This window comes from Cupriavidus basilensis (assembly GCF_008801925.2).
Classification (GTDB): Bacteria; Pseudomonadota; Gammaproteobacteria; order Burkholderiales; family Burkholderiaceae; genus Cupriavidus; species Cupriavidus basilensis.
This window is the reverse complement of sequence record NZ_CP062803.1, coordinates 170,478-283,221: the sequence shown is the minus strand read 5'-3', so window position 1 is coordinate 283,221 and position 112,744 is coordinate 170,478. Positions and strand designations below refer to the sequence as shown.

The window sequence follows — 112,744 nt, the reverse complement described above, 5'->3', positions numbered from 1 at the left end:
CAAGGCGACCCCAACGCCAACAAGGAACGCGCAACCTCGCTGGACCTGGGCGTCCGCTTCAAGTCGGGCCCGCACAGCGCCGGCCTGTCGGGCTATTACAGCCGCTTCGCGAACTACCTGGCGCTCACCAATACCGGCACCGCGCGCGATGCGGAAGGCGACTTTGTCACGCCCGGCAGCGCCGGCGCATTGCCCGTGATGCAATACATGGGCGTGCCCGCCACGCTGTACGGCTTCGAGGCAGAAGGCAAGGCGCGCGTCGCACAGAAGCTGCTGACCGGCAGCGACACGCTGGACCTGGAGGCCCGCGCGGACTACGTGCACGGCGAGAACCGCAACACCGGCCAGCCGCTGCCGCGCCTGTCCCCGCTGCGCCTGGGCGGCGCGGTGGTGTACGGCGCCGGCCCGTGGGGCGCGCGCGCGGACGTGACCTACGCCGCCCGCCAGACGCGCGTGCCATCCAATGACACGCCCACCGATGCCTACACCTTGCTTGGCGTGTCCATCACGTACAAGTTCAAGATGGCGGGCACCCAGACGCTGGTCTACCTGCGCGGCGACAACCTGACCAACCAGGACGCCCGCAGCGCCACCTCGATCCTGCGCGACATCGCGCCGCTGGCAGGGCGCAGCGTCAAGCTGGGCGTGCGCACGACGTTCTAAGCCGCTGCGCAACTGGCAAGAAACAAGAAACGGGGCGCGTGTTGCGCCCCGTTTCTTGCCTCAGGCAATGCCGTTGCACCCATGGCGCGCAAACCCTTCCCGCGCGCCGAGCCGCTTGAAGTAATCCGCCACCGCCGGATAGTCCGGATGCGGCAACGGCGTGGCGTACCACCGGTTTACCGACAAGCCGATCGGAATATCCGCGAGCGTGAAGCGCTCGCCCGCGACATAGCCGCCCGTCACCGCGAGCCGGCGCTCGAGGATGCCGATATGGCGTGACCAGCTGGCGACGGAGGCCGCGATCTCCCGCTCGTCCCGGTGCAACGGCGATTGCCTGACCAGCGCCATGAAGGCATAGCGCCACGCATTGTTCAGCTCCGTCGCCTGCCAGTCCATCCATTGGTCCACCCGCGCGCGCTCGCGCGCCGCAACCGGGTAGATGGCGCCATTGCCATACTGCGACGCCAGGTAGCGGATGATGGTGTTCGATTCCCAAAGCACAAAGCCGTCGTCGTCGAGCACCGGCACCATCGCGTTTGGATTCAGCGCGAGGAATTCCGCCGTATCGGTGGCGCGGTAGCCCGAGCCCCAGTCCTCGCGCACGAACGGCAAGCCGAGTTCGTCGCAGCACCAGAGCACCTTGCGGACATTGATGGAGGAGGCCTTTCCGAGGATCTTCAGCATGGGCGGGGAGGCGCGCGTGGCGCAAAGAGAATGGCTGCCAATATAAAGCCGGGCTGTCAGGCCGCACAGGCACAGTTGCGCCGGTTTGCGGCCTGACAGTTGATATCCGGCAATCGGACTGCCGGAAGTTTGTGCCACGCGGCAGGGCAAACACCCCGCAAAACCGCACGCCCGCTGTGCATGAGCGCCTCGCCCCGGTGCATCCGGCGCTGCGGGTCTGCCCGCCTTGACATGGATGTCTGCATCTCCTGACAATGCCTGCACAGCATCTTGCCTACCAGGGACCCATCGATGACGATCATCCGCCGCGCCCTTGGCGCCGCAGCACTTGCCACAAGCCTCGCCTGCGCCGCACTCTCTCCAGCCGCTGTTGCTGCCAGCCTCACCATCGGCATGTCGGGGGACATCACCTCGCTGGATCCGCACTATCACAACGTCACGCCCAACGCGAACGTGGCCGAGCATATGTTCGAGGCCCTGATCGCCAAGGACGAGAAGATGCGCTTCAAGCCCGCGCTGGCGCTCTCGTGGAAGCCGGTCGACGACACCACCTGGGAAATCAAGCTGCGCCCCGGCGTGAAGTTCCACGACGGCAGCGAGTTCACCTCGGCCGACGTGGTCTACTCGCTGAACCGCCCCGCCACGGTCAAGAACAGCCCGTCGCCGTACACCATCTACACCAAGGGCTTCAAGGACATCACCGCGGTCGACAAGCTGACCGTGCGCATCACCACCCACGGTCCCTACCCGCTGGTGCCCAATGACCTCTCCACCATCTATATGCTGTCGAAGAAGGTCGCGGAGAACGCCAGCGGCGACGACTTCAACAGCGGCCGCGCGATGGTCGGCACCGGCCCGTACAAGTTCGTCAGCTTCCGCAAGGGCGACCGCATCGAGCTGACGCGCAATGACAGCTACTGGGGCAACAAGCCGGAGTGGGACACCGTATCGCTGCGCATCCTCACCAACGACGCGCCGCGCGTGGCAGCGCTGCTCGCCGGCGACGTGCAGGTCATCGAGAACGTGCCCACCTCGGATATCCGCAAGCTCTCCGCCGATCCCGGCGTGAGCGTGTTCAAGGTGCCGACCTTCCGCATGATGTACCTGCACCTGGACAGCAACCGCGACGTCACCCCCTTCGTCACCGACAAAGCCGGCAAGCCGCTCGCCAGGAACCCGCTCAAGGATGCGCGCGTGCGCGCCGCCATCTCGCACGCCATCTCGCGCCAGGCCATCGTCGACCGCGTGATGGAAGGCGCTGCCGAACCCACCGGGCAGCTCGTGAACGCCACGTTGTTCGGCCATGTGCCGGGCCTCAAGCCCGACACCTTCGACGCCGCGGGCGCCAAGAAGCTGCTGGCGGACGCGGGCTATCCCGACGGCTTCGCGCTCACGCTGCACGCGCCCAACAACCGCTACGTCAACGACGAACAAGTCGCGCAGGCGATTGCCTCCATGCTCGCGCGCGTCGGCATCCAGACCCGGGTTGAAGCCATGCCGTCCGCCACCTTCTTCACGCGCGCCAACAAGCTGGAGTTCTCCTTCATGCTTGCCGGCTGGGGCGCGGACACGGGCGAGGCTGGCTCGTCGCTGAAGTCGCTGCTGGCCACCTACGATCCGGCCAAGGGCTGGGGCGCATCCAATCGCGGGCGCTACAGCAATCCTGCGCTGGATGCCAAGCTGGCCACGGCGCTGACCACCATCGACGATCGCGCGCGCGAGAAGCTGCTGCAGGACGCGACCGAGATCGGGATCAAGGATTACGGCGTGATCCCGCTGTATTTCCAGATCAACGTATGGGCGGCGAAGAAGGGGTACAAGGTGGTGCCGCGCCAGGATGAGCGCACCTACGCATTCGCCATCACCAAAGGCTCCTGAGCGTCAGCCCGTCACCCCGATGACCGGCGCGCCAGCGCGCCGGTCACGCCATCGTCGCGCACCATGCCTCACGCGAAGGTGATGAACTGAGCCGACGACCACACCTTGCCGTCGTCTCGTTCCCGGCCATGGAAGTACACCGGGCGGTGGCCATGGGGCCCGTTCACCGGCTCGACGTCGACCACGCCGCTCACATCCACCGGCAATGCCTTGTCGGTGAGCCGCTCCAGCGCGATAAACAGTTCCGTGCCGCCCAGCTCCAGGCGCAGGCCGTCATTGGCGAGTAGTTCGGCGCCACTGACCTCCCAGCGGAAATCCGGCGCGTGGGCGAAGGGATTGCGCTGCAGCGGATCTCCCACCTTGATGAAGCTGTCGATATGCCCTTCGATCACGATGCGCGCGGCAGCGAGGTTGCTCACGTCGATTTCCACGCTGTCCGCGTCGCCATAGGTATCGCTGCGAAAACCGATGTCGGTCGCGCCTTCGCGCCAGCAGGCTTCTTCCTGATGCTCGAAGCCGTGCCCGCCGAAGCGGTTGATCGTGCCATTGAGAATGCGGATGCGGCCTTGCCAGGCAGCCCAGCGATAGCGGTCGCGGATCCGCGCGCCGCCCCAGCGCACGCGGATCAGGCGCTCGGAGAAGCCCGCCTCCCGATGCAGGTTGCGCTCCCAGATCAAGCCATTGTGATCATAGGCCGCCAGGTACTCCCAGCCGGTCTGGCCGAGGAAGCGATAGTCGAGCCGGGCCGGGCCGCGATGCGAGGCCGGCAACGAGAACGCATCGCCCTGCACGAAGTCGCCGCAGCGCACCAGCAGCGCCGTGTGCTCGCCGGTGCTGGCCCAGGTGTGGCGCGCGCGCAGTGCGCGGCCGATCGCCTGCCGGTCCAGCCGCTCGGCCAGCACGCCGGTCAGCCCGCCGCGCACGCCGAACACCTGCACGCCGGGCGGGCCGCCGCCGGGGCGGCCGCGGTGTTCGTCGCCGCTGGCTGCCACGCCCAACTGGTAGCCGCGCGCCATCACATCGCGGTACAGCCAGTCGAAATGCCCCCAGCTGGAAGCGATTTCCACCAGCCGTTCCAGCTCGGGATGATGCCAGTCGGGGATGTAGCGCCGCCCACCCACGTGCGGCATGATCAGGTGCAGCTCGGGCGCGCCGACATAGGCGTCCCATAGCTCCTCGACTGGCCAGCGCCCCAGCTCGGCCGCGGTGCCCTTCATGTCCTCGTTCCAGACCAGCGTGCGATTGTGTTCGCCGCGGGCGTTGTAGGGAAAATCCGGCGTGCCGTCGCCGAGGAACACAACGTTGTGATCCCCGCCCGCCGTGGAGCTGCCGCACCACTCCTGCACCGGGTAAGCGACAAAGCGGCCGGGCTCATTGAAGGTTTCCACGGCTTCCAGCCCAAGCTGCCAGTTGGCATCGGTGATCTGGAAATCGTTCACGGTGTAGCCGAACACATCGATGCCGCCCACGTCGCGCGCATAGGCCACGTTGTAGGCCGGGCTATTGGTGCCGACCGTGTCGTGCGCATGCACATGCAAGTCGGCGTAGAAGGCGCGCGGCGCATCGGCTGCGTCGAAGACCGTCAGCCACGCCGAGCCCTTGGCAACGCGGGGCGCGTCCGTCAGGGTGGCTTCCAGGCGCAGCGTGCCAGCGCTGGCGGGCAGGTCGTCGATGCCCACCGATGCCCAGCCCGCCTGGGGCACGGGATATTCGCGCTGGTGGACAAGCTCAAAGCCTTGCCACGCGGCAAGGCGTATCGAGCCGCCCGCCGCGGCGCAGATATTGCCCCACCTGTCCATCAGCGAAGCCCTGAGCGGCAACGGCGTGCCCGGCCGGGCAAAGCGCGGCGCCTGCAGCAGGACCTGCGCCGGCTGCCCGGCGTGGATATCGATCACCGCATCGCCCGGCACCGCCACGAAGCGCGAAGTGCCTAGCGGGTCCACATAGAGCCGGAAGCGAAAGCTGTCTTCGATAAAGGTCTGCACGCGCGTGCCGGGCCCGCCGCGGCGCCGGTCGCCAAGGCGGATCAGGATGTGATCGCCGGCATTGAGGTAACCATCGACCACATCGACGATGATCGCTTTCTGGAACGGGCGCTCATGCCCCTTCTGCTCGAAGCGCACGTTGAGCGATTGCACGCTCGCGGGGCTCTGGCCAGGCACAAGCGGCGCGGCCTGGTATTCGGCGCTGATGTAATTGGCGCCGCCCGGGTCGGTGGTCTGGAACAGCGCCCAGTCCGAGTAGAACTTGAACGTCGCCTTGAGCCACGCGCCATCCGCCACGCCGGAGGCACCGACCTCGTAGTCGAGGATGATCTCGGCCCATTCGCCCGCTTCCAGCCGGCTCACGGAGCAGCTCACCCGGCCGGCGAACGGCAGCGCCTTGTTCTGCTCGTACAGGCCAGCGGGCGCGTGATGCGTGCCCAGGCGCTCGCGCAGCGCGGCGTAACGCGCGGCCAGTGTTGTCTTGTCGGTCATTGGGGGGAACTCCGATGTCAATGAAATGGCCACGGCGCGCTGGCATCCCACACCGGGATGCCCAGGTAGGCGTACCAGGGCGCCATGACCAGCAGGCCGTAGGCAATGCCGATCAGCACCGACACCACGCCCACGCGGGCATAGTCCGCCGTGGTGAAGGTGCCGCTGCTATAGGCCACCACGGCCGCGGTGATCTGCGTGGGCAAGATGTAGGCAAAGCTGTCGCTGTCGCACACCAGCAAGGTGAACGCGGCGGGATGCAGCCCGAGCTTGGGTGCCAGCGCCAGCATGATCGGCGCGATCATCGTCACGGCGGCCACGTTGGACAGCATGGCCAGGCGCGCCACGTGCGTGCCGAGCATGACGATCAGCAACGCCAGCCACCACGGATGGCCCGCCGCGAAGCGGTACAGCCAGTCGGCCACCCACGGCGCCAGGCCGGTCTCGCCAATCGCGGAGGACAGGCTCAGCGCGCCGGCCAGCAGGAACAACGTACCCCAGATCGTGCGTGCCTGGATGTCCCTCCAGCCCAGTCCCGTCACCCCGGGCACGAACAGCGCCGCCAGCCCGAGCAAGGCCACGATCTCGGAAGGCAGGCCATGCCACGACTCGGTCGCCCACAGCACGGCCACCACGGCAAACACCGCCAGGATCGATTTGGATTGCACACCTGCCGGCGCCAACGCGGCACGCTCGGCGGCAATCGCCGCCTGGCCGCCAGGCAGCCGCACCGCGCGCGACTTGAAGTAGAACTGCACCCACAGCTGGGTCAGCACGAACATGCCCAGGTACGGCCATTGCAGCTTGAACCAGTCGAGATAGGAGATGTGCAGGCCGAGGTTTTTCTGCAGCAGGCCGACGATCACCATATTGGGCAGGTGCGCGGTGAGAATGCACATGCCGCTGATCATCGAGCCATACACCAGCGACTGGATCACGATGGCCTTCTTTGCGCTGCGCTCACGCGGCGAGTCGCCGAACAGGCCCACGATGCCGTTGACGACCGGCAGCAACGTAGCCGCGCGCGCATTGGCCGCCGGCACCAGAAAGCCCAGCACGAAGTTGACCACGAACATCACCCAGATCACACCATTGGCGGTACGCGTCTTCAGCTTGTCGAGCAGGAACAAGGCGATCCGCCGGTCCAGCCCGGCCGCCTGCATGATGGCCGAGAAAATGAACGCCGCCAGGCACAGGAACACCACGGGCGTGGCAAAGCCGCTGGCCGCCTTGGAGAATGGCGTCACCGCATGCGCCAGCACCAGCAAAGCGGGGATCAGCATGCCGCTCACGCCAACCGGCACGGCCTCGCTCATCCAGACCAGGCTCGCCCAGGCCACCACCGCCAGCGTGGCCCGGCCCGCGGGCGGCAAGCCCTCCGGCTGCGGGAGCACGAACAGGATGGCGCAAAAGGCGATCCACGCGGCCACGAAGCCCAGTTGCGCCTTGCGCAAGGGACCCGGCCGGAACCAGGCCGGCGGCTTGTGCAGGTATGCTTGCCAACCGGCTCGCGAATGCGCCGATGGCGGATTGAGGGGAGAGTTCACTGCGGCTCCTTGGCGGTTTCCCGATACGCACGTAAGACGCCGCACTGGTCAGTCCGGCCTTGGAAGGCAATAATACGTTTTAATACAAGATGTCCAACGAAGGCATTGGCATATTGTTATGCTGTTTTTCACAAGCCTTTGATACAACAGGGTTTTACATGAGTGTTGCGCGTGAGAACGCCATTTCACTGTACGAGCAGATCGCAGATTTGTTGCGCGAAGAAATCCAGACGCGGCGCTTCGACCCGTCCGGAAAACTGCCCTCCGAGGCCGAACTGGGCGCGCGTTTCGGGGTGAGCCGGGTCACGGTGCGCCTCGCGGTCACGCGGCTGGTTGACGCTGGGCTGGTCGAGCGCAAGCAAGGCAAAGGCACCTTCGTGGTCGACAAGCGGCTGCGCCATGGCCTGGATACGCTGCGCGGCTTCTACGATTCGCTGGTGTTGCAGGGACACGCGCCAGAGATGCAACTGGTCGCGCTGGAGCGGATCGCCGTGCCGGCCCGGCTGCGCGGCATCTTTCCCGCCGCGCTCGGCCGCTGCATCGCCTTGCAGCGCCTGCATCGTCTCGATGGCGAGCCGATTGCGCTCGCCGAGACCCACATTGCCTGCGATGCCATGCCCGGCTGGGAAGATGCCGAGCGCAATCCGTCCTACACCTTGATCGGGCAGTTGCTGGGCATGCAGGTCGACCGGGCCGACCTCGTCATCCGCGCGCGCGCGGCCGGCCAGCACCTGGCGGCCGTGCTGCAGACCTCGCGCACGCATCCGCTGCTGGAACTGGAACGCACGTCGTTCACAGCGGATGGTGCGGTTTGCGAGCACACGCTGTTTTCCATACGGTCGGAGCGATATGAGTTCGCGCTCAATAGCGCGGGGGGCGTGCGGGTGCCGGCGTGAGTGGCGCCTTTTATCTCGCCGCCCCCTTGTCTTGATCCTTGTCGTTGTCCTTGTCGTTGTCCTTGTCCCTGGACGGGCCGGCATTGCCATACCACGGCGGCACCAACGAGTACATCGCCGCCGAGCACGGCACGCCGTGCAGCACCAGCCGGTTGCGGGCGATGCATTCGAACTGCGCGCCGATCTTCTGCGCCACGGCGCGGCTGACCATGTTGTGCTCGGCGGCGACCACCTCCAGGCGCGTCAGCCCGAGGCGGTGAAAGGCATAGCACGCCATCAGCTCTGCCGCGCGCGCGCCCAGTCCCTGCCGCTGCCGGCTCTGGCGGATCCAGTAGCCGAGGTTGCCGAAGTTGTAGTCGCGGTTGATCTGGTTGATGGAGACGCCGCCATACAGTTCCCTGCCGTCCGGGGCGAACACGCCTATGTCGTAGGCCTCGCCGATGGCCATGCTCTCCGTGCACAGGTCGACCCAGTTCTCGGCATCGCGCACGCTATAGCCCGCGTGGCACCACGGCAGCCATTTGCCCACGGTCTCGAGCGATTCGTGCACGGCGGCCACGAACTGGGGCACGTCGGGATAGCGGAAGGGGCGAAGGAGGAAGCCTTGGCCGTGAAGGGCTTGCATGGTGCATCCTTGGGACTCGGTCAGCGCGGGAACTTGCCGGCGCGCGCATCGTGGGGCATGACGCGCCCGGCCTGCATGCCAGTGCGGCGAGCGTCATGGCCAGGCCGCCGCCTCATCTCGGCCTCATGGCTTCGCCGATCAGCAGCCTGGCCTGCACGCGCGCATGCAGCAGCGCCATGTCGGCATGGCGCAGGCTCGGGTGGCGGCTCAGCGCGGCCATCACCTTGCCGGACTGCTGGATCGAGCCGACGCCGGCATCGGCGGCGGCGCGGTCGATCAGTGCGTCGATCTCCGCGTCGGATAGGGGTCGGGCGATGCGGGCGGCCAGGCTCAGTGCCGTGTCGTCGAAGCGGGCGCCGTCGTCAAAATGAATGCGGCCCTCGATCCTCACCGGCAAGCCGTGCGGGTCGAGCTTGCCGAAGCACAACTCGCGGATGTCGACCGCGTGGTGGCGGCCGTCGAAGTAGAGCGAGCCGTCGATATAGCCGGGCTCCGGGTTGAGCGGGAACACGAGGCGCCTGCCGGCCAGTTGTTCCAGGTTGTAGGTAGGCAGGTTCATGCCGTCGAGCCGGATCGCCGTGCGCACCGGCGCGCCGCCGAGCACGAACGGCGCGAGCTCGATCTCGAGGTCGGCGCCATGCGCGTGGATCGTGGAAGGAGAGAGATGCGCGACCAGGGGGTGAAGCAGTGCGACGGGAAAGGCAGGCATCGACGGTTTCCTCGCAAAGGGTCAGGGACTGGCGCCAGGACATGGTGGCGCCCGCGTTACCGGTGTTACCGCTCAATCCCGGTTGTACACCTCGCCGCCTTCCAGCGCCAGCGCGCCGGCGGCGGCCAGCGACGCCAGGATCCGTTCCAGGATGGCCCCCATGTCCTGCGCGGGCATGAAGCGCGCATGGATGCGCTGCATCAGCGGCGCCTGCGCCATCCACGCCAGCAGCGCGTCGCGCCGCATGCGCTGCTGCTCCAGCAGCTTGAACTTCACCAGCACCTTGATGGCATGCGTGGCGTTGCGCCCGGCATCGGCGCTGAGATAAGCCAGCCGCCCAGCAGCAACGTCAAGCGCGGCCGCCACGTTGGTGAAGGGCCGCCCGTGACCGGGAATCACCACGCGCACATCAAGCGTGGCGATGCGCGCCAGCACGGCTGCCTGCTCGGCGAAGCCGCTCTCGCCGTCGAGTTCCGGGAAGATCACGCCAAAGCCGTTTTCCCACAGGGCATCGCCCGAGATCAGGATGCCTTCCTGGGGCGCGAACAGCATCACGGCATGGGGATCGTGGCCGGGCGCGCCTACCACCTGCCAGTCGAGCCCGCCCAGGCGCAAGGTGTCGCCGTCCTGCACCACGCCATCGAAAGTGAAGCGGTCGCACTGCTGGCCGGTGGCGCGATAGCTCAGGGCGTCCACGTCCCACGCGCGCACCGCCTCGGCCTCCGCGGCGGGGATCAGCGTGCGCGGCTGCCAGCGGCGCTGCAGCGTGGCGTTGCCGCCGCAGTGGTCGGAGTGCAGGTGCGTGTTCACCACGCGCCGCAGCGCGCGCCCGCCAAGGCCGGCCTCGACCAGCGCCAGCGTCTGTGGCGCATGCGTGACGTAGCCGGAATCGACCAGCGCAGTGTCGTCGCCATCGACAAACAGGATGTTGTTGGCGGATAGCCAGCCGCGCTCGAAAACGCGCATGGTGCCGGGCAGGGTGGGAGACGTGTAGGTGGTTGGCATCGGTGTGTAGGCAGTCGGCTGATCAGCGGCCGGCGGCCGGCAAGGCCCGGGGCAAGCGCTCGAACGCCACGTAGGCGAACGGCGAGATCGGGTCAAAGTACCAGTCGATGGCGGTTGTCATGGCCGGGTCACGCTGTGTTGCGGGTGGGATGCATCATGGCGCCGCCCTTGCGGCCAACGCCGCGGCGCGCTGCGGCAGCAGCAGCCAGATCCTGCGCCGCGCGGCCTCGTCGCTGCCGGACCATGCGGCGATCTCGTCGATGGTGCGCAGGCAGCCTTCGCAATAGCCGCTCGCGGCGTCCATGCGGCACACATTGCGGCACGGCGACGCAACGGGCTGCGCGCGCTGTGCGGCTTGCGCGCCGCGCGTGAGCTCGGTAACGAGGCGGGTGGCTTGCGACATCGCCTCAGCCCTTGCCCGGGATGGCGCGCATGACGCGCATGACGCATACAAGCAGCGGCTTCATGCTGACTGGCGCTGCGCCACGTCGGCCACCTCGGCCCCGGTCATGCGCTGCAGCTCCTGGGGCGTGAGGTTGAACACGGCGTGCGGGTGGCCGGCGGCGGCCCACAGGCTGTCGTAGCGGAACAGGTCGCTGTCGAGCAGCATGACGGGCGCCACCGCGTGGCCGATCGGGCAGACGCCGCCGATGGCGTAGCCGGTTTTCTCGCGCACGAACCTGGCGTCGGCCTTGCCGAGCGGGCCCACCACGGCGGCGACCTTGGCTTCGTCGACGCGGTTGCTGCCGCTGGCGATCACCAGCACCGGCGCGTCGTCGGCGACGCGGCGAAAGATGATGGACTTGGCGATCTCGGCCACCGAACAGCCGAGGCCGGCCGCTGCCTCGGCCGAGGTCTTGCCGGTGGCAGGCAGCATGACCACGGGCTTGTCGTGGCCAAGGCCGGCCAGCAGGCCGGCCACGCGCTGCGCCGCTTCAGGCAGCGCGGCGGTGTCTTTGGCGTTGTCGGGAGAGTTCATGTCGATAGGGTTCGGATGAAAGGCCTTATACGCAGGCAGGCGCAGCGTCCGCGGCGGCGCCCCACTTGGTCAGCAGCGCGCGTCCCACGCGCGAGCTGTTGGCACGGCCGATCGACTGCGAGATGAAATCGCCCGCGCGCACCACCTGCTCCAGGTCCACGCCGGTGTGGATGCCCATGCCGTGCAGCATGTACAGCACGTCTTCGGTGGCCACGTTACCGGTGGCGCCCTTGGCGTAAGGACAGCCGCCAAGGCCCGCCACCGAGGCGTGGAAGATCGAGATGCCGACCTGCAGGCTGGCCAGGATATTGGACAGCGCCTGGCCGTAGGTATCGTGGAAATGGCCGGAGAGCCGGTCGATGGGGAATTCGGCGGCGACCGCGTGCATCACCTCCTGCACCCGGCCCGGCGTGCCCACGCCGATGGTGTCGGCGATGTCGATCTCGTCGCAGCCGAGATCGCGCATGCGGCGCACCACGTCCACCACCGCGTGCACCGGCACCTCGCCCTGGTAGGGGCAGCCCAGCGCGCAGGAGATGCTGGCGCGCAAGCGCAGGCCTTTTTCCTTGGCGGCGACGGCGACAGGCGCGAAGCGCTCGATGGATTCGGCGATGGAGCAGTTGATATTTTTTTGCGAGAACGCCTCGCTGGCGGCGCCGAAGATCACGACCTCGTCCGCGGACGCGGCCACCGCGCCTTCGAAGCCCTTCATATTGGGCGTGAGCACGGAGTACAGCGTGCCCGGCCGGCGCTGGATGCGCGCCATCACGTCGGCGCCATCGGCCATCTGCGGCACCCATTTGGGCGAGACAAAGGAAGCGGCTTCGATATTGACGAAGCCGGCGTCGCTGAGGCGGTTGATCAACTCGACCTTGACCTCGGTCGGCACCATGGCCTTCTCGTTTTGCAGGCCGTCGCGCGGGCCGACTTCTACGACTTTTACAAAGTGGGGCAGAGTCATGATGTCTCCTCGCTGTCTGGTAGCGGCGCGCGCGTCTTGCCGCGCGCGCCATTCAACTAATGTGCGGACATTGGGCCCGGGCTCCCGGCGCAAACGCTCCGCCCCGGCGCCCGGCTTGCTCAATAGCCGCGTTGCAGGTCGACCACGCCAGCGATCGGCTGGCCCGCGCCCAGCGCGCGGATCTTGGCCGCGATCTGGGCGACGCTGTCCTCGCGCAGCGTCAGTGCCGCGATATGCGGCGTGATGGTGATGCGCGGCTCGGCCCAGAACGGATGCTCGGCGGGCAGCGGCTCGGTGCGGAACACGTCGAGCGTGGCGCCGGCGATCTGGCCCGACTGCACGGCGGCCAGCAGGTCTTGCTCGACCAGGTGCGGGCCGCGCGCCACGTTGACCAGGTAGGCCCCCTTGGCGAGCTTGCCCAGCAGGCCGGCATCCAGGATGTTCTCGGTTTCCGGTGTGAGCGGCAGCACGTTGACCAGCACGCGCAGGCCATCGAGGAACGGCGCCTGGCCAGCCTCGCCGGCAAAGCCCTGCACCCCTTCGATCTCGCGCGCCGTGCGGCTCCAGCCGCGCACCGGGAAGCCGAAGCCGGCCAGCGCCTGCGCGATCTGCGCGCCGAGCGTGCCCACGCCCATCACGCCCACGGTGAAATCGGCGCGGCGATGCGGCTTGAGAAAGCGCCAGGTGCCGGCCTGCTGGGCCAGCGCGTACTCGTCCAGGCGGCGGAAATAGCGCAGCACCGCGTGTGTCACGTAATCGATCATCTGCGCGGCCATGCCGGCATCGTCCAGGCGCACGATGGGCACGCCGGCCGGCAGCGCGTCCGGGTCAGTGTCGCGCAGGCTCAGGATGCCGTCCACGCCGGCGCCCAGGTTGAACACGGCTTTCAGGTCGCTACGCCCGCGCAGCATCTCGAGCGGCGGGCGCCACACCACGGCGTAGTCGACCTGCTCGTTCTTGCTGTCTTCCCAGGTCAGGCATTGCGCTTCGGGCAGGGCCTCGGCAAAGCCGTCGATCCAGGGCTGGTAACGGCCGTCCGGTACATACAACTGCAACTTCATCTCATCTCCACTCTGGTCTTCTTTCTCTTCTATTTTCGCAGAGGCTGGGCGCGGCCTGCGGTTTTCTTGCGGCGGGCTCCGCCTGAAAGGGCGGCTCAGCCGTTGCCGGCATCGAAAGACAGCAGTTGCGCGCCCTCGCCGACCTGCTCGCCCACGCCATACAGCACCTCGCCCACCACGCCGTCGGCCGGCGCACTGATGGTGTGCTCCATCTTCATGGCCTCCATCACCAGCAGCGGCGCGCCGCGCGCGACCCGGCTGCCGGCCTGGACCATGACCGCGATGACCTTGCCGGGCATGGGCGCGGTGAGCTTGCCGCCCTCGCCTTCGCCCTCGGCGGCATGCGCGAGCGGGTCGATCCAGGTGAGGGCCACATGGCGGTAGCCGCTGAATACATGGAAGGTATCACCTTCCGCGTGGACCTGCCCACGGGCGCGCCGCGTGCCGAGATCGACACGAATATCGTCCGCCGCGCACTGCGCCCGGAACGGCGCGGCCTGGTCGGCGAAGAACAGCGTGCTGCCGCGCGCATCGGTGGCGAGCGTCACATCGGCGATGTGGCCGCCCGCCGGGCCGCCCACCGAGAAACGCAGGGCGCGCCGCTCCCCGCCATTCAACCGCCATGCGCCGGCATGCTGCCAGGGTGAGTGCGCATCGGCCGGGTCCACGCGGCGCGCGCGGGCTTGCGCATCCAGCAGCGCCGCCACCGCCAGCGCGATCACTTCCATGCCCACAGGCGCAGGCGGTGGGAACAATGCCGCCTGATTGCGCTCGATCAGGCCGGTGTCGAGATCCGCCGAGCGGAACGCCTGCGAGGTCACCAGCCGCCGCAGGAAAGCCACATTGGTGGACAGGCCCACCACACGGTATTCGGCCAGCGCCTGCGCCATGCGCGCCAGCGCCTCCTCGCGGTCGCGGCCCCACACGATCAGCTTGGCGATCATGGGGTCGTAATACGGGCTGATGGTGTCGCCCTCGCGCACGCCGGAGTCGATGCGCACGCCAGCCGGGCCGTTGCCGTCCTGGCCCAGCGCGAACGTGACCGCTGCCGGTGTGCGCAGGTAGCGCAGTGTGCCGGTGGAAGGCAGGAAGCCCTTGTCGGGGTTTTCGGCGTAGACGCGGGCTTCCAGTGCGTGGCCGTGGATTTGGAGCTGATCTTGCCTGAGCGGCAACGGCTCGCCCGAGGCCACACGCAGTTGCCACTCCACCAGGTCCTGCCCGGTGATCATCTCGGTGACCGGGTGCTCCACCTGCAGGCGGGTGTTCATCTCCATGAAGTAGAACGAGCCGTCCTGGTTGGCGATGAACTCCACCGTGCCGGCGCCGACGTAGCCCACGGCCTGAGCCGCGGCAACGGCGGCTTCGCCCATCGCGCGCCGGCGTTCCTCGCTCATGCCGGGGGCCGGCGCTTCTTCCAGCACCTTCTGGTGGCGGCGCTGCACCGAGCAGTCGCGCTCGAACAGGTAGACGCAGTTGCCGTGCGTGTCGGCAAAGACCTGGATTTCGATATGGCGGGGGCGGGTCAGGTATTTTTCGACCAGCACGCGGTCGTCGCCGAAGCTGGCGCTGGCCTCGCGCTGCACGGACGCCAGTGCGGCTTCGAAGCCTTCGCTGGCTTCCACCACGCGCATGCCTTTGCCGCCGCCGCCGGCGCTGGCCTTGAGCAGCACGGGGTAGCCGATGCGGTCGGCTTCGCGGCGCAGCAGGGCGGCATCCTGATTCTCGCCGTGGTAGCCGGGCACCAGCGGCACCGCGGCCGCCTCCATCAGGCGCTTGGCCGCGCTCTTGCTGCCCATGGCGCGGATGCTGGATGCCGGCGGCCCGATAAAGACGAGGCCGGCTTCGGCGCAAGCTTGCGCGAAGCCGTCGTTCTCGGAAAGGAAGCCGTAGCCGGGATGGATGGCCTGCGCGCCGGTGGCCTTGGCCATCTCGATGATGTGGTCGCCGCGCAGGTAGCTGTCGCGCGCTGCCGCGCCGCCAATATGCACGGCCTCGTCGCACAGCGCCACGTGGCGCGCGTTGGCGTCGGCGTCGGAGTAGACGGCTACCGTGCGGATGCCCAGGCGGCGGCAGGTGGCTGCCACGCGGCAGGCGATTTCGCCGCGATTGGCGATCAGGATCTTGTTGAACATGGCGCCCTCCCCTGATGAACCTCTGCCCGCAGCCAGTGTGGTTGCGGGGACGGCGGCCATTGACCATGGGCCCTTGGCCGCCGCCATTGCCGCCAGCTTACCCTGCGTAGCCCTCGGTGCGGATATCCAGCCGTGCCAGCAGCGCGCGATCGCGATCGGCCTGTGGGTTGGCGGTGGTCAGCAGGCGGTCGCCGTAGAAGATGGAATTGGCGCCAGCCATGAAGCACAGGGCCTGCAGCGCGTCGTCCATGGTCTCGCGGCCGGCGGACAGGCGCACCATGGCGCCGGGCATGGTGATGCGCGCCACCGCGATGGTGCGCACGAACTCGAACGGGTCGATCGGCGCGGTGTCGGCCAGCGGCGTGCCCTTGACCGCCACCAGGTTGTTGATGGGCACCGACTCGGGATACGGGTCGAGGTTGGCGAGCTGCGCGATCAGCCCGGCGCGCGCCTCGCGCGATTCGCCCATGCCGACGATGCCGCCGCTGCACACGTTGATGCCGGCCCCGCGCACATGGCCGATGGTGTCCAGGCGGTCCTGGTAGGTGCGGGTGCCGATGATCTCGCCGTAGAACTCGGGCGAGGTATCGAGGTTGTGGTTGTAGTAGTCCAGCCCCGCGTCCTTCAGGCGCTGCGCCTGCTCGGCCTCCAGCATGCCCAGCGTGACGCAGGTCTCCAGGCCCATGGCCTTGACCTCTTTCACCATTTCGATGACCGGCTCAAGGTGGCGGTCCTTCGGGCTGCGCCAGGCGGCGCCCATGCAGAAGCGGCCAGCGCCGCTGGCCTTGGCGGCGCGCGCGGCTTCCAGCACCTCGTCGAGCGCCATCAGCTTGCCCGCGGTGACGCCGGCATCATGGTGCGCGCTCTGCGGGCAATAGCCGCAATCCTCTTCGCAGCCGCCGGTCTTGATCGACAGCAGCGTCGAGAGCTGCACGGCGTTGGCATCGAAATGCTCGCGGTGCACCTGCTGGGCGCGGAACAGCAGATCGTTGAACGGCAGCGCATACAGCGCGGCGACCTCGGCGACGGTCCAATCGCCCGGCTTGGTGGCGGGGGCAGACTCGGTAAAGCGGCGGGCGGTCTGGCGCAGGGTGTCGGCGGAAATGGTGGCGACGGTTTCGCCGGCGTGGGTGGTTGCGGTCATGTTTGCGATCTGTTCCGGTAATTCGTTCAGTGTTTTCAGTCTTGGTCCGGTGCGCGCTCAGGCGGCGACACCATCGCCTGCGGCATGGCAAGCGGCAAGCAGCGGCGCCAGCGCGAGCTGGCAGGCGGCTTCGGCCGGCGCGACCTGCCACGGCAGCGTACCGAGCCAGGGCGCGCCCAGCGCCGCGCGCAGCGTGTCGATGTTCTCGTCGGCGAGCTGCATGCCGGGATCGATGCGGTTGGCGATCCAGCCGGCCAGGTGCAGCCCGCGCGCGCGCACGGCTTCGGCGGTGAGCAGGGCGTGGCTGATGCAGCCCAGGCGGATGCCGACCACCAGCACCACCGGCAGGCCGAGCATCACGGCGAGGTCGGCCGTGTCCCAGCCGCCTTGGTCGCGCGGCGCGCCGTCCAGCGGCACGCAAAAGCCGCCGACGCCTTCCACCACCACCGCGCCGGCCCGCGCCTGCAGCGCGTCAAACGCGGCGCGGATCGGCTCGCGCGTGATGCGCACGCCCTCGATGGCGGCGGCCAGGTGCGGCGAAGCCGGCGTGCGCAGCAAGAACGGGCACGTCTGCGCCTGCGCAACGGTCACGGCGCTGGCGGCGCGCAGCTGCGCCACGTCATCGTTGTGCCAATGGTCATCGCGCCATTCGCTGCCGCTTGCCACCGGCTTCATGCCAACGGCCAGGTGGCCGGCGGCGCGCAGCGCGTGCAGCAGGGTGGCGCTGGCGTGCGTCTTGCCGATGCCGGTGTCGGTGCCCGTGACAAAGCAGGCGATCATGACGCCTCCTTGCGCGGCACCACACTGGCCAGGCTGGCCAGCAGGCGCTCGACATCGGCCACGGTATGCGAGGCCGACAGCGTGATGCGCAGGCGCGCGGTACCCACGGGCACGGTGGGCGGGCGGATCGCGCCAACGCGGATGCCGTCAGCCTCCAACGCCGCGGACAGTGCCAGCGCCGCCACGTTGTCGCCCACGATCACGGGCTGGATCGCCGTCGCGCTCTCGCCCAGGCGCCAGCCAGCCGCCCGCGTCAGGCCAGCCAGGCCGCCGCGCAGCGTATGGATCAGCTTGTCCAGCTGCGCGCGGCGTTGCCGCCCTTCGTCACCGGCGATCAACGCCAGGCTGGCGGACAAGGCGTGCGCCACCGCCGGCGGCGAGGCCGTGGTGTAGATGTACTGCCGCGCGGTGTTGACGAGATGATCGATGATGGTCTCGTGCGCGGCCACGAACGCGCCCGCCACGCCGGCGGCCTTGCCCAGCGTGCCGATATAGATAAAGCGCGGCGACGTCAGCGCGAGGTGCTCCAGCACGCCGTGGCCTTGCTCGCCCAGCACGCCGAAGCCATGCGCGTCATCCAGGATGATCCAGGCATCGTGCCGCTCGGCCAGCGTCAGCAGCTCGGCCAGCGGCGCAAAGTCGCCGTCCATGCTGAACACGCTGTCGGTGACGATCAGCTTGAGCGGGCTGGTGCTGGCGGCCAGCAAACCCTCGAGCTCGGCCATGTTGCGATGCGCGTAGCGGCGGACCTCGGCCCGCGCCAGGCGCGCGCCGTCGATCAGCGAGGCATGGTTGAGCGCTTCGCAAAAGAGCGTGGCATCGGCGCTGCCCAGCGCGGTCAGCACAGCCATGTTGGCCATATAGCCGGTGCTGAAGTAGAGCGCGGCCGCGTGCGGAATGTTCGGCGCGAACCACGCCGCCAGTTCCCCTTCAAGCCGGTGGTGGGCCAGCGAATGGCCGCTCACCAGGTGGGAGGCCCCGCTGCCCGCGCCGAACTGGCGCGCGCCCTCGGCCATCGCCTCGATCAGCGCGGGATGGTTGGCCAGGCCCAGGTAGTCGTTGCTGCAGAACGTCAGCAACGAGTGCATCTCGCCGCCGCAGGCATCGCTCACGGCTTGCTGCGGCGCGCAGGCAGAGTACGCGGTGCGGCGGCGCCGCGTCAGTGCCTTTTCGTCGCGCTCGGCGGCGGCCAGGGTCAAGTGCTCAAGCAGCATCGCGTATCTCCGTGGGTGCGCCGGTACCGTTGCCAGCGCTATCGTTCTGGTCCATGCCGGCGAGTACCGTGTCGAGCGTGGCTTGCAGCTGGCCTGCCAGCCATTGCGCAAGCGCCGCGTCGAACACGAACGGGGGCATGATGTAAAGCGTGCGGCCGATCGGCCGGATCAGCACGCCGTGCTTGCGCGCGGCATGATGGAAGCGCGCGGCGAATTCGCCCGCGTCGGCCGCGTATTCCTCGCGCACATCGGCGGCCCAGATCAGGCCGCGCTGGCGTACGTGATGCAGCCGGGCATCCGCCGCCAACCCCGCCATGGCTTGCGTGAGCCACTGCGCGCGCTGGCGGTTCTGCACCACCACGTCTTGCTTGGCGAACAGGTCGAGCGTGGCCAGCGCGGCGCGGCAGGCCAGCGGGTTGCCGGTGTAGGAATGCGAGTGCAGGAAGCTGCGGGCGCGGTCCGGGTCGCGCGCTTCGGCCACGAAGGCCTGCTGGATCGCGCTGCGCGACAGCACCAGCGAGAGCGGCAGGTAGCCGCCGCTGATGCCCTTGGACAAGCACAGGAAATCCGGCCACAAGTGCGCCGGCAGCGGTGCGCCGGGCTCAGCCGCGCCACGTGCCTGCTCCCACGCGAAAAAGGTGCCGGTGCGCCCGCATCCCACCGCGATCTCGTCGGCGATCAGGTGCACGCGGTAGCGGTCGCACAGCGCGCGCACGCCTTCCAGGTATAGCGGATCATGCATGGCCATGCCCGCGGCACACTGCACCAGCGGCTCGATGATGAGCGCCGCAATCTGGCCGCCGCGCGCCTGCAGCAGCGCCTCCAGCGCATCCAGCGCGCGCTGCGCAACCTGCGCGGCGCTCTCGCCCGGCGCGGCCTGGCGCGCATCCGGCGCCATCACCACGTGCGAGCTCATCAGCATCGGATCGTAGGCATCGCGGAAGATCGCCACGTCGGTCACCGCCAGCGCGCCCACGGTCTCGCCGTGGTAGCCGTGGCGCAGGCAGACGAATTCGCGCTTGCCGCCCAGGCCGGTGTTGCGCCAGTAGTGGAAGCTCATCTTCAGCGCGATCTCCACGGCGGACGCGCCGTCGCTGGCATAGAACACATGGCCGAGCGCGCCGCCGGTCAGCGCGGACAAGCGCTCGGCAAGCTCCACCGCCGGCGCATGCGTGCAGCCGGCCAGCATCACGTGCTCAAGCGTGTCGAGCTGCTCGCGCAGCGCGGCGTTGATGTCCGGGTTGGCGTGGCCAAACAGATTGACCCACCAGGAGCTGGTGGCGTCGAAATAGCGCTGGCCGTCGGTGTCGTGCAGCCAGGGGCCCTCGCCGCGCGCGATGGCGAGCGGCGGCTCGCCGGCATCGGGCCGCAGCGGCGTGCACGGATGCCATACCGCGCGCAAGCTGCGCTCGCCGAGCGTGGGCTGGGCAAGATGCGCGCTCGGCGCCGGGGACGCGGAATTGGACTGGTCTTCCAAGGAAACCCTCCTTTGTTGACCGCGCGCTGGCCGGCCCAGGCAGGCGAAGCCTGGCGTGGCGGCACTTGCGTGCGGGTTGGGGAGAGTCATGGTAGGGAGCTACCTGGTGAGTTGGCAAACAGCACCGGATTTACACGTTGGCACCACGTTGAGCGACAAAGCACGAAGAAGTATCTAAGCACCTCTTATCCCGACGCTTGCGTGCGCCTATCTCCACCCTGCGCAGCCGGATGCGGCGCGCGATTCCATCCGTCTATCGAAAAAAATCACGCATCATGGCTGCGGATCGAACGAAAGCCCGATCTCCTTGAAGAACCGCTCGACCTCCGGCAGCCAGATCGGCACGCCCGCGCGCGCGCCGAACAGCGTATGGGAGTCGCCCGCGAATGTGCCGTAGTCCACCATACGGGCATTGGCGGCAGGGCCATGCGCCTGCGCGGTATAGGCCTCGAAGAATTTTGCCGGCAGGGGCTGCGGCCAGTAGCTGTCGTTATCGCCATACAGCCACAGCGAGGGATAGCGCGCCTTTTTGCCGTAGTCGCCGAACGCGTCCACCAGGTTGAATTCCCAGCGGCTGCAAGACTCATCGCGCAGGCCGCCGGCAAAATTGATCACGCCCAGCACGCCCGGATAGGCGATGGTGCTGAATGCCATGGTGGTCAGCCCGCCATGCGACTGGCCAATCACGACGATGCGCGATTTGTCCACATAAGGCTGCTTGACCATGTATTCGAGCGTGGCCACCACGTCCTCGGCCTGCACCAGGCCGTTGCTCTCGACATTGCAGCCGCCGCCGATATAGGCGCCGCCGGATTTGGAAAAGCCCTGACGCATCGGCAACGCCACAACGTAGCCGCGCTTGACGAATTCCGCGCTCTGCGCGAGGTAGCGTGCGCGCGACTGGAAGGCAGGCTTGCCCGGCGCCTTGCCGTGATTGATCACGACCAGCGGAAACGGGCCGTCTCCGGGTGGCTTGAAGATGGTGGTTTCCAGCTCCAGCGAGAACATGACGCCGGGCTTGGGAACCATGGCGACCTGCTCCGACGATCCGGGGATGATGGCAGTGATCGTCGTCTCTGGTGCCTGCGTGGCCTGATTCGCGGAGGGCGCCCGCGCCATCGCCCCGGCGATTGGCAGGGTCAGCAGCAGGGCCAGGGCCAGTCGTTGCATCCACCTCATGATTTGCCTGCTCCTTTGGTTGCCCCTGCCGCGCGAGGCGCCGCCTGCCTGCTGCCCGCCGCCTCAGGCCGTGCGCTTGGGCAACGGATGCCCCGGCAGCAGGTCGTACGGATGGCGCCAGCCCGGCAGCGCACGCAAGCGCTCGGTCCAGGCGTGGAGTTGCGGATACTCCTTGCGCCAGTGCACGCCGATCTCGTCGTCGTAGAACACGTAGCCGGCCAGCGAGAAATCCGCGATGGTCAGGCGCTCGCCCAGCACGTAGGCTCGCCCGGACAAATGCGCGTTGAGCACGTTCCACGCGCCCTCGCAGCGCTGCCTCAGGAACTGCAGCACTGCCGGGTCCGGTGCCTTGGTGAAGGTGCGCAGGAAGCGATAGGTTGCGGTGTACGACGTGAACTTGTGGTTGTCGAACAGCAGCCAGCGCAAGACCTCGGAGCGTTCGGCCTCGCTGGCAGGCCCGTAGATGTCGAGGCGCTGCGCGAGCAGGTCCAGGATGGCGCCCGATTGCGACAACCGCTGCCCATCGAACTCCAGTACCGGCGCCTCGCCCATTTCGTTGATGGCACGGTACTCGGGCGTATGCGTCTCGCCGTTGAAGTAGTCGACGAAGCGCGGCGTCCACAGCTTGCGGCCACGCTGCACGCCGACGGTTTCCAGCAGCAAGGCCACCTTGTAGGTGTTGCCGGATTGTGCGAAGCCATACAGCAGGTAATCCGTGTCCCGCGCAGCAGAAGAAGCAGCAGCAGCAGCCATCGATTCCGTCATGGTGTCTCCCCCAGCATTTCGCCATCGACATAGAGCCAGCGCGGCGCCTCGCCGGCGCTGCGCGGCTCGCGTACAAAGCGGCTGCGCTCGTGCAGCCGCCAGGCGCGCCCGCCCACCTTGTAGCGCGCCACGAACTCCACCTGGGCATGCGTCTCGTCCTGCTGCGCATGCGCCTTGACCGCGAGCCCGAGCCAGCGCGTGCCCGTGTCCGCGGCAAGGTCGTCCGGGCAGGTAGATGGATGCCAGGTATGGCGCAGCCAGTCCACGTCGCCCAGCACATAGGCGCTATAGCGCGAGCGCATCAATTGCTCGGCGTTGAACGGCAGCGCCTCGCCGCGATGAAAGCGCCCGCAGCAGGTGGCGTAGTCGCCCCCGCCGCATGGGCAGCCGCCGGTGCCGGCGCCGGACGCGCGCGCTTTCATCCGATCAGCCCCTGCAGCTCGCGCATATCGGTGAAGGTAGTGACCGCGCCCGCCGCCAGCAGAGTTTGCGCCGCGTTGCGCGCAGCGTAGCCGAGCACCGTCATGCCCGCGGCAACGCCTGCGGTCACGCCCGTCGGACTATCCTCGATCACCACGCAGCGCGCCGGCTCCACATCCATGGTGCGCGCCGCCAGCAGGTACACGTCGGGCGCCGGCTTGCTGCGCTCGACCTCGGTCGACGAGAAGATATGCTCGCGCTCGTCCTGCCGGAACAGCTCCACCAGGCCGGTGCGCGTCAGCTGCAGCTTGACCTTGATGCGATCCGCGCCCGAGGCCACGCAGACCGGCAAGCCAGTCGCGACAATCGCGCGCACCGCCTCACGCACATGCGGCACCGCCTGCACTTCCGCCTCAAGGACCGTGTTGCGACGCACGAACCATTCCGACAGCCAGTTTTCCGGCAGCGGCGCGCCACGCCGGCTGGCGATGTTGTCGAGCTCTTCGCGCACCGCGCGGCCGAGAAACCACTTGGTGGACTCCTCGATCGAGATGCGGATGCCAAGTTCGTTGAGCATCTCGTTGAGCACGCGGTTGACGATGGGCTCGCTGTCGACGAGCACGCCGTCGCAATCGAAAATCACGCAGTCGAAACGGGGATGGCGGATCGGCTTGATGCTGGCATTCATGCGGGTTTCTTTTCCTTGCTGCTGTCTGTGCTGTTATCTGCGCTGTTGTCGCTATGGCTTGTATTGCTGTCCGTGCCCGGCACGGCACGCAGCGCCATCGGGCGCTTGCTCTTGAGGTGTGCCTCGATCTGGTCGAAGCGGTCGAAGCCCCAGAACGGCTCGCCGTCGATGATCACAAAGGGCGAGCCGAACACGCCCTTGGCCATGGCCACGTCGATCTCGGCCTTGAGCTGGTCCTTGATCTGGAAGCTGCTGGCGCCTGCATCCATGGCATGCGCGTCGATGCCGAGCGGCTCGGCCAGCTTCACCAGTTCGGCCGGCTCGGCGATGTTGATGTCATCCACGAACAGGGCGTGATAGACCGACTTGGCAAACGCGGTGGCGATATCGTCGCCGTGATGGTTCTGCAGCCACAGCACGGCGCGGGCGGCCTGTGTGGTGGGCAGCGGGAAGTGCGTCGGACGCTTGTACTCGATATTGTGGAAGCGCGCGGTACGCTCGAAATCGCGCCAGGAGTAGTCGCCCTTGAGCGGCACCTGCGGCAGCGGCGAACTGCCGGTGGTCTTGAACACCACGCCGAGCAGGATCGGATGCCAGGCGACGATGCGCCCGTACTTCTGCGCCAGCTCGTCGATGCGCGTGCTGGCGAAATAGCCGTAGGGCGAGGAAAAATCGAAGTAGAAATCGATGGCAGCAGTCATTGTCGGGGGGCTCCTGGCTTCTGGCTTTTGGCGTCTGGCCGTTTGGGTTCAATGCTTCGGTGATTCGATAATGCGCAAACAGCTTGGTTCCGTGCTGCGCGCGAGCCGCCCTCAGGCCAGCGCCCGGGCGATCAGTATCTTCTGGATGTCGCTGGTGCCCTCATAGATCTGGCAGACGCGCACATCCCGGTAAATGCGCTCGACCGGGAAATCGCTGACATAGCCATAGCCCCCAAAGACCTGGATGGCGGCCGAGCAGACCTCCTCGGCCATCTCGCTGGCATACAGCTTGGCCATGGCGGCCTCTTTCAGGCAAGGCCGTCCCGCATCCTTGAGCGACGCGGCATGCCACACCATCTGCCGCGCCACCTCGATCTTGGTCGCCATGTCGGCCAGGCGGAACTGCACGGCCTGGTGCGCAAACAGCGGCTGGCCGAAGCTCTCGCGTTCCTTGGCATACGCCAGCGCCGCGTCGAACGCCGCGCGCGCCATGCCGATGCTTTGCGAGGCGATGCCGATGCGTCCGCCCTCCAGGCCGGATAACGCCATCTTGTAGCCTGCGCCCTCCTCGCCCAGCATATTGGCCGCCGGCACGCGGCAATCCTCGAACAGGATCTGCGCGGTGTCCGACGAATGCTGGCCGAGTTTCTCCTCCAGCCGCGCGACGATGTAGCCGGGCGTGGCGGTGGGCACCAGGAAGGCGCTGATGCCGCGCTTGCCCGCCGCCTTGTCGGTGACCGCGAGCACGATGGCCACGTCGGCGTTCTTGCCGCTGGTGATGAATTGCTTGACGCCGTTGAGCACGTAGTCGTCGCCATCCCTCACCGCGCTGGTGCGCAGCGCGGCGGCGTCCGAGCCCACGTGCGGCTCGGTCAGGCAGAACGCGCCGAGCATCTCGCCGCGCGCGAGAGGCACCAGCCACTGCTGCTTCTGCGCCTCGTTGGCGAACGCCATCAACATGCTGCACACCGGGCAATTGTTGACACTGATGACGGTCGAGGTGCCGCCGTCGCCGACGGCGATTTCTTCGAGGATCAGCGCCAGCGAGAGATAGTCGAGCCCGGCGCCGCCGTATTGCTCGGGCACGGCCACGCCGTACGCGCCGAGCGCGGCCAGCTCGCGGTGCACCGCCTGCGGGAAGGTCTTGTCGCGATCCCACGCGGCGGCGTGCGGCGCGATCTCCTGCTGCGCGAACTGGCGCACGGCATCGCGGATCATTTCCTGTTCTGGCGTGAGCAGCATGTCAATTCACCAAGGTGGTAGCAGAGTCGGGAACAACGAACGCCGTGCTCACCACGGGATCACGCTGCCATCGTAATTGCGAAAACTACCGTTATCCTGGCGCGTTGCGCCGGCGATCACGCCGCGCATGCCGGATACGCTTTGCTGCGGCGTGAGGTCGGCTTCCTTGCCGCCCATCTCGGTCTGCACCCAGCCCGGGTGGAAGGCCAGGCAGGTAGCGTGGCGCGCGTCGAGCGAGGCGGCCTTGAGCGCCGCATTGGCCGCCGCCTTGCTGACCCGGTAGAGCCAGCTGCGGTTGCTGTCCATGGTGCCGATGCTGCCCATGCGCGAGGCCAGCACCGCCAGCACACCGCCCTTGCCCGAACGCCCGGCCTCGACCAGCGGCAGCAGCAACGGCAGCGCCATCATCGGGCCCAGCACATTGACGTGCATCACCTTGTCGAAGTCCTCGCGGGTGACCGGCTGCGCGCCTTCGGTGCGCGGGCCGATCACGCCGGCGTTGTAGATCGCTACGTCGATGGACTCGCCGTCCAGCTTCCAACCCAGCCCGGCGACCTGGCCGGCGTCGGTCAGGTCGGCGCGCAACGCCTCCGCGCCCAGCGCTTCGATGGCCTTGATGCCGTCATCGCTGCGCGCAACGGCCAGCACCCGCCAGCCATCGGCACGGTACTGGCGCACAAATTCGAGACCGATGCCACGCGAGGCACCAAGGATGAGAGCGGTTGGCAAGGCAGTACTCCTTCTTGTATATGGATTGCGGCCTGGCTGCCGCGCGGTGGCGGCAGCGGCTCTGTTGCGGTCAATGCCGCGGGTTCAGACGATCTCCAGCCCCACCGCGGTGGCCTCACCGCCGCCGATGCACAGGCTGGCCACGCCGCGCTTGCCGCCGGTCTTGCGCAGCGCGCCGAGCAGCGTGGCCATGATGCGCGCGCCCGAGGCGCCGATCGGGTGGCCCAGCGCGCAGGCGCCGCCGTGGATGTTGACCTTGTCGCGCGGGATCTTGAGGTCGTGCATGGCGGCCATCGGCACCACGGCGAACGCTTCGTTGATCTCGAACAGGTCGACGCTGTCGGTCGTCCAGCCGAGCTTGCGGTAGAGCTTGCTTATCGCTTCCACCGGCGCGGTGGTGAACCATCCCGGCGCCTGCGCATGCGAGGTGTGGCCGAGCAGGCGGGCCAGCGGTTCCAGGCCGAGCCGCCTGGCGGTGGATTCGCGCATCATCACCAGCGCGGCCGCGCCGTCGTTGATCGATGACGACGAGGCGGCGGTGATGGTGCCGTCCTTGGCAAAAGCGGGCTTGAGCGATGGGATCTTGTCGACCTTGATGCGGCGCGGGCCTTCATCGGTGTCGATGATGGTGTCGCCACCGCGCCCCGGCACCGTCACCGGCGCGATCTCCCAGCGGAAGTCGCCTCGCTCGGTGGCCTGCTGGGCGCGCCGCACGCTCTCCATGGCGAACTCGTCCTGCGCCGCGCGGGTGAAATCGTACTTGGCCGCGCAGTCCTCGCCGAAGGTGCCCATCGAGCGCCCGCCGCCTTTTTCGTCCTTGATATAGGCGTCTTCCAGACCGTCCAGCATCATGTGGTCGAAGATCATGCCGTGGCCGATGCGGTAGCCGCCGCGGCCCTTGGGCACCAGGTAGGGCGCATTGGTCATGCTCTCCATGCCGCCGGCGATGCCGATCTCGAACGCGCCCGCGATCAGCGCGTCATGCACGTTCATGGCGGCGCGCATGCCGGAGCCGCACATCTTGTTGACCGTGGTGCAAGCCACGCCAAGCGGCAGGCCAGCGCCCAGCGCGGCCTGCCGGGCGGGCGCCTGGCCCAGGCCCGCGGGCAGCACGCAGCCGAACACCACTTCCTCGATCTGCTCGGGCGCGAGGCCCGCGCGCTCGACCGCCGCGCGGATGGCGGTGGCGCCAAGCTGCGGCGCCGTCAGCGTGGCGAACTCGCCCTGGAACGCCGCCATCGGGGTGCGGGCGGCGGATACGATGACTACGGGATCATGCATGGGGTGTCTCCAATGATTGGGGCGCTGGCTGGCGGCGATTGTTGGCTCTTCCGGGAATCTCTATGTACTTGGCCTAGCGGATCGACGCTTGCGGCGGATCGCCGAACTGGCGATAGGCGGCCTCAAGCTGTGCGTGCAGTTCGTCGTTGCTGCTGGCGGCCATGCCCAGGTCGCGCAGCAGGCCGTCTGACACGCCATAGACCCAGCCATGCACCGTGACCTGCTGCCCGCGGTCCCACGCGTCCTGCAACACCGTGGTCTGGCACACGTTGTTGACCTGCTCGATCACGTTGAGCTCGCACAGGCGCGTATGCGCGTCTTCCTCGCGGGTGATGGTGCCAAGGTAGGCGCCGTGCTTGTCGGCCACGTCGCGCACATGGCGCAGCCAGTTGTCGGCCAGGCCGATGCGCTGGCGCTTGAGCGCCACCTTGACGCCGCCGCAGCCATAGTGGCCCACCACGGTGATGTGGCGCACCTTGAGCACTTCCACCGCGAACTGGATCACGGCCAGTGCGTTGAGATCGCTATGGGCGACGACGTTGGCGATATTGCGGTGGACGAACACCTCGCCCGGTGCCAGCCCGAGGATCTGGTTGGCCGGCACACGCGAATCCGAGCAGCCGATCCACAGGTACTCTGGCGCCTGCTGGTTGGCCAGGCGCATGAAGAAGCTCGGGTCTTCCGCGTTGACGCGGTCCACCCACTCGCGGTTGTTGCGGAAAAGCTGGGCGATGGCGTCACTCATGCGACTCTCCTTGCGGGCGCGGGATCGTTGCCGTGCGCGCGCGCTTCGGCGTCGCCGCTACCGGCGCCGTAGCGATGGATAAAGCGTTCAGAAACATCATAGGCATAGAAATCATGGATTTGCCCGGCCAGCAGCCGGTCCTTGTGAGCCTGCCACATGGCAGGATCGAAAAAATCTTCGTGGTGCCGCAGGAAGGCAGCACGCACGCGCGCGTCGCCGAGCAAGAAGGTGCGATAGGTCTCGGGGAAAATGTCGTGCCGCCCGACGCTGTACCACACCTCGCCCGATAGCTCCTCCTCCTCATTGCGCGGCTGCGGCACGTGGCGGACATTGGTGTCCGTCATGTACTCGATCTCGTCGTAGTCGTAGAACACCACGCGCCCGTGGCGCGTCACGCCGAAGTTCTTGTAGAGCATGTCGCCGGGAAAGATATTGGCGGCGATCAGCTCCTTGATGGCGTTGCCGTACTCGATGATGCCGTGCTCGACCTGCGCATCCGAGCCTTCCTGCAGCCAGATGTTCAGCGGCGTCATGCGGCGCTCAATATACACGTGGCGCACGACAATTTCCTCGCCGCCATCCTTGGCGCGCTGGTATTCGATCATCGACGGCGCATGCAGCTCCAGCTCGCGCACAAGCCCATCGTCGAAGCGCGACAACGGGAAGGCCACGTCGGAGTACTCCAGCGTATCGGCCATGCGCCCGACGCGGTCATGCTGCTTGACCAGCTGGTACTTCGACTTGATCAGCTCGCGCGTGGTCTCCTTGGGCGCCGGGTAATAGTCCTTGATCACCTTGAACACGTAAGGGTACGACGGCAGCGTGAACACCAGCATCACCAGGCCCTTGATGCCGGGTGCGCTGATGAACTTGTCCGATGAATGCTGCAGGTGATGCAGGAAGTCCCGGTAGAACAGGTTCTTGCCCTGCTTCTGCAAGCCCAGCGAGGTGTAGATCTCCGCGCGCGGCTTGCGCGGCATGATGTCGCGCAGGAAGGTCACATACGCTGACGGGATCTCCATGTCGACCATGAAATACGAGTGCGTGAAGGAGAACAGGATCAGCAGTTGCACCTTCTTGAGCAGCACCGTATCGAGCGACAGCTTGCCATCGGGCGTGTGCACGATGGGAATCGCCAGCGGGAAGGTGCGGTCGGCATTGAGGATACGGCCGATGATGAACGCCGACTTGTTGCGGAAGAACAGCGACGACAGCACATGGATCTGGAAATTCGGCGCAGTGCGGAAGTCGCCGAAATACTCGGTGACGGCGCGCACCACATAGCCGATATCGCGCGTGAGATCGTCAAACGGCCGCTCGAGCTGGAAGTTATGGACGATGCGTTCGAAGCACGCCGCCATGCCCTTGCGGCTGCCCGGATAGTAGGCGCGAAAGGTCGGCCGGGTAGGCGACTCCTCGTTCTCGATGTACTCGGTCGAGATGGCCGGGCGCACGAAGATGAAGTCGTTGTTGAAGTACGAGCGGTGCAGGATGCGCGTGCACACCGAGTTGAAGAACGTCTCGGCCAGTTCGGGCTGGTGATGATTGGTCAGCAGCCCGATGTAGTGCAGCTTGATCTGCTGCCAGATCTCGTCCTCGATATTTTCCGCGTCGTATTCGTCTTCCAGGATCACGCTGGTTTCGCGCACCCGCTCGTTGTAGAAGTCGATGCGGTCGCGCTGCAGTTGCTGCAGGCCGAGCCAGTCGGCCGCTTCGAACTTCAGCTTGGCCAGGTGGCTGACTTCGCGGAACAGCCGGTAATGCTTGTCAAACCCGTCCAGCATGGTCCGGGCCACGTCGTAGGCGATCTGCGAGGACAGCAGCTTGGGGAAGTGGGACATGTCGCAGACCGGTGACTAAGGCTGGAGGGGTTTCCGGAGATTGTAAATTGGTTCGGCGGCCGGGCGAGTGCTCTTTCGGTCAATTCGGCGTGGGCGGCGGGGCACTTAGGCTGGCACTGCCGCCTGGCGGCACGGCGCCGGCATCACATGGTTTGCGAGAACCGTTCGCGCCGATCAGCATGCGGCGGATTTCCGACGTGCCGGCGCCGATCTCATACAGCTTGGCGTCGCGCCACAGGCGGCCCACCGGATGCTCGTTGAGTCTGCTTTGTCGTTTGTGGTCAGACGTGGTCCAGCGTGCGCACCACGCACAAGGTCATCAGCATGGTGGCCACCGCCTTGCGCACGCCGGCGGTCTCGCTATACACGTCGCCCTGCGCCACGATCAAGGTGCGGCCGGGCTTGAGCACGCGGCCCACCGCCACCAGCCGCTCGCCCTGTGCGGGTGAGAGCAGGTTGATCTTGTACTCGGCGGTCAGCCCGGCCTCGCCGTCCCCCACGACCGACAGGGCTGCGTAGCCGCAGGCGCTGTCGGCCAGCGCGCCGACGGCGCCACCGTGGAAAAAGCCGTGCTGCTGGGTCACGCCCTCGGACCACGGCATAGCGATCTCCACCTCGCCCCGCATGACCCGCGTCAGCGCCGCGCCGAAGGTGGTCATCAGGCCCTGGCGCGAGAAGCTGGTGGCAATGGCATCCGCGCGCTCGGCGGACAACGGCGTGGCATCGACAGCTTGGGGCATGGGCTTTCCTTGTTTGAGAAGCTATTCTATTGACGTTTACGTAAACGTCAATAGAATCAGATGGGCAAACTCAGGTAATGGCTCATCAGGCACTTTTCGCCACATCCGGCGGCACTTCGCACGCATGTGTCGCCAGCAACGCCCGGCACTGCCGCTCGTGCTGATCGATCTCGGCAAGCTGCGCCTGCAAGTCCTCGAGCTGGCGCTCCAGTGTGCCGCGGTGATGTGCCAGCGAATGCAGGAAGCGCTCCAGCTGCGGCGCGGTGTCTCGCGGCGACTCGTACAGATCAAGAATCTCGCGGATTTCGTTGAGCGTCAGTCCAAGCCGCTTGCCCCGCACGGTGAGCTTCAGGCGCGTGCGCTCGCGCCCGTTATAGACGCGCTTGCGCCCGGTCGGCCCTTCGCGCTCCGGCGACAGCAAGCCCTGGTCCTCATAGAAACGGATCGCACGCGGCGTCACGTCGAACTCGCGGGCGAGATCGGTGATGGTGTAGGTTGGCGTGGCTGGCGAGTCTGGCATGGTGGCCCGGTAAGAAAGTGAACGGTCGTTCGGTATGGAATGAAGTTTTCGCTTAAGATGGAAAAAGCCCGCCCCGATTGACGTTAACGTTAGCGTCAAGCAAGGCTACTGGCAACCGCGATATGCAACCGTGACAACGAGAAAGCCCGCCTGCACGCGGCACCGCGCGCACAGGGCTTCAGACCCGAGAGACTCCCCATGAACGCACTCGAACACGAACTCCAATACCCGTTTGGTGAAACCCTGCCCGAAGGCGGCGCGCGGCAACAGGTAGCGCCAGGCGTCTACTGGCTGCGCATGCCGCTGCCCTTCGCACTGGACCACATCAACCTGTGGCTGGTGCGCGACCGCCTTGAAGGCCGCGACGGCTGGACCATCATCGATTGCGGCGTCACCAGCGACACCATCAAGGCGCACTGGGAAACCGTGTTCGCCAACGAACTCGAAGGCCTGCCCGTGCTGCGCGTGCTGGCCACCCACTGCCACCCCGACCACATCGGGCTGGCGCACTGGCTGTGCAAGCGCTGGGACGCGCGCCTGTGGATGAGCCTGGGCGACTACATGAACGCCCGCGTGATGGGCGGCGGCAGCGGCATCGGCTCCAACGCCGGCGGCGACTTCGCGGCCAGCCACTTCGCCCGCCACGGCCTGACGGACCCCGACAGCCTGGAAAAGCTGCGCGCACGCAAGAGCTACTACCCGTCGCTGGTGCCCGACCTGCCCACCCAGTACCGCCGCATGATGGACGGCGATACCGTGCATATCGGCACCGACCCGGCCAGGTCCGGCTGGCGAGTGATCACTGGCTTCGGCCACGCGCCCGAGCACGTGGCGCTCTACAACGCCGCCTTGAATGTGCTGATTTCCGGCGACATGGTGCTCCCGCGCATCTCCACCAATGTCAGCGTGTTCGACATGGAACCGGAAGCCAATCCGCTCAAGCTATATCTGGATTCCCTCGGCAAGTACGAGCCGCTGCCCGAGGACGTGCTGATCCTGCCGTCGCATGGGCGGCCGTTCCGGAACCTGCATACCCGGATCCGCCAGTTGCGCGAACACCATGTGGAGCGGCTTGCCGAGACGCGGGCGGCCTGCGTGGAGAAGGCCTGCAATGCGCATGACATCGTTGGCGTGATTTTCAACCGGCAGTTTGATATTCACCAGATGACGTTTGCCATGGGCGAGGCGCTGGCGCACTTGCATGTGTTGTGGCATGCGGGGGAGGTGAGGCGGGAGATTGGGGAGGATGGGGTTGTTAGGTTTCGGGTTTAAGGGTTAAGGGGTACTGGTGGGGTTTTGCTGCTGCGCCGCTTGCTGAAACTGAAAAATTATCTTCAAATTCAAAGGCTTAACTGCAACATCAACTGCAGTTTCACCACGCCTGCGGCGCGGCGACCTACTTTCTTGTCTTGCCAAGAAAGTAGGCAAAGAAGGCGCGCCGGATGGGGCGACACCCCCTCGGGATTTCACGAAAAGAGCGGCCGGGACCCAAACTCGCATCGCCTTAAGGCGATACTCAGACATGGGTCCCTCTTCTCCGCTCTTTTCGTGAAATCCCGAGGCGCCCCATACGGCCTTGGCACACCTTCACGGCTCGCTTCGCATCGCGCTCCTGTGTTTCCCGCCCCCAGGCGGGAAACACGGCTGACCCAGCGCGAGAGCGATGTCGTCAAATCACCATGCGGTGTAGACGTGATTTCCGCCCCCAGGCGGCAATCACCTCCCCGCGATGCGCAGCGAGCCGTCTGGGTTTTCATCTCCCGTTATGGGGCGCCTCGTCGGCAGGCAAAAAGAGCGGAAAAGAGGGGGCCATGTCTGAGCATCGCCCTAAGGCGATGTGAGTTTGGCCCCCGGCCGCTCTTTTTGCCTGCCGACGAGGGGGGGTCGCCCCATCCGGGTCGCTTCTTTGCCTACTTTCTTGGCGAGACAAGAAAGTAGGTCGCCTCCCCGCAGGGGAGGTGAAACTGCCTTTGCCTTTGCCTTTGCCTTTGACGTTAAGCCGTTGCGGTTGTAGCTGAAGTCACAGTCACACCCCCTAAACCCCACCTGCAAACCTCGACAAATACCTCACCCCCTCCACAGCCCGGCTCCCGTACCAGGAAACCATCTCCCCATCGATCAGCAATACCTCCTTGCCAATCTGCCGCTCCAGCGCATCGACATGCGCCTCGGTAAACCGATAGGGCTCGCTGGAGAGCAGGACAAGGTCAATCTCCCGCACCAGCGCGTCGCTCCACCGGAAGCTCGGATACCGCGTCTGCGGCGTATTGGGCCGGCTGCACTCGCCGTCAACACAAGCCTGGGGCATGGCGTCAGCCGAAGGCCACGTCTGCCAGTTCACCAACGCCAGCATCTGGCTGATATAGGTTTCTCGCGACACCGTCATCCACGGGTCCTGCCAGATCGCATACAGGACCTTGCGCGCGGGCCACTGCCGGGCACTTACCTGCGCCAGTTCGGACGCCATGGCGGCGCAGAGCGATTCCGCTTCGGCAAGGCGGCCGAAGATGCCGCCAAGCAGCCGGTAGAGCGCCAGGTTGTCCGCGGGCGCACAGGGGTGGGTGACGATCACATGCGGCACAAACGCGCGGATCTCGTCCACCGTCTCGCGCCGGTTCTCGTCGATGTTGACCACTACGTGAGTGGGCGCCAACGCCCGCAGGCGCTCGAGATTGACGTCCTTGGTGCCGCCCACCTTGGCAACGGCACGCACGGCGGGTTCGGGATGGATGCAAAAGCCGGTGCGCGCCACCATCAGGGGCCCCAGCCCCAGGGCGAACAGCAGTTCGGTAACGGACGGCACCAGCGAGGCAATGCGCACCTCGCCCGTGGCGGGGCGGTGCAGGACGCCGGCTGCGTCCTGCCAGCTCATGGCTGCTTGTCCTGGCTACCTCCCTGCGCGCGCGGCTTGCGCGGCGCGCGGGAGAAGATGGCGTCGTAGAGCCAGCGCGGCATCAGGTGCAGGATGGATGCGACCACGCCCATCTGCCAGGGCACCACGGCAAAGCGGCGCCCTGCGGCAATGGCACGCACCGCCTTGCGGGCGAACACGTCGGCGTCCATCAGGAAGGGCATGCGATAGGGATTGTGCTCGGTCATCGGCGTGCGGATGTAGCCAGGCGCGATGGTGACCACGCGGATGCGCTCGCGACGCTGTTCCAGGCGCAGGCTCTCCAGCAGCTTGATCACGGCGGACTTGGAGGCGCTGTAGGCCCCTCCGCCCGGCAGGCCGCGCACGCCGGCCACGCTGGCAATGCCGACCAGCGTGCCGCGCCAGCCGCCGGCGCCGGGATCGCGTTCGCGCATGGGCTGCATGAAGGGCTGGAAGGTGGTGAGCACGCCGAACCAGTTGGTGTCCATCACCATGCGGAAGGCTTCGAGGTCCTCGCGCTCGCTGGCAACGGTGCCAACCGATACCCCCGCATTGGCGATCACCACATCGGGGCAACCGAAATGATCGAGGAAGTCCTGGGCGGCGCGCTGCATGGCCTCGGCATCGCGCACATCCGCGCCATAGACGCGCACCGCATTGGGATTGGGCAGGGTGAGCGCGAATTCACGCAGCGCCTCTTCACGCCGGCCAACCAGGCCGAGGATGGCGCCTTGCGAGGCGTACTCGCGCGCCAGGGCCTGGCCGAGTCCGCTCGACGCGCCGGTAAGGAAGACTTTCTGTGCTCGCATCGGGAGGGTCCAGGGGTAAGCGCAACATGGTTCATGCCGACCGACCCGCCCTGGCGCGCGCCGGACGCCGCTGCGCCTCGCCGGCGCCGGCGGTGCCGGTCGACCGCTGGTGGCCATCAGCCGGCTCGCGCGTGGCGAGCCCAAAGGCCGGCGGCCGCAGCCCGGGAATTACATCTTCTTGTCGCGCACCTGGCCGACCAGGTAATCCATGGTCTGGATGGCCGTGCCCTTGGTGCCGGCGATGGACGGCGAGGTCACGTACTTGCCCTGCACCACGATGGTCGGCACGCCGTCGATCTTGTAGGCGTCGGCGATCTTATTGGCGCGTTGCGAGTTGGTGGTCACCGAGAACGAGTTGTAAGCATCGAGGAAGGCCTTGCGGTCGATGCCGTTCTTGGCCATGAAGTCGGCGATTTCGTTGGGGTCCAGCATGCGCTTGCGGTCGACGTGGATGGCGTTGAAGACCTTGGTGTGCATGGCGTCCAGCTTGCCGATGGCTTCCAGCGCGTAGAAGATCTTGGTGTGCGGCAGCAGGTCGTCGCGGAAGGCAACCGGCACGCGCTTGAACACCACGTCCTTGCCCTGCTTGCCTACCCAGGCTTCCAGCTCAGGCTCGAAGTCAAAGCAGTGCGGGCAGCCGTACCAGAAGAACTCGGTGACTTCGATCTTGCCCGGTGCGACGGGCTGCGGCGCTTTCAGGACCTGGTATTCCTTGCCCGAGGTGGGCGCGGCTGCCTGGGCGGGCGCGGTCATCAGGAAACCGGTCACAGCGACCAGCGTGGCAAACAAGGTGGCGAGTTTCTTCATGTGGCGCGGCTTTCGAGAAGGGGCAATGAGCGTATGACAGCGGCGGGGCGATCCGGTTCAGCAGATCGCCCCGGGTTACCGTTACTGCTTGTTACTGCTTGGTAAAGCGGATGACCGAAGCCTCGAAGCCCGACGCCTGCAGCCTGTCGCGCGAACGGTTCATGTCGTCGATCTTGTTGAACGGCCCCAGGCGCACGCGATAGAGCTTGACGCCATTGACATCGCGCTCGGTCACCTTGGCTTCGAACCCCTGCATGGCCAGGTTGGCCTTCTGGCGGTCGGCGTCGTCCTGCGAGCGGAAGGCGCCTACCTGCAGCAGGTAGCCTACCTTGTTGGCATCGGCCTGGGCGATCTCGGCGATCGGGTCGGCGACTGGCTTCTCGGCCGGCTTTTCAGCAGGCTTTTCCGCCGGCTTCTGCGCAGTCTTGTCGGCCGGCTTCTCTGCGGCGGGCCGATCGGCAGGCTTGTCCGCGGGCTTCTCGGCGGCGGGCTTGTCGGCTGGCCGGGTGACGGCTACCGGCGGCTGGTGCTCGGGCGGCTTCACCGTGGTCGGCGCCGGGCCGGAAGGCTGCTCGGGCTCGGCGGCGGGCCCGACCGGCTTGGCCGGCGTCTTGCTCCACAGCGGCTTGTTCGGATCGCTTGGCGCTTCCTGCGCCGGAGCGGGCAGGTTGCTGACCACATTGCCGGGCTCGGACGGCTTTTGCGTGCCCTTTTGCTGGAATGGCGCCGGCGACTTGGTGATGTACAGGGCGACCACTACCGCGATCGCCAGGCCGACGATCAGGCCCAGCACCAGTCCCAGGAACGTACCTCCGCGCTGCGGGGCGCGGCTGGCATTGCGCGGGGTGCGCTTGCGTTGCTGTTGCATGAATTCCTCTAGCGTGATGGCGCGATTATAGAGCCTGCGCCGATCCCGGCATCACTGTCTGTGGTCAGGGCGATACGGATAAGGCGCGTCATGAACGGGGGGCTTGCCCCCCTTCATGGCGCCGGCCTGGCTTACATGCGCCGCGGCGCCGAGACGCCGATGACGGCCAGCCCGTTGCGCAGCACCTGGCGCGTGGCGGCCAGCATCGCCAGGCGCGCCAGCTTGACCGTCTCGTCGTCCACCAGCACGCGGTCGGAGTTGTAGAAGGCGTGGAAATCGCCCGCCAGGTCCCGCAGGTAGAAGGCGACCGCATGCGGCGCCAGTTCACCCGCCGCTGCCGCCAGCATGTCCGGGAAATCGGCCAGGCGCTGGCCCAGCGCAAGCGCCTGCGGGGTAGCGTCGGCGCCGGTCACGGGGGCCAGGTCGGTGCCGGCCAGGGCCGGCAGCTTGGCCTCCCAGTCCGCGCCGCCCCAGGATTCGAAGATCGAGCAGATGCGGGCATGGGCGTACTGCACGTAATACACCGGGTTCTCGTCGTTCTGCTTGAGGGCCAGGTCGACGTCGAAGATAAATTCCGTATCGGCCTTGCGCGACAGCAGGAAAAAGCGCACCGCGTCGCGCCCGCGGGTGAAGTGCTCGGGCCAGTCGGCCACGCCGGCTTCCAGGCAGCCGCGGATGGTCTCGCCGCCTTCCGCGCCATTACTCCACTCGATCAGGTCGCGCACGGTCACGTAGGAACCGGCGCGCTTGGAGATCTTGACCTCCTCGCCGTTCTTCATGACGGTGACCATCTTGTGCAGGATGTAGTCGGGGTAGCCTTTGGGGATGCCGATGTCCAGCCCCTGCAGGCCGGCGCGCACGCGGGCGATGGTGCCGTGGTGGTCGCTGCCCTGCACGTTGATGACCTTGGCGAAGCCGCGCTCCCACTTGCTGGTGTGGTAGGCCACGTCCGGCACGAAGTAGGTATAGGTGCCGTCGGTCTTGCGCATGACGCGGTCCTTGTCGTCGCCTTCGTCGGTGGTGCGCAGCCACAGGGCGCCTTCGTTCTCGTAGGTCTTGCCCTTGGCCACCAGCGACTGCACCGCAGCTTCGACACGGCCGTCGCTGTACAGCGAGGACTCCAGGTAGTAGCGGTCGAACTTGACGCCGAAGGCGCGCAGGTCGATGTCCTGCTCGTTGCGCAGGTAGGCCACGGCAAACTTGCGGATCGACTCGATGTCTTCGACGTTGCCGGAGGCCGTCACCGCGTCGCCGTCGGAAGCGCGCACGGTCTTGCCGGCCAGGAAATCGGCAGCGATGTCGGCGATGTAGTCGCCGTTGTAGGCCGACTCCGGCCACGCGGCATCGCCCGGCTTGAAGCCGCGGGCGCGTGCCTGCACCGATACGGCCAGGGTCTGGATCTGCACGCCGGCGTCGTTGTAGTAGAACTCGCGATGCACGGCAAAGCCCTGCCAGTCCAGCAGGTTGGCCAGCGCGTCGCCCAGTGCCGCCTGGCGGCCGTGGCCGACGTGCAGCGGGCCGGTCGGGTTGGCGGAGACAAACTCGACCAGCACCTTGCCGTGCACGCCCTGTGCCTTGGCGCCGTAGCGGTTGCCCTGCTCCAGCACCGCGCGCAGCACATCGGCCTTGGCGGCCGGCGTCAGGCGCAGGTTGATAAAGCCGGGGCCGGCGATTTCCAGGCCGGCCACCAGCCCGGCGGTACGCGCGTCGGCCTTGACCGCGTCGACGATCTGCTGGGCCAGTTCCCGCGGGTTGCGCTTGAGCGCGCGGGCAACCTGCATGGCGAGGTTGCAGGCCAGGTCGCCGTGGGCGGCGACCTTCGGACGCTCGAAGACGGCGTCGGGCAGGGCGGCGTCGGCCGGGGCGATTGCGCGCACCGCGTCATTGAACGCAGCGGCAAGATTGGTGGTCTGAACTGGCAGCATGGATGTCGTGGCCCTGAGGCGGTTGTCTGGTGCCGTCGCGGCGGTTCTGTCGCGGCGGCACCGTCACGGGCGGCATGTGGAGGCCGCGCCGCGTGGCAGGCAATGAATTGCAGAACGCAGAATTTTATCAGGTGCTATGCTGACATCATGCAGCAAGCCCAAAACCGGCCGTTGCGCCCCCCCTGCCCGGTCCCGGGACAAGCCGCGCGGCCATGGTTTTCGCCCATGTACTTCGCTGTACGCCAAGGAAAGGAAATATCATGCTGATCACCTTCAAATCCCACGCGTCGCAGGACCTCATCATGATGAGAGACCTCGCCGTGACACTGCTGGGGATTATCGGCAAGCACCTGGGGGAGCGCGGGGTGATCACCATCGAGGAACTGCCACGCTGCATCCATATACTGGAAGCCGCCGTGACGGACGCCAAGAAGGTGCACCCGGCCGTATCGTCGGTCCATCCCGGCAAGAATGACGATGACAACGAGGAAGAGCCCCTGCACCTGGGCCAGCGCGCCTACCCCTTCCTCGATATGCTGCGCGCATCCCAGCGCGAGAACACCGAGGTAATGTGGGGGGTGTAGGCAGTGCGCCAATTCCCTCACGGGCTTGGACGGACAACAAGGTAGCCGGCGCCAGCCGGCCACCTTGCCTGCTCTTGCTCTCGCCGCTTCTTTTCCCTGCTGTCCCTGCTTCCTGGCTCCCGCCTCCTGGCCCCACGCCCCGCCCCACCCGCTCTCCATTCTCGCGCTTGCTCACGCGCCCGGCAAAAAAAAGCCCAGCCGCTGATTTGGGCCGGGCGTGCCGGATCAGCAATGAGATCCGGAAGGGGGAAAGAACTGTGTTGGGAGAGCGCGCTCTACGCGGAAAATGAGGCGCATAAAGCACAGCCAGCCTGGCTGGCGCCTGAACGCTACCCCTTGTCCAGCATGTCCGCGAGTTCGTCTGCATGCTCTTCCTCGACCGCCAGGATTTCCTCCAGCATGCGGCGGGTGGTCGGGTCGCGCTCGCCCAGGTACTGCACCATCTCGCGGTAGCTCTCGATGGCTATCCGTTCGGCCACCAGGTTTTCCTTGATCATGTCGGTCAGCGATCCGGCCTCGACATACTCGGCATGGCTGCGCGAGGTCAGGGTGTCTGGCGAGAAGTCCGGCGCCCCGCCCAGTTGCACGATGCGTGCCGCAATGCGGTCGGCGTGCCCTTGCTCCTCGTCGGAGTGGACCTTGAACTCGGCAGCGACCGGTTCCGCGTGGATGCCCTTTGCCATGAAGAAATGGCGCCGGTAGCGCAGCACGCAAACCAGCTCCGTGGCCAAGGCCTCGTTGAGCAGCTTCAGCACGGTGGCCCTGTCCGCGTCGTAGTCCTGGGTGACGGCGCCGTCCTCGATGTGCTTGCGGGCGCGTTCGCGCAGCGTCTTGACGTCCGACAGGAAGCCCCCGCTCGCGCCTGTCTTATTCCCGGCCTGTTGATCCTTGCCCTTGCCGGCGGTGGGCTTCTCTTTTACGGGGGTGTCCATGACAGTCATGCTCCTGTGGGGATCTTGGGGGATGGCCGCTGAGAGGCCCGCTTCACGGCTTCACTGTCTCATCAGGCTGGCCGTAATGCCTCGGTCAGTCGTTGGCCTCGGTCAGCCGTTGCGGCTGCGGCTATTCGCTGCCATCAGCAAGCCGACGAAAGCGCCTACCGCCGCCGCCATACCGATCGCTTTCAACGGCGACGCCGCCACCCGCCGCTGCACGCCATCCACGGCATGGTCGACACGTTCGCGGGCACGGCTTGCGACGTGATCCCGCAAGGCGCGCGTACGATCCTGCAACCGGCGTGCGGCTTGCTGCGCCTCGGACGAGCCTTCGCGCCCCAGCACTTCCATGGTTTGCTCGAGCTGGGCGATCAGCCGGCTGACCTCGCCGGCCACGGGTCCCGCGGCTTCGCGGGCGGCGCCGCGCGTATCGCGCGCGGCATGCCGGATCTGGCGCACCGTGCTCTCGGCGCTGTCGGCCAGGTGATTCACTTCTTTGCGGATCTTCGGATTGTTGGTCAACATCGGCTTATCTCCGTTTGGTCTGATGACGCACCGTGATGCGGTTCGTGCTGCCTGCCAGGAAATCGGGAAGGTGGGATCTGCATGCGCAGTGCACCCCCTAGCGCCTGACCAGGCTGATCACAAACGTCACCAGCGCAACCACCAGGAAGATGAAGAACAGGATCTTGGCAATCTCGACCGCCCCAGCCGCGATGCCACCAAAGCCGAATACCGCGGCGATCAGGGCGATGACAAAAAATACGAGTGCGTAGTGCAACATGGTGATGGCTCCCTAAATGGATTGGGCTGCCGCGCCGGCAGGCGCGTGCTTGGCAAGTGACGGTGGCTGGCGCTTGCGGTTGGCTATTTCACCGCCTTGAACACGGTCACGCCCAGGACAAGGAACAGCACGAACAGCACCAGGAAGATGAAGAACAGGATCTTGGCAATGCCGGCCGCACCGGCAGCAATACCTGTGAACCCCAGCAAGCCGGCGACCACGGAAACCACTGCAAAAATCAGCGCCCATTTCAGCATTGACGTTCTCCCTCTCTTCCCAGGCTGGCTTGACGCAGGGTGCGCAAGCTCATGGAACCATGGTAGAAATCAGACCTCTGCGCTGACACCGCAGCCGCACCGATTCGCTTGTCAGCCAATTCCTACAGTCCAAGCGCCGGTGCGGCCTCGCGGGCAGCACCGGCGACGCGGCAGGTTGACCGCAGACCGTCGATGTGCTTCCATCGTCGCAGACAAGGTGCAGGCCAGGCGCGGCGCCGCATGGTGCGGAAGACGCCGCGCCGGCCAGGCGCCCGACATCGGGAAACGAACATGTTCAAGCAGTCACTGCTGCGCTCGACCTTGCTTCTGGCGGGCGGCATCGTGCTTACCGTGGTGGTGCTGATCGCCTCCGAGGCGGGCAACATCCGCTTGCGCCAGGGCTATACGCAAGTCATCCAGTCGCAGCAGGTACAGGGCCAGATCAACTCCCTGCTCGGCGAGCTGGTCACCGCCGAAGCCGGCCAGCGTGGCTTCCTGCTGACCGGCAAGGAAAGCTACCTCCAACCCTACGACCAGGCCGTGCCGCGCATCAATGCGCTGATGAGCGCGCTGCGCAACCGCTACGCGGACGACCCGGAGGCGCTCAAGATGTTCACCGAGGCCTCCACTGCCGTCAGCCGCAAGCTCACCGAGATGGACCTGACGCTGATCTACGGCAAGCGCGACGTGGAAGTGGCGCTCGACCTGGTGCGCACGGACTTCGGCAAGCAGACGATGGACAACGCGCGGCGCGGACTGGAGGCCTTGCTGCAACGCGAGGCCAGATCGGTGTCGCAGAGCCTGGAGTACGCCGACCGCGACCTTGCTCTGTCGCGCTACGGCATCGGCCTGCTGACCGCCATCAATATCGTGCTGCTGATCGTGGTGGGCTTGCAGCATTCGCGCCGCATGGCGGTATCGGAAGCCGAACGCAACGAGCTAGAGGAGGAAAGCGCGCGCCTGGACGGCATGGTGCGCTCGCGCACACGCCAGCTATCGGCGCTGGCATCCCACCTGCAACGCGTGACCGAGGACGAGAAGACGCGGCTGGCGCGCGAGTTGCACGACGAGCTGGGCGCCATCCTGACCGCCACCAAGCTTGATATGCACTGGGTGCGCCGCCGCGTCCAGGAAACCCACCCGGATGTGGCGGAAAAGCTCACCCGCGTGATGCTGCACGTGGACCAGGGGATCCAGATCAAACGGCGCCTGATCGAGGACCTGCGGCCCACCGTGCTGCTCAACCTGGGCCTGAAGGAAGCCGTCGGCCAGCTGGTGGAGGAAGTGGCGGCGCGCAACCAGTGGGAGGCGGATGTGCAACTGGCAGAGGCGGTGCCTGCGCTGCGCGACGACGCGGCCATCGCCCTTTACCGTATCGTGCAGGAGTCGCTCACCAACGCCAGCAAGTACGCGCAAGCGCAGCGCGTGTCCATCCAGCTCGATTGCGCCGGCGGCGTGCTCTCGCTGGCAATCAGCGACAACGGGCGCGGTCTGCCGGAGGACTTCGAATCGCGGCGCTCGGTGGGGCACCATGGCCTGCTGGGGATGGAGCAGCGCGTGATCGCGCTGGGCGGCACGCTGGAGCTCCAGTCGGAACCCGGTGCCGGCGTCACCATCCGGGTGGTGGTGCCGCTCACCGATGCCATCGTGGCGCCGCCGCGCGACGATGAGGACGAGCTCGACGGCCTGGGGGACCCCGGCGAGCAGCCACAGGACGAGCCCACCGGCACGCCGCCGGCCAACTTGCCAGCCAGGCGGTGAAAAATGGAAAAGGGGCTCCGCGGAGCCCCTTTTCCATTCCTCTTGTCCACCTGTTCACTTGCCCGGGTGCCATGCACATGGCACGGCGGCGGGCACCTTACATCTTCTGCTTGGTGCTCTCGGCGGCGCCTTGCACCTTCTCGCCGCCCTTCTCGATGTCCTTGCCGGCACCGGCCATCGTGTTGCAACCAGTTACCAGGACCACACCTGCCAGGGCACACAGCGCCATCAGCTTTCTCATGATTCTCTCCTTGCTCTAGGTTGACGCGGCATGGCCGCGATTGGAACTGCTGGTACTGACAATACGGTCGATATGTTCGATATGGTCAATATGGTCGATACGGATTCAGCCACCTGCCTGCGCGTACTCCTCGATCACCCGGAACACCTGCTCGAGCTCAAGCGACTTGTCAAAGAAATAGTCCGCGCCGGCCTCGGCGCACTGCCGCCGGTAGGTAGGCACCTGGGCATGATTGGTGTAAACGATGCGGATGCCTGACATCTCGGTCTTCTGCAAGGCGCGCAGCACGTTGATCCCGTTGCCCTGCCGCAACTGCAGGTCGACAATGACGACCTCATACCTGCCCGCCTCGTAGAGGCGCAGCGCTGCGCTTTCGGTATCCGCCCAATCCACGACTTCGATAAACGGAAACGCGTTCAGGTATTCAAGCAACATACCCCGCAGTACCGCTGAGTCCTCGATTAGCAAGACCCGCAGCGCGCGATACGAGGGGGCCGCAGCTTGATCCAACATGGTTCCATGGTAGCAACAGAGTATAGGGAGAGACCATCGGCGTCCGTCCTACAGCAGCGTCGGGCAAACGCGGCAGAGTGCCGTGGAATGCGCCTTGCCTTTGCGGCGCCTACTCCACCAGGCCGTTCTTGATCGCGTAGTAGGTCAGGTCGGCATTGGTCTTCATGCCCATCTTTTCCAAGATGCGCGAGCGATAGGTGCTGACCGTCTTGACGCTCAGGAACAGCTCCTCGGCGATCACCGAGACCGACTGCCCGCGCGAGAGCTTGCAGAAGATCTGGAACTCGCGCTTGGACAAGGTCTGGTGCAGCGGCTGGTTGGTGGGCTTGTCGAGCCCGCCGATAAGCAGGTCCGCCACGTTGGCGCTGACATAGCGCCGGCCCTGGGCCACGGTGCGGATGGCCTTGACGAGATCGTCGGGCGCGCTTTCCTTGGTCAGGTAGCCGGAAGCGCCCGCGCGGATCAGGTTGATGGCGTACTGGTCTTCCGGGTAGGTGGAGAGGATCAGCACCGGCAGGTCGGGATGGCGCTGGCGCAGCAGCTTGAGCACGTCGATGCCGTTGCGGTCGGGCATCGAGATATCGAGCACCACCACATCGAACTCGAGCTCACGCAGCCGTACCATGACTTCGTCGCCGCTGGCTGCCTCGCCCTCCACCCGGATATCGGGCTCGTCGGCAATAAACTGCCGCAGACCGGCGCGCACGATCTGGTGATCGTCGGCGATCAAAACGCGAATCATGATGTCTCCCTGGGCATGGATGCACCAGCGCTCAGGAGCGGCCGGGCTAATGCATTGTAGTGCTTACAAAACCACCCGACTGTCGGTGTAAGACTGACAGGCTCCCAGCTGGCCGCGCCAATGAAAAAGGGACGGGGTGAACCCGTCCCTGTGCTCCAGCATGCCAGGCTTACTGGGCCTTGGTCGCCGCGCCGGTGTCGGCGGCCGCGCTGGTTTCCGTTGCTGCCTCGCCCTTCTTGGTCTTGGCGTGGCTGCTGTGCTTCTTGGTCTTGGCGCTCGACTTGGCGTGCGTGCCGGCGGTGGCATCGGCGCCAGCCTTGGCGTCCACGCCCTTGTCGGCGCTGGCCGAAGCGCCCAGGCCAGCGTTCACACCTGCGCTGGCGGCTGCACCCTTGTCGGCGGGCGCGCTGATCGCGGGCGCCGCCTTGGCGCCGGTGGCGCCAGCCTTCGCATCAACGCCGGTTCCTTGTGCCATGGCCAGCGAGGAAGCGGCAGCGATCGAGAGAGCGGAAAGGGAGATCAGCAGTTTGTTCATGGAGTGGCTCCTAGCAGTTTGCGCCGCTGCGAAACATTCGCTGCGGTATTCACTTGATGTGAGCCCTCAGTCTAGGGACGCAGACCGGCGCGGTCTGTTAGGAGATGTAATGCCTTGTAAGGAGTAGTGAAGAACTTACAAAGGCACATGGATGCGCCTAAAGAGGCTTTTCCCTGCTGGCCCAATGGCTTGCGATGACGCGGCGGCGCAAAACGCCGCCGCGCCGGCACGCAAGTGGTTACAGGTTTGGCGCGAGCGCGCGCTCCAGCACGCTGCGATCTTCGCCGCGGCGCGCCACCATATCGTCCAGCTGGTCCTCGCCGATCTTGCCGACCGAGAAATACGTCGACTCCGGATGCGCCAGGTAGAAGCCGCTCACCGAAGCGGCCGGCGTCATCGCCAGCGAGTCGGTGATGCCCATGCCGATCTCGGCGGCGTTGAGGAACTCGAACATCGGCGCCTTGACCGTATGCTCCGGGCAGGCAGGATAGCCCGGCGCCGGACGGATGCCGCGATAGGTCTCGGCGATCAGTTGCCCGTTGGTCAGCACCTCGCCGGCGTCGTAGCCCCACAGATCCTTGCGCACGCGCTCGTGCAGGCATTCGGCAAAGGCTTCGGCCAGGCGGTCGGCCAGCGACTTCAGCATGATCGCGCTGTAATCGTCATGGTCGGCCTCGAACTGCGCTTCCTTCTTGTCCACGCCGATGCCGGCGGTGACGGCGAACACGCCGATATAGTCGGCAATGCCGCTGTCCTTGGGCGCGACGAAGTCGGCCAGGCAGCGGTTGGGGCGCATCACGCCATCGATCACCGGGCGCTCGCTTTGCTGGCGCAGGTTGTGCCAGGTCAGCGCGACCTGGCTGCGGGTCTCGTCGGTGTAGATCTCGATGTCGTCGTCGTTGACGGTGTTGGCCGGCAGCAGGGCCAGCACGCCGTTGGCCGTCAGCCAGCGGCCCTGGATCAGGCGCGACAGCATGGCCTTGCCGTCCGAGAACACGCGGCGGGCGGATTCGCCGACGATCTCGTCATTGAGGATGTCGGGGAATTTGCCCGCCAGGTCCCAGGTCTGGAAGAACGGGGCCCAGTCGATATAGTTGGCGAGTTCCGTCAGGTCGTAGTTGCGGAAGATGCGCCGGCCGATGAATTTCGGCTTGGGTGGCACGTAGGCGCTCCAGTCCACCGGCGTCTTGTTGGCGCGGGCCTTGGCCAGCGACACCATCGGCGTGGCCTTCTTGTTGGCGTGCTGGTGGCGGATGCGTTCGTAGTCGGTCTTCAGCTCGTCCAGGTACCTGGCCGCGCCATCGTCGGACAGCAGGCTGGACGCCACGCTGACCGAGCGCGAGGCGTCCGGCACGTAGACCACCGGGCCCTCGTAGTGCGGCGCGATCTTGACCGCGGTGTGCACGCGCGAGGTGGTGGCGCCACCGATCAGCAGCGGGATCTTCTTGATGCGGAAGTAGTCGTCGCGCTGCATCTCGGAGGCGACGTAGGCCATTTCCTCGAGCGACGGCGTGATCAGCCCGGACAGGCCGACGATGTCCGCGCCCTCGACCTTGGCGCGCGCCAGGATCTCGTTGCATGGGACCATCACGCCCATGTTGACCACTTCGAAGTTATTGCACTGGAGCACCACCGAGACAATGTTCTTGCCGATGTCGTGCACGTCGCCCTTGACGGTGGCGATGACGATCTTGCCGCGCGCCTTGACGTCGCCGCCGGCCTCGGCCAGCAGGCGCTTTTCTTCCTCGATGTAGGGCAACAGGTGAGCCACGGCCTGCTTCATTACGCGGGCGCTCTTGACCACCTGCGGCAGGAACATCTTGCCGGCGCCGAACAGGTCGCCCACGATATTCATGCCATCCATCAGCGGGCCCTCGATCACCTCGATCGTGCGGCCGCCGCGCGCTTCCACCTGCTGGCGCACTTCCTCGGTGTCTTCCACGATGAAGGTGGTCAGGCCATGCACCAGCGCGTGCGACAGGCGGTCGGCTACCGGCACCGGGTTCTCCGGGGTGCCGCGCCACAGCAGGTTTTCCTCTTTCTTCGCGCCACCGCCCTTGTAGCGGTCGGCGATCTCCAGCAGGCGGTCGGTGCTGTCCTCGCGGCGGTTGAGCACCACGTCTTCCACGCGCTCGCGCAGCTCGGCGTCGAGCTGGTCGTACACGCCGAGCTGGCCGGCGTTGACGATGCCCATGTCCATGCCCGCCTTGATGGCGTGGTACAGGAACACGGTGTGGATGGCTTCGCGCACCGCGTCGTTGCCGCGGAACGAGAACGATACGTTGGACACGCCGCCGCTGACCTTGGCGTACGGCAGGTTCTGCTTGATCCAGGCGGTGGCTTCGATGAAGTCCACCGCGTAGTTGTTGTGCTCTTCGATGCCGGTCGCCACCGCGAAGATGTTCGGGTCGAAGATGATGTCTTCGGGCGGGAAGCCGACTTCATTGACCAGGATGTCGTAGCTGCGCTTGCAGATCTCGGTCTTGCGGGCAAAGGTGTCGGCCTGGCCCTGCTCGTCGAAGGCCATCACCACGGACGCGGCGCCGTAGCGGCGGATCAGCTCGGCGTGATGGCGGAACTGTTCCTCGCCTTCCTTGAGCGAGATCGAGTTGACCACGGGCTTGCCCTGCACGCACTTCAGGCCGGCCTCGATCACTTCCCACTTGGACGAGTCCAGCATGATGGGCACGCGCGCGATATCGGGCTCGGAGGCGATCAGGTTGAGGAACCTCACCATGGCCGCCTTGGAGTCCAGCATGGCTTCGTCCATGTTGATGTCGATGATCTGCGCGCCGTTCTCGACCTGCTGGCGGGCGACCACCAGCGCATCGTCGAACTGGCCGTTCAGGATCATGCGGGCGAAGGCCTTGGAGCCGGTGACGTTGGTGCGCTCACCGACGTTGACGAAGAGCGTGTCTTCATCGATGGTGAAAGGCTCGAGGCCGGACAGGCGCATCGGACGCGGCGGCAGGGTATCGTTGGTCATGGCTTGATCTTGTTCTGTGGGCTCGCGATGCGAGTTCAGGCGGCGTCGCGGTACTGGCCGGGCCAGGTGCGCGGCTTCTTGCTGGCCACGCGCTTGGCAATGGCGGCGATGTGCTCGGGCGTGGTGCCGCAGCAGCCGCCCACCAGGTTCACCAGGCCGGACGCGGCAAACTCCTCTACCAGCGACGACGTGACCTCCGGGGTTTCGTCGAAGCCGGTATCGCTCATCGGGTTGGGCAGGCCGGCGTTCGGATAGCACGACACAGCCGCGTCGCAGATCTTGGCCAGCTCGGCAATGTAGGGGCGCATCAACGTGGCGCCGAGCGCGCAGTTCAGCCCGAAGGTGATCGGGCGGGCGTGGCGCAGGCTGTTCCAGAAGGCTTCCACCGTCTGGCCGGAGAGAATGCGCCCGGAGGCGTCGGTGACCGTGCCGGAGATCATCACGGGCAGGCGCTCGCCGGTGTCTTCGAACAACTGGTCGATGGCGAACAGCGCGGCCTTGGCATTGAGCGTATCGAAGATGGTTTCCACCAGGAACACGTCGGCACCGCCTTCCAGCAGGCCCTTGCCCTGCTCGTAGTACGAGTGGCGCAGCTCTTCGAAGGTCACGTTGCGCGCGCCCGGGTCGTTCACGTCCGGCGAGATGCTCGCGGTCTTGGGCGTGGGGCCGAAGGCGCCGGCCACAAAGCGCGGCTTGTCGGGCGTGCTGTACTTGTCGCAGGCCTCGCGCGCCAGCCGGGCGGCAACGACGTTCATCTCGTACGCCAGGTCCGCCATCTTGTAGTCTTCCTGGGCCACGCCCGTCGCACCAAATGTATTGGTTTCGATCAGGTCGGCGCCGGCGGCCAGGTATTGCTCGTGGATCTCGCTGATGACCTGCGGGCGGCTCAGCAGCAGCAGTTCGTTGTTGCCCTTGACGTCGACATGGTGCCCGGCAAAACGCTCGCCGCGGTAATCCGCCTCGGTCAGCTTGTAGCGCTGGATCATGGTGCCCATGGCACCATCCAGGATCAGGATGCGCTCGCGCAGCAGGGCCGGCAGGTTGGCCGCCCGGGTGTAGGGGCGCGCGGGAGAAAGCGAGGCGGAACGTGGGGCGGCGCTCATGTGGGGCTCGACAGCAAGAGAAAAGACTGCGATTTTATCAGTTACATCAATGGTTTGCGGAATAACGGCAGCATCCGGGCGGTGCAGCCAGCGGCGCTCGCGGGTTGCCGCGCGGCACCGCCCGGCCCTACACTGGGGCACATTCGCCCTCATTCCCATCAACGGAAAGCCTAGCCCATGCAACACCTCAGCCCCGGCGACGCGCAAACGCTCCTCAGCGAGTCGCCCGATGCGCTCTTCATCGATTGCCGCAGCGAAATGGAGTACCTCTTCGTCGGGCATCCCAAGGGGGCACACAACGTGCCCTGGAACGATGGCCCCGACTGGGAGGTGAACCCGCATTTCGTGCAGTCGGTGAAGAAGCTCGCCGGCCAGGCATCGGCGCGCCCGGTGCTGCTGATCTGCCGCAGCGGCAACCGCTCGACAGCCGCCGCGCGGGCCCTGGAGGGTGCCGGGTTTTCTACCGTCTACAACGTGCTGCATGGCTTCGAGGGCGACCTCGACGCCGAGCGCCACCGCAATACACTCAATGGCTGGCGCCATGCCGGGCTGCCCTGGGAACAGTATTAACGATATGGCATGACCGGAAGCTGGCCGGGAACGGAGGCAGGGAACAGAGCCTGAAAGCAAGAAGCCCGCGCTGTGCGCGGGCTTCTTGCTATTTCCTCCATGGCTTGGCTTGCCGGCCCGTCTCGCGACGCAAAGCTGGCAAAGGCAACCGCGGAGCCTAGTGCATCACTAGCGGGTGAATCATCACTGTATCGAACTTGCCAAGGAAATCATCCACCTCTTCCACCGACGGCTCGCTTTCGATCAGACGCGTCACGTCCGCGCGAAAGCTCTCGGCCATCCGGCCACCGAGGAAAATCTCGCGTTTCAGGTTCTTGTCCACGATTTCATAGCCGCCAGAGGCAAGAGGCGCATGCTCGACATCCGCACCAAACTCGACAATGCAGTAATTGTCGCTGTTGTAGATCATTTGCATGGCATACCTCCTGGCTGTCATGGGTCAAGCGGCGGGCGACTGATTATTTCGATAACCGGCACACTGGCCGGTTGCCCTCCGCGATTTCACCTCCTAGCTGAGGGTGTTTGCCGTGTTTTCAAGTTCTGTTTCGGCAAACCGCAGGTTATAAGCGTTCCCTCACTACATTGGGCAACGGCCATCCCAGCAAGTTCTTGAGTTTGGTGGGAAAGCTACCGCCCGCTGTTCTGCCTAGTTCTGCCTTGAGCGCCAAGGTTCGCCTCAGGGTACATCGCACTGTGCGCCGCAAGCCGCATTACCAAGGAAAGCATCCAGCACGGCATGAAAGCGGTCCGCCTGCTCGATATGGGCAAGATGCGCGGCGTGAGGCAGGATTTCGAGCCGGGCACCGGGAATGGCGGCGGCAATCTCGCGGGCCATCGCCGGCGGCGCCCCCAGGTCCTCCTCGCCGGCCACTACCAGAGTAGGACAATGAATCCGCGAAATCGCCCCGGCCAGGTCAAATGCCATGATGGCCTGGCAGGTTCCGACGTATCCGTGCACGGGCGTGGCCAGCAGCATCTCGCGCACGCGGGCCACCTCCTGCGGATGCGCGCCCCGGAATGCCGCGCTGAACCAGCGCTGCATGGTGCTGTCGGCAACGCCTGCCATGCCATGTGCTTCCACCTGGCCGATGCGCTCATGCCACATCGGGTGGACATCCAGCGGCGTGCGGTTGACGGTCGCGACCAGGGTCAGTGACAACAAACGCTCGGGATGGCGCACGGCCGCGGTCTGGCCAATCATGCCGCCGACCGAGACGCCGACGAAATGCGCAGCCGGCACCTCCAGCACATCCATCAGGCAGGCCACGTCGTCGGCCAGGCGGATCATCGAGTAGGCGCCGATCGGCGCATCGCTCTGGCCGTGCCCGCGCAGGTCGTAGCGCAGCACGCGATAACGCGGTGCCAGGTGGCGCGCCGTGGCATCCCACAAGGCGTGGTTGGCGCCCAGTGCATGCGCCAGGACCACCCAGGGGCCGTCGCCCCCGTCGATGCGCACGTGCAGGCTGATATCGCCCACGCGCACGCGGCGGGTCTCGGATGGTGGCAGGGTGGCGCTCATGACGGGTCTCCGGATGTTGGTGAAAACACGGTGAACCACAGCGGCGGCCGAGGCCGCAGCTTGCGGATGGCTTGAGTCGGCCTGAAAGCAGCTTGCAGGCTCAGCGCAGCGGTTCGCTATCGCGATAAACGAGTTCGATCTGCGTGCCGTCGGGCTCCGTCTGCTGCAGCTTCACTGGCATCCACTGCAGCGACTGCGCCAGCCACACTTCCACGCGCCGGCGATCATTGGCATGGCGCGGCAGCCGCACGAAGTGCTTGGCCCGCACCGAGCCATGGCCAGTATCCACCTCCTCGTCCCCCACATACTGCACCTGCATGGGCTCCAGGTCACGCGTATCCGCCACATCGAAGGTTTCCGTCACGCCCGGCGTGGCGTAGCGCTGCGGATTGCCCCGCACCAGCCCCACCAGTTGCAGGAACACGCTGAAACGGTCCTGGCCCGCGGCCGGCAGCGGCTCCTGCTTGCCGCGCCCCTCGAAGACGAGCGTGCCGGCAGCGCGATCGAAGCGTGCCGCCTCGACGCGGTTACGGCGGCTCTCCTCATAGCGCTCGGGCGCGAGGCCGCGCTCATTGAGCGCGCCGGTGCTGTGAAAGGCGAAGCGGAACCACAGCACCCGTGTCTCCACAGCGAGCTGGTAGTGCGCGCCGTCGTGCTGCCAGCGGATCAGGCCATCCGGGTTCTGCACGCCATTGACGAAGCTGGCGTAGTGCAGCAGCGTGGATGGGGGCGCCGCGTAGCGGACGTTGTCAGGGGGCGCCGCAGCCTGCGTGGCCGCCGGCGCGGACGCGGGCGCCGCACTGCTCCCGGCGCTGCCAGCGGCGCTCGCCATGGAAGGGCCGGCGCCAGGCGTGGCAAGCAGCGCTGGCGCCTCAGGGGCGGCGGGGGCTTCAACCGGGGGCGCAGGCGTGGGCGTGGGCGTGGGCTCCACGCGCGCCGCCGGAGGCCGCTTTGGTGCGGCCGGGGCCGGGCGTGGCGGCGCTGCGGGTGCCGGTGGCGCCGGCGGCGGCAGCAGGATGGCTTCGAGCGGCGGCGGCGCGGTCGGGTCCCGCGGCAGCCCGGGCATATGCAGCAGGCCCAGCACCGCCAGCAAGTGGGCAGCCAGCACCAGCGCAAGCGCCACCGCCCAGCGCAGGCGGCGCGAGGTCGGCTTACGGGTGAGGGCCGTTCGGCCCGCTCGTCGGGCTGCCACCAAGGTAACCAAGCTCCGAAGAAATCTGCCGGGCAATATCGCGCACATGACGGTCGACCGTCCCGCCCCATTCTGCATCGAATACGCTCTGCGCGCCCAGCACGATCAGCGCCATCGCCACGTGGCCATTGGCATCGAACACCGGCATCGAAAACGCATTGATGCCCGGCAGCACGCCGCCCTTCACACGCGCCGCGCCGTGGGCGCGAACGTCTTCGCAGACCACGTCATAGTCGGCCAGCGAGCGCGGCAGGTCGGGAATATCGTCATGGCCACGCTCCGCCAGTTCCCGTTCGACCAGCGGCCGCGTCTGTTGTTTCGGCAGGTAGGCGCCGTACAGCCTGCCGGTGGCGGAGTTGAGCATGGGCATCACGTCGCCCAGGCGCAGGCTGACCGTGACCGGGTGGCTGGATTCCTCCCAGTGCACGATGGTCGGGCCGTGGTTGCCCCAGACGGCGATGCCAATGGTCTGGTCCATCTCGTCGCGCAATTGCGACAGGATCGGGCGGGCCTTCTTGACCGGGTCGAGCCGATTGAGGCCGGCGAGGCCCAGTTGCAGCGCGAACGGCCCGAGATCGTAGCGCCCGCCAACCGGGTCCTGCACCACCACGCCGAGCCGCTGGAAGCTGACCAGGTAGCGATGCGCCTTGGCCGGATTCATGTCGGCGGCGGCGGCAAGGTCGCGCAGCATCATGGCGCGCGGCGATGCCGCCAGCGCCTGCAGCAGCTTGAAGCCAACCTCGATCGACTGGATGCCGGAACGCAGTTTGGAATCGTCTTCTTCAGGTTCGGTCATGCGGCAACGGGGGCAAGAAATCGAAAAAGAAATGCATCAGTCACACACACCGGCTGCGCGCATGCAAAGCAATCATGCCGCCCGGCCCATGAATTTACTATAGCGAAATCGATTTACCAATTTTTAAACCGTCGGTAGACTTTGAGCGCACCTTTGAGCGCACATACACAGGTCGGGGCGAATCGATATCTTCGGCACCGGCCAATACCGGCGCGGGCATGCCGCCATGCAATCCTGATGGCGCGGCGCGGCCGCTTTCTACAGGAGACGAAAATGACCCGCCTTTTCCCCTTCGGCCATCGCCCCGCCCTGCAAGCATGGCGCGCCTGCGCTGCGCCGCTGCTAGCCGCGCTGACGCTGGGCGCCGCCGCGTTCCAGCCTGCCTGTGCCGCCGACAACTGGCCCGCCCAGCCGATCCGCTGGGTCGTGCCCTATCCGGCGGGAGGCGGCACCGACGTCGTGGCGCGCACGCTGGGCCAGGCCATCACGCCGGCGCTAGGCCAGCAGGTGGTGATCGATAACCGCCCGGGCGCGGCCACCATTGTCGGCGCCGACGCCGTGGCGCATGGCAAGCCCGATGGCTACACGCTGCTGACCGCCGATACCGCCACCCTGGCGGCCAATCCGTCGCTGTACAAGAAGCTGCCTTACAACGCCGACAAGGACTTCGTGCACGTGGGGATGGTGGCGCGCTTTCCGCTGATCCTGGTGGCAACGCCGAACTTCCCGGCGCGCACGCTCAAGGAAGCCATTGAATATGTGCAGAAGAATCCCGGCAAGGTGAATTTCGCCTCGCCGGGCGCGGGCAGCCCGCACCACCTGGCCATGGAGCTGTTCATGGACCAGACCAAGACCAGGATGACCCACGTGCCCTACAAGGGCGCCGCGCCGGCGGTGCAGGACCTGCTCGCCGGCCAGGTCGAACTGATGTTCCTTGACCTCGCCTCCGGCCAGCAGAACGTGGCGGCCGGGAAGGTGCGCGCGCTGGGCGTGGCCACGCCCAAGCGCCTGACGGCGCTACCCGCGGTGCCGACGGTGGCCGAAGCCGGCGTGCCCGGCTTCGAAGCCTATGCCTGGCAAGGCGTGGTGGCGCCGGCCGGCACCCCCAAGCCGGTGGTGACCCGCCTGAACGCCGAGCTGGTGAAGGCGCTCAAGAGCGCCGACGTGCAGAAACGCTTCGAAGGCATCGGCGTGGAGCCGGTCTCCAGCACGCCCGAGGAATTCGCACAGTACGCGCATGCCGAGGCCGAGCGCTGGGGCAAGCTGATCAAGGCCAAGGGCATCACGGTAGACTAGCGGGCTGCTTATTCAGCTTTTCAGCTTTTCAGCTATTTCCGCGATTTCCGCTTGATCTGCTTTTTTCCTATCGCACCGCATACATGAAACTCGCCACCCTCAAGGACGGCTCGCGCGACGGCCAGCTCGTGGTTGTCTCGCGCGACCTGAAGACCGCCCACTACGTCAACGATGTCGCCGGCAAGCTCCAGACCGTGCTGGATGACTGGAATTTCTACGCACCGCAGCTGCAGGACGTCTACGATGCCCTGAACGCGGGCCGCGCGCGCCACCCCTTCGCCTTCGACCCCAGGGCATGCATGGCGCCGCTGCCGCGCGCCTACCAGTGGGCCGACGGCTCCGCCTACGTCAACCACGTGGAACTGGTGCGCCGCGCGCGCGGCGCCGAGATGCCGCCGGAGTTCTGGACCGATCCGCTCATGTACCAGGGCGGCTCCGACGACATGATCGGCCCGCATGACGATATCGTGTGCGCCAGCGAAGCCTTCGGCATCGACTTCGAGGCCGAGGTCGCCGTCATCACCGGCGACGTGAAGATGGGCGCCAAGCCCGAGCAGGCCGCCGACGCCATCCGGCTGATCATGCTGGCCAACGATGTCTCCCTGCGCAACCTGATCCCCGCCGAGCTGGGCAAGGGCTTCGGCTTCTTCCAGAGCAAGCCGGCCACCGCCTTCTCGCCGGTGGCGGTCACGCCCGACGAACTGGGCGAAGCCTGGCGCGAGCGTCGCGTGCACCTGCCGATGACCGTCCACTGGAACAGCAAGCAGGTGGGCGCGCCCGACTGCGGCACCGACATGGTGTTCGATTTCGGCCAGCTCATCGCCCATATCTGCAAGACGCGCAATGTGCGCGCCGGCAGCATCGTCGGCTCAGGCACCATCTCCAACGTCGACCGCAGCAAGGGCTACTGCTGCATCGCCGAGAAGCGCATGCTGGAGATCATCGACGGCGGCCAGCCGGTCACCGGCTTCATGAAGTTCGGCGACGCGGTCAAGATCGAGATGTTCGATGCGCAGGGCCGCTCGGTGTTCGGCGCGATCGACCAGCTGGTGTCGGCCAAGGGCTGAGGCTAAACGGGAGTGCCGCGGGCCAGGCTGTTCGCCGCTGGCCGCGCGGCGATGGGAGTGCTTATAATTGACCGACCGAACGGTTGGCTAATTGCCGTCGACTGCGCCAGGCAGCCACCGGCGGCGACCCGGGCCGTTTTCGCGGCCCGGCCCCCACGCGTCACCAAGGAATGGCCCCGGCCATCGCTGCCCCATGACCGCAATCCCTCCGCAAGCGCCCACGCTTTCTTCCACCCCGCTAGCGTCCGGCACGGACAACGTTGACGACGCGCCGTTGTCGCCACGCTACGACCGCTACCAGGCACTGACCCTGCGCCGGCATGGCCCCATCCTCGAGATCGTGATGGGTGCGCAACAGTCCGCCAACCGCAAGCTGGCCACAGCCGATGCCAATATGCACCGCGAGCTGGCGGAGATCTGGCGCGACGTGTCGGCCGATCCGGACGTGCGCGTGGCGCTGATCCGCGGCGAAGGCAAAGGCTTTTCGGCCGGCGGCGACCTGTCCCTGGTGGAAGACATGGCCAACGATTTCGCCACCCGCACCCGCGTGTGGCACGAGGCCCGGGACCTGGTCTACAACGTGATCAATTGCGACAAGCCGATCGTGTCCGCCATGCACGGCCCGGCGGTCGGCGCCGGGCTGGTGGCTGGCCTGCTGGCCGATATCTCGATCGCGGCCAGGACCGCGCGCATCGTCGATGGCCATACACGCCTGGGTGTGGCGGCCGGGGACCATGCCGCAATCGTGTGGCCTCTGCTGTGCGGGATGGCCAAGGCCAAGTACTATCTGATGCTGTGCGAGTCGGTGAGCGGCGAAGAGGCCGAGCGCATCGGGCTGGTGTCGCTGACCGTGGACGAAGAGGAACTGGTCGAGCGCGCCTTCGACGTGGCGCGCCGGCTGGCCGCCGGGTCGCAGACGGCGATCCGCTGGACCAAGTACGCGCTGAATAACTGGCTGCGCATGGCGGGCCCCTCGTTCGATGCCTCGCTGGCGCTGGAATTCATGGGCTTTGCCGGCCCCGATGTGCAGGAAGGCGTAGCCAGCCTGCGGCAAAAGCGGCCGCCGCAGTTCGAGTAACGCAGGTAGTTCCGATCAATGCAGTTCCGCAGCCGGCACCGCCGGCTGCCGACCCCCGGAGGCGAGACCATGTTCGGCCAGATTCCAGATTTCACCAACGGCTTCGAGTTCCTCCGCAAGATGTGGGGCAGTGCCGCCGGCATGCCGGGCGGGCTGATGCCCGGCCTGCAGGCCATGACCCCACCGATGAACCTGGAGGACGTCGACAAGCGCATCCATGACCTCAAGGCCGTGGAAGGCTGGCTGCAGCTCAATACCAACCTGCTGCGCACCACCATCCAGGGCCTGGAAGTGCAGCGCGCCACGCTGGTGGCGTTGCAGACCATCGGCACCGCGCTCTCGCCGGAGGCGATGCAAAGCGCGATGGAAAACGTGGCGCGCGCGGCCAACTCGCCCAGCGCGGCGCCCTACCAGCAACCCGCCGAGCCCCCTGCGGCCCGGCGCGTCTGGCCCGAGCCCACGGTCGAGGAAAACGAGGACGAGGAAGACAACGGCCCCGATGCGCCCGAAGCTGGCCAGGCGCCAGAGCCGGCCGCGGCATCTGGCCACACTGCCGGCCACGCTGGCGGCCCGGGTGACGCCACCCCGCCGGATGCCAGCCTGTGGTGGGATGTGCTGCAGCAGCAATTCAACCAGATCGCCAGCAGCGCCGCCACCGCCAGCATGTCGCCGTTTGGAAATCTCGGTAACCTGGGCGGCTTTGGCATGCCTGGCATGCCCGGCACGGCCACGCCCGAAACCGCCCCCGCGCCCACCGCCAGGCCGGAAGGCAAGGCGCCTGCCAGCAAGGCCAGGCCGGCGCACAAGCCAGCCAGCAAGGCAGCGGGCACCAAGGCCGGGGCCAAGCCGGCCGCCAAACCCGCGCCCAAGGCCACACGCCCGGCCAGCAAGAAATCCGCGGCGGCCAAGCCCGCCGAGCCACAAGGCAGTGCCAACGGCTCGGCCGATACTTCCGGCGAGCCCTCCTGAACCTCAGCCGCACCTGAGTCCCGCAACGCCAGGGGAACCCCGTGATCCAATTTCGGAGCGGACGCCAGCAGTGAAGACCACCTCGCTGATCATGATGGGCGGCGGCGCCCGCGCCGCCTACCAGGCCGGTGTGCTACGCGGCCTCGCGCGCATCGCCGCGCAGCACGGCCGCGCTAGCGGCCGCATTCCCTTCGACATCATTTGCGGCACCTCGGCCGGCGCCATCAACGGCGCCGGCATGGCGATCAACGCGGCCAACTTCCACGTCGCGGCCGATAGCCTGGCCGCGCTGTGGAGCGGCATCCATGCCGAGGATGTTTACCGCACCGGCATCGTCGGCGTGGGTGCGTCCGGCGCGCGGTGGCTCTCCGCGCTGGCTTTCGGCTGGGCCATCCGGCGCGCGCCGCGGGCGCTGTTCGACAACGCGCCGCTGGGCGGCCTGCTCAGCGAGCTGTTCGACCCCGAGCGGGTGCAGGCCAGCCTGGACGCCGGCGACCTCCAGGCCTTTGCCGTGACGGCGCTGTCCTATACCACCGGGCGCCACGTCACGTTCTACCAGTCGCACCGCCGCATCCATCCGTGGCGCCGCAGCCAGCGGCTGGCCGTGGAAGCCAGGATCGGCGTGGACCACCTCCTGGCGTCGTCCTCCATCCCCTTCCTGTTCCCCGCGCTGCCGCTGGAGCTCGAAGGCCACCATGAGTGGTTCGGCGACGGCACCATGCGCCAGATGTCGCCCCTGTCGCCGGCCATCCACCTGGGCGCGTCCCGCATCCTGGCCATCGGCGCGGCCTCCCGCCAGCGCCCGGGCTGGTTCGACACCGTGCCTGCCGGCGGCTACCCGTCACTGGCGCAGGTGGGCGGCCAGGCCCTGGCCAGCATCTTCCTCGACGGGCTAAGCGCTGACCTGGAACGGCTGCAGCACATCAACAGCCTGCTCTCGCGCGTGCCGGAGATCGCCAACGACCGCGAAGGCTGGCGCCCGGTGCAGGTGATGACGATCTCGCCCAGCGAGCCCATCGAATCCATTGCCGCGACGCATGTGCAGCAGCTGCCCCGCACCGTGCGCGCCCTGCTGACACCGTTGGGCGGCACCGAAGCGCGCGGCGCGGCCTTTGCCAGCTACCTGCTGTTCGAGCCCGAGTTCACCCAGGCCCTGATCGACCTGGGCGAGAAAGACGCCCTGGCGCAACAGCACGAACTCGCGGCGTTCCTCTATGATGTCATCCCGCCCGATGATGGCGACGACACGAACGCAACGCCCGCACGGACGGTTACACTTGATATCGAACCACCCGCCGGTGTGACGGCCTGACTTAAGGGCACAACGGGCTTGCCGCATCGTCGGACTTGGCGCAGAGCAACGCATACCGCTCTTTTTCGCACCAGTAAAAGCAAGAAAAGGCGCGATATTCGCCCATAAATTGGGCATCGAGCAGGTTCAGCCGCAAACACCCCCTTCCTTTGCGCTTAAAAAGGGCATTGGGAATAATTCGCATCTGGTAGAATCTGCCCGTAATTTCAAAGGCTTACCATGCTCTACCCCGAACTGTTCAAATCGCTGGAAGCGGTACGTTGGCACATGGACAAGGACATCCCCTGGGATTCCTTCGACCCGAGCCTGCTCACTGACGACCAGGCCAAGACGATCCGCATGAATGCCATCACGGAATGGTCGGCCCTGCCCGCCACCGAGATGTTCCTGCGCGACAACCGCCACGATTCCGACTTTTCGGCCTTCATGAGCATCTGGTTCTTTGAAGAGCAGAAGCATTCGCTGGTGTTGATGGAATACCTGCGCCGCTTCCGCCCGGACCTGGTGCCGACCGAAGAAGAGCTGCACGCCGTGCGCTTCGAGTTCGACCCGGCCCCGCCGCTGGAAACCCTGATGCTGCATTTCTGCGGCGAGATCCGCCTCAACCACTGGTACCGCCGTGCCGCCGAATGGCACACCGAGCCGGTGATCAAGCAGATCTACCGCACCCTGTCGCAGGATGAAGCCCGCCACGGCGGCGCCTACCTGCGCTACATGAAGAAATACCTGAACCAGTTCGGCGACAGCGCCCGCTCGGCCTTCGCCAAGATCGGCGTGCTGATGGCCTCCGCCCGCCGCACTGAAAAGCCGCTGCACCCGACCAACCTGCACGTCAACAAGGCGTTGTTCCCCAACGACACCATCCAGTCGCGCCTGCCGGACCCGGACTGGCTCGAGCACTGGCTCGACGAGCAGATCCGCTTCGACGAAGGCTGGGAGAAGAAGGTGATCGAGCGGATCCTGCACAATATGTCGCTGCTGTTCGAGCGCACTTTCGAGACCGTGCAGGATTTGAACCGGTATCGGAAGGAGTTGAATGTGCGGTTGCAGGCGGCGGGTGGTGCGCAGCCGGCGCAGGCATAAGGTTGGTTTTTTGGCTGGGGGTGTCGTTTTGGCGCCTTCGGCGGGACGGGCCCCATCGGTTGATGGGGTTTTGTTTTTTTGGGGTGTTGGGTTGTGGCTGCAACGGCTTAACTTCAACTGCAGTTTCACCACGCCTGCGGCGCGGCGACCTACTTTCTTGTCTTGCCAAGAAAGTAGGCAAAGAAGGCGCGCCGGATGGGGCGACACCCCCTCGGGATTTCACGAAAAGAGCGGCCGGGACCCAAACTCGCATCGCCTTAAGGCGATACTCAGACATGGGTCCCTCTTCTCCGCTCTTTTCGTGAAATCCCGAGGCGCCCCATACGGCCTTGGCACACCTTCACGGCTCGCTTCGCATCGCGCTCCTGTGTTTCCCGCCCCCAGGCGGGAAACACGGCTGACCCAGCGCGAGAGCGATGTCGTCAAATCACCATGCGGTGTAGACGTGATTTCCGCCCCCAGGCGGCAATCACCTCCCCGCGATGCGCAGCGAGCCGTCTGGGTTTTCATCTCCCGTTATGGGGCGCCTCGTCGGCAGGCAAAAAGAGCGGAAAAGAGGGGGCCATGTCTGAGCATCGCCCTAAGGCGATGTGAGTTTGGCCCCCGGCCGCTCTTTTTGCCTGCCGACGAGGGGGGGTCGCCCCATCCGGGTCGCTTCTTTGCCTACTTTCTTGGCGAGACAAGAAAGTAGGTCGCCTCCCCGCAGGGGAGGTGAAACTGCCTTTGACTTTCAGCCTTTGACGTTAAGCCGTTGCAGTTAAACAGTTGACATTGAAGTTGCGCCCTCACACGAAGACAATCGCAGAACCCACCGGCTACCCCAACACCTCCATCATGCCCCCCCCAACCTTCGAATCCAAACTAGTCCCCCCCGACAACCCAACCGCGCTAGCAGAAAAACTAGCCACCCTCCCCCGCCCGCTAGTCTTCACTAACGGCGTCTTCGACATCCTCCACCGCGGCCACGCCACCTACCTGGCGCAGGCCAAGGCCCTGGGCGCCAGCCTGGTAGTCGGTGTCAACAGCGACGCCTCAGTGCGCATGCTCGGCAAGGGTGACGACCGTCCCCTGAACCACGAATCGGATCGCATGGCGCTGATCGCGGCGCTGGCATCGGTGGATCTGGTCGTGATGTTCCGCGAGAAAACGCCGGTCGAGCTGATCCGGCTGGTGCGCCCGGACATCTATGTCAAGGGCGGCGACTACGACATCGATACGCTGGAAGAAACCCGCCTGGTGCGCAGCTGGGGCGGCCAGGCGCATGCCATCGCGTTCCTGCACGACCGCTCCACCACCAAGCTGCTGTCCAAGGTACGCCAGGGCAGCTGAGCGGAGCAGCAAGCGCTGACGCATGGCTCAGGTGCAGGTCAGCAAGTCCTGCGCGCCGTAGCGCTGGCGCATCTCGTCCAGCCGCGTGCGCAGTGCCGCGTCGGCGTTGTGCACGCGCAGCCACTGGCGCGTCAACGGATGTGGCGTATCGGTCAGCACCGCAGTGCGCACGCCGTGCTCGCGCAGGTTGTCGAGGAAATGCTCGGCATGCTCGCGCTCCTGGAACAAGCCCAGCGACACCGTATAGGTTTCCGGCGAGCCGGCGCTGACCACCGATACGTCGGTGATATTGCGCCGGCGCAACTCGCCGAGCTTGCGCTGCAGGTTCTCGCGCGAGGCCTGCGGCGGCAGGTGGACCCACCAGCGCGCCTGCTCCTGCCGCTCGAACTGTTCCACGCGCCAGGCGCCGGGCGGCGCGCCGGCCAGCTCATCGGCCACCTTGCGCACCAGTTCCCCGTTGAAACCACCGATCTCGACGCAAGCCATGGCTGGTGCGCCGGCTTCGGGCGTGGCTGCGGCTGTGGTTGTGGCTGCCGCAGTGGTGGGCTCCGATGCCGCCCGCCTGCCGCTTGCCTGCGGCATCTGGCGGAAGCGTTCGGCGCGCATCTGCTGGGCAGCGCGTTCGGGCTCTCGCGCGCTTTCCAGCCAGCCGGCCAGCGGTTGTGGGCCGAACGCGCCCAGCACGGCAGCCAGCAGCAGTGCATTGACCAGGACCAGCAGGATTAGGAGGCTTCGTTGGAGCATTGGGGGCGATGCAGGGGGTGGAGCGACGGGTGAAGAAGGCGATGCGGCGCAATGCGGTGTGATGCGGTTCAGCCCGCAGTGCCGACCGGGCTTTGCGAGGCCATCACATGCAGGCCGAGCAGCACGAGATTATCGTGCATCTCGAACGGCATGGAGAGCGCGTTTGCCAGCACATGGCGGGCGCCGCCGGAGAGCAGGCAGCGCACCGGCCCGCGCTCTTGCAGCGCGCGCCAGGTGCGCTCCACGGCACCGGCCTGGGCCGCCAGGCAGCCGGCGGCGATGGCGTCGCGGGTGTTGTCGGCCCAGGGCGTGGCCAACCCGGCATCGCTCACGTCCAGGGACGGCAATTGCGCTGTGTTGCGCGCCAGCGCGCCCAGCATCAGGTCCAGGCCAGGCAGGATCAGGCCGCCTTCGAAACGGTCCTGCGCGCTCACCACGTCGAGCGTGGTGGCGGTGCCGGCGGTGACGATCAGCAAAGCGCCCTCGGGGCGGTAGCAGCGCGCGCCGATGCTGCCGATCCAGCGGTCGACGCCGAGTTGCGTGGGCTCGCGGTAGCCGTTGACGAGGCCGCCGAAGCGCGAGCCCGAGCGTACCCAGTTCACGCCGATGCCAGGGCCGAACACGGTGTCGAGCGTGGCTTGCAGGCTGGCCGCGATGGCCGTGCCGGCCACGTTGCTGACCCACACCAGCGGCTGCGCGCCGGCCGCGCGCAGCGACGCCCATTGCGCCACCAGCGTGGCCAGTTCACCGTGGGCCACCGCGCCGCCGTGCGGCCAGGGCGTGGGCAACGGCGTCTCGTGCAGCACGGCGCCGGACCAGGCCTCGTCGCACCAGGCCCATTTCAGGCGGGTGTTGCCGATATCGATCAGCAGTTGCGGAACTCGCGGCATGCCGGCGCTGGTGCCGCTCATGCGCCCGCCCCTCTGTCCGCCGCTTTGTCCGCCGCTTTTTCCGCCAAGCGCAGCGACACTTCGCCGCTGGCAATGCGCTCCAGGCCCGAGGGCGTTTCCAGCAGCAAGTGGCCGTCGCCGTCAACGCCGCGCGCCAGGCCTTCGGCCTGCACGCGGCCGTCGTGCAGCAGGCGCACCGGCTGGTCGCGATAGGCGTCGCGCGCGGACCAGCGGGGCGCCATCGGTGCGAAGCCCTGCGCCAGGAAATCCTCGCGCATCACCGCGAGCCGGTTCAGCACCGCCGCCAGCAGCGCTGTGGGATCGCAGCCCGGCAGGAATTCGGTCACACCAGCCAGGCTGCGCCCGAGCGCGGCTTCCATCTGCGCATCGCGCACCAGGTTCAGGCCAATGCCGACCACCGCCCAGACTCGCTGTGGCCCCGCCGGCACCGACTCGATCAGGATGCCGGCCAGCTTGCGGCCGTCGATCTGCAGGTCGTTAGGCCACTTCAGGCCAACGGCGGCGCCAAGGCGCGCGTCGCAGTCGCCCAGCGCCTCGGCCAGCGCCAGCCCCACCGCCAGGCTCAGCCCGCTCAACTGCGAGGGCGCCAGCGGCAGGGGCAGCGCCACCGAAAACGTCAGCCCCGCCTGGCCTTGCCAGGGACGCCCCTGGCGGCCCCGCCCGGCGGTCTGCCGATAGGCCAGGCGCAGCGTGGCGGACTCGGTCCACGGCGCGCTGCGGCAGGCCAGCGTCAGGTCGGCGTTGGTGGAGCCGGTCTCGTCGACCACGCCGAGGGTCCAGCCGCGCGCGGGGCCGGTGAGCGCGGCGCGCAGGCGGTCGGGGTCGATGCGCCAGGCTTGCGCGGGAGCGGCGGGCCCAGGGAGCGGGTCTGGCGTGGGCAAGGATTTGTCAGCGGACATGCGTTTCGACGATGGACAACACAAAGGGCACAAGCAGCTACGCATTGTAGCCGTGCGAATCCACGGCCGAGGCGCTGCGCACGCCCGCTGACGCTGCGGGTGGCATAGAATCGGGACTTGCCCATCACTTCTCCCCCTCCTTTGGAAAGCCCTACCACGCCAGCCATAGAAGTGACGCGCGCGGACGGAGCGCAAACCGTGCAACTGCGCGGCGACTGGACAGCGCTTGCGCTGTCCGATTGCCACCGCGCCCGCGCGCTGCGCAACGAGCTGCACTCGATCGCCGCGGACGCGCACTGGTCGCTGGCAAGCCTCGCCCGGCTCGATCACATCGGCGCACAGCTGATGTGGCAGGCCTGGGGCGGCAAGCTGCCCGAGAAGCTGGAAGCCAACGAGGCCCAGCGCCGCGTCTTTACCCGCATCGCCGGGCTGCGCCGCGAGAACTGGAAGAAACATATGGTGGACCGGTTCAATCCGGTGACCCTGTTCGGTGCCTCGATCCTGTCGATGTTCTCGCAGCTCGGCAATGGCGTGTCCATGCTGGGCCAGCTGGCCTTCGACCTGCTGCGCCTGGCGCGCGCGCCGCAGCGCGGCCCCTGGCGCGAGATCTCCGCCAATATCTACAACGTCGGCTACAAGGCGCTCGGCATCACGGCGCTGGTTGGCTTTTTGATTGGCATCGTGTTGTCGTACCTGTCGGCCAACCAGCTACGCACCTTTGGCGCGAGCATCTTTATCGTCAACATCCTCGGCATGGCGGTGATCCGCGAGCTGGGCCCGGTGCTGGCGGCCATCCTGATTGCCGGGCGCTCCGGCTCGGCCATCACCGCGCAGATCGGCGTGATGCGGGTCACCGAGGAGCTCGACGCGATGCGCGTGATGGGCATCTCGCACGGCTTCCGGCTGATCATGCCGCGCGTGATCGCGCTGGCCATCGCCATGCCGCTGCTGGTAGCCTGGACCGACGTGCTGGCGCTTACCGGCGGCATGCTGGCCGCGCACTTCCAGCTGGATATCAGTGCGGCCTTCTTCCTGCGAGCGCTGCCCGATGCGGTGCCGGTGGCCAACCTGTGGATGGGCCTGGGCAAGGGCGTGGTGTTCGGCATCCTGATCGCACTTACCGCCTGCCATTTCGGCTTGCGCATCGAGCCCAACACCCGCAGCCTGGGCGAAGGCACCACCGCCTCGGTGGTGACCTCGATCACCGTCGTGATCGTGGCCGATGCCATCTTCGCCATCCTGTTCAAGGACATCGGCTTATGACTACCGCCACGACCGATATCGCAACGCCGCCTTCGGGCACCGTGCAGCACGCCCCGCGCACCACCGTGATCGAGGTACGCGACCTGGTCAAGCGCTTTGGCGAGGCGGTTGTGCACGACCACCTCAACCTCGATGTGTACCGGGGCGAAGTGCTGTCCATCGTCGGTGGCTCGGGCAGCGGCAAGACCGTGCTGCTGCGCCAGATCGTGGGGCTGGAGCGGCCCACCTCCGGCAGCATCCGTGTGTTCGGCGAGGACCTGACCAAGCTCGACGCGGCCCGGCTGCAAGCCCTGCGCAACCGCTGGGGCCTGCAGTTCCAGCGCGGCGCGCTGTTCTCCGCGCTGTCGGTGATCGACAACATCGCGCTGCCGCTGCGTGAACTTCGCACCCTGCCCGACGATCTCATCTGCGCGGCGTCGCTGCTCAAGCTGCAACTGGTGGGGCTATCGGCGCGGGACGCGGACAAGATGCCGTCCGACCTGTCCGGCGGCATGATCAAGCGCGTGGCGCTCGCGCGTGCCCTGGCCCTGGAACCGGAACTGGTGTTTCTGGACGAGCCCACCGCCGGGCTGGACCCAATGGCCTCGGACGACTACGTGGCGCTGATCCGCGAACTGCGCCGCGAGCTGGGCCTGACCGTGGTGATGGTGACCCACGACCTCGACACCCTGGTCGCGCTGTCCGACCGCGTCGCGGTACTGGCGGACCACAAGGTACTCGCCGCGCTGCCGATCCGGGAACTGGTGCATATTGACCACCCGTTCATCCACGAATATTTCCTGGGCGAGCGCGGGCAGCGCGCCATGCAGGCGCTCCCGGCCTTGCCGGACGCGGCACGCGCGGCAACGCATGCGGCCACCCCCGCAGGCCCGCAATCTGGAGAAGCATGATGGAAAACAAGTCACACGCCTTCCTGGCCGGCGTGTTCACGATCGGACTCGCCATCCTGGTGCTGTTCGCCATCTTCTGGTTCAGCAGCGACCACGCGGTGCGCGTGCCGTATGACCTGATCACCCGCTCCACCGTCAACGGGCTGGGGCCGCAGGCCGACGTCAAGTACCGCGGGCTGGACGTGGGCAAGGTGGTGTCGATTCGCTTCGATCCGACCGTGCCGGGCCAGATCATCGTGCGCATCAGCGTCAACCAGGACACCCCGATCACCCACACCACCTATGCCACGCTCGGCTTCCAGGGCGTGACCGGGATCGGCTACGTGCAGCTCGACGACACCACCGCGCAGGAAGGCGGCACGCCGTCGCCGCACCTGGCCACCTCCTCCAAGTCGGTGGCGCGCATCGTCATGCGGGCCGGCTTCTTCGAAGAGCTGGAAAAGCGTGGCGACAGCTTGCTCACGCAACTGGAAACGATCATGGGGTCGCTCAACGACATGTTCCAGGCCGACAACCGGCGTGACCTGATGGAGGCGATCCGCTCGGTGCACAAAACCGCCGACGACTACTCGCAACTGGCCAGCTCGATCGCGCCGGCCGTGCGCCAGCTGCCGCAGGTGACCGAGAACCTCAACGCCACGCTGGCCTCCACGCGGCGCCTCACCCAGGAGCTGGCCAGCCCCGACGGTACCGTGATGCGCACCGTCGACCGCGTCGGGCGCGACCTGCAGGGTGCCGCCGACTCCGTGCAGTCGGCCGCTGGCGGTGTCTCGCAAGACACGCTGCCGCAGATCAACGGGCTCGCGCGCGATGCGCGCCAGACCATGCGCAGCATCGACCGCGCCGCCAGCCAGTTCAACGACAGCCCGCGCAGCGTGCTGTTTGGCGGCCCCGCCGCCGTGCCGGGCCCGGGCGAGCCGGGCTTCCAGGCCCCCTGACGCGGACCGCAAGCCTCATGCCGCGCACCTACGCACTCGCCGCACGCACGCCACGCCTGGCCCGCCAGGCTGGCGCTGCGAATCCTTCGAGCAAACCAAGGCACATCATGATGCGCAATGCCCAAACCCGGCCGGACGGACGCGACACGCCCGGCACCTTCGCCCTGCCGCGCCGGCTGGCCGCCGGCGTCGCGCTGGCCTGCCTGCTGCTGGGCGGTTGTGCCCTGACGCCTTCCACGCCCACCATCACCTACGATCTGGGCCCGCCGGCGGGAGCCGCACCTGATGCCGCGCATCTGCCCAAGATGCGCGTGGCGCAGACCGATGGCCCCACCTGGCTGGACGGCAACTCGCTGTACTACCGGCTGCACTACGCCCAGGCGGAGCGCCTGCAGCCCTATGCCACGCAGCGCTGGGTGATGTCGCCGGTGCGCCTGTTCGACGACCGCCTGCGCGAAGCCGTGGCCTCGCGCGGCGCACTGACCTGGTTCGGCGACACAGCCGCGCCGGCGCTCAAGATCGACGTACTGGAGTTCGAGCAGGTGTTCGACAGCGCCAACGCCAGCCGCGGCGTGATCCGCGTGCGTGCCACGGTATTTCGCAGCGGGCTGATCGGGCAGAAGACCTTCGTCGTGGCGCAGCCCGCCGCCACGGCCGATGGCGCCGGCGGCGTCAAGGCACTTGCCACCGGCAGCGATGCCGCCATTGCGGCGATCCTGGACTGGGTGGCAACGCTGCCGCTGCAGTAAGCGGGACGCGCATGGCATCGGCTCCCGCGCCGCTCGTTCCCCCGCCAGCGCCACCGCGCCACTCGCCGCTGGCGCGGGTGGGGCTGCTGTGCTTCGCCCTGCTGGTGGTCTATGGCAGCTTGTACCCGTTCACGGGCTGGACCGACAACGGCATCTCCGCGCTGGCCTTCCTCACCGCACCCAAGCCCCGCTACCTGACCGGGTTCGATCTCATCACCAACGTGCTGGGCTACTGCCCGCTTGGCGCGCTGGTGGTGCTATCCCTGCACCCGCGCATCTCCGGCGTGCGCGCCGTACTGCTGGCGCTGGTGGCGGGCACGCTGCTGTCGGGCACCATGGAGGCGCTACAGACCTGGCTGCCCAACCGCGTCTCGTCCAATATCGACCTGATGACCAATGCGCTGGGCGCCCTGCTGGGCGGTGCCGCGGTGGCGCCCTTCTCGGCCGCGCTGATCGACCGCGGCTCGCTGCGCCAGTTGCGCTTGGCGTGGTTCGAGCCGCACGCCAGCTTCGCCATCATCCTGATCCTGCTGTGGCCGTTCGCGCAGATCTTCCCGCAGGATCACCTGTTCGGCATGGGCGCGATCGTGCGCGAGTGGCTGACCGACCCCGACTCATGGCCCGTGCAGTGGCTGCAAGGCGTATTCCCGGGGCTGCCCGACCTGATCGAGAACATCAGCCTGCTGCGGCCGGATGACGTGCAAGGCCAGCAGTTGCTGGAGTCACTCGTCACCGGATGCGGCTGGGTGGGCACCGGGCTGTTTGCCTCGATCGCCATGCGCAGGCAGGCGCCGATGCTGCGCATCCTGGCGGCCTTGCTGGCCAGCGCGCTGCTGCTCAAGGCGGTGGTGGCCGAGATGCAGTTCCCGGACGACAACGCCTTCAACTGGCTGTCCGAGGGCGGCCGCTTTGCCCTGTTGACGGGGTCGTTGATGCTGGTTTTGCTGCTGCGGCTGCCGCGCTGGCTGCGCGGCGCGCTGGCGCTCGCCACGCTGATGTTGCTGGTGATGCTGTCCAACCTGCTGCCCGCCAACCCGTATTCCTGGATCTCGGAGCAGGGCTGGCGGCTGGGCCGATTCATCCACTTCAACAGCCTGTCGCAATGGCTGGGGTGGATGTGGCCGTTCGTGGCGCTGTGCTACCTGATCTGGCGCTTCGAGCAATTCCAGCTGGATCGCCGCAGCCTGCGGCGTGCGCGCCGCAAGGCGAAGCGGCTGGCGGCGCGCGCAAGCGATGGCGGCGGCGATGGCAACAATCGGGAGGATGCCACGCCACCGGGCGCCTGAGCGGCGCCTCAGTGCGTCTGGCCGCCCTGCTCGCGGATATCGTTGGTGGTGGCAAGCGCCGTGGTCACCGCGCAGCGGATGCCTTCGATCATCAACGCCAGCGACAGGCTGGGCTGCCCAGGATGGCGCGCCGCCTGCTCAGGCAAATAGGGAATATGGATGAAGCCGCCACGGACCCCGGCCGGCACGCCTTGCGTGGCAAGCAGGTGCATCAAGCCGTAGAACACATGGTTGCAGACGAAGGTGCCTGCGGTCTGCGACACCGATGCGGGCACGCCCGCGGCGCGCATGTCGCGCACGATGGCCTTGATCGGCAAGCTGGAGAAATACGCCGCCGGGCCTTCCTCGGCGATGCGGGTGTCGACGGGTTGCGCGCCGGCGTTGTCGGCGATGCGCGCATCGTCGACATTGATCGCCACGCGCTCCACCGACATCTCGGGGCGCCCGCCCGCCTGCCCCACCGCGATCACCAGCACGGGATTGATTGCGTCGACGAGGTCAGCCAGCGCATCGTTGGCCGCGCCGAACACGCAGGGCAACTGGCGCGCGACGATGATCGCGGCGTCCAGGTCGTCGGGCCCGTTGCCGATGCGCACGCCATCAAGCGCGCGCACCGCTTCCCAGGAAGGATTGATGGGCTCGCTCTCGAACGGCTCGAAGCCGGTCAGCAGCACGGTACGCATGGCAGGGACTCCCGGCCGGAAGCCCGGTTGCCCGGGGCCTCTGGCCAATCATTCGCGGCGGGGCCGCGTTCTTACATCAGGAAATACAACAGCACGATATTGGCCACCAGGATCATCAACGCGGTCGGCACCTGCGCCCGGATCACGGCGTTCTTGTCATCGAGCTCCAGCAGCGCGGCCGGCACGATGTTGAAGTTGGCCGCCATCGGCGTCATCAGCGTGCCGCAGTAGCCGGAGAACATGCCGATAGCCGCCATCACCGCCGGGTTGCCGTGGAACATGTTCACCAGGATGGGCACGCCGATGCCGCCGGTCATCACCGGGAAGGCGGCAAAGCCATTGCCCATGATCACGGTAAAGAGCGCCATGCCCACGCAGTACACCACCACGGCCACGAGCTTGTAGTCCATGTTGATATAGGCCGTGGTCAGGTGCGCCACCGCCTTGCCCACGCCGGCATCGGCGAACACCAGGCCCAGCATGGCCAGCATCTGCGGCAGCACCAGCGCCCAGCCCAGCGACTCGGTCAGCCGGCGCGATTCGCGCACGCCCTGCACCACCGTGTCGCGGGTGAGCCAGCACGCCACGCCCAGCGCCGCCAGGCAACCGATGCCGAGCGAGACGAAGGTGACGTTCTTGGGATCGAGCAGCGCCAGGCCGGCGACCTTCACGTCCTTGAACAACAGCGTGCCGATCACGGTCACCACGGGAATCAGCAGCGCCGGGATGAACAGCTTGTTGCCCAGGCGCTTGGCCGAGGCGCGGCGCTCGGCCTCCGGCAGCGTGCCGTGCTTGCCGTGGCCCACGCCGCCAAAGCCCGCGATCAGCGCCATCACCACGGCGCCGATGCCGACGATGGCCGGCGGCAGCTTGTCGCCGATCAGGAAGACCAGCGCGTACAGCGCCCAGAACAAACCCGTGCTGAGCCGGCGCGGATGGTCGCGGTCGGCGAAGGTCATCAACGCCGTGATGGCCAGCACCAGTCCGGCGAGCCAGTAGAGATAGTCGATGGAAATGATCATGGCTTACTCCCCGCTCTTGGCTGCCGAGGCAGCGCCAGCCGTTGCGGCGGACTTGCCGCCCACTTCGCGCTCCAGCCACATATCCAGGCGCTTGAGGCGCACGGCGTGGATCAGGAAGGCGCAAATCGCGGTAGGGATGCCCCACACGGCGATATGCAGCGGTTCCACGTCGATGTTGGACGACAGCAGGAAGGTGTGCATCAGCGCGATGGCGCCGAAGGCCACGAAGATGTCTTCGCCGAAGAACAGGCCGACGTTATCGGTGGCCGCGCAGAAGGCCAGCACGCGCTGGCGGATCGGCTCGGGCAGCTTGCCGAAGCGGGTCTCAGCCGCGCCTTCGGCCATCGGGGCCAGCAGCGGGCGCACCATCTGCGGATGGCCGCCGAGGCTGGTCAGGCCCACCGCGGCGGTAAGCTCGCGCACGCCTAGGTAGACGATCAGCAGGCGTCCCACGGTGGCCGACGCGATGCGCGAGATCCACGCCTGCGCGTGCTCGCGCAGCCCGTGGCGCTCGAGCAGGCCGATCACCGCCAGCGGCAGCAGGATGATGAGCGGCAGGTTGCGCGTCTTGACGAAGGCGGTGCCGATCGCCGTGAAGATCTGCATGACCGGCATGGTTGCCGCCAGCCCGGTGGCGATGGCGGCAAGCGCCACCACCATCATGGGATTGAAGCGCAGCACGAAGCCAAGGATGATGATGCCGACCCCAACTAGGGGCCAGAGGTTGACTGCCTGTTCCATGAGAGACACCAATAGAGTGTGATGGAGGCGAGTGCCCCGCGTCGCGTCATGCTGCTCGACACCCGCGCGGGGCACAGTGAAAGCCGGAAGCCTGGGGGCGCATCCGTTAGGTGTGGCGTGCCCCTCAGACTCCGGCGCGGATTGCGATGCCTTCGGCGCCGAGCCGCTCGCGGATGCGGCGCGCAAAGGCAAGCGCGTGTGCGCCGTCGCCGTGCAGACACACGGTTTCGGCGCGAATCGCTACATAGGTGCCGTCGATGGCGCGCACGCGCTGCTCGCGCACCATGTCCAGCGTCTGGCCCAGTGCCACGTTCTCGTCTTCATGCAGCGCGCCGGGCGTGCCGCGCTTGACCAGCGAGCCGTCGGGGTTGTAGCCGCGGTCGGCGAAGACTTCTTCCTTGACCTTCAGGCCGGCTTCGCGCGCCACCTTCACCATGACGCTGCCGGCCAGGCCGAAGAAGACCAGGTCGGAGTCGAAGTCGCGCACCGCGCGCACGATGGCGTCGGCCAGCTTGGGATCCTTGGCGGCCTGGTTGTAGAGCGCGCCATGCGCCTTCACGTGGGCCAGCTGGCCGCCCTGCGCACGCACCAGCGCGGCCAGCGCGCCGATCTGGTAGAGCGTGTTCGCGTACACCACCTCGGGATCGAGCTGCATCTCGGTGCGGCCAAAGTTCTCGCGGTCGGGGTAGCTCGGATGCGCGCCGATGGCGACGCCCTGCTCCAGCGCCCACTTCACGGTCTGCAGCATGGTGGCGGCGTCGCCGGCGTGCCACCCGCAGGCCACGTTGGCCGAGCTGATCAGCCCTAGCAATTCGCGGTCGTTGCCGCAGCCTTCGCCGAGGTCGGCGTTCAGGTCGATATGCATTGCGTTGCTCCTCACCGGTCTTGCGGCTTGTGTTGAGGTTTTGGGGTTGCTGCCGTGCTGTCGTTGTTCGCTTGGCGGCTCAGGCCACGGCAGCGCGGGTGCGCGTGCGCCGCCGCGAGGCGATCGCCATGCCGTCGCCCTGCCACTGCAGCGCCTGGTCCAGTTGCTGCAGGTACCGGTCCAGCTCGGCCTGCGCGGCCGCGGCCTCATCCAGCGTGACGCGCACGAAGCGCACCGGCGCCCCCAGCGGCACCTGCGCCAGCCGCCACAGGTCGGCGCCGATCACCACGCCGATCTTGGGATAGCCGCCGGTGGTCTGCGCGTCGGCCATCAGCACGATGGGCTGGCCGGCCGGCGGCACCTGGACCACGCCCGGCAGCACGCCATGCGAGAGCAGGTCGGCCGCGCGCTCGGGCTGGCGCGCCAGGGCCGGGCCTTGCAGGCGCAAGCCCATGCGGTTGCTGTTGGGGGTGACGATCCAGTCGGACTGCCACAGCGCTTCGCGCGCGGCGGCGTCGAAATCCTCGTACTCGATGCCAGGCAACATGCGGATCGGCATCGCGTCGCCGAGCTTTTTCACCGGCAGCGCCCAGGATGGCGCCTGCACGCCCAGCCAGTCGCTGTCCTCGGCCACGCCGGGCCGGCCCGCGTCGAGACGGTCGCCTTCATGCAGCGCGCGGCCACCCAGGCCGCCAAAGCCGGCTTTGAGGTCGGTGCTGCGCGAGCCCATCACTGGCGCGACAGCGATGCCGCCCGCCACGCACAGATAGGTTCGGGTGCCGCCCTGCGCCGCCGACAGCGTCAGCGTTTCGCCGCGGCGCACGTCAAAAGCATGCCACGACCAGACCGGCACGCCGTCCAGGTTGGCCCGGCATTCGGCGCCGGTCAGCGCCACGCGCATGTCGGCGTGGAAACGCACGGCGGCGCGGCCCAGCGTGAATTCGATGGCGGCGTCGCCCGCGGGATTGCCCAGCACGCGGTTGCCGATGGTGAGCGCGACGGTATCGAGCGCGCCCGCGGTGCCCACGCCAAAGCGGCGAAAGCCGGGACGGCCAAGGTCCTGGACCGAGGCCAGCGCGCCGGGTCGGGTGATTTCGATCATGGCAGCAGCGCCTCGACGACAAAGCGCACGGTATCCCCGGGCGCAAACAGGGAAGGCGGATCGCGGTCTGCCAGGAAGAGTTGGCTGGTGGTTTGCCCGATCAATTGCCAGCCGCCGGGGGCGGCTGCCGGGTAGATGCCGGTCTGCTCGCCGCCGATGCCGACCGCGCCCGCGGGCACGGACAAACGCGGCTCGCGCCGGCGCGGCGTGGCCAGCGCCGGGTCCAGGCCGCCCATATAGGCAAAGCCGGGCTGGAAGCCGAGGAAGTAGACGACGTACTCGCCCGCGCTGTGGCGGCGTACCACTTCCTGCGCCGTGAGGCCCGTATGCGCCGCGACTTCGGCCAGGTCGGGGCCATGCTCGCCGCCGTAGCGCACCGGGATCTCGACCAGCTTGCCGGTGGCGGCACGTGCTTCGCCGGAAGCCCAGGCGAGCTTCAGGTTGCGTTCCAGCGCTTCGGGATCGGCTTCGCGGTCGAACACCACGGTGAGATTGTTCATGCCCGGCACCGCATCGACCACGCCGCGCCACTCGGCGGCGCGCTGGGCCATGGCCCAGATACGTCGCTGTACATCTAGCGAGGCCGGCGGCGGCACGCTGCACAGCAGTGCTTGCTCGGCCAGGCGGTGAACGGAACATCGGGTCATGGGCGGCACCAGCGGGGGGACCTGTCTTGCAGTGTAGGCGGACGCGCTGTACTAGTCAGGCACGGTGCCGGCTGCGACGGGTCCGGAAGTGAGATCGCTATTTCATCGACGATTTATCGATAAATTCATAATAACCAAACAAGAAGATGCTGTGGCTAGGTGTTGACCCTAGGCACGCGGCGCTACGTCTTCATGCGGGATAGCGTTGGCGCACCGCCTCGGTGCGGGTGCCGGACGCGGCGATTGGATCCGGTGCAGGAGCGCCCGGGGCGGCGCTTGCGTCGCATCGGCCCTGCTCGATATGGGTGCGCGAAGACACACCGACCCGGACTTGCGGGGGAGGAAAGATTTCAGGAAAACTTGGCTGGCCGTGGCGTGCATGCAACGCCAGGTGGGCCCGCAGCGGGGTGCCGCAGGCGAAAAAACGGCCGGATGGATGCCGGCCGATCTAACTGCTCACTGGGTCGACCTTGCGCTGGGTGGCCTCCCCTCTCCCGCTTGCGGGAGAGGGGGCGGGGGAGAGGGAGCGACTGCCGTCGTCATGGCGCGGGGTTTTGGCCCGTTCGGCCTCAGGCGAACCCGGCCTTATGCGCCTGCTCGTCCGCGTGGTAGGAGCTGCGCACCATGGCGCCCACAGCGGCATGGGTGAAGCCCATCTTGTAGGCCTCGGCCTCGAACATCTTGAAGGTGTCCGGATGCACGTAGCGCATCACCGGCAGGTGGTGGCCCGACGGCGCCAGGTACTGGCCGATGGTCAGCATGTCGATGTCGTGGGCGCGCATGTCGCGCATGACTTCGAGGATTTCCTCGTCGGTCTCGCCCAGGCCCACCATCAGGCCGGACTTGGTGGCCACGGCCGGGTTGCGGCGCTTGAACTCTTGCAGCAGCTTGAGCGAGTGCGCGTAGTCGGCGCCCGGGCGAGCCTGCTTGTACAGGCGGGGCACGGTTTCCATGTTGTGGTTCATCACGTCAGGCGGGCCGGCCTGCAGGATATCCAGCGCCTTGTCCAGGCGGCCGCGGAAGTCCGGCACCAGCACTTCGATGCGGGTGGCCGGCGACAGCTCGCGGGTCAGCGTGATGCAATCGACAAAATGCTGGGCGCCACCGTCGCGCAGGTCGTCGCGGTCAACGCTGGTGATCACCACATAGTTCAGCTTGAGCTGGGCGATGGTGCGGGCCAGGTTGCCCGGCTCATTGACATCCAGCGGATCGGGACGGCCGTGGCCCACGTCGCAGAACGGGCAGCGGCGGGTGCACTTGTCGCCCATGATCATGAACGTGGCGGTGCCCTTGCCGAAGCACTCGCCGATGTTCGGGCAGCTGGCTTCCTCACATACCGTCACCAGGTTGTTGGCGCGCAGGATGTCCTTGATCTCATAGAAGCGCGAGCTGCCGGTGGCCGCCTTGACGCGGATCCACTCGGGCTTCTTGAGCTTCTCGGCCGGCACGATCTTGATGGGGATGCGCGCGGTCTTGTCCGCCGACTTCTGCTTGCGGGTCGGGTCGTACTGCTCCGCCTGGGGTTGCGGGGCTTCGCTGGAAGTGGCGATCAGGGCGTCGCTCATAGTGTTCTCCGCACGCGCGGTGCGTGCATATTCGGCTGGATGACTAAGTGGCCAGGGCCGCGGCGGTATTCCGTTGGGCCGCCAGGGCGCGCTCTTGCGCCTCGGCCAGCACATCACACAGCGCCGCCGCAAGGCGCCGCGCGATATCGGCTTGTTGTGCCGCGGTCACGGGCAAGCGGGGCGCACCCACCGCATCGGCCACCGCGAAGGTGGCGCCCGCCGTTGCCATGTCGACCGTTTCCAGGCCGGCATAGCCGCAGGGGTTGATGCGCAGGAAGGGCGCGAGGTCCATCTGCACGTTGAGGCTGACGCCGTGATAGCTGCAGCCATTGCGGATCTTGAGTCCGAGCGCGGCGATCTTGGCGCCCTGGTGCTGGCCTTCGGAAAGGTAGATACCAGGCGCGCCGGGCTTGCGTTCGGCTGCGAGATTATACGCCGCGAGCGTATCCAGCACGGCCTGCTCGATCGCATGGACGAGCTCGCGCACCATCAGGTGGCGGCGGCGCAGGTCGAGCAACAGATAGGCCACGACCTGGCCGGGACCGTGATAAGTGACCTGACCGCCACGATCGATCCGCACGATGGGGATCGCATCGTCAGGGGCCAGCACATGCGCGGGATCTCCCGCCTGGCCGAGGGTATAGACCGGGGGATGCTCGACCAGCCAGATCTGGTCGGGAGTGTCGGGGGTGCGTGCGGCGGTAAAGGCGCGCATCGCGTCGAAACAGGGTTCGTACTCTTGCCGGCCCCGTTCGATGACTTGTATCGATTGCATCCCGGCAGTTTAGCGAAAAGGGGCGGATCTCACAGGAGGCCGCCCCTTTTCTCGCGTGTCTTTCGGTGTGTCTTTATGACGTTGGCGTTGCATCCCCGCTCGCCGGCCTGGAATGGACCAGCCGCAGATGGCCGCGCGCGCGGCCGGCCGCATCGGTATCCGCTGGCTCAGGAGGCCGTGACCTGGTCCTGGTTAGGCGTCCACTCGGTGCCTCGAACCAAACGCCGTGCCATGCGCGCCACCAGGTGCGACACGTTGGTTGCCGGCCGGCGGGCTTCGGCGATCAGGGCCAGGCGTACCGGCTCGGCCGCGCGCGGGTCCACGCTCAGCGTGATTTCGTCGCCGCTGTCGAGCAGCAGGCTGCCGCCGCAACGCAGCCAGTAATCTTCCGAATCGCCTTCGCGGGTGACCCACACGTCGGTCCCCGTGGCCTCTTCCACGCGCAGGCGCTGGGCGGCGTGGATGGAGAGGGAGGTAACTTCGCCCGGGCTCAGGGTGAACAGGGTCGTTGTGAGCAATGTTTTCATGTTGGGCATCCTTCGCTGACATCGCCGGCTGCCTCGCCCGCTTGCCCGGAATGGGCGGCCGCCGATCGGCTCAGCCCTGGCGGGCTTATGCTTGGTCTTGCCTGGTACTGGATCGGCACCGGTGCGGGTAGCGCCCCGATGCATTGCATTCTAGTGATTGCCGGTCCTCTTCCAAAACGATATATTTTCCTTGTTCTTGTTAGGTAAGCTCACATAAGACGAGGTGGATGATGGCGCTGAAGGGAGCATGGGAGAGAGATTTGCCACGTAGCTGGCACCGCGAGCTGCCGCGTCTGCCGGGGCTGACCGCGCTGCGCGCGTTCGAGGCGGCTGCCCGCCACGAGAGCTTTTCGCGCGCGGCCACCGAGTTGTTCGTCACCCACGGCGCGGTCAGCCACCAGATCCGCGCGCTGGAGGAAGAGCTGGGCCAGGCGCTGTTCGAACGCAACGGCAAGCGTGTGACCCTGACACCCGGTGGCCGGGCCTACGCCGGGCGCGTGCGCGAAGCCCTGCTGGAGATCGCCGATGCCACCCGTGCGCTGCAGGCCGGCAACCGCGACAAGCGCCTCACCATCAGCACCATGCCGTCGTTTGCCGCGCGCTGGCTCACACCCCGCATCGGCAGCTTTATCGAGCAGCACCCCGAGCTGGACGTGGAGCTGCTGTCGTCCAACACGCTGGTGGATTTCGGGCGCGAGGAAGTCGACATCGCGTTGCGCATGGGCAGCGGCGACTATCCCGGCCTGTATGTGGAAAAGCTGCTGGACGACGTGTTCTTCCCGGTCTGCAGCCCGGCCTTCAACGGCGGCAAGCTGCCGGCACGACCGCAGGACATGAAAGGCATGTCGCTGCTGCGCGGCGAGGGCGATCCGTGGAAGCCGTGGTTCGAAGCGGCCGGCCTGGACTGGCCGGAGCCACGCAAGGGCCTGCTGCTGGAGGACTCCTCGCTGCTGCTGCAGGCAGCAGCAGCGGGCCAGGGCATTGCGCTGATCCGCTCGTCGCTGGCCTATAACGACCTGCTGTCGGGGCGCGTGGTGCGGCTCTTCGATGTAAGCATTACCTGCCCGTGGCTGCTCTACTTCGTCTGCTCGGCCGGCATGCTGGAAGCACCCAAGGTGAAGGCCTTTCGCGCCTGGCTGCTGCCGGAGATGGAAGCCTTCCGGGGCATCCTGGCGCAGTGGGAAGGTTAGCCGTCCTTCCCGGATTCGGCATCTTCGGCAGCTTTGCCCTCATCCACGGCCTTCGGCGCGGCCACCGGAGCAACTACCGGGGCAACCGCCGGCGCCGGCCCTGCGTGCGCCCTGCCCGCGCGCGGGTGCGCCTTGTCGTAGACCTTGGCCAGGTGCTGGAAATCCAGCGCGGTATAGATCTGGGTGGTGGCCACGCTGGCGTGCCCGAGCATCTCCTGCACCGCGCGCAGGTCGCCCGAGGATTGCAGCACGTGGGTGGCGAAGGAGTGCCGCAGCATGTGCGGATGCACGTCGGTCGGCACGCCGGCCCGGATCGCCTGCTGCTTGATGCGCAACTGCACCGTACGTGCCGGCAAGCGCCGCCCGCGCGCGCTCAGGAACAGCGCATGCGCATCATCCGGCAGCGCGCCGGGGCGCAGCAGCTCCGGGCGCACCGCCAGCCACGCGCGCAGCGCTTCCATGGCCTTGCTGCCGACAGGCACGGTACGCCGCCGCGAGCCCTTGCCGATCACCGTGACCTCGGCGCCGTCCATGTCGATCCAGCCGGCGGAGCGGTATTCCCCATCCTCGGCATAGCGCGCGTCCAGCTGCACCAGCTCCGACACGCGCAGCCCGCTGGAATAGAACAACTCGTAGACAGCCTGGTCGCGCCGGCCCTCGGCGCCGTCGCCCGCGTTGTGCGAGACCAGCGCCACCGCGTGCTCCACCGACAAGGCCTTGGGCAGCCTGTGCCCGGATTTTGGCGCGCGCACGCCGTCCACCGGGTTGGCCTGCACGCCCAGGCCATGGCGCGCGGCCCACAGGAAGAAGCCGCGCCACGCCGACAGCGTGCGGGCAATGCTGGTGCCGGCCAGGCCGCCGCCGTGCATGCGCGCGGCAAAGGCGCGGATATGGTGGGTCTGCAGCGACAACAGCGCAATGCCCGGCGCATGGCGCGCGGCGTGCGCTTGCAGCACGGACAGGTCGCGGGCGTAGTTGGTCAGCGTATGGACAGCCAGCTTGCGGCTGCTGGCGAGCCACTCCAGATAGCGCACAACGACCGGGTCGGGCAGCGGCTTGTCGAGCGCCGCCTCGGCGGCTTGCTTGCGCGCGACCGGCTTCTTCGCCGAAGGCGAAGCGGCCTTGCGCGCGCGGCTCGGCTCCATCAGTCGCGCAGGCGGTTCAGCGCGGCACCGGCCACTTCGCCGATCTGCGCCAGATAGGCCGTGCCCATGCCCTCATGGAAGCGCCGCGGCTCGGGCGAGCCCAGCACCAGCAGGCCAAATGCCGCGCCGAGCGTGCCGGCGTCGCGCGTGGGCACGCGCAGCGTCACCATGGCCAGCGAGGCGATGTCGTCGCGCTCCAGCCAGGCCGCGGCCTCGAAGCCACTGTTGGCGCCGCAATACGGCGCGCGCAGGCCCTCGGCAAACAGGCGGACGTCTTCGCTCGCGCCCTGCGCCACTTCCATGTGCGCGTAGCTCTGCGCCACATTCCACAGCTTGAGGGCCACGCCAGGCACGTCGAACACCTGCTGCAAGCCGTCCTGCACCGCATACGGCAGCGCGTGCGAGTCCACCTCGGCCAGCAGGCGCAACTGCCAGGCGTGCATGCGCTGCTGGGTGCGGTCGTTGTCATGGCCGTGGCGAACCAGGTCCGCCAGCTTCAGCTCCAGGCCTTTGTTTTTCTCGCGCAGGATTTCCATCTGGCGCTCCTGCAGCGACACCGCGCGGTGGCTGTGCGGGCTGGTGAGTTGCACCGCGGCCAGCAGTTCGGCGTTGTCTTCGAAGAACTGGGGATTGGTCTGCAGGTAGGAGGCAACTTCTTGGGCGTTCATTGGCTTCAACCGGATTGTTTGGGGGGCAGTGTAGCAAATGGTTAAGGGGAAATTTTGGGGGAGTGGTTGGCGTTGGCTGCTTGGATGTGTGGGCTCGTTGGTTCGTTTCTATCGGCGTTGGCTTTTGCACCCAAAAGCCGTACGACATCCCCCTGCGGGGGCTGCCGGTCACTCTTCTTTGCGTCGGCAAAGAAGACTAACGAGAAGAAAGCCGACCCTGCCGGGAGCAGAGCAATAAGGCTCATGGGCCTCGGTGGTTGCGTCGTACGGCCCGGAGTGCCGGCGGGCTTCTGCCGGTACTGGCTTGACTGGCCACGAACCTGCCGGCTTCCGGGATTCGTGGTGAGGCCCCCGGTAGCGGACACCACTTGCTTCAAGCCGTCTGTCGCTCGCGGCGTGGCCGGCCACGAAGTTGCAAGCGCACCGGTTCCGTCGTGGGCGCGGTGGCACCGCCTTGATTAGCCCAAGACCTTCACCACCGCGCCCGCCCCACCACGAGACCATTGACGGGCGATGTGTCGTGATGGTCCGTGCCGGTAACGGCAGATGGTCGAACGCTCACCGCGCAAAGCGATCAGGGGCACCACCACGTGACCATTGGGTAATGCAGTAGCGATGCCCTATGGGCCAGTAGGATCCGCCAGCCAACACTCCGGGCCGTACCACGCAACCACCGCCCCACATAAGCCTGATTGCTCTGCTCCCGGCAGGGTCGGCTTTCTTCTCGTTAGTCTTCTTTGCCGACGCAAAGAAGAGTGACCGGCAGCCCCCGCAGGGGGATGTCGTATGGCTGTTGGGTGCAAGATGCCACCGCCGATGAAATAAACAGCGAAAGCCCCCCAAAAGCCCCTACACCCCCTACACGCTACGCCCCCAACTTCCTCTTCAACAACTCATTCACCTGAGCAGGATTCCCCTTACCCTTGGTGGCCTTCATGGCTTGGCCAACCAGCGCATTGAACGCCTTCTCCTTGCCAGCGCGGAACTCTTCCACCGACTTCGCATTGGCAGCCAGCACGTCGTCGATGATCTTTTCCAGCTCGCCCGAGTCGGACATCTGCTTGAGGCCCTTGGCCGCGATGATGGCGTCGGCGTCGGCGCCTTCCTCACCCGCCCACATGGCCGGGAAGACATCCTTCTTGGCCGTGTTGTTGGACACCGTGCCGTCGGCAATGCGCACCAGCAGCTTGGCCAGCTGTGCCGGCTTGACCGGGGCGGCTTCCAGCGCGATGCCTTCGCGGTTGAGCAGCGACGACACGTCGCCCATCAGCCAGTTGGCAGCTGGCTTGGCATTGGCCGCGCCGGCTTCGGCGACCACCGCCTCGAAATAGTTCGCGAGCGACTTGGAGGCGGTCAGCACGCTGGCGTCGTAGGCAGACAGGCCGTATTGCGACACCAGGCGCGCTTGCATCGCCACCGGCAGCTCCGGCAGCTCGGACTTCACGCGCGCGATCCAGGCGGCGTCGATCTCCAGCGGCAGCAGGTCGGGGTCGGGGAAGTAGCGGTAGTCGTGCGCGTCTTCCTTGGTGCGCATGGCGCGCGTCTCGCCGGTGTCCGGGTCGAACAGCACGGTGGCCTGCTGGATTTCGCGGCCATCCTCGATCTCGGCGATCTGCCACTGGACTTCGTAGTCGATGGCCTGCTGCAGGAAGCGGAACGAGTTCAGGTTCTTGATCTCGCGGCGCGTGCCCAGCTTGGGGCTGCCGTAGGGGCGCACCGACACGTTGGCGTCGCAGCGGAAGCTGCCTTCCTGCATGTTGCCGTCGCAGATGCCCAGCCACATCACCAGCGCGTGCAGGGCCTTGGCGTAGGCCACGGCCTCGGCCGAACTGCGCATGTCGGGCTCGGTGACGATCTCCAGCAGCGGCGTGCCGGCGCGGTTCAGGTCGATGCCGGTCATGCCGGCGAAATCTTCGTGCAGCGACTTGCCGGCGTCTTCCTCGAGGTGGGCGCGCGTGAGCTGCACGGTCTTTTCGTAGGTTTCGCCCTTCTTGCCTTCGACCTGGATGCTGATGCTGCCGCCCTGCACCACCGGCAGCTCGTACTGGCTGATCTGGTAGCCCTTGGGCAGGTCGGGGTAGAAGTAATTCTTGCGCGCGAAGATGCTGCGCGGCGCGATGGTGGCGCCGATCGCCAGGCCGAACTGGATGGCGCGCTCGACCGCGCCGCGGTTAAGCACCGGCAACACGCCGGGCAGCGCCAGGTCAACCGGCGAGGCTTGCGTGTTGGGCGCCGCGCCGAAGGCGGTGGAGGCACCGGAAAAAATCTTGGAGGCCGTCGACAACTGCGTGTGCGTCTCGAGGCCGATCACCACTTCCCATTGCATGGCGGTATTCCTGTTCGTGTGCTGTATGTGTTGCTACTTGTTTGCTACGTGTGCCTACGTGTGGCTATGTACTGCTACGTGTTCTGTCACGGATTCGGGCTGGCCAGCCATGAATCCAGTTGCGCCAGCGCCGCATCGCGCGAGATCGGGTCGCCGCCCACGGTCACGCCCTGGCCTTGACGCGCGCCGTTGGGCACATCGCGCCGCACCCGCAGCAGCTCGGTGCCGTCAAAGCCGTGATACGCGCCGGGGTAGATCTCCAGGCGAAAGCGCGCGTCCGGCTGGCGCGCCGCGACCGCCTCGCGCAGCATGGCGCAGCGGGTGGCGGGGGTCCAGTCGTCGGCGCCGCCGGTCAGCAGCAGCAGGGGCGTGCGCAGGCGGTACTCATGCCGCTGCACCGCGCTCTTGCAGCCCGGGTAAAAAGCCACGGCGCGCTCGATCGCCGGTGCGCCCGCCGGCCAGTCGCGGCTGGCGTCGATGGTGCTAAGCACCGCCTGCGCGCCGTTGGACCAGCCCAGCAGCACGATATGCGCTGTGTCCACGCCGGGCTGCCGCGCGAGCCACTGCAATGCGGCCAGCACATCGCCGCGCCGCGTGGCGTCGTCGATGTTGCGGCTGTCCAGGCGTTCGGTACAGATGCCGTCCGGCTTGCCGCGCGGGCCGAAACTGTCGGGCAGCAGCACCGCGTAGCCGCGCGCGGTCAGCCACTGCACGTACTCGCGGTAACGGCTCTGGAGCGCCGCGGCATCCGCGCCGCCACTGCGGTGCAGGCCGCCGCAGCCGTGCAGCGCAATCACCACGCGTACGGCCGGGACCGGGGCCGCGGCGCCGCGCTGCGGCACGAACCAGTAGCCGCTGAGCGGCTGGCCGCCGTCGGCGCCCGGGAAACGCACCGCCTGCGCCGCCGGCATGGCGCGCTCGCCGGCCGCTGGAACCACGGCCCGCACCAGCACGGCGTGGCTTGCCAGCAGCAAGGCGCACGCGCCCAGGCTGAAGGCCTTCAGGCGAGCGGCGATGCAACCGTGGGCGGTTCTGGACATGGCGTTGAGCGGGTTCATCGGGTCTGCGCGCAGCCACCGCCGCCAGGCTCGAACATCACCGGCCAGGCTTCTTCGTAGATGCCCGGCGAGCAACGTGCCTCGCAATTGGCATGCGCGAGCGTGACCCGGCGCGGATCCTGCCAGATCATCAGCTTGCAGGCGCTGCCGTCGTTGGCGCGCAGCTCGATATGCGGCTTCTTCTGGGTCTGGCGGAATTCGGCCAGGTTGAAGCTGCACGAGCCGCGCTTGCCCACCCACAGCTTCCACGACAACTGCTGCACGGTGTTGTCCGCCACGCGCACCTGCGCATCCTCGCGAAAGCCGTCTTCCTCGGTGCGGCGGCAATCGCCGGCGAGGTCGATGTCGCGGCTGGCAATGGGCGGGGGCTTGCCGCCAAAGCGCGGCAGCGGGATGCAGGCCGCCAATGCAGCGGCCAGCCCGATGCCGAGCACAATGCGCGACAGCCAGCGCGCTGCGATCATGCCTGCGCGGGCCGGCGCAGATGCCAGTCCGTTGCCTGCTGGAAGGCGTGCGCCGTTTGCAGCAGCTCGGCCTCGCCAAAGTAGTTGCCGATCAGCTGCAGGCCAACCGGCATGCCGCCCTCGCCCAGCCCGCAGGGCACGCTCATGCCGGGCAGGCCGGCCAGGCTGGTCGACAGCGTGAAGATGTCGGCCAGGTACATCTGCACCGGGTCCGCGCTCTTCTCGCCGAGCTTCCACGCCACCGTGGGCGCCACCGGGCCCATGATCACGTCGCACTGGGTGAAGGCGCGCTGGAAATCGTCAGCAATGATGCGGCGAATCTTTTGTGCCTGCAGGTAATAGGCGTCGTAGTAGCCGTGCGACAGCACATAGGCGCCCACCATGATGCGGCGCTTGACCTCCGGGCCGAAGCCTTCGGCGCGGGTCTTCTTGTACATGTCCATCAGGTCGCGGTACTCGGCGGCGCGATGGCCAAAGCGCACGCCGTCAAAGCGCGACAGGTTGGACGATGCCTCGGCCGGCGCGATCACGTAGTAAACGGGGATCGACAGCTCGGTCTTGGGCAGCGACACCTCGACCAGCGTGGCGCCCAGCTTTTCGTACTCGGCAAGCGCCACGCGCACGGCTTGCTCCACGTCCGCTGCCAGGCCCTTGCCGAAATACTCCTTGGGCAGGCCGATGCGCAGCCCTGACAGCGGCTTGCCGGCGCTGGCGCCCGCCCGCGCCTGGCCCAGCAGGCGGGTGTAGTCCTCGTCGACGCCGCCCAGGGCGGGCGCAACGCTGGTGGAGTCACGCTCGTCGAAGCCGGCCATGCCACCCAGCAGCATGGCGCAATCCTCGGCGGTATGCGCCATCGGGCCGCCCTGGTCGAGCGAGGAGGCGAAGGCGATCATGCCGTAGCGCGACACGCGGCCATAGGTAGGCTTGATGCCGGTGATGCCGGAGAACGAGGCCGGCTGGCGGATCGAGCCCCCGGTGTCGGTGCCGGTGGCGGCAGGCGCCAGGCCGGCGGCCACGGCGGCGGCGGAGCCGCCCGAGGAGCCACCCGGCACGCGGCTGGCGTCCCAGGGGTTCCTGACCGGGCCGAAGTGCGAGTTCTCGTTGGACGAGCCCATCGCGAACTCGTCCATATTGGTCTTGCCCAGCGTCACCATGCCGGCGGCGCCGAGGCGCTCGACCACGGCCGCGTCGAACGGGCTTTCGTAGTTGGCCAGCATGCGCGAGCCCGCCGTGGCGCGCCAGCCACGGGTGACGAACACATCCTTGTGGGCGATCGGCACGCCGGTCAGCGGGCCGGCTTCGCCGCGCGCACGCCGCGCGTCGGCGGCGCGGGCCTGCGCCAGGGTGAGTTCGGGGTTGACGTCGACAAAGGCGTTGAGCGCGCCAGCCTGCTCGATGCGGGCCAGGTAATCACGCGCCAGTTCTTCGGCGGAGACGGAGCGGGCCGCCAGCGCATCGGAAAGCTCGCGCAGGGAGGTCACGGAAGTTGCGGAAAAGGGCATGTCGGTCGGTTTGGCTTGGCAGGTGATGGCTGCCGGCGCAGCCTGTAGGCGGCGCGGCGCAGCCGCTGGGTCGAGGGCCGGGGTGCGTCTGACCTTTATTCGATGACCTTGGGCACCAGGTAGAGGCCGCCTTCGGTGGCCGGGGCGGGACGCTGGTAGTCCTCGCGGCGGCTGGGCTCGGTGACCACGTCGTCGCGCAGCCGCTGCGACATCTCGCGCACCGCGGACAGCGGGTGGGCCAGCGGCACGATGCCGGTGGTGTCGACCGCCTGCATCTGTTCGACCAGGGAGAAGAATTGATTGAGCTGCACAAGCGTCTGCCCAGCCTCGTCATCGTTGATTTCGATGCGGGCAAGGTGGGCGATGCGCTTGACGTCGGATAGGTCGAGAGCCATGGCTTGGGGTCGGTGCGAAAGGCGATGCGGGCGCGGCCGGGGCGGGCCGGGCAAGTGCTGCCGGGAGCGCCCGGGAATCGTCAAAGTTACAGGTTTTTTCGAGGAAGAAGCCCCCGAAACAGGGGGAATTATAAGGTATCATTGCGCGTTGCCATCCTTTGGCCGCGCCTTCGTCACATTGGTGCAAAACCGCCGCCTCCGGAGCTTTTTGGGACACTCCGGCGAGACACCCCGGCAGCGTAATCCGGCACCCGGGCCAGCCAGCACTGGCCATGTGGCCCGAGCGCCCCCGCCGGTGCGGGGTTGAAGGCACCCAAGGGATGACAGACAGGTTCCTCCGATTAGGCCGCCCCCGCCAGCAATTAATTTGTAATTGCAGCGCTGTTCCACCGAACTTTCGCGCGTGGTCTAATCAAAGGTTCCCGTAGAGGCTGCTTTCGCCACCTGGCAAAGCGGCCTTGGTTGGCGGCCCTGGCCCTGGCAGTTCGCAGCGTATGACAACGCGGACTGGCAACGGCGCCGGCCCCACCGGACGATCGGGGGCCTTAATACTACCCGTCGCTATGAATATCGTGGCTGGCCCCGCAGCGGCGCCGGCCACTTCGCATACTCGCGAACCACCAGAAAACAGGATTCCTGATGTTCGGATTTCTCCGCAGCTACTTCTCCAACGATCTCGCGATCGACCTCGGCACCGCCAACACCCTGATCTACATGCGTGACAAGGGCATCGTCCTTGATGAGCCGTCCGTGGTCGCCATCCGCCAGGAAGGCGGACCCAACGCCAAGAAGACGATCCAGGCGGTGGGCAAGGAAGCCAAGCAGATGCTGGGCAAGGTACCGGGCAACATCGAAGCGATCCGCCCGATGAAAGACGGCGTGATCGCCGACTTCACGGTCACAGAGCAGATGCTCAAGCAGTTCATCAAGATGGTGCACGACACCAAGCTGCTGCGCCCCTCGCCGCGCATCATCATCTGCGTGCCCTGCGGCTCGACCCAGGTCGAGCGCCGCGCCATCCGCGAATCGGCGCTGGGCGCCGGCGCCAGCCAGGTGTACCTGATCGAGGAGCCGATGTCGGCCGCGATCGGCGCCGGCTTGCCCGTGTCGGAGCCGTCGGGCTCGATGGTGGTGGATATCGGCGGCGGCACCACCGAGGTGGGCATCATCTCGCTGGGCGGCATGGTCTACAAGGGCTCGGTGCGCGTGGGTGGCGACAAGTTCGACGAAGCCATCGTCAACTACATCCGCCGCAACTACGGCATGCTGATCGGCGAGCAGACCGCCGAAGCCATCAAGAAGGCCATCGGTTCGGCGTTCCCCGGCTCCGAAGTCCGCGAAATGGAAGTCAAGGGCCGCAACCTGTCCGAAGGCATCCCGCGTGCCTTCACGGTGTCGTCCAACGAAATCCTGGAAGCCCTGACCGATCCGCTCAACCAGATCGTGTCGGCCGTCAAGATCGCGCTGGAACAAACCCCGCCGGAACTCGGCGCCGACATCGCCGAGCGCGGCATGATGCTGACCGGCGGCGGCGCGCTGCTGCGCGACCTGGATCGCCTGCTGGCCGAGGAAACCGGCCTGCCGGTGCTGGTCGCCGAAGACCCGCTGACCTGCGTGGTGCGCGGCTCCGGCATGGCGCTCGAGCGCATGGACAAGCTCGGCAGCATCTTCTCTTACGAATAAAGCGTAAGCAGAGGATTCGCACGTGGCGCGACGCGGCCTGCCGGACTACCTGGTCGGGGCAGCGCCTTGCCGCGCTACCCTCCCGACCCGGCCAGTCCCGGTGCACCACACCGCGCCGCGACGCCCCAGCCACTCCGGCTGGCGTGCCGCGGTGCAGTCGTGCCTGCGGCACCGGGGGACCTTTCTGCCAGCGCACGGGTAAATGGATTACACTCCGCCGCCGCTCTTCAAGCAGGGCACTTCCGCCGTTGCGCGCCTCGTCTTCTATGTGACGATCGCGCTGGCGCTGCTCATCGTTGATGCGCGCTTTGACGCCCTACGCGTGGTGCGCCAGGTTGCCGCCACCGTGCTGATGCCGGTGGAGCGCACGGTGCTGGTGCCGCGCGACGCGCTGCGCGCCACCTTCGACTACGCCCAGTCTTCCGCCGCCCTCGCCAGCGAGAACCGCGACCTCAAGCGCCGCATGGTGACCGAGGCCGAGGGGGCGGTGCGCCAGTCCCAGCTCGAGGCCGAGAACAACCAGCTGCGCAAGCTGCTTGGCCTGGTGCAGCAGTCGGCCACGCCGGTGACGGCGGCCGAGATCCTGTACGACGCCCGCGACCCCTATAGCCAACGCATCGTGATCGACCGCGGCAGCCAGCATGGCCTGCGCGCGGGCTACCCCGTGATCGACGAACGCGGCGTGATCGGCCAGATCACCCGGGTTTCGCCGTTCCAGTCGGAAGTCACGCTGCTGACCGACAAGGAGCAGGCCATTCCCGTGCAGGTAGTGCGCAACGGCTTGCGCAGCGTGGCCTTTGGCGGTGCCCGCGCCGGCCTGCTCGACCTGCGCTTCATGGCCGCCTCGGCCGACCTGCAGCAGGGCGACCTGCTGGTGACCTCCGGCCTGGACGGCACCTACCCGCCAGGCCTGCCGGTGGCCAAGATCGTCCAGATCGAGCGCAAGGCCGATACCGCCTTCTCGCGCGTGTACTGCGAACCGGTGGCCGGCGTGCGTTCGCACCGCCAGTTGCTGGTGATCCGCTACGAAGCGCAGTTGCCGCCGCGCGAGTCCATCGACGGCCCACGCGACGCCAAGGAAGCGCGCAGCGTCAGGGCGAACCGCCCGGGCGTGCGGGATGCCGAACGCTCAGGAGAGCGGCCGGCCGACAAGCCCGCCGACAAGCCCGCGGAGAAGCCTGCCGCAAAGCCTGCTGACAAGCCGGCGGAAAAGCCCGCAGACAAGCCCGCCGCGGCCAAGGAGCCCAAGCGTTGACCAATCCCCAATATCTGCTGCGCCCGGTCAACCCCGCGTTTATTGCGCTGAGTTTCGTGCTGGCCTTCCTGTTCAACCTGATGCCCTGGGGCACCACGCTGTGGGTGCCCGACATGGTGGCGCTGGTGCTGGTGTTCTGGAACATCCACCAGCCGCGCAAGGTCGGCATGGGTGTGGCCTTCGCGCTCGGCCTGCTGATGGACGTGCATGACGCGCGCCTGCTGGGCGAGCACGCCATGGCCTACTCGCTGCTGGCGTACTTCGCCATCACCATCCATCGCCGCGTGCTGTGGTTCACGGTCTATACCCAGGCGCTGCACGTGCTGCCGCTGCTGTTTATCGCCCACGCTGTGCCGGTGCTGATCCGCCTGGCCATGGGCGCGCCGCTGCCCGGCTGGCAATTGCTGCTGGCGCCGGGCATCGAAGCGCTGCTGTGGCCGCTGGCCACCGGCATGCTGCTGGCGCCGCAGCGCCGCAGCGCCGACGTGGACGAAACCCGGCCGATCTGACGCTTTACCCCAACCGAAGTCCCGCCGCGCCCCCTTGGGGGGCGCGGCAAACCGCAAGGCTGACGCAGTACCATGACCGAAATACGCAATGTCGAACAGGAGCTCGGCCGCTTCCGCATCCGCGTAGCGGCGGCGGGCCTGTTTGCCGTGATCTGCTTCGGCCTGCTGTTCAGCCGTTTCCTGTGGCTGCAGTGGTACAAGCATGACCAGTACTCGGCCAAGGCCGAGGACAACCGCATCTCGGTGGCGCCGATCGAGCCCAACCGCGGCATCATCATGGACCGCAACGGCGTGGTGCTGGCGCGCAACTATTCCGCCTACACGCTGGAAATCACCCCGTCCAAGCTGTCCGACACGCTCGACAACACCATCGAGGAACTGGCCCAGCTGATCGACATCCAGCCGCGCGACCGCCGCCGCTTCAAGCGCCTGATGGAGGAGTCGCGCAGCTTCGAGAGCCTGCCGATCCGCAGCCAGCTCACCGACGAGGAAGTGGCGCGCTTCTCCGCCCAGCGCTTCCGCTTTCCGGGTGTGGACGTGCGTGCCCGGCTGTTCCGCCAGTACCCGCTGGGCGAGTCCGCCTCGCACGTGATCGGCTACCTGGGCCGCATCTCCCAGCGCGACCAGGAACGCATCGAGGCCATGGACGAGGCCAACAGCGCCGAAGGCGCCAAATACGATCCGCGCAAGGACGCCGACAACTACAAGGGCTCCAACTACATCGGCAAGATCGGCATCGAGCAAAGCTACGAAACCGAGTTGCACGGCCTGACCGGGTTCGAGGAAGTGGAAGTGAGCGCGGGCGGACGCCCCATCCGCACGCTGTCCACCTCCCCCGCCACGCCCGGCAACAACCTGATCCTGTCGCTCGACATCCGCCTGCAGCAACTGGCCGAGGCGCTGTTTGGCGACAAGCGCGGCGCGCTGGTGGCGATCGAGCCGGCCACGGGCGACATCCTGGCCTTTGTCTCCAAGCCGACCTACGACCCCAACCTGTTCGTCGAAGGCATCGACACCAATACCTGGAACGAGCTCAACGGCTCGCCCGACAAGCCACTGCTGAACCGCCCGCTGCGCGGCACCTACCCGCCCGGCTCCACCTACAAGCCGTTCATGGCGCTGGCGGCACTCACCACCGGCAAGCGCACCGCAGCCTGGGGCTTCCACGATCCGGGCTCGTTCACGCTGGGCAACCACACCTTCCGCGACGACAAGCCAGGCGGCCACGGCTGGGTGGACATGAACGCCTCCATCGTGCAGTCGTGCGACACCTATTACTACATGCTGGCGCGCGACATGGGCGTCAACGCCATCCACGACTTCATGAAGCCGCTGGGCTTCGGCCAGATCACCGGCATCGACATCGAAGGCGAGAGCCGCGGCATCCTGCCCTCCACCGACTGGAAGCGCCGCGCCTACCGCAAGCCCGAGCAGCAGAAATGGTATGACGGCGAAACCATCTCGCTGGGGATCGGCCAGGGCTACAACAGCTTCACCATCCTGCAGCTGGCCAACGCCACCTCCATCCTGGTCAACAACGGCATCGCGATGAAGCCCCACCTGGTCAAAGCGGTGGAGGATTCGGTCAGCCGCGAGCGCGAGCTCACCGTGCCCAAGGAAAGCTATCGCCTGCCGCTCAAGCAGTCGGATATCGACGTGATCAAGCGCGCCATGGTCGGTGTGACGCACTCGGGCACCGCCGCCCGCGCGTTCGCCGGCGCCGCCTATGAGTCCGCCGGCAAGACCGGGACGGCGCAGACCTTCACCATGGGCAAGAACGAGAAGTACAACCACCACGCGCTGGACGAGCGCAAGCGCGACCACGCGCTCTATACCGCATTCGCTCCCGCCGACAACCCGAAGATCGCGCTGGCGATGATCGTGGAAAACGCCGGCTTCGGCGGTGCCGTGGCCGCGCCGATCGCACGCAAGGTGATGGATTACTATCTGACGGGCAAGTGGCCGGAAGAGCTGGCGAACATCGCCCCGCCCGCGTCCGAACGCGCCGGCGGCAAGCCGCCCGTGGATACGCCCAGCGTGTTTACCACCGGCCACACCGCCAGCATCGCCAGCGCCACCGTCATGGGCGCGAGCGAAGCCGCCGCCACCAGCGAAGGCGCCAGCGTGCCGGCGGCGCGGGTGGCAGCCCGCGCCGGCGCCTCCGCCACGGCCGCCTCTGCCGTGATGGCGCCGGTGATCGACCCCGCCGCCATCCCGCCCGCCTCGGCAGTGCAGACGCTGGACCAGCGCATGGCGCAGGCCCTCGGCCACAGCCGCCCGGCGCCGCCCCCCGCGCCGGCCGCGTCGCCCGTCATGGCGCCCGCCAGTTCGAAACCCCGCGCCAAGCCGGCAACCGCGCCCGCCGCGGCCGGCGGCAACGCTTCACGCTGAAGGAGACGCGCCATGGATCGCCGCCGCGTCCTATCGTTCATCAAGACGGCCCTGACCGGCTTTGACAAGCCACTCGCGCTTATCGTCTTCCTGCTGTTCGCCACCGGCATCGTGGCGCTCTACTCCGCCGCCATCGACATGCCCGGCCGGGTCGAGGACCAGTTGCGCAACATCCTGCTGTCCTACCTGGTGATGTGGGTCATCGCTTACCTGCCAACCCAGACGCTGATGCGGGTGGCGGTGCCGCTCTATACGGTCGGCGTGGCCCTGCTGGTGGCGGTGGCCATGTTCGGCCTGATCCGCAAGGGCGCGCGGCGCTGGCTCTACGTCGGCATGGTGATCCAGCCCTCGGAGATCATGAAGATTGCCATGCCGCTGATGCTGGCGTGGTACTTCCAGAAACGGGAGGGCTCGGTCAGGTGGTTCGACTTTGTGCTGGCGCTGGTGCTGCTCGGCGTGCCCGTGGGCCTGATCGCCAAGCAGCCCGACCTCGGCACCGGCCTGCTGGTGATGGCCGCCGGCCTATATGTGATCTATTTCGCCGGCCTGTCGTGGAAGATCATCCTGCCGCTGCTTGCCATCGCGGTGGTCGCCATCACCGCGCTGGTCAGCTTCGAGCACGATATCTGCGCCCCCGGCGTGAACTGGCCGATCCTGCACGACTACCAGCAACACCGCATCTGCACGCTGCTGGACCCCACCACCGACCCGCTCGGCAAGGGCTTCCACACCATCCAGTCCATCATCGCCATCGGCTCCGGCGGCGTGTTCGGCAAAGGCTGGCTCAAGGGCACGCAGACGCACCTCGAGTTCATCCCCGAGAAGCACACCGACTTCATCTTCGCCGTGTTCTCCGAAGAGTTCGGACTGATCGGCAACGCCGTGCTGCTGGTGCTCTACCTGCTGCTGATCTTCCGCGGGCTATACATCGCGGCCAACGCGCCGACACTGTTCTCGCGGCTGCTGGCGGGGTCGATCACGCTGATCTTCTTCACCTATGCCTTTGTGAACATGGGCATGGTGAGCGGCATCCTGCCCGTGGTGGGCGTGCCGTTGCCGCTGTTGAGCTATGGGGGAACGGCGCTGGTGACGCTGGGCATGGGCATCGGGATCCTGATGAGTATCTCGCGGCAAAAGCGGCTGATACAAACATAGCCTGGCATGCGATTTGGCCGCTGAAATGACACCTGGCTAAGGTATCCTCTGTCCTTTGGAACGTTCACCTCCAAGGGCTCAAATGCGGCGCGTCGTATTTAATCAGAAGGGCGGAGTCGGCAAGTCGACCATCGTCTGCAACCTGGCGGCCATCAGTGCCAGCGAAGGCCTGCGCACCCTGGTCATCGACCTCGATGCGCAAGGCAACTCCAGCCAGTACCTGCTCGGCGCGCACGCCGCCGAGGCCACCCCGACGGTGGCCGACTTCTTCGAGACCGCGCTCACATACAGCTTCAAGCCGCTGGATGTCACCGCGTTCATCCACGCCACGCCGTTCGAAAACCTCGACGTGATGCCCGCCCATCCCGAGCTCGATACGCTGCACGGCAAGCTCGAATCCCGCTACAAGATCTACAAGCTGCGCGACGCGCTGATCGAGCTGGAAGACGCGTACGACGCCATCTATATCGACACCCCGCCCGCGCTGAACTTCTACACCCGCTCCGCGCTGATTGCGGTCCAGCGCTGCCTGATTCCCTTCGACTGCGACGACTTCTCCCGCCGCGCGCTCTACACGCTGCTCGACAACGTGAAAGAGATCCAGCACGACCACAACGCGGACCTGGAAGTCGAAGGGATCGTGATCAACCAGTTCCAGCCGCGCGCCACCTTGCCGTTGCAACTGGTGGAGGAACTGGTCGGCGAAGGGTTGCCGGTGTTGAATTCACGGTTGTCGTCGTCGGTGAAGATCCGGGAGTCGCATCAGCATGCGATGCCGATGATTCACCTGGATCCGAGGCATAAGTTGGCGTTGGAGTATTTGGCGTTGCATCGGGAGTTGGTGGGATAGGGGTTGGGTAGCGGCCATGAGGTGTTGGTCGCTGTTTCTTTGAGCGGCGATGGCCTTTGCCCCCAACAGCCGTACGGCATCCCCCTGCGGGGGCGGTCGCTGTTTATTTCGTCGGCGGTGGCATCTTGCACCCAACAGCCATACGACATCCCCCTGCGGGGGCTGCCGGTCACTCTTCTTTGCGTCGGTGTATAGACCGGGGACATGGGTGACACATGTGCGAGGACATGGTTGACACATTTTAAGCGGCATTCGGGTCGTTTAGGTCGATGCTTCCGAAGCGATGATGTGCAAAGTAAAGGGCGTATTTGCCGCTGTGTCTGGCGTCAGGGCGCAGCGCCACGTGCAGCTTGGCTAGGGCATTCGAAACCTTGAAGCGACGTCCCTGGAAACAGAGCTCGCCGTGCCATTTGACCTGCACTACGGTGTCGTCAGGGCCGTATTCGATGGGCGGCAACTGCTCCGGATATGGCCTCGGGCTGGGCCGATACCGCGTGACGGGCGTCGCCAGGCCAAGGGCTTCGTGAGGTCGCTGCTGGTTGTAGACATCGCGCCAGCGATCGAATGCGCGCTGCGCATAACGGCAGGAAGCAAAGTCGTTGCCGGTGAGCACCTCGGCCTTAAAGGTGCGGTGGAACCGCTCATCCTTGCCATTGGTTTGTGGGTGCGCGGGGCGGCTATGGCTCAAGCGCACGCCCAGGCGAATCAACCAGATCGCCAGAGCCGTGAGCTGGCCGGGTTGGGAAGGGCTGCCCCAGGGCGCACCGTTGTCGGCGTTGATGCGCAGCGGCAGCCCATAACGACGGAAAGCCTCGCGCAGATGGCGCTGCACCACTGCAGTCTGGGTCCTGGTGCAGGCCGTGAGCAGGATATTGAAGCGGGAATGGTCGTCCAGCACCGTCAGTGGGTAACACGGCATGCCGTCTCGGGTGGCAAACCAGCCCTTGTAGTCCATCTGCCAGAGATGGTTGGGCTCGGGATGCTCGAAACGCTGCCATGCCACCGATTTGGCCGAGGCCTCCGGCGTAATTAGCCCGTGGCGATGCAGGATCGAGGTGACAGTGCTGGGAGCCGGCGCCTCGGTATGCCCCAGGTCCTGCAAGCGGCGGCTGATCTTGCGCCCGCCCCAGGCAGGATGCTGCTGGCGAAGCGCGATCACGGCCTGTTCAAGGTCGGCGTGGGTCTGTTCCGGGCTGCGACTGGGCCGCCGAGAGCGGTCGACCAGACCGGCCTCGCCTTGCTCGGCATAGCGCGCGAGCCATTTGTAGGCAGTCTGGGGACTGATGCTGAAGCGCCGGCATAACTCGCGGCGATTGCTGCCCTCTTGCTGGGCCAGAAGGATGAATTCTTGACGAAGGCTCATGGTGTCGCGCGTGCTCCAAGGCATGGTCGGATTCCGGGCAGATTCATTGCCCGAAAGTGTCAACCATGTCCTCGCACACCCGTCACCTATGTCCCCGGTCTATACACGTCGGCAAAGAAGACTAACGAGAAGAAAGCCGACCCTGCCGGGGGCAGAGCAATAAGGCTTTCGAATATTGGTGGTTTCGTCGTACGGCCCGGAGTGTTAGCTGGCCTTTGCCTTACCGGCGCAAAGGCCATCGTAACTGCATTACCCAATGGTCACGTGGTGGTGCCCCTGATCGCTTTGCCCGGTGAGCGTTCGACCATCTGCCGTTACCGGCGCGGACCATCACGACACATCGTCTGCCAATGGTTTCGTGGTGGGGCGGGCGCGGTGGTCAGGGTCTCGGGCTAATCAAGGCGGTGCCACCGCGCCCACGACGGAACCGGTGCGCCTGCAACTTCGTGGCCGGCCGCGCCGCGAGCGACAGACGGCTTGAAGCAAGTGGTGTCTGCTACCGGGGGCCTCACCACGAATCCCGGAGGCTGGCAGATTCGTGGCCGGTCAAACCGGTACCGGCAGAAGCGAGCAGAACCGCTGGCCCTACGACGAAACCAGCGCCCCTAGCACCCGCGATTGCTCTGCCCCCGGCAGGGTCGGCTTTCTTCTCGTTAGTCTTCTTTGCCGACGCAAAGAAGAGTGACCGGCAGCCCCCGCAGGGGGATGTCGTATGGCTCTTGGGTGCAAAAACCAACGCCGACGAAATAAACAGCGAAAGCCCCCCAAAAGCCCCTACACCCTACCCCCTCCCCCCCTACCCCCCCACCCCCTTCATCAAAAAATCCCGACTAACCCCACCCCCAAGCTCATGGATCCTGCGAAGAAAATCGCTAAGCCACCCATGAATCCCGACAGAAAAAATATCCTCGATCCGAGTGAATTTAAGCTCGGCATGCAGTTTCCCCGCCCGTCGCTCCGTCTCCACTGAGCGCGCATTGCGCACCTGCGCCAGCAACGAAACCACCTCCCGCAAACTGGCTGCCAGCGACCGCGGCATATCCGGATGGACGATCAGCAACTCGGCCACGCGCTCCGGCGTGACCACCGAGCGATAGACCTTGCGATACATCTCCAGCCCCGACACGGAGCGCAATACCGCGGCCCATTGGTAGAAGTCGTCTTGCTGCAGGCTGAGGTCGGTGGCCTGGAACTTGACGTCGAGAATGCGGGCGGTATTGTCGGCGCGCTCCAGGAAGGTGCCCAGCCGCATGAAGCAGTAGGCTTCGTCCTTGAGCATGGTGCCGGCTTCCACGCCACGCGTTAAGTGGGAGCGGAACTTGACCCACTCGAAGAACTGCGCCGGATCGTGGCGCAGGATGCCGTCGGCCACCATCTGCTGGACATCGAGCCAGGTGGTGTTGATGGTCTCCCACAGCGGCGTGGTGAGTGCGCCGCGCACGGCGCGGGCGTTTTCGCGGGCGGCGCGCAGGCAGGACATGATCGACGCCGGGTGGCTCAGGTCGCGCACCATGAAATCGATCACTTCCTCGTGCACGACCGCGCCGTGGTGCGCGGCGAATACCGGCGTGAGCTCCGTCACGTCGAGCATCGCCAGCCAGCCTTGCTGCGCCACGTCGGGCGATTGCGGCAGCATCGAAGCCTGGTAGTTGACGTCGAGCATGCGGGCGGTGTTTTCCGCGCGCTCGGTGTAGCGGGCCATCCAGAACAGGTGGTCGGCGGTGCGGCTTAGCATGGTGATTCCCCCTTTTCTCGGCAAACCCAGGCTACTGGCAAGCAATTGGCTTGCCAGCCGCTGACCGCGGCGCGGTGCCTACTCGACCGGCAGCACGCTGACCTCCACTTCCACATCGTGCGCGCCGCCGCCCACGATGACGCCGCGCAGCAGCGAGACATCGCTATAGTCGCGCCCGAACGCCAGCGTGACGTGGCTGGTGTCGGCCAGCACGTCGTTGGTGGGATCAAGGTCGACCCAGCCGGCCAGCGGGCAGTACACCGACAGCCAGGCATGCGAGGCGTCGGCACCGATCAGCCTGGGCTGGCCGGGTGGCGGCTCGGTGCACAGGTAGCCGCTGACGTAGCGCGCCGCGAGGCCGAGCGAGCGCAGGCAGCCAATCATGACCTGGGCGAAATCCTGGCACACGCCGCTGCGCAGGCCGAAGGCTTGCAGCGCCGGGGTATCGACCTCGGTGGCGGTGGTCTGGTATTCGAAGTCGGCGTGCACGCGATGCATCAGGTCGATGGCGCCGGCCACCACGGGCACGCCGGGCGCGAAGCTGGCGAGCGCGTAGGCCTTGAGATCGGGATGCAGCGCCACGTTGGGCGAGGCGAAGCAGAACTCGCTTTCCGGCAGGAAGGGCTGCCCGGCGCGAAAGCGCAGCGCGGCGACGGCCGTCTCCCACGGCATGCTGGCGGCGGGGTCGAGCGACGCCCAGCGCGGCGTGACGCTGACTGTGCTCTCGCAGGCGAGCTGCATGTAGTCGTGCGGCACGTCGATGGTGAAGTACAGCACGTTGTTGCCGAAGGCGTCGATGTCCGCATGCTGGTGCGACGGCGGCGGCTCGATCTGCGTGCTGTGCGCATGCACCGCCTGCCACGGGCAGGTCACCGGAAACACCACGGCGCGCTGCTGGGCATTCTCCACCGGCGCGGAGTAATCGTAGATGGTTTTGTGATGAATCGTCAGCACGGAGGCCACGCGCCCTGGCGCGGGCTCGGCAACGCCTTGCGCCTGGCTCATCGTCACATTCATCGTCACATTCATCGTCGCATTCATGGTTGCGCTCATGGCTGCGCCCCGACGCGGGTGCCGGCCATGCCGGCATGGCTGAAGTAGCGCGCACTGATTTCGTCTGAGAGCTGCACCATCATGTCAGTCAGTTGCTCGCACAGTTGCACCAGATTGGTGTATTTCCCGTCGGCGCCGCGCTGGCATAGCGCTTCCCAGCCGGGCAGCGTCTCCACGGTGGGCAGCCATTGCGGCAGCGGCACGCGCCCGGTGCCGGCCGGGCTGGCCGGCGGCGAGATCTGGCCGAGCTTGACGCGCAGCCGCGCCAGCAAGCCGTAGAGCCCGCGCGGGTTGGTGGGCTCGATCACCAACTGGTCGACCAGCGCGGGCACATCGGAGCGGCCCGGGTACAGCGCGCGGAAGGTCAGCGTGCTGTCGAACAGGTGCAGCAGCAAATCGAAGCAGGTCCGGTGCAGCAACGCGCCGTTGTGCGCAAACACCCGCAGGAAGGTCGAGAGCGTGGCCACGCGCTCGATATGGCGGCCGATAAACAGCAGGCGCCAGGCTTCGTCGCGGGTCATGCGGTCGCCCTGCGCGCCGCTGATGGCGGCGAGCTGCATGGACAGGTGATCCAGCGCCGCCAGCACGCGCGGGCGGTCGTAGATGCCCGCATCGCCGGCACCGCCGGGGCTCCCCGCGCAGGCCGCCTCCATGGCGTCGCCGAAATCGTTGCGCGCGGCCAGGATGGTGCGCCAGTGATCGTTGGACAGCCGGTTGCGAATCTCGGTGGCGGCGTGCACGTGGCTGGCCAGGTTCTGGCCCACGCTGGTCCAGCCGGCGCTTTCCGCCAGCGCGGACACCAGGCTGCGCTCAAACACGCGCAGCGAGGTGCGCGGCTGCGGCGCGCCGGTCGGCAGCAGGCCGCAGGCGAGCGCCAGTTCGCCGATCACGTCGAGCGCGCTGTCGTCGCGGTCGTCGCTGCTTTCGATCGAGCCCAGCACCAGGCGGCACAGACGTACGTTGTTTTCCGCACGCTCGGCATAGCGGCCGGCCCAGAACAGGTTCTCGGCGGCGCGGCTGGATACCGCCAGCGGCTTGGCCGCCGGCCCGCGCGCCGCGCCGGCCATGGGGAACTGCAGCGGCGAGCCAACCGGCTGCGCCGGCTGGCTCGACAGCACCCAGGTGTCGACGCTGGAGCCGCCGAGCTGCATCGATACCGCCGGCTGCCCCTCGCCGGCGAGCCGGGTGAAGCCGCCGGGCATCACCTGCCAGCCGCCCCGTCCGTCGGCAATGGCGTAGACCCGCAGCATGGCGGCGCGCGAGCCGATATGCGGCCCTTCCCAGCGTGGTGCGTGCGACAGCGGCAGGTCGGCCTGGATCGTGAACAGATCCGGCACCTGCTCGATGCGCTCGCGCCAGTCCGCCAGGCGCTGCAGCCCGCGCTCCATGCCCAGGCGCGGGCCTTCCCACGGCTGCGCCATGCCGCGCGGGTAGGTTGGCATCAGGAAGGCTTCGGTGAATTCGCCGAGCGCCTCCTCGCGCGCCGTGGCCTCGCCGCACCACCAGCTGGGCACGCCCGGCAGCAGTAGTTCCTCGCCCAGCAGCGCGCGGGAAATGGCCGGCAGGAAGCCATGGATGGCCGGCGTCTCCAGGAAGCCCGAGCCGGGCGCGTTGGACACCAGCACGTTGCCCGCGCGCATCGCCTGCAGCAGCCCGGGCACACCGAGCGTGGAATCCTGGCGCAGCTCGACCGGGTCGCAATAGGCGTCGTCCAGGCGGCGCAGCACCACGTCGACACGTTCCAGCCCGGCCAGCGTCTTCAGGTACACCACGTCGTTGCGCACCGTCAGGTCCTTGCCCTCGACCAGCGTGATGCCGAGGTAGCGGGCCAGGAAGGTGTGCTCGAAATAGGTTTCGTTATAGGGCCCCGGGGTGAGCAGCACGATGTGCTTGCTGACCGAGGCGGCGGCGCTGCCCGAGGATTCCGGCGCGGGTGGCTGCGCCGCGGGCTGCTGCGCCAGCGTGGCCACCAGTTGCGAGAACGCGGCGGGCAGGCGCCGCACGCGCAGCTCGCGAAAGGCATCGGCGAACAGGCTGGAGATGATGAGGCGGTTCTCCAGCGCGTAGCCCATGCCGGAAGGCGTCTCCGTGCGGTGGGCCATCACCGTCCAGCCGCCCTCCAAGGTATGCGCGAGGTCCACCGCGACGATATGCAGGAAGTTGCCGCCCAGCGGCTGGTAGCCCTTGAGCGGGCGCAGGTAGCCGGGATGGCCAAAGACCAGGCCGGCCGGCAGCAAGCCCTTGGACAGCAAAGCCTGCGGCCCGTAGATGTCGGCCACCATGGCGTTGGCCAGCTCAGCGCGCTGCGCCACGCCGCGCTCGATCCGCTGCCAGTCCTCCTCGCTCACCAGGAAGGGCAGCAGGTCCAGCGCCCAGGCGCGCGCACCGGCCTTGTCCGTGTTGTCGGCGTAGACGTTGTAGGTCACGCCGTTGTCGCGGATCTGGCGCGCCATGGCGGCGGCCTGCTGGTCAAGGCCGTCGATCCCTTCCTCGCCCAGTATCTGGAAAAAGCGCGCCCAGGGCTCGCGCAGCCCGTCCCCGCATGCCCCCAGTTCATCGAGGTGCCCGGGCGGCACCGGCCGCGCGCGGTGCATCACCGCGTCGACGGCAGGGGCGGTTTCATCAAAAGGCAGGGACGGCTGAAGAGACACGGGGCGCGGCTTTGGGGGCTGCCGGATCAGCGTTGGCGCAAATCCAGCGTGAACGGAAACTCGAGGCTGCGCCGGGGCGGTTCCACGCGCATCACGCCCGGCGTGTGGCCAAGCGTGAAGAAGCGTGTCAGGCGCCGGCTCTCAGCCTCGTACGCATTAACCGGGAAGGTCTCATAGCTACGCCCGCCCGGATGCGAAACATGATACTGGCATCCACCGATGCTGCGCCCCATCCATGTGTCGACAACGTCGAAAGTCAGCGGCGCATGCGAGGCGATGGTGGGGTGCAGCGCAGACGGCGGCGCCCAGGCGCGGTAGCGCACCCCGGCCACGAACTCGCCGGCGCGCCCGGTGGGCTGCAGCGGTACCGCGCGGCCATTGACGGTGACCACATGGCGGCTGTCGTTCATGCCCAGCACGCGCACCTCGATGCGCTCGAGCGACGAATCCACGTAGCGCACGGTGCCGCCGGCACTGCCCTCCTCGCCCATTACATGCCAGGGTTCGAGCGCGGTGCGCAGCGTCAGTGACAGGCCACCGGCCGCGAGCTCGCCCACGCGCGGGAAGCGGAACTCGAAGTGCGGCGCGAACCAGGCGTTGTCGAACGCGAAGCCGGCTTCGCGCATCTCGGTGAGCACGTCCTCGAAATCCATCTGCACGAAGGTGCCGAGCAGGAAACGGTCATGCAGCTCCGTGCCCCAGCGCGTGAGCCGCCCGCGATAGGGCTCGCGCCAGAAGCGGGCCACCAGCGCGCGCAGCAGCAACTGCTGCACCAGGCTCATGCGCGCATGCGGCGGCATCTCGAACGCGCGCAGCTCCAGCAGGCCTAGGCGGCCGGTGGGGCCGTCGGGCGAGTAGAGCTTGTCGATGCAGAACTCGCTGCGGTGGGTGTTGCCGGTGACGTCGATCAGGATATTGCGCAGCGCACGGTCGACCAGCCACGGCGGCATGTGCGCACCGACCCCGCCCTCGGCGCCCGAGAGCCGGTCGAGCTGGTGCTGCAGTTCGGCAAAGGCGATCTCGAGCTCGTAGAGCTGGTCGTTGCGCGCCTCGTCCACGCGCGGCGCCTGGCTGGTCGGGCCGATGAACATGCCCGAGAACAGGTAGGACAGCGAGGGATGGTTGTGCCAGTACGCAATCAGGCTGGACAGCACATCGGGGCGCCGCAGGAAGGGGCTGTCGGCCGGCGTGGCGCCGCCCAGCACGAAGTGGTTGCCACCGCCGGTGCCGGTGTGGCGCCCGTCGAGCATGAACTTCTCGGTGCTGAGGTAGGTTTCGTGGGCGGCCTGGTAGAGGAATTCCGTATGGTCGACCAGTTCGTCCCAGTTGGCGGCCGGATGGATGTTGACCTCGATCACGCCGGGATCGGGCGTGACCTGCAGCAGCTTGAGGCGCACGTCGCGCGGCGGTGGGTAGCCTTCGAGCACGATCTTCACGCCCAGCCCGGCGGCGGTGGCTTCCACCGCCGCGAGCAGCTCCAGGTAGTCCTCCAGCACGGTCAGCGGCGGCATGAAGACGTAGAGCATGCCGCGCTTGTCGCCCGCAGCCGCCCGCTCGGCCTTGGGGCCGGCGGCGCGGCTGGGATGGCGCACTTCCACGCACAGCGCCGTACGCGTGATCCAGCCCGCGGATTCGCCGCGCTCGGGCACGCGCGCCAGGTCCGCCGCCAGGGCGGCGGGCGCGGCCGTGCCGCCGGTCGTGCCCGCCCCTGGCCTGGCCCCGGCAAGCTTGCCGGCACGCGCTGCCGCAGCCGAGCCGGGCGCGGGATAGGCCGCGGTGCTGGCACGGAACTCCGCCGCCTGGCCAGGCTCGGCGCCTTGGCCGGCAAGCCCGGGCAACTGCGCGCGCAGCTGCGCCCCGGTGGGCAGCGGCGAACGCGCCGCGAACGGGTCCTGGTCGAACTGCCACGGGTAGTCGGCCTCGCTGACCCAGGGCAGGGCATCCAGCGGCAGGCGGTAGCCCATCGGCGAATCGCCGGGCAGCAGGTACATGCGGTCGTCGCGGAAGAACCACGGCCCGCTGATCCAGCGGTGGGCGGCCAGCGCCGGGCCATCTTCCAGGCCGGTGCGGCGCAGCGGCAGCACATAGCCGGTGGGCCGCGCCAGGCCACCATCGAACACGCGGCGCAGGCGCATGCGCTCCATCTCATCGTCGAGCCGCGCCTCCAGCGGGTCGACATTGACCGGCAGGCGGCGCTCGCGCCAGAGGTAGTACCAGGTGTCCTCATAGCCTGGCTGCACAAAGCCGGGGTTGAGCCCGAGGCGCTTGGCCAGGCTATCGAGGAAGCGCTGCGCGTCGGCCTCGGTATAGTCTGCCGGCTCGCGCTCATCGGCGAACAGCGACGGGTCCTGCCAGCAGGGCTGGCCGTCGGCGCGCCAGCAGATCGACAAGGCCCAGCGCGGCAATTGCTCGCCCGGGTACCACTTGCCTTGGCCAAAGTGCAGGAAGCCGCCCTTGCCATAGCGCTCGCGCAGTTTATGCACCAGTTCGGTGGCATAGGCGCGCTTGGTGGTGCCGAGCGCGTCGGTGTTCCATTCCGCGCCATCGCGATCCTTGACCGCGACAAAGGTCGGCTCGCCGCCCATGGTCAGGCGCACATCCTGCGCGTTGAGCTGGAGATCGACCTCGGCGCCCACCGCCGCCACCGCCTGCCACTGCGCCTCCGTATAGGGCTTGGTCACGCGCGGTGATTCATAGATGCGGGTGATCGACATCTCGTGGTGGAAGGTCACCTCGCTCTTGTCGACCGCGCCGCTGACCGGCGCCGCGCTGCCCGGCTCGGGCGTGCATGCCACCGGGATATGGCCCTCGCCGGCCAGCAGGCCGGAGGTGGGGTCGAGCCCGATCCAGCCCGCGCCCGGCAGGTAGACCTCGCACCATGCGTGCAGGTCGGTGAAGTCCACGTCGGTGCCGCTGGGGCCGTCGATGGATTTCACGTCGGGCGCCAGCTGCAGCAGGTAGCCGGACACGAAGCGCGCGGCCAGCCCCAGGTGGCGCAGCGTCTGCACCAGCAGCCAGCCCGAATCCCGGCACGAGCCGGCACCGGTCTCCAGCGTCTGCTCCGGCGTCTGCACGCCGGGCTCCATGCGGATCAGGTAGCGGATGTCCTTTTGCAGGCGCTGGTTCAGGGCCACCAGGAAATCGCTCGTGGTCTGCTTGTTGCGCGGAATGCTCTCCACGAAGGCGGCAAAGCGCGGCGTCAGCTCACCCTTGACCATATAGGGCGCCAGCTCGTAAGCCAGGCCGGGCTCATAGGTGAAGGGATAGTTCTCCGCGTAGGGCTCGAGGAAGAAGTCGAACGGGTTGTAGACCGCCATCTCGACCACCAGGTCGACGGTGATCTTGAACTCGGTGGTCGGCTCGGGGATCACCAGCCGGGCGAGGTAGTTGGCGAACGGGTCCTGCTGCCAGTTCACGAAATGCTGCTCGGGCTCGATGCGCAGCGAATACGAAAGGATCGGCGTGCGGCAGTGCGGGGCAGGACGGAGCCTGACCACCTGCGGCGAAAGCTTCACGGGCCGGTCGTACCGGTAGTGGGTGACATGGTTCAGTGCGACGTGTGTTGCCACTAGTGCCTCCCATTGGCGCAGGTTTCGTGTGGTTCTCTCAAGCAAGAGTTGTACCGCCCCCGGCGGCGCACCCCAGATAGCGGCCGGCGGTGGCCGCCCTTGCATGGCAACATGCCCAGACTACCGCAGCATTACATGGCGCCAGCCTGTTTTGCCTTCAGTCCCTGCTCGATCAGCGAGCGCAGCTTGGCCAACGCCCCGGGGTCGCCGTGCGCGGCGGCGCGGGCGTACCAGATCTTGGCCTGCTCGATGTCCTTCTCGACCACGCCGGGCTCGCCACGCTCGTAATAGCTGGCAACGATGTACTGGGCACCACCGTCGCCCGCCGTGGCGGCGCGCGTGTACCACTCGAAGGCCTTGCCGTAGTCCCGCGCGAGGCCCCGTCCGGTGAAGTAATTGGTCGCCAGCTCCACCTGGGCCTGCACATGGCCGCCTTCAGCCGCGCGGCGGTACCACTGGTTGGCGGACTCCAGCGAGCGCGGCACCAGTTCGCCGTGTTCGTACATCTCGCCAAAGGTGAACTGGGCCTGCGTCATGTCGTTCTCGGCCGCGCGGTGCAGCCAGATCAGCGCCTCCTCCTGGCGCACCGGCGTGCCCTCGCCGCGCAGCAGCATCATGGCGTAGTTGTACTGCGCGAGCCGGTTGCCTTGCTGGGCCGCCTTGGCGAAGTCCCGCAAGGCCGAGTCGAAGGCGCCGGCGTCATAGGCGGTCACCGCCTGGCGCGTCAGTTCCTGCGCCGGCGCCGGGGGCTGGCGCGCGGCCTGGGCGTGCTGGACGGCAAGCAGGCAGAGGGGAAGCAGCGCAGCAATGGCGGCGGCGCGCAATCGCGAAGGCAATCGCGAAGGCAATCGGGCAGCAAGGTCGGCAGGACAGCGAACAGGAAAGCGACGGACAAGCGGCATGGCAGGCTCCAGGCAGGGCACGCGCTGACTCCAAGTCTACAAGTGTAGGACTCCGAAGTCGCCAGGTGCAGTCGGAAGCGGCCGGCCAAACCTTACGGTTGGCGCCACCAGTTCTGCGCCGGTTCCGCAGGCGCGGGTACGCTGCTGGGCAGCGCTTGCGCCTGCGCCAGCAGGGCCTCAGCCTCCGCGTGCAGCCTGGACAGGCAACGTGCCAGCACCCGCGCCTCCTCCGGATCCAGGCAGGCGGCCAGGCGGGCGTTGAAGGCCTGGGCCTGCGCAAAGGCAAGCTGGTAGACCGCCTCGCCCTGCTCGCTCAGGGCAAACGCCGCCGCCCGCTTGTCCTGCTCGCGCGTGGCGCGCTGCACCAGCCCGCGCGCCATCAGGGCGTGCACGGCGCGGCTTGCCAATACCTTGTCCAACCCGGCGCTTTGCGCCAGCTCCGTCAGGCGCGTGCCCGGCTGCTCGCCGAGAAAGGCCAGCATGCGCCATTCGCGCCGGCTCACCCCGGCCGCGGCGCGCAGGTGATGCCCGCTGGCTTGCAGGGCCACGCGGGTCAGGTGATAGAGGCGGTAATTGAGGAAGTCCGCCAGGCGGGCGGGATGCTGCAGCGTTTCGCCGGCGTCCCGCTCCCGGCCCTCGTGTGCCACTGCCTCTGCCTGCGCCTGCTCGCCCGCCTGGCTGCCGTTCATGCCGCACCCGCAAATTTAGTTGATTTTGTCAATTATATGGCTGGGTGTTAGCGTCTGTGCCGCTGCCTAAGAACTGGCGGGCCGCGTGCCAAACGCATCCGCCGGGGTACGGCCGGGCAGCCATGCGCCCAGGAACGAAACGCGCACATCGATGCGCGAAATCCTTCTTTGGCGCCCGCAGGCCGTATCGATAAATTGGCCGGCTTCCCGCCGATGCCGAACCAACAGGAGAACCCGTGAAACCCGCCAAACTGCTGCGCGCGCTAGTCCCCACCCTCGCCACCATGACCGCACTGGCCGCCGTGTGCCTGGCCAGCGCGCCGGCCAGCGCCCAGAACGACCGCCCGCTGCGCATCCTGGTGGGCTACCCCGCCGGCGGCACCGCCGACCTGGCCGCCCGCCTGATCGGCGACAAGCTGCGCGAGGAACTCAAGCAAACCGTGGTCATCGAGAACAAGCCCGGCGCGGGCGGCCGCCTGGTCATGGACTATGCGCGCACCCTGCCCGCCGACGGCAACACGCTGGTGGTCGCCAACTCCGCGGTGATGACCATCGCCCCGCTGACCTACCGCAAGCTGAACTACGACATCCAGCGCGATTTCGTGCCGGTGGCGCAAACCGCCAACTTCCAGCTGGCCCTGGCCACCGGCCCCGGCGCGCCGGCCAAGACGCTGAAGGAGTACGTCGAGTGGCTCAAGGCCAGCCCGGCCAAGAACAATTCCTACGCCTCACCGGCACTAGGCAGCATTCCTCACTTCTTTGGCTTGCTGATCGGCAAGCAGGTGGGCGTGGAGATGTTGCACGTGCCATTCAACGGCTCGGCACCGTTGATGAATGCGCTGGTGGGCGGGCAGGTGCCGGCCTCGGTCGATACGCTGGCCGATCTCACCGAGATGCATCGCGCGGGCAAGATCCGCGTCCTGGCGAGCTCAGGGACGCAGCGCTCGGTGGCATTGCCGGATGTGCCCACATTTACCGAGCTTGGCTACAAGGACATCGAAGGGCTTGGCCGCTACGGGTTCCTGGCGCCGGCCGGCGTACCGAAGGCAACGATCGACCGGCTGAATGCGGCGATCGTGCACGCGGTGCAGTCGGCAGATCTGAAAGAGCGGTTCCTGAAGCTGGGGCTGGAGCCGCAAACCGGGAGCGCGGAGCAGTTCGGCAAGGTGCTGGCAGCAGATGCCGGGCGGTGGGGACCGGTGGTCAAGGCCTCTGGCTATACCGGGGATTAAAAAATACCACATCACATACCGTTAAGTTTATTCATCTGATGAATGTTATTTCTCGTACGGATTGAATAAGCCAAAAATTACACAACGTTATTTACTGAAGTGATACTGGTCAGGTCAGCGGCCCGACCGGTATCGACAAAGCCATGCCCACCAGAAACACCCTCTTCATCATGTGCGACCAGCTGCGCCAGGACCACCTGGCGTGCTACGGCCACCCCACCCTGCGCACAAAGCACATCGACGCCCTGGCCGCGCGCGGCGTGCGCTTCACCAAGGCGTTCGTCACCTCTGGCGTTTGCGGCCCGAGCCGCATGAGCTTCTATACCGGGCGCTACCCGAGCAGCCACGGCGCCACCTGGAACCGCGTGCCGCTGTCCGTTGGCGAAGTCACGCTGGGCGAATACCTGAAGGAAAGCCACCGAGCGCTGGCGCTGGCCGGCAAGACCCACGTGATGCCCGACAACGCCAACATGAAGCGCCTGCATCTCGACGGCGGCAGCGAGCTGGAAACGCTGCTGCGCAGCGGGCACTTTGTCGAAGTCGACCGCCATGACGGCCACCACGCCGAGCCGCACAGCGCGTATGCCGAGTGGCTGCGCAAGCAAGGCTACGACAGCGCCGACCCGTGGACGGACTACGTGATCAGCGCCGAGAACGCGCAGGGCGAGATCGTGTCGGGCTGGCAGATGCGCAATGCCGGCCTGCCCGCACGCGTGGCGCAAGCGCATTCGGAGACGGCTTATACGGTGGGCCAGGCAATGCAGTACATCGCCGCGCGCGGCGACGACCCGTGGGTGCTGCACCTGTCGCTGGTCAAGCCGCACTGGCCTTATATGGCGCCCGCGCCCTACCACGCGGCCTACTCGCTGGACGACTGCCTGCCGCTCAGGCGCCACCAGGCGGAGCTGGACAACCCGCATCCGGTGCTCGACGCGTACCGCACGCAGGAAGAATGCGCCAACTTCATGCGCAGCGAAGTCTCGGACACGGTGCGTCCCACCTATCAAGGCCTGGTGCAACAGATCGACGATCGCCTGGGCGAGCTGTGGGACCAACTGGAGCGTCTGGGCCGCTGGGAAGACACGCTGATCGTGTTCACGGCTGACCATGGCGACTTCCTGGGCGACCACTGGCTCGGCGAGAAGGAGCAGTTCTACGACACCGTGCAGAACATCCCGCTGATTGTCTACGACCCCTCGGCCGAAGCCGACGCCACCCGCGGCAGCGCGGATGCGCGCATGGTCTCGGCCGTGGACGTGGTGCCGACCGTGCTGGACGCGCTGGGCCTGCCGCCGGCCGACCATCGCGTGGAAGGCCGCTCGCTGCTGGACCTCACGCGCGAGCGCGGCAATGGCCAGTGGCGGGATTTCGTGGTGTCGGAGCTGGACTACGCGTATCGCGGCGCGCGGATCGCGCTGGGCCGGCAGCCGGGCGAGTGCCGGGCGTGGATGGTGCGCAATGCGCGCTGGAAGTATGTGCACTGGCAGGGTTTCCGCCCGCAGCTGTTCGACCTGGAACGCGACCCGGACGAGTTCTTCGACCTGGGCGAGGATGCCGGCCACGAAGCCATCCGCTCGACGATGCGGCTGCACCTGCTGGAATGGTTCTGCACCCTCAAGCCGCGCACTACGGTGAGCAACGACGAAGTAGCGGCCAAGACCAATGTCTACAAGCAGGCGGGCGTGTTTTTTGGCGTTTGGTGAGGTGGCTTGCATCGTGGCATGACGCGCCGGGATTGCGCCCGGGATAGCGCCCGGGCCTAAAGGTTCCTGCCGGTCTGGCCGTAATACCGCCTAAGCCACCCTGGGCACAGATGCCAGGGCAACGGCCAGGAGTGGTGGAGCCCGGCAGACGCCGTCGAATCTTGTCAGGCAAGCATGGAGGTTCCTCGCCACGATCATGGAACGCAACCGCTGCAAGGTTTTGGAATGGGCAATCTGGTCCTGCTCGAGGATGAGGTCGAACTGCGCGAGGAAATAGCGGCTTTCCTGCAAAAGCGAGGCTGGAAGGTCAGCCAGGCCGGCAGCCTGGCGCAATTCCGGCCGCTGGCCGCACAGGCGGACATTGCCGTCATCGACGTCATGCTCCCCGACGGCACGGGTTTCGATGCGGCCAGCCGCCTGCGCCGCGAGCGCCCCGGCTGCGGCATCGTCATGCTCACGGCCCGTGGCGAAACGCAGGACAAGCTGCACGGCCTGAACGGCGGGGCGGACCACTATCTCGTCAAGCCGATCAAGCTGCTCGAATTTGACGCCATCCTGCGCGCCTTGAGCCGCCGCGTCGTCTCCAACTGGTGGCTCGACCGGCAGGCCAGCACGCTGGTGGCGCCTGCGGGAGCCCGCCTGACCGTGTCGTCCAACGAGAGCAAGCTGCTCGAAATGCTGGCGCTCCATCCCACCCAGCCCGTCGATCGCCGCCAGATCGCCGAAGGCTTCGGCTTTGACTGGCTGAGCTACGACGAGCGCCGGCTGGAGACCATGGTCAGCCGCCTGCGGCAACGCTGGCGCAGCGAATCGGGCAGCGAATTGCCGCTCAAGACCGCCCACCGCAAGGGCTATACGTTCGCCGCGCCCATCGCGCTGGCCTGAGCCTGCACCCCCGGCGGCGCCGACGGCAGAAAAATCGTGGCGCGGCAGCCCTGCCCCGGCGCACTGTCCAGGGTCAAGGTGCCACCCTGCATTTCTACCATGCGCCGGGCCAGCGACAAGCCAAGCCCGGTTCCCGGTTTCTGGCCGGCATTCTGGCCGCGATAAAAGCGCTCGAATACGCGCGGCAGGTCCGCCGCCTCGATGCCGGGACCGTTGTCCTGCACTTCCAGCACCACGCCATCGGCCACCTCCCGCCCCCGCAAGACCACCCGGCAGCCCGCGGGCGTGTACTTCACCGCGTTGTCGGCCAGCGTGCGCAATGCCAGCCGCAGCAGGCTGGCGTCGCACAGGAAGGCTTCTGGCAAGCCCTCCCCATCTACCTCCAGCCGGTGCCCCTCTGACAGCAGTTGCGCTGCGGCGGCGGCGTCCTCCAGCAAGTCCGCCAGCCTGGTGGGTGACGGCCGCGAGCCATGCCGCAGCAATTCGAAGCCATCTTCATGCAGGGAGTCATTGAGCAGCATGGTCAGGCGTTGCGTGGCGCGCAGGATCTTCTGGTACCGGGCCGAGGTCTGCGGGTCATCATGGGCATCGTCCAGGTCCAGGTTCTGCGCCGTGGCATCGATCACCGCCAGCGGCGTGCGCAGCTCATGCGAGACGGTGGACAGGAACTGCCGCTGCTCCTCCTGCGCGCGCCGCTCCAGCGACAGCGACGCTTCCACCTGCGCCATGGCGCTCCTGAGCGCCTGGGTGCGCAAGGCAACCTTGACCTCCAGGTCGCGCTCGGCCTGGCGTGCCACGCGCAAGGCTTCGGCCTGGGCGGCCTCCTTTTCGGCGCGCATGTCGGTGTAGCGCCAGCTGATGGCCGAATTCATGATGAGCACGAACGCCATCATGCCCAGGTAGTTGGCGTTGTCGACGAACGGGCCGGGGTCGATCACGCCGACGTTGCGCGCCAGGCGCAGCACGGTGCCGCCGAAAAGCAGAACCAGGACGAACAAAAGCACACGCGCGGCCTTTTGGCCGCGCCATGTCATCGCCGCAGAGACGAGCAGCAGTATCCCCATGGTAACGAGGCCCCAGAGCAGCGCCAGTGGGCGTATCCACCAGACGTCGCCCAGCAGCAAGCAGGGGGTCATGACCAGCGCCACCCCCCAGGCCAGCAGCGAAAAGCCGATCGCCCAACGCCGCCACGGCGACTCATACAGGCCCAGGTAGTGCGCCGTGAACAAGGTGCCAAGCGGCGTCGCGAAAAACCAGCTCACCACGTAGACGGCATCGCTAGTCAGCGGCCATCCAGGCAGGAGGTACTGATACGTGAAGCCCTCGGCGGACAGCGAGGTGAACAGATTGGCCAGTACCGTCAGGCTGAACAGGCCAAAGGAGAGATTGCGCGTGACCCAGTAAAACCAGACGCTGGTAATCAGCAAGACCAGGTGCGCTGCGTAGAACAAGCCAAACAGAAACAGCTCGGTGCCGATAAAGGAAATGAACGCTTCCGGCGACCACGCCACCAGGGGAAAGCTCATCGTGCTGGTACTGCGCACGCGCAAATACACGGTGACCGGCTTGTCCACCGGCAAGTCGAGCTGAAACACCGGATTGCGGTAATCCACGTCGCGCCCCGCCACCGGCCGTCTGTCGCCGGACACCCGCTGCACGTAACCACCCGCCGTTAGCGGCTCGAACAGCGTAACGTCGTCCAGCAGCGCCGAGCGCAGCTCCAGCAACCATACGGGCGCGGCTTGCGCGGGCCGCGTCAGGGTGATGCGCAGCCAGACGGCCCCCTTCACGTAGCCAAGGGCGGGAGGGGAGTACTGGGGCTGGAAGGCCGCCGCGAACTCGGGCCGCGTTAGCTGCTCGATGGTCAGCACATCCTGCGGATCGCGCAGCAGCTCCCAATGCTCGCCGAGAGAGACCTCCCCCGACGCCGGCAGGCGCATGTCCGCCCATGCGGCGGAGTGGCCGAGCCAGCACAAGAGAACGATCCAGAATAGCCGAAGCATTGTCCCTTCAAATCGTGTTTCGCGTAAAAAGGCCATGACTATATCCCAGCAAGGATCGGCCTTTTTCACTTTCCCAGGCAATGTCAGGATTTGTCAGTTTTACGGTGATTCCATTGGATAGGATCGGCGCAGATAACAGATAACAGATCACAGCACTCGACATCTATCCGCCATGCGCAATCAAGCCAGTCGCACTCACTGCGATATCCAACATGGCGTCACCGAGGGGAACCAGTCAGTGACGACACCGCAAGACAAAGCGCTACGGCCCCGCTCAGCCACCCACGGCGCCGTCGCCGCCGTTGGCCTGGCCGCCTTCCTGCTTGCCGTCACCATCGTGCGCACCGACCGGCCCTTCGGCGAGAACATGGTCCATTCAGCCTTGTTCATCGTCGGGGTGACGGCGGCGGCCATCTTCCTGCTCGACCTGATCTGGCGCAAGGTGCACTTGCGCGCCTCCACCGGCCTGGATTTTTCCCGGGACAATCCGTCGTGGCACCGCAGCCTGACCAAATTTGCGGGCCTGCTTGGCAGCATGGGCTTTGTCGGCCTGCTGTACTGGCTGTTCCCCGAATATCATGCGGACTTCTACGCGCGCTATTTCTCCATGCTGGCAATCGTGCTGCCGGCCTGGGTCTCACTGGCGCTGCCCTATTTCTTCTTCGTCGACCGCAAGATGGCCCGGCCCCTGGATGGCTACTGGCACATGGGCAAGCTGGTCACGCTGCAGTGGGACAAGATGGATGGCAAGGTGGTGGGGCAGCAGCTGCTAGCGTGGTTGATCAAGGGCTTCTTCCTGCCCCTGATGTTCACCTATATGTGCAATGACCTGGCGCGCTTCATCGCCGCCGACTTTGCGCTGCTGACGAGCTTCAAGGCCTGGTTCGACCTGCTCTACGGCTTCCTGTATTTCATCGATGTCGGCCTGGTGGTGATGGGCTACCTGATGGCGCTGCGCATCACCGACACGCACGTGCGCTCGGCTGAGCCGTCCATGCTGGGCTGGGCAGTGGCGCTGATATGCTACGAGCCGTTCTGGTCGCTGATCGGGCGGCAGTACCTGCATTACGAGACCGGCCTTCAGTGGGGCGCATGGCTTTGGAACACACCGCTGCTCTATGGCATCTGGGGCAGCGCGATCCTGGCGCTGACGGCGATCTACGTCTGGGCAACGGTGATCTTCGGCGCGCGGTTCTCGAACCTGACCCACCGGGGCATCATCACCAACGGGCCTTACCGGTGGACCAAGCATCCCGCCTATGTGGCCAAGAACCTGTCCTGGTGGATGATCTCCATCCCCTTCATGGCCCAGGGCTCGGCGGATGAAACACTACGCCACTGCCTGCTGCTGCTGGCCTTGAATGGCATCTATGCAATGCGGGCCATGACGGAAGAGCGGCACCTGTCCCAGGATCCGGACTATGTGGCTTACGCCAGATGGATCGACCACCACGGCATGTTCCGTTTCCTGCGGCATCTGCCCGTGCTGGGCAACCTGCGCTACAGGCCACCGGCGCCACTTGAGCCGGCCGCCTGATTACCTGACTACCCATCGGCCGGCACCCTGTTGCCGGCCGATGGCATCACCCAACGAACCGATATCCCACCCCCACCTCCGTCATCAGGTGCGCGGGTTGCGCGGGATCGGCTTCCAGCTTGTGGCGCAGGTGCCCCATGTACACCCGCAGGTAGTGGCTGCTCTCCGAGTGCGCCGGCCCCCAGACTTCACGCAGCAGTTCGCGATG

General features: G+C 66.9%; 104 protein-coding genes and 1 pseudogene (2 of these 105 only partly in view). 30 read left to right on the top strand and 75 right to left on the bottom strand.

Going from position 1 to position 112,744, the window contains the following annotated elements:
• Nucleotides 1-663, top strand: partial view of a TonB-dependent receptor gene (locus F7R26_RS01195; RefSeq protein WP_150989769.1) — the final stretch only. Its footprint begins 1,491 nt before the window's first position; 663 of the gene's 2,154 nt are visible here — the last part of the coding sequence; its start codon lies beyond the left edge, outside the window; it ends in the stop codon at nucleotides 661-663.
• Nucleotides 664-723: 60 nt separating this feature from the next.
• Here F7R26_RS01195 and F7R26_RS01190 read toward each other — a convergent pair whose 3' ends face one another.
• The gene (locus F7R26_RS01190) at nucleotides 724-1,347 is read right to left on the bottom strand and encodes a glutathione S-transferase family protein (RefSeq protein WP_150989766.1); all 624 of its coding nucleotides are present in this window, start codon (nucleotides 1,345-1,347) and stop codon (nucleotides 724-726) included.
• A 291-nt stretch (nucleotides 1,348-1,638) separates the two neighbouring features.
• Between F7R26_RS01190 and F7R26_RS01185 the strand changes: the two genes are divergently transcribed.
• Nucleotides 1,639-3,225, top strand: coding sequence for an ABC transporter substrate-binding protein (locus F7R26_RS01185; protein ID WP_150989763.1), 1,587 nt, complete (start codon nucleotides 1,639-1,641; stop codon nucleotides 3,223-3,225).
• A gap of 68 nt (nucleotides 3,226-3,293) precedes the next feature.
• Here the strand turns inward: F7R26_RS01185 and F7R26_RS01180 are convergent, their stop codons facing one another.
• Nucleotides 3,294-5,702, bottom strand: coding sequence for a hypothetical protein (locus tag F7R26_RS01180; RefSeq protein ID WP_193692111.1), 2,409 nt, complete (start codon nucleotides 5,700-5,702; stop codon nucleotides 3,294-3,296).
• A gap of 17 nt (nucleotides 5,703-5,719) precedes the next feature.
• Nucleotides 5,720-7,249 carry an SLC13 family permease gene (locus F7R26_RS01175; RefSeq protein ID WP_150993407.1) on the bottom strand — a complete coding sequence of 510 codons (1,530 nt, stop codon included), beginning with the start codon at nucleotides 7,247-7,249 and terminating at the stop codon, nucleotides 5,720-5,722.
• A 158-nt stretch (nucleotides 7,250-7,407) separates the two neighbouring features.
• Here F7R26_RS01175 and F7R26_RS01170 point away from each other — a divergent pair, with 158 nt between their 5' ends.
• Nucleotides 7,408-8,145, top strand: a complete 738-nt coding sequence (locus F7R26_RS01170) for a GntR family transcriptional regulator (RefSeq protein ID WP_150993405.1) — start codon at nucleotides 7,408-7,410, stop codon at nucleotides 8,143-8,145.
• A gap of 10 nt (nucleotides 8,146-8,155) precedes the next feature.
• On the opposite strand, the gene F7R26_RS01165 is transcribed toward F7R26_RS01170, so the two are convergent.
• The 25 genes and pseudogenes from F7R26_RS01165 to F7R26_RS01040 all read right to left on the bottom strand — a co-directional run bounded on the left by F7R26_RS01165 (nucleotide 8,156) and on the right by F7R26_RS01040 (nucleotide 31,083).
• The gene (locus F7R26_RS01165) at nucleotides 8,156-8,770 is read right to left on the bottom strand and encodes a GNAT family N-acetyltransferase (RefSeq protein ID WP_150993403.1); all 615 of its coding nucleotides are present in this window, start codon (nucleotides 8,768-8,770) and stop codon (nucleotides 8,156-8,158) included.
• 112 nt (nucleotides 8,771-8,882) lie between these two features.
• A complete protein-coding gene (locus tag F7R26_RS01160) occupies nucleotides 8,883-9,479 on the bottom strand; it encodes a GatB/YqeY domain-containing protein (RefSeq protein WP_150993401.1) in 597 nt (198 codons plus the stop codon).
• 72 nt (nucleotides 9,480-9,551) lie between these two features.
• Nucleotides 9,552-10,484: an MBL fold metallo-hydrolase gene (locus tag F7R26_RS01155; RefSeq protein ID WP_150993399.1), complete on the bottom strand. Its 933-nt coding sequence runs from the start codon at nucleotides 10,482-10,484 to the stop codon at nucleotides 9,552-9,554.
• A 154-nt stretch (nucleotides 10,485-10,638) separates the two neighbouring features.
• Nucleotides 10,639-10,887: a DUF1289 domain-containing protein gene (locus F7R26_RS01145; protein ID WP_150993397.1), complete on the bottom strand. Its 249-nt coding sequence runs from the start codon at nucleotides 10,885-10,887 to the stop codon at nucleotides 10,639-10,641.
• Nucleotides 10,888-10,947: 60 nt separating this feature from the next.
• Complete coding sequence (locus tag F7R26_RS01140) at nucleotides 10,948-11,463, bottom strand: YbaK/EbsC family protein (protein WP_150993395.1); 516 nt, start codon at nucleotides 11,461-11,463, stop codon at nucleotides 10,948-10,950.
• A gap of 25 nt (nucleotides 11,464-11,488) precedes the next feature.
• Nucleotides 11,489-12,424: a hydroxymethylglutaryl-CoA lyase gene (locus F7R26_RS01135; protein WP_150993393.1), complete on the bottom strand. Its 936-nt coding sequence runs from the start codon at nucleotides 12,422-12,424 to the stop codon at nucleotides 11,489-11,491.
• 119 nt (nucleotides 12,425-12,543) lie between these two features.
• Nucleotides 12,544-13,485 (bottom strand): 2-hydroxyacid dehydrogenase, encoded by a 942-nt coding sequence (locus F7R26_RS01130; RefSeq protein WP_150993391.1) that lies wholly within the window; start codon nucleotides 13,483-13,485, stop codon nucleotides 12,544-12,546.
• 95 nt (nucleotides 13,486-13,580) lie between these two features.
• Nucleotides 13,581-15,617, bottom strand: coding sequence for an acetyl/propionyl/methylcrotonyl-CoA carboxylase subunit alpha (locus F7R26_RS01125; protein ID WP_193692110.1), 2,037 nt, complete (start codon nucleotides 15,615-15,617; stop codon nucleotides 13,581-13,583).
• 97 nt (nucleotides 15,618-15,714) lie between these two features.
• A complete protein-coding gene (bioB, locus tag F7R26_RS01120; RefSeq protein WP_150992478.1) occupies nucleotides 15,715-16,761 on the bottom strand; it encodes a biotin synthase BioB in 1,047 nt (348 codons plus the stop codon).
• A gap of 57 nt (nucleotides 16,762-16,818) precedes the next feature.
• Nucleotides 16,819-17,541 carry a dethiobiotin synthase gene (gene bioD, locus F7R26_RS01115; protein ID WP_150992480.1) on the bottom strand — a complete coding sequence of 241 codons (723 nt, stop codon included), beginning with the start codon at nucleotides 17,539-17,541 and terminating at the stop codon, nucleotides 16,819-16,821.
• Nucleotides 17,538-18,755: an 8-amino-7-oxononanoate synthase gene (gene bioF / locus F7R26_RS01110; protein ID WP_150992482.1), complete on the bottom strand. Its 1,218-nt coding sequence runs from the start codon at nucleotides 18,753-18,755 to the stop codon at nucleotides 17,538-17,540. The genes bioD and bioF overlap by 4 nt, the downstream gene beginning before the upstream one ends.
• Nucleotides 18,745-20,232 carry an adenosylmethionine--8-amino-7-oxononanoate transaminase gene (gene bioA, locus F7R26_RS01105; RefSeq protein ID WP_150992484.1) on the bottom strand — a complete coding sequence of 496 codons (1,488 nt, stop codon included), beginning with the start codon at nucleotides 20,230-20,232 and terminating at the stop codon, nucleotides 18,745-18,747. Before bioA ends, bioF begins: the two co-directional genes overlap by 11 nt.
• 273 nt (nucleotides 20,233-20,505) lie before the next feature.
• Nucleotides 20,506-21,411 carry a dienelactone hydrolase family protein gene (locus F7R26_RS01100; protein ID WP_150992486.1) on the bottom strand — a complete coding sequence of 302 codons (906 nt, stop codon included), beginning with the start codon at nucleotides 21,409-21,411 and terminating at the stop codon, nucleotides 20,506-20,508.
• A gap of 63 nt (nucleotides 21,412-21,474) precedes the next feature.
• A complete protein-coding gene (locus F7R26_RS01095; protein ID WP_150992488.1) occupies nucleotides 21,475-22,176 on the bottom strand; it encodes a glutathione S-transferase family protein in 702 nt (233 codons plus the stop codon).
• Complete coding sequence (locus tag F7R26_RS01090; protein WP_150992490.1) at nucleotides 22,173-22,598, bottom strand: YchJ family metal-binding protein; 426 nt, start codon at nucleotides 22,596-22,598, stop codon at nucleotides 22,173-22,175. Before F7R26_RS01090 ends, F7R26_RS01095 begins: the two co-directional genes overlap by 4 nt.
• The gene (locus F7R26_RS01085; protein ID WP_150992492.1) at nucleotides 22,595-23,284 is read right to left on the bottom strand and encodes an HAD family hydrolase; all 690 of its coding nucleotides are present in this window, start codon (nucleotides 23,282-23,284) and stop codon (nucleotides 22,595-22,597) included. The genes F7R26_RS01090 and F7R26_RS01085 overlap by 4 nt, the downstream gene beginning before the upstream one ends.
• Complete coding sequence (locus tag F7R26_RS01080) at nucleotides 23,281-23,985, bottom strand: 2-hydroxychromene-2-carboxylate isomerase (RefSeq protein ID WP_150992494.1); 705 nt, start codon at nucleotides 23,983-23,985, stop codon at nucleotides 23,281-23,283. Before F7R26_RS01080 ends, F7R26_RS01085 begins: the two co-directional genes overlap by 4 nt.
• A gap of 111 nt (nucleotides 23,986-24,096) precedes the next feature.
• A complete protein-coding gene (locus F7R26_RS01075; protein ID WP_150992496.1) occupies nucleotides 24,097-25,227 on the bottom strand; it encodes an acyl-CoA dehydrogenase family protein in 1,131 nt (376 codons plus the stop codon).
• A gap of 48 nt (nucleotides 25,228-25,275) precedes the next feature.
• Nucleotides 25,276-25,956, bottom strand: a complete 681-nt coding sequence (locus F7R26_RS01070; RefSeq protein ID WP_150992498.1) for an SDR family oxidoreductase — start codon at nucleotides 25,954-25,956, stop codon at nucleotides 25,276-25,278.
• A gap of 84 nt (nucleotides 25,957-26,040) precedes the next feature.
• A complete protein-coding gene (locus tag F7R26_RS01065) occupies nucleotides 26,041-27,237 on the bottom strand; it encodes an acetyl-CoA C-acetyltransferase (protein WP_150992500.1) in 1,197 nt (398 codons plus the stop codon).
• 73 nt (nucleotides 27,238-27,310) lie between these two features.
• Entirely contained in the window at nucleotides 27,311-27,982 is a 672-nt protein-coding gene (gene can / locus F7R26_RS01060) for a carbonate dehydratase (RefSeq protein ID WP_150992501.1), read from the bottom strand.
• Nucleotides 27,979-29,823, bottom strand: coding sequence for a bifunctional isocitrate dehydrogenase kinase/phosphatase (aceK, locus tag F7R26_RS01055; protein ID WP_150992503.1), 1,845 nt, complete (start codon nucleotides 29,821-29,823; stop codon nucleotides 27,979-27,981). Before aceK ends, can begins: the two co-directional genes overlap by 4 nt.
• 143 nt (nucleotides 29,824-29,966) lie before the next feature.
• Nucleotides 29,967-30,085: pseudogene (locus F7R26_RS01050) on the bottom strand (acyl-CoA dehydrogenase family protein); the annotation flags it as partial.
• A 19-nt stretch (nucleotides 30,086-30,104) separates the two neighbouring features.
• On the bottom strand, nucleotides 30,105-30,563 hold the full coding sequence (locus F7R26_RS01045) for a PaaI family thioesterase (protein ID WP_150992505.1): 459 nt from the start codon (nucleotides 30,561-30,563) through the stop codon (nucleotides 30,105-30,107).
• Between the two features lie 85 nt (nucleotides 30,564-30,648).
• Nucleotides 30,649-31,083, bottom strand: a complete 435-nt coding sequence (locus F7R26_RS01040; protein ID WP_150992507.1) for a MerR family transcriptional regulator — start codon at nucleotides 31,081-31,083, stop codon at nucleotides 30,649-30,651.
• Between the two features lie 198 nt (nucleotides 31,084-31,281).
• Between F7R26_RS01040 and F7R26_RS01035 the strand changes: the two genes are divergently transcribed.
• Nucleotides 31,282-32,355: an MBL fold metallo-hydrolase gene (locus tag F7R26_RS01035; protein WP_150992509.1), complete on the top strand. Its 1,074-nt coding sequence runs from the start codon at nucleotides 31,282-31,284 to the stop codon at nucleotides 32,353-32,355.
• Nucleotides 32,356-33,118: 763 nt separating this feature from the next.
• Here F7R26_RS01035 and F7R26_RS01030 read toward each other — a convergent pair.
• The 5 genes from F7R26_RS01030 to argS form a co-directional block, all read right to left on the bottom strand.
• On the bottom strand, nucleotides 33,119-33,955 hold the full coding sequence (locus tag F7R26_RS01030; protein ID WP_150992511.1) for a helical backbone metal receptor: 837 nt from the start codon (nucleotides 33,953-33,955) through the stop codon (nucleotides 33,119-33,121).
• The gene (locus F7R26_RS01025) at nucleotides 33,952-34,764 is read right to left on the bottom strand and encodes an SDR family oxidoreductase (protein WP_150992513.1); all 813 of its coding nucleotides are present in this window, start codon (nucleotides 34,762-34,764) and stop codon (nucleotides 33,952-33,954) included. Before F7R26_RS01025 ends, F7R26_RS01030 begins: the two co-directional genes overlap by 4 nt.
• 168 nt (nucleotides 34,765-34,932) lie before the next feature.
• A complete protein-coding gene (locus F7R26_RS01020) occupies nucleotides 34,933-35,571 on the bottom strand; it encodes a thiol:disulfide interchange protein DsbA/DsbL (protein ID WP_150992515.1) in 639 nt (212 codons plus the stop codon).
• 91 nt (nucleotides 35,572-35,662) lie between these two features.
• A complete protein-coding gene (locus F7R26_RS01015; RefSeq protein ID WP_150992516.1) occupies nucleotides 35,663-36,439 on the bottom strand; it encodes an SPOR domain-containing protein in 777 nt (258 codons plus the stop codon).
• A 131-nt stretch (nucleotides 36,440-36,570) separates the two neighbouring features.
• A complete protein-coding gene (gene argS, locus F7R26_RS01010) occupies nucleotides 36,571-38,364 on the bottom strand; it encodes an arginine--tRNA ligase (RefSeq protein ID WP_150992518.1) in 1,794 nt (597 codons plus the stop codon).
• A gap of 260 nt (nucleotides 38,365-38,624) precedes the next feature.
• Between argS and F7R26_RS01005 the strand changes: the two genes are divergently transcribed.
• The gene (locus F7R26_RS01005) at nucleotides 38,625-38,948 is read left to right on the top strand and encodes a DUF1840 domain-containing protein (protein WP_150992520.1); all 324 of its coding nucleotides are present in this window, start codon (nucleotides 38,625-38,627) and stop codon (nucleotides 38,946-38,948) included.
• Between the two features lie 329 nt (nucleotides 38,949-39,277).
• Here the strand turns inward: F7R26_RS01005 and F7R26_RS01000 are convergent, their stop codons facing one another.
• The 4 genes from F7R26_RS01000 to F7R26_RS00985 form a co-directional block, all read right to left on the bottom strand.
• Nucleotides 39,278-39,880, bottom strand: a complete 603-nt coding sequence (locus F7R26_RS01000; RefSeq protein ID WP_150992522.1) for a ferritin-like domain-containing protein — start codon at nucleotides 39,878-39,880, stop codon at nucleotides 39,278-39,280.
• Nucleotides 39,881-39,991: 111 nt separating this feature from the next.
• Nucleotides 39,992-40,408 carry a glycine zipper domain-containing protein gene (locus tag F7R26_RS00995; RefSeq protein WP_150992524.1) on the bottom strand — a complete coding sequence of 139 codons (417 nt, stop codon included), beginning with the start codon at nucleotides 40,406-40,408 and terminating at the stop codon, nucleotides 39,992-39,994.
• A 97-nt stretch (nucleotides 40,409-40,505) separates the two neighbouring features.
• The gene (locus tag F7R26_RS00990) at nucleotides 40,506-40,667 is read right to left on the bottom strand and encodes a DUF1328 domain-containing protein (protein ID WP_150992526.1); all 162 of its coding nucleotides are present in this window, start codon (nucleotides 40,665-40,667) and stop codon (nucleotides 40,506-40,508) included.
• An 83-nt stretch (nucleotides 40,668-40,750) separates the two neighbouring features.
• Nucleotides 40,751-40,924: a DUF1328 family protein gene (locus F7R26_RS00985; RefSeq protein WP_035859073.1), complete on the bottom strand. Its 174-nt coding sequence runs from the start codon at nucleotides 40,922-40,924 to the stop codon at nucleotides 40,751-40,753.
• Nucleotides 40,925-41,215: 291 nt separating this feature from the next.
• Here F7R26_RS00985 and F7R26_RS00980 point away from each other — a divergent pair, with 291 nt between their 5' ends.
• Nucleotides 41,216-42,685 (top strand): CHASE3 domain-containing protein, encoded by a 1,470-nt coding sequence (locus F7R26_RS00980; protein WP_150992528.1) that lies wholly within the window; start codon nucleotides 41,216-41,218, stop codon nucleotides 42,683-42,685.
• A gap of 97 nt (nucleotides 42,686-42,782) precedes the next feature.
• Here the strand turns inward: F7R26_RS00980 and F7R26_RS00975 are convergent, their stop codons facing one another.
• From F7R26_RS00975 to F7R26_RS00950, 6 genes are all read right to left on the bottom strand, one after another.
• The gene (locus F7R26_RS00975) at nucleotides 42,783-42,926 is read right to left on the bottom strand and encodes an entericidin A/B family lipoprotein (RefSeq protein ID WP_035859076.1); all 144 of its coding nucleotides are present in this window, start codon (nucleotides 42,924-42,926) and stop codon (nucleotides 42,783-42,785) included.
• Between the two features lie 105 nt (nucleotides 42,927-43,031).
• Nucleotides 43,032-43,439, bottom strand: a complete 408-nt coding sequence (locus tag F7R26_RS00970; RefSeq protein WP_150992530.1) for a response regulator — start codon at nucleotides 43,437-43,439, stop codon at nucleotides 43,032-43,034.
• A gap of 109 nt (nucleotides 43,440-43,548) precedes the next feature.
• On the bottom strand, nucleotides 43,549-44,181 hold the full coding sequence (locus tag F7R26_RS00965) for a response regulator (RefSeq protein WP_150992532.1): 633 nt from the start codon (nucleotides 44,179-44,181) through the stop codon (nucleotides 43,549-43,551).
• A 169-nt stretch (nucleotides 44,182-44,350) separates the two neighbouring features.
• A complete protein-coding gene (locus tag F7R26_RS00960; protein ID WP_150992534.1) occupies nucleotides 44,351-44,716 on the bottom strand; it encodes a hypothetical protein in 366 nt (121 codons plus the stop codon).
• A 238-nt stretch (nucleotides 44,717-44,954) separates the two neighbouring features.
• Entirely contained in the window at nucleotides 44,955-47,702 is a 2,748-nt protein-coding gene (metH, locus tag F7R26_RS00955) for a methionine synthase (RefSeq protein ID WP_150992536.1), read from the bottom strand.
• A gap of 35 nt (nucleotides 47,703-47,737) precedes the next feature.
• Nucleotides 47,738-48,805, bottom strand: a complete 1,068-nt coding sequence (locus F7R26_RS00950) for a homocysteine S-methyltransferase family protein (RefSeq protein WP_150992538.1) — start codon at nucleotides 48,803-48,805, stop codon at nucleotides 47,738-47,740.
• Nucleotides 48,806-48,982: 177 nt separating this feature from the next.
• Between F7R26_RS00950 and F7R26_RS00945 the strand changes: the two genes are divergently transcribed.
• Nucleotides 48,983-49,375, top strand: a complete 393-nt coding sequence (locus tag F7R26_RS00945; RefSeq protein ID WP_006161304.1) for a rhodanese-like domain-containing protein — start codon at nucleotides 48,983-48,985, stop codon at nucleotides 49,373-49,375.
• Nucleotides 49,376-49,532: 157 nt separating this feature from the next.
• Here the strand turns inward: F7R26_RS00945 and F7R26_RS00940 are convergent, their stop codons facing one another.
• From F7R26_RS00940 to F7R26_RS00925, 4 genes are all read right to left on the bottom strand, one after another.
• A complete protein-coding gene (locus F7R26_RS00940) occupies nucleotides 49,533-49,790 on the bottom strand; it encodes a BTH_I0359 family protein (RefSeq protein WP_150992539.1) in 258 nt (85 codons plus the stop codon).
• Nucleotides 49,791-50,051: 261 nt separating this feature from the next.
• Complete coding sequence (gene pcaD, locus F7R26_RS00935; RefSeq protein ID WP_150992541.1) at nucleotides 50,052-50,894, bottom strand: 3-oxoadipate enol-lactonase; 843 nt, start codon at nucleotides 50,892-50,894, stop codon at nucleotides 50,052-50,054.
• A gap of 100 nt (nucleotides 50,895-50,994) precedes the next feature.
• Entirely contained in the window at nucleotides 50,995-52,086 is a 1,092-nt protein-coding gene (locus tag F7R26_RS00930; RefSeq protein WP_338404691.1) for a DUF3108 domain-containing protein, read from the bottom strand.
• Nucleotides 52,046-52,882, bottom strand: coding sequence for an IclR family transcriptional regulator (locus F7R26_RS00925; RefSeq protein ID WP_150993486.1), 837 nt, complete (start codon nucleotides 52,880-52,882; stop codon nucleotides 52,046-52,048). The genes F7R26_RS00930 and F7R26_RS00925 overlap by 41 nt, the downstream gene beginning before the upstream one ends.
• 273 nt (nucleotides 52,883-53,155) lie before the next feature.
• Here F7R26_RS00925 and F7R26_RS00920 point away from each other — a divergent pair, with 273 nt between their 5' ends.
• From F7R26_RS00920 to rfaE2, 7 genes are all read left to right on the top strand, one after another.
• Nucleotides 53,156-54,178, top strand: a complete 1,023-nt coding sequence (locus F7R26_RS00920) for a Bug family tripartite tricarboxylate transporter substrate binding protein (RefSeq protein WP_150993484.1) — start codon at nucleotides 53,156-53,158, stop codon at nucleotides 54,176-54,178.
• A gap of 83 nt (nucleotides 54,179-54,261) precedes the next feature.
• Nucleotides 54,262-55,245, top strand: a complete 984-nt coding sequence (locus F7R26_RS00915) for a fumarylacetoacetate hydrolase family protein (protein WP_150993482.1) — start codon at nucleotides 54,262-54,264, stop codon at nucleotides 55,243-55,245.
• 274 nt (nucleotides 55,246-55,519) lie between these two features.
• Nucleotides 55,520-56,323, top strand: a complete 804-nt coding sequence (locus tag F7R26_RS00910; RefSeq protein WP_150993488.1) for an enoyl-CoA hydratase/isomerase family protein — start codon at nucleotides 55,520-55,522, stop codon at nucleotides 56,321-56,323.
• Between the two features lie 69 nt (nucleotides 56,324-56,392).
• The gene (locus tag F7R26_RS00905; protein ID WP_150993480.1) at nucleotides 56,393-57,292 is read left to right on the top strand and encodes a PhaM family polyhydroxyalkanoate granule multifunctional regulatory protein; all 900 of its coding nucleotides are present in this window, start codon (nucleotides 56,393-56,395) and stop codon (nucleotides 57,290-57,292) included.
• A gap of 70 nt (nucleotides 57,293-57,362) precedes the next feature.
• Nucleotides 57,363-58,604, top strand: coding sequence for a patatin-like phospholipase family protein (locus tag F7R26_RS00900; protein ID WP_150993478.1), 1,242 nt, complete (start codon nucleotides 57,363-57,365; stop codon nucleotides 58,602-58,604).
• A 219-nt stretch (nucleotides 58,605-58,823) separates the two neighbouring features.
• Nucleotides 58,824-59,687, top strand: coding sequence for a ferritin family protein (locus F7R26_RS00895; RefSeq protein WP_043342844.1), 864 nt, complete (start codon nucleotides 58,824-58,826; stop codon nucleotides 59,685-59,687).
• Between the two features lie 834 nt (nucleotides 59,688-60,521).
• On the top strand, nucleotides 60,522-61,016 hold the full coding sequence (gene rfaE2 / locus F7R26_RS00890; RefSeq protein WP_150992681.1) for a D-glycero-beta-D-manno-heptose 1-phosphate adenylyltransferase: 495 nt from the start codon (nucleotides 60,522-60,524) through the stop codon (nucleotides 61,014-61,016).
• A 27-nt stretch (nucleotides 61,017-61,043) separates the two neighbouring features.
• Here rfaE2 and F7R26_RS00885 read toward each other — a convergent pair whose 3' ends face one another.
• From F7R26_RS00885 to F7R26_RS00875, 3 genes are all read right to left on the bottom strand, one after another.
• The gene (locus tag F7R26_RS00885) at nucleotides 61,044-61,760 is read right to left on the bottom strand and encodes an SPOR domain-containing protein (protein WP_150992679.1); all 717 of its coding nucleotides are present in this window, start codon (nucleotides 61,758-61,760) and stop codon (nucleotides 61,044-61,046) included.
• Between the two features lie 68 nt (nucleotides 61,761-61,828).
• Nucleotides 61,829-62,671: a type III pantothenate kinase gene (locus F7R26_RS00880; protein WP_150992677.1), complete on the bottom strand. Its 843-nt coding sequence runs from the start codon at nucleotides 62,669-62,671 to the stop codon at nucleotides 61,829-61,831.
• Complete coding sequence (locus F7R26_RS00875; protein WP_150992675.1) at nucleotides 62,668-63,570, bottom strand: biotin--[acetyl-CoA-carboxylase] ligase; 903 nt, start codon at nucleotides 63,568-63,570, stop codon at nucleotides 62,668-62,670. Before F7R26_RS00875 ends, F7R26_RS00880 begins: the two co-directional genes overlap by 4 nt.
• A 141-nt stretch (nucleotides 63,571-63,711) precedes the next feature.
• Here F7R26_RS00875 and F7R26_RS00870 point away from each other — a divergent pair, with 141 nt between their 5' ends.
• From F7R26_RS00870 to F7R26_RS00850, 5 genes are read left to right on the top strand one after another with little or no spacing between them, the layout of a single operon-like run.
• Nucleotides 63,712-64,833 (top strand): MlaE family ABC transporter permease, encoded by a 1,122-nt coding sequence (locus tag F7R26_RS00870; RefSeq protein ID WP_150992685.1) that lies wholly within the window; start codon nucleotides 63,712-63,714, stop codon nucleotides 64,831-64,833.
• The gene (locus F7R26_RS00865) at nucleotides 64,830-65,723 is read left to right on the top strand and encodes an ABC transporter ATP-binding protein (protein WP_150992673.1); all 894 of its coding nucleotides are present in this window, start codon (nucleotides 64,830-64,832) and stop codon (nucleotides 65,721-65,723) included. The genes F7R26_RS00870 and F7R26_RS00865 overlap by 4 nt, the downstream gene beginning before the upstream one ends.
• Entirely contained in the window at nucleotides 65,720-66,661 is a 942-nt protein-coding gene (locus F7R26_RS00860; RefSeq protein WP_150992671.1) for an MlaD family protein, read from the top strand. Before F7R26_RS00865 ends, F7R26_RS00860 begins: the two co-directional genes overlap by 4 nt.
• A gap of 17 nt (nucleotides 66,662-66,678) precedes the next feature.
• Nucleotides 66,679-67,410: an ABC-type transport auxiliary lipoprotein family protein gene (locus tag F7R26_RS00855; RefSeq protein WP_150992669.1), complete on the top strand. Its 732-nt coding sequence runs from the start codon at nucleotides 66,679-66,681 to the stop codon at nucleotides 67,408-67,410.
• An 11-nt stretch (nucleotides 67,411-67,421) separates the two neighbouring features.
• Nucleotides 67,422-68,696, top strand: coding sequence for a VanZ family protein (locus F7R26_RS00850; protein ID WP_150992667.1), 1,275 nt, complete (start codon nucleotides 67,422-67,424; stop codon nucleotides 68,694-68,696).
• 8 nt (nucleotides 68,697-68,704) lie between these two features.
• On the opposite strand, the gene pcp is transcribed toward F7R26_RS00850, so the two are convergent.
• The 9 genes from pcp to F7R26_RS00805 form a co-directional block, all read right to left on the bottom strand.
• Nucleotides 68,705-69,379 carry a pyroglutamyl-peptidase I gene (gene pcp, locus F7R26_RS00845; protein WP_150992665.1) on the bottom strand — a complete coding sequence of 225 codons (675 nt, stop codon included), beginning with the start codon at nucleotides 69,377-69,379 and terminating at the stop codon, nucleotides 68,705-68,707.
• Nucleotides 69,380-69,450: 71 nt separating this feature from the next.
• Nucleotides 69,451-70,401, bottom strand: coding sequence for a DUF979 domain-containing protein (locus F7R26_RS00840; protein WP_150992663.1), 951 nt, complete (start codon nucleotides 70,399-70,401; stop codon nucleotides 69,451-69,453).
• A gap of 3 nt (nucleotides 70,402-70,404) precedes the next feature.
• Nucleotides 70,405-71,142 carry a DUF969 domain-containing protein gene (locus F7R26_RS00835; RefSeq protein ID WP_150992661.1) on the bottom strand — a complete coding sequence of 246 codons (738 nt, stop codon included), beginning with the start codon at nucleotides 71,140-71,142 and terminating at the stop codon, nucleotides 70,405-70,407.
• Between the two features lie 124 nt (nucleotides 71,143-71,266).
• Nucleotides 71,267-72,007, bottom strand: coding sequence for a 5-oxoprolinase subunit PxpA (gene pxpA / locus F7R26_RS00830; protein WP_150992659.1), 741 nt, complete (start codon nucleotides 72,005-72,007; stop codon nucleotides 71,267-71,269).
• A gap of 79 nt (nucleotides 72,008-72,086) precedes the next feature.
• Complete coding sequence (locus F7R26_RS00825) at nucleotides 72,087-73,109, bottom strand: 5-oxoprolinase subunit C family protein (RefSeq protein ID WP_150992657.1); 1,023 nt, start codon at nucleotides 73,107-73,109, stop codon at nucleotides 72,087-72,089.
• Nucleotides 73,106-73,756, bottom strand: a complete 651-nt coding sequence (gene pxpB / locus F7R26_RS00820; RefSeq protein WP_150992655.1) for a 5-oxoprolinase subunit PxpB — start codon at nucleotides 73,754-73,756, stop codon at nucleotides 73,106-73,108. The genes F7R26_RS00825 and pxpB overlap by 4 nt, the downstream gene beginning before the upstream one ends.
• Nucleotides 73,757-74,325: 569 nt before the next feature.
• Complete coding sequence (lipA, locus tag F7R26_RS00815; RefSeq protein ID WP_150992653.1) at nucleotides 74,326-75,321, bottom strand: lipoyl synthase; 996 nt, start codon at nucleotides 75,319-75,321, stop codon at nucleotides 74,326-74,328.
• Nucleotides 75,322-75,364: 43 nt separating this feature from the next.
• Nucleotides 75,365-76,096, bottom strand: a complete 732-nt coding sequence (gene lipB / locus F7R26_RS00810) for a lipoyl(octanoyl) transferase LipB (RefSeq protein ID WP_150992651.1) — start codon at nucleotides 76,094-76,096, stop codon at nucleotides 75,365-75,367.
• A 167-nt stretch (nucleotides 76,097-76,263) separates the two neighbouring features.
• Complete coding sequence (locus F7R26_RS00805; RefSeq protein WP_150992649.1) at nucleotides 76,264-76,623, bottom strand: DUF2917 domain-containing protein; 360 nt, start codon at nucleotides 76,621-76,623, stop codon at nucleotides 76,264-76,266.
• Between the two features lie 230 nt (nucleotides 76,624-76,853).
• On the opposite strand from F7R26_RS00805, the gene F7R26_RS00800 reads away from it, so the two are divergent.
• The gene (locus tag F7R26_RS00800; RefSeq protein ID WP_150992683.1) at nucleotides 76,854-77,813 is read left to right on the top strand and encodes a transcriptional regulator GcvA; all 960 of its coding nucleotides are present in this window, start codon (nucleotides 76,854-76,856) and stop codon (nucleotides 77,811-77,813) included.
• On the opposite strand, the gene F7R26_RS00795 is transcribed toward F7R26_RS00800, so the two are convergent.
• The 7 genes from F7R26_RS00795 to gatC form a co-directional block, all read right to left on the bottom strand.
• Entirely contained in the window at nucleotides 77,810-78,958 is a 1,149-nt protein-coding gene (locus F7R26_RS00795) for a tyrosine recombinase XerC (RefSeq protein WP_150992647.1), read from the bottom strand. The two genes, F7R26_RS00800 and F7R26_RS00795, sit on opposite strands and share 4 nt — an antisense overlap.
• The gene (locus F7R26_RS00790; protein ID WP_150992645.1) at nucleotides 78,958-79,626 is read right to left on the bottom strand and encodes a DUF484 family protein; all 669 of its coding nucleotides are present in this window, start codon (nucleotides 79,624-79,626) and stop codon (nucleotides 78,958-78,960) included. Before F7R26_RS00790 ends, F7R26_RS00795 begins: the two co-directional genes overlap by 1 nt.
• A gap of 865 nt (nucleotides 79,627-80,491) precedes the next feature.
• Nucleotides 80,492-81,952, bottom strand: coding sequence for an Asp-tRNA(Asn)/Glu-tRNA(Gln) amidotransferase subunit GatB (gene gatB / locus F7R26_RS00785; RefSeq protein ID WP_150992642.1), 1,461 nt, complete (start codon nucleotides 81,950-81,952; stop codon nucleotides 80,492-80,494).
• A gap of 86 nt (nucleotides 81,953-82,038) precedes the next feature.
• Nucleotides 82,039-83,010 carry a dienelactone hydrolase family protein gene (locus F7R26_RS00780; RefSeq protein WP_150992640.1) on the bottom strand — a complete coding sequence of 324 codons (972 nt, stop codon included), beginning with the start codon at nucleotides 83,008-83,010 and terminating at the stop codon, nucleotides 82,039-82,041.
• Complete coding sequence (locus F7R26_RS00775; protein ID WP_043342791.1) at nucleotides 83,007-83,474, bottom strand: hypothetical protein; 468 nt, start codon at nucleotides 83,472-83,474, stop codon at nucleotides 83,007-83,009. The genes F7R26_RS00780 and F7R26_RS00775 overlap by 4 nt, the downstream gene beginning before the upstream one ends.
• Nucleotides 83,471-84,976 carry an Asp-tRNA(Asn)/Glu-tRNA(Gln) amidotransferase subunit GatA gene (gatA, locus tag F7R26_RS00770; protein ID WP_150992638.1) on the bottom strand — a complete coding sequence of 502 codons (1,506 nt, stop codon included), beginning with the start codon at nucleotides 84,974-84,976 and terminating at the stop codon, nucleotides 83,471-83,473. Before gatA ends, F7R26_RS00775 begins: the two co-directional genes overlap by 4 nt.
• A gap of 95 nt (nucleotides 84,977-85,071) precedes the next feature.
• Nucleotides 85,072-85,371 carry an Asp-tRNA(Asn)/Glu-tRNA(Gln) amidotransferase subunit GatC gene (gatC, locus tag F7R26_RS00765; RefSeq protein WP_006156463.1) on the bottom strand — a complete coding sequence of 100 codons (300 nt, stop codon included), beginning with the start codon at nucleotides 85,369-85,371 and terminating at the stop codon, nucleotides 85,072-85,074.
• A gap of 639 nt (nucleotides 85,372-86,010) precedes the next feature.
• On the opposite strand from gatC, the gene F7R26_RS00760 reads away from it, so the two are divergent.
• From F7R26_RS00760 to F7R26_RS00735, 6 genes are all read left to right on the top strand, one after another.
• Entirely contained in the window at nucleotides 86,011-87,054 is a 1,044-nt protein-coding gene (locus F7R26_RS00760) for a rod shape-determining protein (protein WP_035859663.1), read from the top strand.
• Between the two features lie 202 nt (nucleotides 87,055-87,256).
• The gene (gene mreC / locus F7R26_RS00755; RefSeq protein ID WP_150992636.1) at nucleotides 87,257-88,309 is read left to right on the top strand and encodes a rod shape-determining protein MreC; all 1,053 of its coding nucleotides are present in this window, start codon (nucleotides 87,257-87,259) and stop codon (nucleotides 88,307-88,309) included.
• Nucleotides 88,306-88,818 carry a rod shape-determining protein MreD gene (gene mreD, locus F7R26_RS00750; protein ID WP_150992634.1) on the top strand — a complete coding sequence of 171 codons (513 nt, stop codon included), beginning with the start codon at nucleotides 88,306-88,308 and terminating at the stop codon, nucleotides 88,816-88,818. The genes mreC and mreD overlap by 4 nt, the downstream gene beginning before the upstream one ends.
• A 72-nt stretch (nucleotides 88,819-88,890) precedes the next feature.
• Complete coding sequence (gene mrdA, locus F7R26_RS00745; RefSeq protein ID WP_193692109.1) at nucleotides 88,891-91,209, top strand: penicillin-binding protein 2; 2,319 nt, start codon at nucleotides 88,891-88,893, stop codon at nucleotides 91,207-91,209.
• A 12-nt stretch (nucleotides 91,210-91,221) separates the two neighbouring features.
• On the top strand, nucleotides 91,222-92,364 hold the full coding sequence (gene rodA, locus F7R26_RS00740; protein ID WP_150993635.1) for a rod shape-determining protein RodA: 1,143 nt from the start codon (nucleotides 91,222-91,224) through the stop codon (nucleotides 92,362-92,364).
• An 82-nt stretch (nucleotides 92,365-92,446) separates the two neighbouring features.
• Nucleotides 92,447-93,214, top strand: a complete 768-nt coding sequence (locus tag F7R26_RS00735; RefSeq protein ID WP_150993633.1) for a ParA family protein — start codon at nucleotides 92,447-92,449, stop codon at nucleotides 93,212-93,214.
• A 241-nt stretch (nucleotides 93,215-93,455) separates the two neighbouring features.
• On the opposite strand, the gene F7R26_RS00730 is transcribed toward F7R26_RS00735, so the two are convergent.
• From F7R26_RS00730 to F7R26_RS00700, 7 genes are all read right to left on the bottom strand, one after another.
• Nucleotides 93,456-94,601, bottom strand: coding sequence for an IS481 family transposase (locus F7R26_RS00730; protein ID WP_193692108.1), 1,146 nt, complete (start codon nucleotides 94,599-94,601; stop codon nucleotides 93,456-93,458).
• A gap of 772 nt (nucleotides 94,602-95,373) precedes the next feature.
• Nucleotides 95,374-96,312 (bottom strand): alpha-E domain-containing protein, encoded by a 939-nt coding sequence (locus F7R26_RS00725; protein WP_150993548.1) that lies wholly within the window; start codon nucleotides 96,310-96,312, stop codon nucleotides 95,374-95,376.
• Nucleotides 96,313-96,390: 78 nt separating this feature from the next.
• Complete coding sequence (locus F7R26_RS00720; protein ID WP_170302041.1) at nucleotides 96,391-97,317, bottom strand: transglutaminase family protein; 927 nt, start codon at nucleotides 97,315-97,317, stop codon at nucleotides 96,391-96,393.
• Between the two features lie 44 nt (nucleotides 97,318-97,361).
• Nucleotides 97,362-100,016 carry a circularly permuted type 2 ATP-grasp protein gene (locus tag F7R26_RS00715; protein WP_150993550.1) on the bottom strand — a complete coding sequence of 885 codons (2,655 nt, stop codon included), beginning with the start codon at nucleotides 100,014-100,016 and terminating at the stop codon, nucleotides 97,362-97,364.
• A gap of 26 nt (nucleotides 100,017-100,042) precedes the next feature.
• On the bottom strand, nucleotides 100,043-103,585 hold the full coding sequence (locus tag F7R26_RS00710) for a transglutaminase family protein (RefSeq protein WP_193692107.1): 3,543 nt from the start codon (nucleotides 103,583-103,585) through the stop codon (nucleotides 100,043-100,045).
• A 131-nt stretch (nucleotides 103,586-103,716) separates the two neighbouring features.
• The gene (locus tag F7R26_RS00705) at nucleotides 103,717-104,487 is read right to left on the bottom strand and encodes a tetratricopeptide repeat protein (protein ID WP_241754393.1); all 771 of its coding nucleotides are present in this window, start codon (nucleotides 104,485-104,487) and stop codon (nucleotides 103,717-103,719) included.
• A gap of 92 nt (nucleotides 104,488-104,579) precedes the next feature.
• Nucleotides 104,580-105,176, bottom strand: coding sequence for a MarR family winged helix-turn-helix transcriptional regulator (locus F7R26_RS00700; protein ID WP_150985449.1), 597 nt, complete (start codon nucleotides 105,174-105,176; stop codon nucleotides 104,580-104,582).
• 284 nt (nucleotides 105,177-105,460) lie between these two features.
• On the opposite strand from F7R26_RS00700, the gene F7R26_RS00695 reads away from it, so the two are divergent.
• The 3 genes from F7R26_RS00695 (at nucleotide 105,461) to F7R26_RS00685 (ending at nucleotide 108,996) form a co-directional block, all read left to right on the top strand.
• Entirely contained in the window at nucleotides 105,461-106,408 is a 948-nt protein-coding gene (locus F7R26_RS00695; RefSeq protein WP_220810945.1) for a Bug family tripartite tricarboxylate transporter substrate binding protein, read from the top strand.
• A 143-nt stretch (nucleotides 106,409-106,551) separates the two neighbouring features.
• Nucleotides 106,552-108,111 carry a sulfatase-like hydrolase/transferase gene (locus F7R26_RS00690; RefSeq protein WP_150985447.1) on the top strand — a complete coding sequence of 520 codons (1,560 nt, stop codon included), beginning with the start codon at nucleotides 106,552-106,554 and terminating at the stop codon, nucleotides 108,109-108,111.
• 225 nt (nucleotides 108,112-108,336) lie between these two features.
• Entirely contained in the window at nucleotides 108,337-108,996 is a 660-nt protein-coding gene (locus tag F7R26_RS00685) for a response regulator transcription factor (protein ID WP_150985446.1), read from the top strand.
• Here F7R26_RS00685 and F7R26_RS00680 read toward each other — a convergent pair.
• Nucleotides 108,963-110,999 carry a sensor histidine kinase gene (locus tag F7R26_RS00680; protein ID WP_150985445.1) on the bottom strand — a complete coding sequence of 679 codons (2,037 nt, stop codon included), beginning with the start codon at nucleotides 110,997-110,999 and terminating at the stop codon, nucleotides 108,963-108,965. The two genes, F7R26_RS00685 and F7R26_RS00680, sit on opposite strands and share 34 nt — an antisense overlap.
• 238 nt (nucleotides 111,000-111,237) lie before the next feature.
• Between F7R26_RS00680 and F7R26_RS00675 the strand changes: the two genes are divergently transcribed.
• Nucleotides 111,238-112,536: an isoprenylcysteine carboxylmethyltransferase family protein gene (locus F7R26_RS00675; protein ID WP_170301837.1), complete on the top strand. Its 1,299-nt coding sequence runs from the start codon at nucleotides 111,238-111,240 to the stop codon at nucleotides 112,534-112,536.
• Nucleotides 112,537-112,582: 46 nt separating this feature from the next.
• Here F7R26_RS00675 and kdpE read toward each other — a convergent pair whose 3' ends face one another.
• Nucleotides 112,583-112,744 carry the end of a two-component system response regulator KdpE gene (kdpE, locus tag F7R26_RS00670; RefSeq protein ID WP_150985443.1) on the bottom strand. Its footprint extends 534 nt past the window's final position, so 162 of the gene's 696 nt are visible here — the last part of the coding sequence; its start codon lies beyond the right edge, outside the window; its stop codon occupies nucleotides 112,583-112,585.

Coding starts and splice junctions, on each gene's coding strand:
- F7R26_RS01190 (WP_150989766.1), bottom strand. CDS start 1,347: ATGCTGAAGATCCTCGGAAAGGCCTCCTCCATCAATGTCCGCAAGGTG.
- F7R26_RS01185 (WP_150989763.1), top strand. CDS start 1,639: ATGACGATCATCCGCCGCGCCCTTGGCGCCGCAGCACTTGCCACAAGC.
- F7R26_RS01180 (WP_193692111.1), bottom strand. CDS start 5,702: ATGACCGACAAGACAACACTGGCCGCGCGTTACGCCGCGCTGCGCGAG.
- F7R26_RS01170 (WP_150993405.1), top strand. CDS start 7,408: ATGAGTGTTGCGCGTGAGAACGCCATTTCACTGTACGAGCAGATCGCA.
- F7R26_RS01165 (WP_150993403.1), bottom strand. CDS start 8,770: ATGCAAGCCCTTCACGGCCAAGGCTTCCTCCTTCGCCCCTTCCGCTAT.
- F7R26_RS01160 (WP_150993401.1), bottom strand. CDS start 9,479: ATGCCTGCCTTTCCCGTCGCACTGCTTCACCCCCTGGTCGCGCATCTC.
- F7R26_RS01155 (WP_150993399.1), bottom strand. CDS start 10,484: ATGCCAACCACCTACACGTCTCCCACCCTGCCCGGCACCATGCGCGTT.
- F7R26_RS01145 (WP_150993397.1), bottom strand. CDS start 10,887: ATGTCGCAAGCCACCCGCCTCGTTACCGAGCTCACGCGCGGCGCGCAA.
- F7R26_RS01140 (WP_150993395.1), bottom strand. CDS start 11,463: ATGAACTCTCCCGACAACGCCAAAGACACCGCCGCGCTGCCTGAAGCG.
- F7R26_RS01135 (WP_150993393.1), bottom strand. CDS start 12,424: ATGACTCTGCCCCACTTTGTAAAAGTCGTAGAAGTCGGCCCGCGCGAC.
- F7R26_RS01130 (WP_150993391.1), bottom strand. CDS start 13,485: ATGAAGTTGCAGTTGTATGTACCGGACGGCCGTTACCAGCCCTGGATC.
- F7R26_RS01125 (WP_193692110.1), bottom strand. CDS start 15,617: ATGTTCAACAAGATCCTGATCGCCAATCGCGGCGAAATCGCCTGCCGC.
- bioB (WP_150992478.1), bottom strand. CDS start 16,761: ATGACCGCAACCACCCACGCCGGCGAAACCGTCGCCACCATTTCCGCC.
- bioD (WP_150992480.1), bottom strand. CDS start 17,541: ATGATCGCCTGCTTTGTCACGGGCACCGACACCGGCATCGGCAAGACG.
- bioF (WP_150992482.1), bottom strand. CDS start 18,755: ATGCTGCTTGAGCACTTGACCCTGGCCGCCGCCGAGCGCGACGAAAAG.
- F7R26_RS01100 (WP_150992486.1), bottom strand. CDS start 21,411: ATGAGGTGGATGCAACGACTGGCCCTGGCCCTGCTGCTGACCCTGCCA.
- F7R26_RS01095 (WP_150992488.1), bottom strand. CDS start 22,176: ATGACGGAATCGATGGCTGCTGCTGCTGCTTCTTCTGCTGCGCGGGAC.
- F7R26_RS01090 (WP_150992490.1), bottom strand. CDS start 22,598: ATGAAAGCGCGCGCGTCCGGCGCCGGCACCGGCGGCTGCCCATGCGGC.
- F7R26_RS01085 (WP_150992492.1), bottom strand. CDS start 23,284: ATGAATGCCAGCATCAAGCCGATCCGCCATCCCCGTTTCGACTGCGTG.
- F7R26_RS01080 (WP_150992494.1), bottom strand. CDS start 23,985: ATGACTGCTGCCATCGATTTCTACTTCGATTTTTCCTCGCCCTACGGC.
- F7R26_RS01075 (WP_150992496.1), bottom strand. CDS start 25,227: ATGCTGCTCACGCCAGAACAGGAAATGATCCGCGATGCCGTGCGCCAG.
- F7R26_RS01065 (WP_150992500.1), bottom strand. CDS start 27,237: ATGCATGATCCCGTAGTCATCGTATCCGCCGCCCGCACCCCGATGGCG.
- can (WP_150992501.1), bottom strand. CDS start 27,982: ATGAGTGACGCCATCGCCCAGCTTTTCCGCAACAACCGCGAGTGGGTG.
- aceK (WP_150992503.1), bottom strand. CDS start 29,823: ATGTCCCACTTCCCCAAGCTGCTGTCCTCGCAGATCGCCTACGACGTG.
- F7R26_RS01045 (WP_150992505.1), bottom strand. CDS start 30,563: ATGCCCCAAGCTGTCGATGCCACGCCGTTGTCCGCCGAGCGCGCGGAT.
- F7R26_RS01040 (WP_150992507.1), bottom strand. CDS start 31,083: ATGCCAGACTCGCCAGCCACGCCAACCTACACCATCACCGATCTCGCC.
- F7R26_RS01035 (WP_150992509.1), top strand. CDS start 31,282: ATGAACGCACTCGAACACGAACTCCAATACCCGTTTGGTGAAACCCTG.
- F7R26_RS01030 (WP_150992511.1), bottom strand. CDS start 33,955: ATGAGCTGGCAGGACGCAGCCGGCGTCCTGCACCGCCCCGCCACGGGC.
- F7R26_RS01025 (WP_150992513.1), bottom strand. CDS start 34,764: ATGCGAGCACAGAAAGTCTTCCTTACCGGCGCGTCGAGCGGACTCGGC.
- F7R26_RS01020 (WP_150992515.1), bottom strand. CDS start 35,571: ATGAAGAAACTCGCCACCTTGTTTGCCACGCTGGTCGCTGTGACCGGT.
- F7R26_RS01015 (WP_150992516.1), bottom strand. CDS start 36,439: ATGCAACAGCAACGCAAGCGCACCCCGCGCAATGCCAGCCGCGCCCCG.
- argS (WP_150992518.1), bottom strand. CDS start 38,364: ATGCTGCCAGTTCAGACCACCAATCTTGCCGCTGCGTTCAATGACGCG.
- F7R26_RS01005 (WP_150992520.1), top strand. CDS start 38,625: ATGCTGATCACCTTCAAATCCCACGCGTCGCAGGACCTCATCATGATG.
- F7R26_RS01000 (WP_150992522.1), bottom strand. CDS start 39,880: ATGGACACCCCCGTAAAAGAGAAGCCCACCGCCGGCAAGGGCAAGGAT.
- F7R26_RS00995 (WP_150992524.1), bottom strand. CDS start 40,408: ATGTTGACCAACAATCCGAAGATCCGCAAAGAAGTGAATCACCTGGCC.
- F7R26_RS00990 (WP_150992526.1), bottom strand. CDS start 40,667: ATGTTGCACTACGCACTCGTATTTTTTGTCATCGCCCTGATCGCCGCG.
- F7R26_RS00985 (WP_035859073.1), bottom strand. CDS start 40,924: ATGCTGAAATGGGCGCTGATTTTTGCAGTGGTTTCCGTGGTCGCCGGC.
- F7R26_RS00980 (WP_150992528.1), top strand. CDS start 41,216: ATGTTCAAGCAGTCACTGCTGCGCTCGACCTTGCTTCTGGCGGGCGGC.
- F7R26_RS00975 (WP_035859076.1), bottom strand. CDS start 42,926: ATGAGAAAGCTGATGGCGCTGTGTGCCCTGGCAGGTGTGGTCCTGGTA.
- F7R26_RS00970 (WP_150992530.1), bottom strand. CDS start 43,439: ATGTTGGATCAAGCTGCGGCCCCCTCGTATCGCGCGCTGCGGGTCTTG.
- F7R26_RS00965 (WP_150992532.1), bottom strand. CDS start 44,181: ATGATTCGCGTTTTGATCGCCGACGATCACCAGATCGTGCGCGCCGGT.
- F7R26_RS00960 (WP_150992534.1), bottom strand. CDS start 44,716: ATGAACAAACTGCTGATCTCCCTTTCCGCTCTCTCGATCGCTGCCGCT.
- metH (WP_150992536.1), bottom strand. CDS start 47,702: ATGACCAACGATACCCTGCCGCCGCGTCCGATGCGCCTGTCCGGCCTC.
- F7R26_RS00950 (WP_150992538.1), bottom strand. CDS start 48,805: ATGAGCGCCGCCCCACGTTCCGCCTCGCTTTCTCCCGCGCGCCCCTAC.
- F7R26_RS00945 (WP_006161304.1), top strand. CDS start 48,983: ATGCAACACCTCAGCCCCGGCGACGCGCAAACGCTCCTCAGCGAGTCG.
- F7R26_RS00940 (WP_150992539.1), bottom strand. CDS start 49,790: ATGCAAATGATCTACAACAGCGACAATTACTGCATTGTCGAGTTTGGT.
- pcaD (WP_150992541.1), bottom strand. CDS start 50,894: ATGAGCGCCACCCTGCCACCATCCGAGACCCGCCGCGTGCGCGTGGGC.
- F7R26_RS00925 (WP_150993486.1), bottom strand. CDS start 52,882: ATGACCGAACCTGAAGAAGACGATTCCAAACTGCGTTCCGGCATCCAG.
- F7R26_RS00920 (WP_150993484.1), top strand. CDS start 53,156: ATGACCCGCCTTTTCCCCTTCGGCCATCGCCCCGCCCTGCAAGCATGG.
- F7R26_RS00915 (WP_150993482.1), top strand. CDS start 54,262: ATGAAACTCGCCACCCTCAAGGACGGCTCGCGCGACGGCCAGCTCGTG.
- F7R26_RS00905 (WP_150993480.1), top strand. CDS start 56,393: ATGTTCGGCCAGATTCCAGATTTCACCAACGGCTTCGAGTTCCTCCGC.
- F7R26_RS00895 (WP_043342844.1), top strand. CDS start 58,824: ATGCTCTACCCCGAACTGTTCAAATCGCTGGAAGCGGTACGTTGGCAC.
- rfaE2 (WP_150992681.1), top strand. CDS start 60,522: ATGCCCCCCCCAACCTTCGAATCCAAACTAGTCCCCCCCGACAACCCA.
- F7R26_RS00885 (WP_150992679.1), bottom strand. CDS start 61,760: ATGCTCCAACGAAGCCTCCTAATCCTGCTGGTCCTGGTCAATGCACTG.
- F7R26_RS00880 (WP_150992677.1), bottom strand. CDS start 62,671: ATGAGCGGCACCAGCGCCGGCATGCCGCGAGTTCCGCAACTGCTGATC.
- F7R26_RS00875 (WP_150992675.1), bottom strand. CDS start 63,570: ATGTCCGCTGACAAATCCTTGCCCACGCCAGACCCGCTCCCTGGGCCC.
- F7R26_RS00865 (WP_150992673.1), top strand. CDS start 64,830: ATGACTACCGCCACGACCGATATCGCAACGCCGCCTTCGGGCACCGTG.
- F7R26_RS00860 (WP_150992671.1), top strand. CDS start 65,720: ATGATGGAAAACAAGTCACACGCCTTCCTGGCCGGCGTGTTCACGATC.
- F7R26_RS00855 (WP_150992669.1), top strand. CDS start 66,679: ATGCCGCGCACCTACGCACTCGCCGCACGCACGCCACGCCTGGCCCGC.
- F7R26_RS00850 (WP_150992667.1), top strand. CDS start 67,422: ATGGCATCGGCTCCCGCGCCGCTCGTTCCCCCGCCAGCGCCACCGCGC.
- pcp (WP_150992665.1), bottom strand. CDS start 69,379: ATGCGTACCGTGCTGCTGACCGGCTTCGAGCCGTTCGAGAGCGAGCCC.
- F7R26_RS00840 (WP_150992663.1), bottom strand. CDS start 70,401: ATGATCATTTCCATCGACTATCTCTACTGGCTCGCCGGACTGGTGCTG.
- F7R26_RS00835 (WP_150992661.1), bottom strand. CDS start 71,142: ATGGAACAGGCAGTCAACCTCTGGCCCCTAGTTGGGGTCGGCATCATC.
- pxpA (WP_150992659.1), bottom strand. CDS start 72,007: ATGCATATCGACCTGAACGCCGACCTCGGCGAAGGCTGCGGCAACGAC.
- F7R26_RS00825 (WP_150992657.1), bottom strand. CDS start 73,109: ATGATCGAAATCACCCGACCCGGCGCGCTGGCCTCGGTCCAGGACCTT.
- pxpB (WP_150992655.1), bottom strand. CDS start 73,756: ATGACCCGATGTTCCGTTCACCGCCTGGCCGAGCAAGCACTGCTGTGC.
- lipA (WP_150992653.1), bottom strand. CDS start 75,321: ATGAGCGACGCCCTGATCGCCACTTCCAGCGAAGCCCCGCAACCCCAG.
- lipB (WP_150992651.1), bottom strand. CDS start 76,096: ATGCAATCGATACAAGTCATCGAACGGGGCCGGCAAGAGTACGAACCC.
- F7R26_RS00805 (WP_150992649.1), bottom strand. CDS start 76,623: ATGAAAACATTGCTCACAACGACCCTGTTCACCCTGAGCCCGGGCGAA.
- F7R26_RS00800 (WP_150992683.1), top strand. CDS start 76,854: ATGGCGCTGAAGGGAGCATGGGAGAGAGATTTGCCACGTAGCTGGCAC.
- F7R26_RS00795 (WP_150992647.1), bottom strand. CDS start 78,958: ATGGAGCCGAGCCGCGCGCGCAAGGCCGCTTCGCCTTCGGCGAAGAAG.
- F7R26_RS00790 (WP_150992645.1), bottom strand. CDS start 79,626: ATGAACGCCCAAGAAGTTGCCTCCTACCTGCAGACCAATCCCCAGTTC.
- gatB (WP_150992642.1), bottom strand. CDS start 81,952: ATGCAATGGGAAGTGGTGATCGGCCTCGAGACGCACACGCAGTTGTCG.
- F7R26_RS00780 (WP_150992640.1), bottom strand. CDS start 83,010: ATGAACCCGCTCAACGCCATGTCCAGAACCGCCCACGGTTGCATCGCC.
- F7R26_RS00775 (WP_043342791.1), bottom strand. CDS start 83,474: ATGATCGCAGCGCGCTGGCTGTCGCGCATTGTGCTCGGCATCGGGCTG.
- gatA (WP_150992638.1), bottom strand. CDS start 84,976: ATGCCCTTTTCCGCAACTTCCGTGACCTCCCTGCGCGAGCTTTCCGAT.
- gatC (WP_006156463.1), bottom strand. CDS start 85,371: ATGGCTCTCGACCTATCCGACGTCAAGCGCATCGCCCACCTTGCCCGC.
- F7R26_RS00760 (WP_035859663.1), top strand. CDS start 86,011: ATGTTCGGATTTCTCCGCAGCTACTTCTCCAACGATCTCGCGATCGAC.
- mreC (WP_150992636.1), top strand. CDS start 87,257: ATGGATTACACTCCGCCGCCGCTCTTCAAGCAGGGCACTTCCGCCGTT.
- mrdA (WP_193692109.1), top strand. CDS start 88,891: ATGACCGAAATACGCAATGTCGAACAGGAGCTCGGCCGCTTCCGCATC.
- rodA (WP_150993635.1), top strand. CDS start 91,222: ATGGATCGCCGCCGCGTCCTATCGTTCATCAAGACGGCCCTGACCGGC.
- F7R26_RS00735 (WP_150993633.1), top strand. CDS start 92,447: ATGCGGCGCGTCGTATTTAATCAGAAGGGCGGAGTCGGCAAGTCGACC.
- F7R26_RS00730 (WP_193692108.1), bottom strand. CDS start 94,601: ATGCCTTGGAGCACGCGCGACACCATGAGCCTTCGTCAAGAATTCATC.
- F7R26_RS00725 (WP_150993548.1), bottom strand. CDS start 96,312: ATGCTAAGCCGCACCGCCGACCACCTGTTCTGGATGGCCCGCTACACC.
- F7R26_RS00720 (WP_170302041.1), bottom strand. CDS start 97,317: ATGAGCCAGGCGCAAGGCGTTGCCGAGCCCGCGCCAGGGCGCGTGGCC.
- F7R26_RS00705 (WP_241754393.1), bottom strand. CDS start 104,487: ATGCCGCTTGTCCGTCGCTTTCCTGTTCGCTGTCCTGCCGACCTTGCT.
- F7R26_RS00700 (WP_150985449.1), bottom strand. CDS start 105,176: ATGAACGGCAGCCAGGCGGGCGAGCAGGCGCAGGCAGAGGCAGTGGCA.
- F7R26_RS00695 (WP_220810945.1), top strand. CDS start 105,461: ATGACCGCACTGGCCGCCGTGTGCCTGGCCAGCGCGCCGGCCAGCGCC.
- F7R26_RS00690 (WP_150985447.1), top strand. CDS start 106,552: ATGCCCACCAGAAACACCCTCTTCATCATGTGCGACCAGCTGCGCCAG.
- F7R26_RS00685 (WP_150985446.1), top strand. CDS start 108,337: ATGGGCAATCTGGTCCTGCTCGAGGATGAGGTCGAACTGCGCGAGGAA.
- F7R26_RS00680 (WP_150985445.1), bottom strand. CDS start 110,999: ATGCTTCGGCTATTCTGGATCGTTCTCTTGTGCTGGCTCGGCCACTCC.